Raw genomic sequence first — 115,343 nt, forward strand, 5'->3', positions numbered from 1 at the left:
ACCCTTTAGGCTCTCTTTGCCGAACACTTCGGGAAGCAGCCTCCAAAAAAAGTTCTTTGCTCTGCCGTAGAAGAACTTGGCATCGTTACACGCAACATCCGGGTTGAAAGTCCCTATGATGAGTGTCTTTCTGCCTTGAAGCGGATACTCTTTTAATAATTTATGTTTTACTCTCATTTAAAAAACTTTAGCATAAAAAAGGTTTAAAATAGTGCTCTATCAATCCTGTTCTCTCCTCTTTTATCTTAGGCAGCTTTAGCAAAATCTCTTTATAGTTACTTGCAAAGATATACCTCTCTACTAAGTTAAGTTGCTCTATCTTTGTATAGATGGGCATCACAAAAGGAGCTCTTTGCTTTATCTCATGCGCTATGGCTTGGCTGTAGAGCAGATGCAGATACTCTATATCTTTTGCATCATTTATCTTAAGCTTAAGTGTTATAATAAACTCTATCTCTTTAAGTTCAAATGTCGCTTTTATCGTCTTTGCATGTTTTTGTAAAATAATCGTAATATCTCTTATTTTGTCAACACTGCTATTTGCATGTTGGAGATAATAAAACAGTTCTGGACGCTCTTTTTCCCATCCATACAAAGTACTTTTTGAAATATTAAATTTTTCTGAAATTTCTTTTACTGTTAGCATTACGATATCCGTATTTTTATTTCTAAAAAGATTATAGTTTTACGGATATGAGAAATATATCAGATAGTTTTTTGTTTAATTTTGCTAATATCGTAAAATTCTTTTCGAGGTATTAAAAAATCAATTATTTTATACGAATACAGTAAAGAATATATTTTATTTTTCATATACTGGAATTTTATGCTTTTCAATTCTTACGAATTTATCTTTTTATTTTTACCAATCCTCTTTTTTGGTTACTTTTTTCTTACATCTAAGCGTCTTATCATCGCTTCTAAAGTCTGGCTTGTGCTTGGGAGCTTGTTTTTTTACTCATGGTGGAATCCAATATATTTACCGCTTATACTTGGAAGTATGACTTTTAATTACCTTGTAGGAAAATCATTAGGTTATAAAGCAACAAAACCAATGTTAACTTTAGGTATTGTTGGGAATGTTGTCCTTCTTGGATATTTCAAATATGCAGATTTTTTTATTGAAAATTACAACTGGGTACTTGGAGCTGATGCAAATTTACTTCATTTAGCACTTCCTCTTGCAATAAGTTACTTTACTTTTCAGCAAATTGCATTTTTAGTAGATAGCTATCGAGGAGAAACAAAAGAATATAATTTTTTAAACTATTCTATGTTTATTACATTTTTTCCGCAACTACTTATGGGTCCAATTATGCACCATAAGGAGATTATTCCGCAGTTCCAGGAGCGTTGGAAACTAGTTATAAGATGGGAAAATGTATCTTTAGGTTTATTTATCTTTGCAATCGGCTTAGCCAAAAAAACTTTACTAGGTGATCCTTTGACAGATTATGCTCAAAATGCTTTTGATCATGCTCAAGACTTGTCAATGATAGAAGCTTGGTATGCAGCTGTATCTTATGTACTTTCTTATTATTTTGATTTATCAGGTTATGCAGATATGGCAATAGGCATTGGAAAAATGTTTAATATCAATATTCCTCTTAACTTTAATAGTCCTTATAAAGCAAGAAACTTTGCAGAATATTGGCAACGATGGCATATGACACTTTCAAGATTTTTAAGTGATTATGTTTATAAGAGTTTAGGTGGGAATAAACGGGTCGCTTGGGTGATGTATCTGAATATTATGATTACCTTTTTTGTAAGTGGTTTTTGGCATGGTGCTGGATGGACTTTTGTTGTTTGGGGATTGCTCAATGGTATTTTTGTTGTAATGGCACATATGATGCGAAAAGCAAAATTTGAAATGAACTTTTATATTGCTTGGGGATTGATGTTTTTAGGAGTCATTATTACAAGAGTTTTATTCGTATCAGATAACTTTAGTGATGCTTGGTATGTAACATATACAATGTTTGATATTTCAAATTTAAGATTTACTCATATGCCATATGCAGATAAATGGTTTCAAACACCCTATATTATAGTAGGTCTTATTTTGGCACTTTTTTTCAAAAACAGCATTGAAATTTCTAAAGACTTCAAACCAAATAGCATATATCTAAGCTATACGGTTATTTTACTTACAGCATCTCTATTTACTTTTTCAAAAGCCAAAGAGTTTTTGTATTTTCAATTTTAAAGGTAAATTATGAAAAAAACACATAAAAAATATATTTTTTTCTCCATCTTTCTTAGTTCATTATTTTTTGGCTTAAGTATTGGTTGTATCTATATTATTGATCCAGCTGGTATAAATAATAGATTTGATTTTGGACTAATTAAAGACCCAGCCCTTGCTTATAGAACTCAAAAGTTTGTAGAAATAAATGAATTTAAGCCAAATACTATTATGCTAGGTGGAAGTCGTGTTCATTTTTTAGATACAAAAGATGTGCAAAAATATACACAAAACAAAGTTTATAATATTGGATTTTCTCAAGCTACTTTAGAAGAGCAATACTGTTTTTTACAATATTCAATTGAAAATTTTGATATTCAAAATGTAATTATAGGACTTAATCTTTATCCTTTCAGTCAAAAATTAAAACCAAACCCAAATAATGATTTTGACAAAGAGATTTTAAAAAATGGCTTCACATTGCAAAAACAACTCAAACACTATCTTGAAGTTCCACTTGTGAAATATTTCAAAGAGTACCACACAAATAAATATCAAGAAGTACTCTATAAAGATGGTGCTAGAACAGTTTATAATCAGATAAGATACATTGATAATAAGTCATGGCAAGAAAGAGAAAAAAATTCAAATAAACTTTATAATGAATTTTATAACGAATATCTTATTTTTGGAGATAGCAGCTTTGATTATTTTAAAAAAATAATACAACTTTGTAAAGATAACAATATTGAATACAAAGTATTTACAACAGCAATACATCAGTCACAATTTAAGCTACTACAAAAGCATAATAAAATGGATATCTATTTTAGATGGAAAAAAGAACTTGTAAATATCACTGATTATTGGGATTTTATGTATCTAAATTCAGTAACTATAAATCATGAAAATTATATAGACCCATCTCATATGCGACAAGAAAAAGGATATCTTTATTTCACACGAATCTTCAACGACCAAACAGTTGATATCCCAAAAGATTTCGGCGTATTAGTTACAAAAGAAAACATCGACTCACACCTCCAAAGCCTCCGCAACCAAATAAAAGCTTATGATGCATCAAAACTAGAGTAGATTTTTAAAAACAAAATTTTCAAAGCTTACTACCTCTACATCTCCTATATTTTCATCTATATCGTAAGTGATAAGCAGGTTTTTATATCTGCCCTCTTTGTTAAAATACCCAAAACTTTGAAGTTCTCTTTGTTTGGTTTTTTCATCTTGGATGTCATAAGAGACTTGAAAGTAACCCTCATACTCCACAAAAAAATCTATCTCTGCCGTATCTCTTAAATAGGTAATATTTCCATGTTTTTGGGCTAAAATCGTAAAAATCATATTTTCAAATCTTGTGCCGCTATTGGCGCTTCTTGTTACCCCTAGGTTTAAAAATCCGTTGTCATTTAAATAGAGTTTTTTGGCAGATTTTATCTGCTGAGTAATTTTTGTATGATAGTTTGAGATAGTATAGACTAAAAAATTATCTTCAAAATACTCAATATACTCTTTGATGCTTTTTGCATCTATATTTATTTTTTTAGCCAATGTTGCATAATTTAAAAGTGTTGTTGCATTTGAGACAACATAATAAAAAAGATCTTTTATGGCACCGGAGTTTTTTATCTTGTACCTTGGAACTATATCTTTTAAGATAATATCCTCTGCGATATTTTTCAAAATCTCTTTTTTTATCAGCTCATCATCCGTTGCAATAACATTATAGTAGCCACCCCATTTAAGGTACTCATCTTTTGCTCTTGCTATATCTATTTTATGGGCTATTTGTTCTATTTTTGTACTGCAGGGAATCTTTTTGAATCTTAAAAACTCTAAAAAACTAAAACTATGTACTTGAAGCTTTAGCACTCTGCCCGTAAGAGTTGTGGCATAGTTTGAGGTAAGAAGCGATGAGTTTGAGCCTGTGATGATAAATTTTATATTGCTATTTTCATATTTGGCTTTTACAAACACTTCCCAATTCTCAAAGATCTGTATCTCGTCGATAAAAAAATAGATTTTTTCCTTTTTGTTCGGGTCGGCAAGCTTGAGATACTCATCGTAAATTTTGCTTAGGTAAGCCGCATCGTTTTTGTAGGGAATAAATTCAGGTTTTTCAAGATTAATAAAAAAGATGTTTTTAGCTTTAACCGTTTTTAAAAGCTCTTTTATCATAAGCTTTGCAATGGTACTTTTGCCAACCCTTCTTGCTCCAATCAGCGCTATAATCTGCTTAGTCTCAAGAAAAGAGATAGCTTTTGGCAAAATATCTCTTGGGATAAAGTCATCATAGACACTTTTGTCTCTCCAGTGAGGGTTGTCTTCTAAAAGAATTGATTCCATATTTTATAGCCTTAAAATGGATTGTATTCCTGATTATATCATTTATTGGTTAGATTTTTGCTACATAATCAATAAATATAAAGTAGATTCATCACTCAGCTATCTTTTTCTATACCCTCTGCTGCTTACTCCTCGTCCTGCGTAATTCTTCTTAAAACATGCCTGACATATGCCGTATGTGGAATTTAGAGGCAGCGGGGCGCCGCACATTCTGCATTTTGTAGCGAGTTGATTTTGTTGAAGCGAGTTTTCTATAAACTTGTTTAAGACTCCTCTTGTCGCTCGTGCTTTGTTTACATCTACAAAGTAGTCGCCAAATCTATAGCTAAGCCAAAGATAGAGCGATATCTCTTTTACCATATCTTCTGCGCGCAAAAGTTCATCGGCAGTCTGTGCACAACTTCCTTGAAGCGGCGGCGGAGTATATGAAATCGGCATCTTCTTCTCAAGTGCACCGAGATAGCTCTCGTAAGCCGCGACGATATATGGAGATTTAAGAGTAAGCGGTGCACAAGCAAGATGGTATTTAGCAGCGATATCCAGATCGTACTGATCTACTAAAACAGAGACCTCCAGCATATCATCCAGATTTGTGGCGATAAAAGGACCGTCAAACTCCATATTTTTTGCAAAAAACTTTAGTATCTCATGAAGCGACTTCTCTTCCAAAATGCTCCCCACAAGCTTTATATGGTCAAGATTTGCCATCACTTTAAAAGGGATGGTTATCGGTTTTGCCTCTTTATGAAAATTCTTCTTTATCACATTTAAAACATCGCCGCTAAGCGCTCCTACATAACCGTTCTCATGAAGACCGAATCTTCCCGCACGACCAGATATCTGATGGATCTCGCTTGGTAGCAGGCTTCTGTCGTTCACCCCGTCGAACTTCTCGGCTTTTGAGAAGAGTATGGTTTTTATAGGCATATTCAGACCCATGGCAATGGCATCGGTAGCAACCAGTATCTGCGTCTCGCCTGCACGGAATCTTCTTGCCTCTTCGCGCCTTACCTCTGGGGAGAGATTGCCATAAACTACGCTGACACTGAAATATTTTGAGAATATCTGTTTTAGTTTTAGCACATCTCTTCGACTAAAAGCTATAATAGCCGTACCATTTTGAACATCTTTTTCATGAGTCGACACATCTAAAAGAGTAAGCGGATTTTTTCTCTCAAACTCTATGATTTCAAGCTCTTCACCCAGATACTTTGCAAGTGCGACAACTGCCTCTTTTACATTTGGTGAACCTGTCATAATGATCTCTTTTGCGGGTGCGCCTATGATTGCATTTGCCCAAGCCCATCCGCGGTCACGGTCATCTATCATCTGCACCTCATCGATCACGCAGACATCTACATCCACATCAAAATTCACCATCTCGATGGTCGAGCTGATATGAGTCGCATCTTCGCTTACTATCTGCTCCTCGCCGGTTATCAAAGAGGCTTCGATCCCGCTCTCCCTTAACTCCTCATACCCCTCAAGTGCCAGGAGTCTAAGCGGGGCGAGGTAGTAGCCAGTGTCGGCATTTTTTAGCTTTTTCATCGCCTGATAGGTCTTTCCGCTGTTTGTCGGGCCTATGTGAAGAGTTAGCTTTCTTCTCATGTCGCGTGCCGTCGGGAAAAGGTTTTTAAAATCTCTTATGGTTCTTGCAAGTAGTTCATATCTCTGCTTTTTAAGTATTTCATCATGTATATTATGAACAAATCTTCGCACACATTTTCTTGTAATTTTTGGTGAAATAACAAGAGATGCCGGCAGAAGTTCTAAAAGCACTTCATAGACTTTGGTATAAAGAGCTTCTTTGCTGAGATGAAGCAGAGTTGCATATGTGCCGCACTCCTGTGCAAGTGTTTGCAAATCGCTTAAAAATTGCTCTTCATGCTCTCTTTTTGACTCATTTACAGCCCCGCTAAAATCAAGTTCGTTTGCCTCCCAAATATTTTCTAGCAGTGAATTTAGTTCAACATGAAGTTCCAAAGTGTACTCTTGAGAAATCTCGGCATAAGGAAGTTTTATACTCTCTCTCATCCTTACCAAAAGCTCTTCGTCATGAAGCTCTATCTCCACATCTCCGAGTTCACCGGCGATAATGCTAGATAAAATTCCCTCTTTTAAAAGCGGATAGGAGACTTTTGTTTTTGGCGGCGTTGCGCGAAGTGCACCTGCGATCTCTTTTTGTGTTAAGTATGGATGGGGATCTGCCAGATTTTTTATAAAAATTTCTATCTCTTGCTGCTTTTTAGCAATTACGCGCTCTTTTTCTTCTAAAATCTCTTCTACCAGCTGCGCTTCATCACAATCTTGGAGGTACTCATACTCGTAGACTTTTGTGTTAAGCGTAAGTATCTTATGAAAGCTCTGCCCATACAAAACATAGTGAAACGAAGCATTAAACTCCAAAGAGTCGTCAATATCAAAAACCCCGTCGACTTTTCTCTCTATCCTCTCTTTTTTGAGGTTGTACCTGATGTGGCGGAGTTTTGACTCCATCTTCTCTATGGTTATTTTTTTGCTTCTCACATCTGCAAATGCTTCATGCAAAAGTGCTGCTTCTTCATGTGTTACATCAAGTTCGCCTATAAGCGTTTCTATCTTATCTTCTCTGTCTATATTTGGCTCTTTTGGTGTTGTAGATTTATATACTCTGCCATCACTTGCAAAAAAACGGAGTATATCTGAGCGAAAACCGCTATCTGCTTCACTCCACAATATCCTTGCCATTTTTGTCAGCATATCTTTACTCTGGTCAATATCATATATACCCAGTGTAGCAAACATCTCGCTTAGCGTATGAGCGCTTACTCTCTCCACCCCGACATCAAACGGGTCGTCATCAAAATATTTTCTAATTTTTTGGTTTATTTTTGAATTTTTCTTATTTTTCTTTGCCATATATTATTGTAACCAAAAGGGTTTAAAAATGAGCTCTAATTTTATATTATGCACTACTTGCCATAGTGCATAATTGTTTCTATTTTTATGATTTTTCAAAATCACACTCTTTGGTAAATTTCAAATAGAGCAGCGGCAATACAATAAGCGTTAGAAGGGTTGAGCTTATCAGGCCATTTATTACTACTATTGCCAGCGGTTTTTGTATTTCTGAACCGGGGCCGGTCGCAAAAAGCAGCGGTACCAGACCAAATGCCGCGATTGTTGCGGTCATAAGAACAGGACGGAAACGCTTTATAGTTCCTTGGCGTACGGCATCTATGACGCTATGTCCCTTATTTACAAGGTTGTTAAATGTATTTACAAGAACCACCCCGTTGAGCACCGCGATGCCAAGAAGTGCAATAAACCCTACAGATGCAGGAACAGAGAGATATTCGCCGCTTAGGTAGAGCCCTGCAAATCCGCCGATAAGTGCGAGTGGCACATTGATAAGGACAAGCAGCGCCTGCGTTATTGAGTTAAACGAGACGAACAGCAAAAGAAAGATCAAAAAAAGCGCTATGGGCACGATTATCATCAGTTTTGCAGCCGCTCTTTGTTGGTTTTCAAACTCGCCGCCATAGGTTACATAGTACCCCTCAGGCAGTTTTACGCTCTGCTCTATTTGCGCCTTTACATCCTCAACAAAACCTACAAGGTCACGATTTTCGACATTGCTCTGAACAACGGTTTTACGGTAGCCGTTCTCATGCTCTATCTGTACAGAACCCGTTGTTTTTGTAAATGTCACAAGACTCTTTAACGGCACGCTTCTGCCATCGTCCAGAGTGTAGTAGAGCGACTCTAAAGCACTCAGAGAGTTTTGCATAGATGAGTCACCCTTTACCATAAGGTCAATTCGCCTCATCTCCTCTTGAATGATGCCGACCTGAGTTCCATTGATCATCGTTTTCATAAATAGGGCAACTTCCTGCTCGCTTAGTCCGTAGTAACCCAGTGCTTCTTTATTGAAACTAAGTTCAAGATACTCTACCCCTTCGTTGCTCTTTTTATAAACATCTTTGCTTCCCTCCGTACTCTGCAAAATAGTTTTAATCTCTTGTGCAATCCTCTCAAGCTCATTATGACTCTCTCCAAAAATGTCAATTGCCAAATCACCGCGAACTCCCGTTAGCATCTCAGAGATACGCATCTCGATGGGTTGTGTAAAAACATACTCGACTCCCCGCATCTCATCAAGAGATTTTCTTATCTCATTTTTCACCCACTCTCTTGATGGCTCGCGCCACTCCTCTTGCGGCTTGAGAATAAAAAAAGTATCTGTGTCGTTTAGGCTCATGGGGTCAAGTCCGATCTCATCCGTACCTGTTCTAGCGATAATGGAGGCAATTTCGGGAATATCCGCCATTAATTTCTTTTGAATCTTTTTGTTAAGCTCTACGCTCTCCTCAAGGCTGATGGATGGCAGAGACTCTATCATTACTACAAGCGTTCCCTCATCCATCGTCGGCATAAAAGTCTTGCCTGTTTTTGAAGCGAGGTAAAGGGAGAAGCCAAAAAGCAAAAAGACTGTGACAAAGACGGCGGCAGCATGTTTGATAGCAAAATCAAGAGTCGGTTTAAAAAACTTTAGCAAAATTTGAATCAGCCAAGACTCTTTATCTGGACGAATCTTTAGTATAAACGAACTTAGCACCGGTATAAGAGTAAGAGCAAGGAGTAAGGAGCTAAAGAGTGCAAATACGATACTAAGTGCCACGGGCTTAAAGAGTTTTCCTTCCAATCCTTCAAGCGTTAAAAGTGGCATAAACACAATGATGATGATAAGCACGCCCGTTACGATAGATGGCGCCATCTCAACAGCGGCATGATAGATAATATGCGTTTTTTTCTCATTTTTGCGCTTCTCATTCCCAAGCTCTGCCGTAATATGCTCGACCATAACAACTGCTGAATCAACAAGTATACCTATGGCGATGGCAAGACCGCCCAGACTCATAAGATTGGCACTAAGCCCAAAATAATCCATCGCAATAAAGCTCATAAGTAGCGCGAATGGCAAAATAAGTGCGACACTAAAAGCTGAAGCGAAGTTTCCGAGCAGAAGCAGAAGAACAACGACAATAAGAACAGTTGCTTCCAAGAGTGAATTTTTTACGGTATCGGTTGCGAGATCGACAAGGCTTGAGCGGTCATAAAAGATATCTATTTTCGTATCAGCAGGAAGCATTGACTCCATCTTTGAGAGTCTCTCTTTTACCTCTTTGACAACTTTTTGCGTATTTGCACCCTTCATCCCCAAGACAATCCCCTGCACCGCTTCACCGTTTGCGTTTTTTGTTGAAAAACCTGCGCGCGTGAGGTGACCGATATGCACATCTGCTATATCTTTTATATAGATGGGCTTGTTTGCGATTGTCGTAACGCTTAAATTCTCAATATCATAAATATCATTGATCCTCCCGACACTACGCACAAGAACACTGTTTACACCTTGGGTTACACGCCCTGCACCGTCATTTAAGTTGTTCTTCTCCAAAGTTTCAAGAAGCTGTTCAAGTGTGATCTGATAGGTTCGCATCATATCAAGCTTCGGGGTTACTTCATAGGTCTTTACCTTGCCTCCAAGAGAGTTGACCTCGGCTACACCGTTAACAGAGCGTATTTGCGGTGCGATAACCCAGTCAAGCAAAGAGCGTTTTTCTATAAGATCAAGCGTGGGAGACTCGATCGTAAACATTAAAATATCACTCAGCGGCGTGCTGATGGGGGCAAGCCCTCCTTCAAGATTTGCAGGCAACTCATCCATTATGGCATTCAAACGCTCGCTTACCTGCTGACGCGCCCAGTATATGTCCGTTCCCTCTTCAAAGTCGATAGCAATATCACAAATACCATATTTTGAAGTTGAGCGAATAATTGTTTGATGTGGGATTCCAAGCATCCCCATCTCAACCGGAATAACAATGCGTGACTCCACCTCATCGGGCGTCATACCGCTTGATTTCATAATTATCTTAACCTGCGTAGGCGAAATATCTGGAAAAGCATCTACCGCAAGATTGTTGTACGACTTGATACCAAAACCCAGGATTATAAGAGCCAACAGAGATGTAAAAAGCCTCTGCGAGAGCGCAAAAGAGATAAGATGGCGCATTATTCATCCTCTTGGAGTCTATTTTGCAGTATGCTTGTTGCACTCACAGCAATGGGCTCTTTAAGAGCCTCTTGATACTCCAGATAACAGACTTCACGATTCTCAAAGAGCACATTTACTTTAAGCAAACTGTATGTCTGAGCTTTTTTTACAAACACCATATTCTCTTCATTCTCTCTAATAAGGGCTTTTTTATCAATCATAAAAGCGCGTTTTGCAACACTTAGTTCGACCTTTGTTCTGAGCCCGGCTAGAAGATTTGCATCTTTTGGAAGAACAAAACGAACATATCTTGTCTGATTAAGAGGGTGAAGAGTTGGGGATATAAGCTCTATCTTCGATTTTATCTCCTCTTTAGCAACCTTTAAAGTAACCTCTTGCAAAGGCTGCAGAGTTTTTACAACATCTTGGGGAATATCTGCCTCCATCCAGTTCTCTCCATCTCTTTTTATAACAAAAAGAGCGCTTGATGGAGAGATGTTTTTGCCCACTTGAATATCTGTTTGTAAAATCACTCCGTTAGTCGGTGAGCGAAGTTCTATATTTGGCAAGATAACAAACTCATGAAAAAGTTTTTCCATCATCTCATCCGTTGCTCCGTAAGATCTAAGAAGCGCTTTTGCAGCCTGAAGCTTTATTGTGTCTCTTTTCATATTCTCATCCGCGATAAGACACTCTTTTTGGGCGATTATCTCCTCTTTGCAGAGTTGTGCTTTGCGATCTGCCTCATTTTTGCTGTATGAGAGTTCTATCCAGGTATCAATTGCCTCTTTTTGCGCCTCTATCCAGTACTGTGAGCTCAGAGTTGCAAGAAGTTCACCCTTGCCAACACGCTCAAACTCTGTTTTGTGCAGCTGCATCACTTGCGCTTCATACGGCACGGAAGTTGTGTGAAGAAGTTTTGGCGGGGTGGTGACCTGCATCATATAGACATCAAGTGGCACATGCGTAACCTCTTTGGCTTTGGCACTCTGAACCTGCCAGCTTTTCTCCTCTTGGGGTGTGAGCGTAACATCTGCACTAAGCCAAAATGCAAATATCATCTGCACCATAATCATTTTTTTCATAGTTCTTCCTTTGTTTGTAAAACGCTATAGAGTTTAAATAGTGTTTCATAATATTTTTTATAATGTTCAATAAGCTCTTTTTTTAGGTCTGTAAGCTCTCTTTGGTTTAAAAGATACTCCATAACCGAGCCCTCTCCGAGCTCATAAGCGCCCTTTACAAGAGGCATCAGCTCATTTTCATACTTCTGTGCCATCGCTTGGTATGCGGTTATATTTTCATAATTTTGCACCAGCTCTTTTTTAAGCGCCTCTGCATACGAGCTCTTCTGTAACCTTACTCCCTCTTTTTCATGCATAAGCGCACTTTTTTTATGCATTGCCGCCGCACGGTTTTCTTCGTTAAAGGAGTTTGTAAAATTGAGCGGCATAGATAGCGAGAAGACAAATCTATCTGTATCAAGCTCATTCTCATAAGCAGCTCCAAGAGTAAAAGAGTCAAAAGAGGCATTGTACCTCTCATAATCACTCTGGTATGTCAATATCTTTTTTTCAATCGATTGCTCTAAAAGCGTCTCATCTTCATAGTTAAACTGCAGCTCTTTTGTGATTGGGATGGTATCTTTGCAGGAGAGTTCATCTTCTCTCAAAGAGGGCAGAAGAGTTTTAGACTCCAGATTTTTGCGAGAGATAGCAACCGCATTCTCATAAAGTTTATACTCGGCTCTGATCCTATCAAGCTCTATTTGAAGCGCTAAAAGATCTTTTTTGGAGATCTCGCCATGTTCGTAGGCTCTCTTTTTTTTCTCATAAAACTTCTCAAAAGCCAAAAAAGAGTCCCTGTACTGCAGCGTGCTTTTTTGGTTTAAACAGTTGATGTGGTAGAGAAGCTTTATCTCTTGTCTTAAAAGAAATAGATCATTCTGTAGTTCCAAGATCTCTGATTCGTTTTGATATTTAACAGAGCGCGCCGCACCTTTTTTAGCGCCAGGATGCATGATATTTTGCTCCAAACCAACGCTGTACTCGTAACCGGCTTTCTCTGCATCTGGCTTTGCGTACGCACCTGCTGCTAAAAACTCAAGCGGCTCATTTAGTTCTGAGGCTCTGTTTTGTGAAGAGTGCGCCTCTTTGAGCGATTTGATCGATTTTGAGAGCGGATGTTCATCTTTTACTCTTAGCAATATCTCATCTAACGAGATTGGCGCTGCACTCAAAGAAAAAACAGCCATTAAAAGGGAGAGTATAATTTTCACTTAGGCTCCTTCTGCATCAGTGTGCCATCAAGCGCATTGATAACAAGGTTGTAGTCCTTTGTAGAAGCTCTATAGATCAAATATTTACCCGATGTTGTCAGTTTGATACCTTGAGTCTCCTGCTGTGTTGACTCTTTTATAATAGCTCTTGCCTCTTCTTTATCTATGTTAGAGAGTTGATTCATTCTGGCTTTTTGTTGATATTTAAGTTTAAAAAGCTGCTTGTCTGCTTTGTTAAAATATAGAGTATCTAAAACACTCATAGTCTGACCCGAAGCAAAGAGAACAAACGGTATCATCCATAATATAAAAATTTTCATAATTATCCTTTTTTTATGCATAGGAGCATGCTTATCTATTTTAAAATTTATAAATTGTATTTGGTAAAAAGGATTATGCTATAGGGGGTTTAAAGAAGTTGAAATAGTCCAAAGAAAGAAACATTTTATTGTATTTAAAAAGAGTATCTCTTTTTTGAATAATTGCAATATAAGCTGATTTTTCTGTAAAAAGATATGACGCATGATATTCTGCATGAATTTCACACAAAGTGTCTGCTGTTTCATTTGACGCATTCTGAATTTCACTGATACAGCTATTTACGGAGCAGTGATTATCTTCCAAAACAACAAAAGCATAATCATGCGTTGCTGAGAAACTTATCGCAAATAAAAGTAAAAACAGCCATATTTTTTTTGAATTCATAATATTATTGTACTAAAAAACAGTTAATGATATTTTCTCTAAAGAGTATTAACCACTACTGTTTCTTCATCCATTTTTTAAATTTTTGAAGACTGTCTATATACTCTGCAACATCATATATATCTTCTTCATCTAGCGCTATTTTTGGCATTGCATTTGCCGAGTAGCCAAACTCTCTAAAATTCATGGACGGATTTTGTATATATGAAATAATCTGCTCTTTTCTTCTATCATACGAAACCAGATTAAAGTCTCTACCCATCCCTCCTTCCATCTTTACACTATGACAATTTGCACAATGTGTTTTATACACATAAATTCCATTTTTTATATCAGCATATACAAAACTGGCACAAATCATTATAATTAGTAATATTATTTTCAAAATTCACTTCCGCATTTTATTTTTTAAATTGATAACACATATCAATTAGTAGATATAAAATTATATCACATTAATAATGACTTCTTATATTTTATTTTTTTATAGTTACTATTACAGCAGCTTTTAACAAAAAACATTCTAAGATTTAGCATATTGATTTTTAGGTAAATATATGAAAATAAAATCACTTTACATATCTGCGGAGCAGAAGAATGTCGGTACTCTTTTTGTATCTATGGGCATGATGGATATACTTAAAAGAAATCTACACAGAGTTGCTTTTTTTCGCCCTGTCATATTTTCAAAAAATATTCGTGATAATGATATTGACTTTATTTTAAAGCGCTATAACCTTGATATGGAGTATCAAGATGCTTATGGCTTTGATATAGACTATGTTGAAAATATGATTGCATCAAAACGCCTGGATGAGCTGATAAACCAGCTTATACAAAAGTTTAAAAAACTCGAAAACAGTTACGATTTTGTTCTTTGTGAAGGGATCAGACATTCATCTTTAACATCTACTATAGAGTATGATTTTAATATGCTTTTGGCACAAAATTTCGGTTCGTCCATTATCAATATATTGGGTGCAAAAGAGATATCCGTGCGAGATATATATGAAAACATATTGATAGAAAATGAAAATATAAGTGCGCACGACTGTACCCATTTTGCTACATTTGTAAGCAGGCTCAGCGACAAAAAATATCTTGAATTAAAAAAGAGATTAAAAAATCATGATTTTGCTATTTATCTTTTAAAAGAGGTGAAAGAGTTGGATATTCCGACTCTTGAAGATGTAAAAGAAGCGCTTGATGCCAAGCCGATACTATTTTCGCCAAATGACAACTCCAGAGTTGCAAGAAATTTTAAGATAGCCGCACAAAGTATTGAGAACTTTTTAAACCAGATGCAAGAAGATGATTTGGTTGTTCTGTGTGCAGATAGATCAGATATTGTTACAGCAATTATTGCAGCATTTTACTCAAAAGAGTACCCAAAAATAAGTGGAATTATCTTCTCTTCGGATACGCAAATTCATCCAAATATACAAAAGATTCTCTTAGGACTAAAAGAGTTTAATCTTCCCGTTTTATCCGTTGCAGCAGATACATATCAAATTGCAAAAAAATTAACTCAAGTCTACTCTAGATTAAGAGTAAACAGCGAGAGAAAAATAGCTTTGGCTCTTGGACTTTTTAATGCAAGCATAGATATAAAAGTCATTGAAGAGAAGATAGTAACACAAAAAACCGAAGTTATAACTCCTATAATGTTTGAGTATAAACTCTTTGAGATGGCTGCAAAAAAGAGAAAAAAGATTGTTTTGCCCGAGAGCGGTGATGAGAGAATTTTAAGAGCTGCTGAAATAGTTCTGCGCCGTAATATTGCAGATATCATACTCCTGGGAGATGAAAATGAGATACAAGAGAGTGCACAAAAATTTGGGCTTAATTTAAGCGAAGCAACCATAATAAATCCTTTTACATCTGAGCTTTTAGAAGAGTTTGCTGATGTTTTTTATAGTATAAGAAAAGAGAAAGGGTTAAGTCTTCAAGGTGCAAAAGATGCAATGGCCCATATAAACTACTTTGCAACAATGATGGTCCATTTAGGGCACGCCGACGGCATGGTTAGCGGTGCCATTCATACAACCGCAGACACTATAAGACCTGCTCTGCAAATTATAAAAACTTCACCGGGCGTAAGCATAGCTTCAAGCCTCTTTTTTATGTGTTTAAAAACAAAAGTTTTAGTTTATGGAGATTGTGCGCTAAATCAAAACCCAAATGCTAAAGAACTTGCTCAAATAGCTATTTCATGTGCAAAAACATCTCGCGCTTTTGGAATTGAACCAAAAGTAGCAATGCTCTCATATTCAACAGGCCAAAGCGGAGAGGGAGCTGATGTAGACAAAGTAAGAGAAGCTGCACAAATAGTAAAATCACTTCAACCAGATTTAAAAATTGACGGACCTATCCAGTATGATGCGGCCATAGACAAAAGTGTAGCATCCCTTAAACTTCCAAACTCAGAAGTGGCGGGGGAAGCAAGTGTCTTTGTCTTTCCTGATTTAAATACCGGCAATAATACATATAAAGCTCTTCAGCGCTCAGGCGGCGCAATTGCCATAGGACCTATTTTGCAAGGACTCAAAAAACCGGTTAATGATTTAAGCCGCGGATGCAGTGTAAAAGATATAGTAAATACTATCCTTATTACGGCGATTCAAGCGGAGCAAAAATGAAAATAGCGGTCATAAACTCGGGAAGCTCTTCCATAAAATTCAAACTCTTTCTTATGCCCCAAGGAAAAGTTTTAGCACACGCTTTAGTTGAAAAGATAGGTGAGACAAATTCAACTATAACATTTAAGTATGACACCAACAAACATGTTATACCTTCTGTTATAAAAACACATCATGAAGGACTAAAAGAGATAAATGCTCTTTTAAAAAAGCATGAGATTGTAGAACACTTTTGTGTACTTGACGCTATAGCGCACAGAGTTGTACATGGCGGAGAGTATTTTAAAGATGTTACGATTATAGACGAAGAGGTAATAGAGAAGATAAAAGAGTTGATACCGCTTGCACCGCTTCATAATGGAGCAAATCTGGAGGGGATTTTAGTAAGCAGAAAAAAAGCTCCCGATGTTATACAAATTGCTGTTTTTGATACGGCATTTCATGAAACTATGCCCAAAGAGGCCTATCTTTATGCTTTACCATATGAGATGTATAAACAACACAAAATCAGAAGATACGGTTTTCATGGAACTTCGCACTCCTATATAATGAAAGAGACAGCTAAAAATATGGGTACGGATGCAAAAAAATTAAATATGATAACACTTCATCTTGGAAACGGCTCAAGCGCATGTGCCGTCAAAAATGGTTTAAGTATAGATACATCTATGGGCTTCACTCCGCTGGAAGGGCTTGTTATGGGAAGCAGATGCGGAGACATCGACCCCGCCATCCCTCTTTATATGCAAAGAGAGCTTGGAATGAGCGTAGATGAAGTAGATGCACTTTTAAATAAACACTCAGGACTTCTAGGAATCTGCAGAGATAAAGACCTCAGAGAGATAGAAAAAAGAGAGGACGAGCTATCTAAAGTGGCAATCGAGATGATGGTGAGAAGAGTTAAAAAATACATAGGAGCTTATGCTGCTATACTCGGCAGAGTGGATGCACTTGTATTTACTGCGGGTATCGGAGAAAATTCATACACAATCAGAGAGAAAATTTTACAAAATTTAGAGATATTTGGAATTGAACTTGATAAAAAAGCAAACAGGCAAAACGCTGCGTTAATATCAAAAGAGTCTAGTAAAGTAAAAATTTTTGTTATAAAAACAGATGAAGAGTTTGAGATAGCAAAACAGAGCGAAGAATTTTTAAAAAATCAATAAATCATTTATAAAAACTGCCTAAGTTTCGAGTCTAAATATATGTTATACTTTTGTATAAAAAGAGGAGATGTGTTATGATGAAAAAAATTTTATTTACTCTGTTTGTGATTCTCTTTATTGCCGGATGTGCCGATAAAAAAAGAGTTTTAAATATCGAAAATAGAGGTTTGTGTTCGGCTCCTTCTGCAACACTCTATTTAAATACTCTCGAGATACAAAATAGTGCAAAAACATTTAATATATCTCCTGATGAAATCAGAAAAGCTCTTGCTGATTCACTAAAAGAGACAAACTGTTTTTATGTTTTTAACAAAAAAGCTGAGCCTCTAAAATCAGAAAACGAATACCTTGTAGAGACTAAAGTTTCTCTTTTTCAGGAACAAGAGATAATTGAGAAAAATATCTTTAAAAAAGAGGAGAAAGAGCGTCTCTCTATGACTATTGCGCTTTATGCACATAATGAGAGTAAAAAAATCAATGCAAACACAACAAGTGAACTCTTTATAGACAAAACAAAAATCTTAGGTTTTACAACACAAAAAGATAGCGCTGAAGATAGTGAAACAGTACTAAAAAATGCCGTTAAACAAGTCTCTATTTTATTGAAAGATGGATTTGAAAAACTTCAAAACAGTGAAAAATAATTTAAATATTTTGAAGGACAATACTAAATGACATATAGGTATATAGGCAAAAGCGGCTTAAGAGTAAGCCCTATCTGCATGGGGACAATGACATTTGGAACACAAACACCCAGCCAAAAAGAGGCTTTTGAGATCATGGATAAAGCCTACGAAGCCGGTGTGAACTTTTATGACACAGCAGAACTCTATCCCGTTCCTCCGACTGCAAAACTTGCTGGAATAACCGAAGAGATAGTAGGCAAATGGTTAAAAACCAAACCAAGAGAGAGCATTATTTTAGCAACAAAAGTTGCGGGAGCGGCTTCAGGATGGTATGTTCCACCTGTAAGACACGGGCTTACGGCAATTGACAGTTTTCACATCCAAAGAGCGGTTGAGGGGAGTTTAAAAAGATTAAAAACTGATTATATAGATCTTTATCAGATGCATTGGCCAGACACTATAGTACCGATTGAGGAGAGCTTAAAAGCATTTGACAAACTTGTGCAAGAGGGGAAAGTTCGTTATATAGGAACTTCCAATGATACCGCTTATGGGACTACAAAAGCGTTAATGACATCAGAAGCAAAGGGGTATGCAAGATTTGAATCGATTCAAAACAACTTTTCACTTTTAAACAGACGCTTTTTAGATGAGCTTGCAGCAGTAGCAAAAAAAGAACAAATTTCACTCCTCTCCTATTCACCGCTTGCTGGTGGAGTTCTTAGCGGTAAGTACAATCAAAATGCGGATATGCAAGGTCGTTTTAGCGAATATCTACAATCTCCAAATAAGCGTCAGCGTGTTATGGCACAAAGATTTATGAACGACAAAACACTCGCTTCAACACAAAAATATCTAAAAATAGCATATGATCACGAGATTCACCCTGTAACACTGGCTATCGCATGGTCAAAACAGTTTGACTTTGTTGCTTCTACAATAATAGGCGCTACAAACGCGGTGCAGTTAGATGCATCTTTGGCTGCAATGGATCTTGTTTTAAGCGATGAAATTCTTAAAGCATGCGATGCTGTGCATCAGGAGATACTCTATCCGATGGGATAGTGTAAAATATCAAATATGACTTCCAAAGACAGATTCTCAATTATTCCCATATCATCCCTCTTTTTTGCTATAGCTTTTTTAGCTGTAGGCTATGGAATGATTTTAACTTTTATCGGAGTTTATCTCAAAGAGAGCGACTCTAGCAATATAGCAATAGGCGTTATAAATGCCGCATTTTTTCTAGGAGCTATCGGTGCTTCTATCTTTAGCCAAAAGATTATTGCAACAGTCGGACATATAAGAAGTTTTGCCACTTTTGCTTCTGTTATGATTATAGGATTTTTAGGACATAGTCTTTATTTCAATGAAATATTTTGGGCTGTTCTTAGACTTCTCTCGGGTTTTGCCTATTATGGACTACTTATTATTTTAGAGAGTTGGCTTAATGAAAAAAGCACTGAATCGCATAGAGGAAAAATTCTTGCTGTTTATACTATCATATTTTATTTGGCAACAGCTATCGGTCAGTTAATCCTTAATATTGGAGAAAAAGAGAGTCATATCTTTTTTATCATGGGTTCCATTTTGGTTCTTTTTTCTATTGTTTTTATCTCTATGACAAAGATAAAAGAGCCTATTTTGCAACCCTTTGAAAGATACAGTCTACCAAAAATATTTAACATTGCCCCTCTTGCGCTTGCCAGCAGTTTTATAGGAGGGTTTTTTGTCGGAGGTTTTTTTACTATGATACCGGTATATATAGTTGAAAATTTTAACTCAATTGAGATAGTCTCTATCTTTATGACCGTTGCACTTATAGGCGGATTGATCTCTCAGTGGCCAATTGGAATGCTATCTGATAGGCTTGGAAGAAGAAAGGTTATTGCATATAGCAGTTTTTTTATCGCTTTTGTCTCTGTTTGCTTTATTTTAGCCCCCTATCATGAGTCTCTTTTTTATCTCTTTGGGGCACTTCTGGGTTTTGGCATATTTTGTCTCTACCCCTTAGCTGTAGCAAGAGCAAATGATATTGTTGATGAAAACAAAAATATACTTGAAATAAGCAGAACACTCCTTTTTGCTTATGGTTTGGGCTCTTTTGCATCCCCTCTTATAATTGGTTTGGGATCATATTTTTTTGATCATTTTATCTTTTTATCTTTTTTAATTCTAAGCTTGTTTTTAGGATTTTACTCACTCTCAAGTGAAAGAGTAGCTGATGAGGATATGAGTGTTTTTGTAAATATGCCAAGTGTCGCGGGAGCAGAGTTTCCACACCTTGACCCTAGACAGGATAACCTTTAAACTTTTTTGATATCATATAAAAAATCTGCATAAAAAGGTTCCTTTTATGAAAAAAAGAACAAAAATAGTAGCAACTGTAGGTCCTTCTTGTGATAGTACAGAAAAACTTGAAGAACTTATAAGAGCCGGTGTAAATGTTTTTAGACTCAATTTTTCCCATGGAGATTATGCATACCATAAAATGGTACTTAAACACATCAGAGAAGCCATAAAAAAAACAGGCTTAATTGTTGGAGTCCTACAGGATATTAGTGGCCCAAAGATTCGTGTAGGGGAACTTAAGCAAAGTTTTGAACTACGAAGCGGAGATATTTTAGAATTTACCCAAGAAGATATTGTAGGCTGCAGAGTAGAAGATGCCCACTATAGATTAACCCTAAACAAAAAAGAGATTTTACAGAAGCTGCATATTGGTCAATTTATTTATCTGTATGATGGCATTATTCGTGCCAAAGTCACTGAGATCAAAAACGGCTCTGTTTTTACAACCATAGAAAATGACGGTATTTTAAGCAGTAAAAAGGGAGTTAATTTTCCAAACAGCTATATTAATATCGATGTTTTAACGCCAAAAGACAGAAAAGATATAGCATGGGGCGTTAAAAACGGTGTTGATTTTATGGCTATCTCTTTCGTACAAAATGCCCAAGATATGCTTAATGCAAGAAAAATTGTGGATGAACACGGTGGAAAACAGATGCTTATTGCAAAAATTGAAAAATTTGATGCAATTGAGAATATAGATGATATCTTAAGAGTAAGTGACGGTCTTATGGTTGCACGCGGAGATTTGGGCATTGAAGTACCATTTTATGAAGTTCCAAATATACAAAAAATGCTTATTAAAAAAGCGAATGAAGTTTCAAAACCTGTTATCACTGCAACCCAGATGCTGCTCTCTATGACAAAGAGTCAAAGAGCCTCAAGAGCTGAGATAAGCGACATTGCAAATGCCGTCTTAGATGGGACTGATGCTGTTATGCTCTCTGAAGAGAGTGCAATTGGTGACTACCCGGTTTTGGCAGTTAAAACAATGTATGAAACTATAAAAGAGGCGGAAAAAGAGTATCCTTATCATAAATTTTATGAACACAAACATAAGGAAATTACAACTGCAATAGATGAATCAGCCGTCAGACTCTCAAAAGATTTGAATGCAGCAGCTCTTATCTCTCTTACAAACTCCGGTAATTCTGCAAGAGAATTAGCAAAATATCGTCCAAGCAAACCTATTTATGCTATTACCCATAATGATAAAGTGCATAGACAACTTACTCTTTCATGGGGCGTTGTTCCCGCTTTTAGCATTAAAAAAAGCTCTATCAGCCAAACTCTTAAAGATGTTATAAACAAAGGGTTAAAAAAGAGTATTTTAGATGAGAAAAAAACATATATTCTTACAGCAGGAAGTCCTATGGGAGTAAGCGGCTCTACAAATGTAATTCGGGTACTTACTTCAGATGGTATGGGATTTTTTAAAAATCTAAATACATAATAAATATATATTTATGCTACTATAAATATATAATTTTTACAAAAAGGTTATTTTATGAAATATATACGATTTTTTAATGAACTAAATATTGATGATATTTCAATCGTTGGCGGCAAAAATGCTTCACTTGGGGAGATGTACCAAAATCTTACTCCAAAAGGGGTAAATATTCCAAACGGCTTCGCGACAACAAGCGATGCCTACTGGCTGCTTCTAGAAGAAAACGGAATAAAAAACAAGATAGCCTCTATTTTGAGTGATTTAAACATAAATGACACAAACAATCTTCAAGAGCGCGGACTAAAGGTGCGTACTCTTATCTTAAACTCTCATCTTCCAAAGGTGCTCGCAGATGAACTTATTGAAGCATATAAAACTCTCTCTGGTGAATATAAAAAAAATGCTGTTGATGTGGCTGTGCGATCATCGGGAACAGCGGAAGATCTGCCTGACGCCTCTTTTGCAGGGCAACAAGAGACTTTTTTAAATGTAAGCACAAAAGAGGAACTTCTTGAGTGCGTTTTAAAATGTTTTGCTTCACTCTTTACCGACAGAGCCATCAGCTACCGCACAAGCCGAGGATTTGACCACTTCAAAGTAGCTCTATCAGTCGGTGTGCAGAAGATGGTGCGAAGCGATATCTCATCAAGCGGAATTATGTTTAGCATTGATACGGAGAGCGGATCTGAAAATCTTATACTTATAAACTCCATCTGGGGTCTGGGCGAAAATGTGGTGAGCGGACGCGTCAATGCGGATGAGTTTTTTATCTTTAAACCTACGCTCAAAGAGGGTAAAAAAGCCATAATCAAACGCTCTTTGGGAAGCAAAAAAGAGAAGATGCTTTACGATGAAAAATCACGCACTATAGATATTGCCACTACAAAAGAGGAGCAAAACAGTTTCTCTATAACTGATAATGAGGTTATTGAATTGGCAAAAATAGCCGTTATTATAGAAAATCTTTACAACCGGCCTATGGATATTGAGTGGGCAAAAGATGGGGATGATGGCAAACTCTACATCGTTCAGGCAAGACCTGAAACTGTAAAAAACAGAGAAAACAAAAGTATGACAAGCCGGCGCTACTCGCTTGATGGTATCAAAGATGCAAAAATTTTAACATCAGGACGAGCAATCGGCGATAAAATAGGCAGCGGAAAAGTAAGTATTATAAACAAAACATCTGAATTTCAACGCTTTAATGATGGTGATATTTTAGTTGCAGACTCTACAAATCCCGACTGGGAACCCATCATGAAAAAAGCCTCTGCCGTAATCACTAACCGCGGAAGCCGCACATGTCATGCGGCTATCGTAGCAAGAGAGATAGGCGTTCCTGCTGTTGTCGGATGTACGAATGCTACTGAAGTGCTGCGTGATAGGCAAAAAGTTACTGTTAGCTGTGCGCAGGGCGACGAGGGGTATGTTTATGAGGGTGAGATTCCCTTCTCTGTTAAAACATTGGATATAAAAAATCTCAAACCTACTAAAACCAAACTCTATGTAAATGTAGGAAATCCTGCCGAAGCTTTTCACTTTGCAAAACTTCCAAATGACGGTGTCGGGCTTGCAAGGATGGAGTTTATTATGAGTAACTCCATCAAAGCTCATCCAATGGCTCTTGTTGCTATGCACAAGAACCAAAAAGTTAAAGATGAAGAGGAGATTCACTCACTTATGACTCCTTATACCGATACAAAAGAGTTCTTTTTGCAAAAATTGAGTGAAGGCATTGGGATGATTGCAGCAGCTTTTTACCCAAAACCTGTAATTATAAGAACAAGCGACTTTAAAAGCAACGAATACCGCAATATGTTAGGCGGCTTAGAGTATGAGGCCGTTGAAGAAAACCCGATGATAGGCTTTAGAGGTGCCAGCCGATATTATGACGAAAGTTACCGCGAAGCCTTTGAGTGGGAGTGCGAAGCGCTAAAGAGAGTGCGTGATGAGATGGGGCTTAAGAATATTAAAATAATGATTCCATTTGTGCGCACACCTGAAGAGGGTAAAAAAGTTATAGAAATTATAAATAAAAAAGAGTTGCATCAAGGCGAAAACGGGCTTGAAATATACGCGATGTGCGAAATCCCAGCAAATGTTATTTTAGCCGATAAATTTTTAGAAGTTTTTGACGGCTACTCCATAGGTTCAAACGACTTGACACAGCTTACGCTTGGCGTTGACAGAGAGAGTGCAAAAATTTCTCATATCTTTGATGAGAGAAATGAGGCAGTAAAAAGAATGCTTCAGATGGCAATAAAAGCATGCAAGGAGAGAGGCAAATATATAGGCATCTGCGGGCAGGCGCCATCAGATTACCCTGAAATTACACAGTTTTTGGTACAAGAGGGCATAGACTCCATCTCTCTTAATCCAGATTCGCTTTTTAAAATGCGTCAGGTTGTAACTGATTTAGAAAACAGATAATTTATGATAAAATTTCACCAATGAAACTGCATCTAATTCTATCTCTGCTCTTTTTTATTGCCGCGAGTTTTGCTTCTATACATGAAGTAGAGCATATAAAGCATCATGATGACTCTTCATGCTTTATATGTACAGTAAGTCAAAATCTGGTGTCTGCAGATGCTGTTGAATTTGCTGCGGAGATAGAAGTTTTTCATTTTGAAAAAATTATACAAAACACTCTTCTCTCCTATTTATATATAAAAACAGCAACATATCAAAACCGCGCACCTCCTAAAATATCCTAAAACAAAAAAAATTATCAGCACAAAAAATTAAAAATATATATTTTAGGATAAAAATATGCATAAAACTTTACACAACTCGCTGCTACTTGCTTTATTCTCAGCAATATCTCTATATGCAGACAGCAGTGATACACAATCTATCTCTTTAGACGCGCTTACCGTGTCCGCTTCACCTGTTCATGAACATGAAGCTTTTGAAGTGCCTGCTCAAGTAGACACCATAAACTCTACTGAAATAACACAAAAGTCTACCGCTTCGCTTGGGAAAATTTTAGAAGACATTCCGGGAGTAAACAACATTGCAACAGGCTCTCAATCTGGCAAACCGGTGATTCGTGGCATGAGCGGAGAGAGAGTAAAAATAGTCTCAAACGGCAGCGCCACAGATTTTCAAACATATGGAATCCGCCACTTGGCAAATATTGATCCATTTTTTGCACAAAATATAGAGGTTGTTCGGGGTGCGCAAGGAGTTCTTTACGGCTCTGATGCTCTAGGAGGAGTCGTAAATGTAATATCGCCTAAGCTACTCTCTACATCAGATGACTCCGTAGTCTACAAAGGCGAATTGGCAGGTGAATACAACACAAACAATAATGAGTGGATGAGCGGCATAAAAGCACAAATAGCAAAAGGAAAGTTTGGTCTTAATGTAGGAGTTTCAAAAAGAGAAGCTGACAATTACAAAACAGCTTCAAGTCCTGTCTATAAAAGCGGAGATCCTGCCGGCACACTTCCACTATTCTCGGGTGAACTCCCCTACACAAACTTTGAAAACACATCGGCATTTATAGCGTTAGGGTACATAGATGAGTGGGGTGAAGTATCGCTTCAACACACCTATTGGCAAAGTTACCAAAACTTTTTGGGGCATCTAAAAGATTTAACTCCCGTATCTTCCGCAGGGCAGGATCTCTCAAACAATGAAACACAGCTAAAGGGCGAGATCTTTGCAGGCGAGTGGATTATAAAACCGATGATATCTCATACCATCAACACCAGAGAAGCAGCTACAAATACACCGTATGAAATTATGGATAGCGTAAAAGGAACAGATGCGTATGTTGATTTGGATGTAGATAGAACAGATGCAAAACTAGCTTTCATACATCCGACATTTGCCATTTTTGATGGCGAAATAGGCATAGAGTGGTATGATAAAGATCAGACTCTAAATAGCGGAAAACTCTCACCAAGCGCAAAAGAGAAAGGTCTAGGGCTCTATATTTTTGAAGAGGCGGATATTGGAGAGTGGATTTTTCAAGGCGGCCTAAGATACAGCAAAATCAAGATAGATGCGCCAACAGATGGAAATAATGCACCTTTTGTTGCCAGCGGTATCTTTGATGCGTCAAACAACAGCAAAAAATTTTCTGCCATTGCGGGATCTATAGGAGCCACATACAAGCTTAACACAAACTTCAATATCGCGGTAAATATAAGCAGAGGTTTTCGGGCGCCTAGCATTTTTGAGCTCTATGCAGGCGGAGTTCATGGCGGCGTACAGGCATATCAACTTGGGAACCCAAATCTTAAAGAGGAGATAAGCTTAGGCGGTGATATAGCACTGCGATATAAAGATGAAAAGACAAAAGCAAGTATAACACTCTATCATACCTATATAGACAACTATATCTTTTTACAAAATACAGGAAACAGTGTAACAGTTGGAAGCATGGTGCTTCCTGAGATGAAGAATGAGCAGACTGATGCAACAATGCAGGGCATTGAATTTGCATTTGATACGATGTTAAGCAAAAAAACACGCGCAACTGGAACTTTTGAGATTATAAAAGGCCGTGACACTAAAAATAATAGAAGTCTGCCTCTTATTCCTGCTAACAATCTAAAACTGGCAATTTATCAAAATCTTGGAAACCTAGCAGCAATGCAAGACTCAACTCTCTTTGTAGATTATAAATATGTTGATGATCAGCAAGTAGGCGGTACATATGAACCATTTGCGCAGTACAACAACACTCCATTTGGAACAGCCGATACACAAAGCTACTCACTATGGGGAGTTGGATACACATCTGATATTGATATTTTTGAGCACAAACCACAGTTAAGCATAAAAATATCCAACCTTTTTGATAAAGAGTATAGAGATTTTTTAGATACCTACAAAGGTTACGCTCTTGGCATGGGAAGAAATATTTCATTTTCCCTTAGAGTGCCTTTTGAGAGTTGAAAAATTAACAGCTTTTAGACGCTGTTAATTTGACTCTGAAAAATTTCTCTAACTCCATAACCACTGTGAGTGTTAAAGCTATAAAAAGGAGTGTCGCCCACATTTGCAAACTAACCGGCTCAACGCTAAGTATAGGCTGCATAAAAGGTGTATACATAGCTATCATATGAATACCCTGTGCAGAGATAACAGATATCCATAAAAGCATATTTCTGGCATGATTGATTTTAAAGATGGAGCTGTTTTCACTGCGTGAATTAAAAGTATGTACATTCTCAAAGAGCACCATCATAAGCAGTGTAATATTTCTTGCCGCTTCCTCTTGATATCCAAACTCAAGCAGCGTATAAAAAAGAGCAAATGCCGAGATACCCATGTATAAACCGCCTACAACTACTCTGCTAATCATGGTTTTGTTAAATATAGGCTCTTTGGGGTCGCGCGGCTTGCGTTTTAGCACTCCGGGTTCCGCTTTTTCCACAGCCAGTGCTACATCTTGTATGCCGTTTGCAACAAGGTTAAGCCAGAGTATCTGCACAGGCAGAAGCGGAATAGGTATAAAAAATATGATTGAGAGAAGCACAAGCACTATCTCGGCAAATCCTGTAGCTATAAGAAGATGGATGACTTTGCGGATATTGTCATACGCTACGCGCCCCTCTTCTACACCGTTTACGATGGAGCCGAAGTGGTCATCCGTTAGTATCAGGTCGCTTGATTCGCGCGCAACATCTGTACCGCTTTTACCCATAGCTATACCGATGTTTGCAAACTTGAGTGCAGGCGCGTCATTGACACCGTCTCCCGTAACTGCCACAAAGTGACCGAGTTCTTGAAATGTTTTTACTATAAGCTGTTTTTGCTGAGGAGAAACTCTCGCAAAAACACGCTTATGAGCAATCTCTTCTTTTGGCGCTCCACGCTCCATCCAATGAGCGATTGCCACTCCGTCTATTATCTCATCTTTGCTTATGGCGATGCCGAGTTCTCTTGCTATATAAAATGCGGTGTTTGGATGATCACCCGTTACCATAACTACTTCAATTCCCGCCTCTTCTGCAGTGCGAAGAGCCTCTTTGACCCCTTCTCTAAGAGGATCTGTTATAGCTGCAAATCCAAGATAGGTGTATCCATCCTCCGCAATAGCGCTATTATCGTTAATCCTGCATGCCAAAGCTATATTTCTAAATCCGTTAGCAGCCCACTCATCAACCTGTTTTAGTACAAAACCCTTCTCATCCTCGCCAAGTGTGCTTTTTGCAAGTATAACCTCCGGTGAGCCTTTGATAAAATCGACTTTTTTGCCCTCAATCTCATAACTTGCTGCTGAATATTTATTGACCGGTTCATAAGGAGTTAGTGCGATTGCTTTTGCTTTTTCATACTTTTTAACAAGAGTCTCATTAATAGAAAGTGCGTACCTAGCTAAAGCTATATCTACCTGATCGCCTAAAAAAACAAACTCATCACCCTCTTTTCGACGAGTCGACTCATTACATAAAAGAGCACTCAGAACTACATATTCATCTACTGCCTCACTGCTGTTATATGTTTTATCGGGACTGATAAAGTGCTCAACGCTTAGGCGGTTTTGCGTCATCGTTCCGGTCTTGTCGCTTGCTATAAATGTACATGAACCAAGCCCCTCAATAGCAGATAGCTTGCGTACAATGACATTTCTCTTACTCATAACACTGCTTGCGACGCTCAGTGCAACTGTAATAGCAACGGGGAGCCCCTCCGGAATAGCAGATACCGCAAGAGCTACTGTGAGGAAAAAGATATCTTTTAGCGGCATATCCTGATAAACGCCGAGCATAATGATAAGCAGCGCGACACCGCTTATGATTTTGGAAATGTTGAAAGAGAACTTCTCCATGCGCAGCATTAGCGGTGGTTTTGCAATCTTTACCTCTGCTAAAAGAGAGGCTATTTTACCGACTTCCGTCATCTCGGCTATTGCCACCACAACTCCGATTGCCCGCCCTTTTGTAACTAAAGAGCCGCCATAGAGCATGTTTTTTCTCTCGCCTATTGGTTCATTTTCATCTTTGGATATATATTGCGGATTTTTACTTACTTCGATAGATTCGCCGGTAAGAAGCGATTCGTTTACTTGCAGATCATTTGCTTCTATAAGGCGTATATCAGCAGGAACTTTTACACCTGATTCGAAAAATACTATATCGCCGAGAGTGACATCTTCGCTTAGTATCTCAACTTTTTTGCCATCTCTTAAGACATTTGCATAAGTCTTGATTACTTTTTTCAGAGCGTCAGCTCTCTCGCCGGCATTATACTCTTGATAAGTTCCGACTACGGCGTTCACGAGAAGTGCCGCCATAATAAAACCGGCATCACTAAACTCCTTGATGACCAGCGATATAACAGTAGCTATAAGTAAAACATAGATAACAGGACTCTTAAACTGCTCAATAAATATATTAAGCAGGGTGCGTTTTTTACCCTCTGCTAAAACATTTTTTCCATAATGCTTTGTACGGGAGAGAGCCTCTTCTTTGTTGAGGCCATCAACACTACATTCTAAATCTTCAAGAGTCTCTTCTATGCTTTTTGTGTGAAACATAAAATACTATTTATAAAAAAGGTAAACACACCTCTTTACTTTTTTTTCTTAGAACTTTTTTCTGCTTTTTCTTTCTTTTTAAAATCTTTTATATTTTTTTTAATCTCTTGTTTGAGCTCTTTTTTGAGCATAGCATTAAGCTCTTTTTTTACAATTTTTTTAACTTTTTTCTTATCAACCATCTTAAATCCTTTAATTTCAATAACTCATATGATAATGCGTATTAGCTTAATTTAAACTATATCCTCTAAATAGAATCAATAGTAGCTATCATTCTTTTGTAATGGTCCCCATGCCAATATATGCGTTTGCATGTAGGGCATATTTCAAACTCTGAAAAATACTTTTTTACTTTTGGCGGAAGCTGCGCTTCAATGTCACTTTTTTGGACTTTTTGCAACTCTGTATTACATACAATGCAGCGGGGTACAAGAGAGTAATCTTTTATTCCAAACTCTCTTTGAAGTTCTTGAAGCTGTTTTAAATTATCTATTGCATCAAGATAAAAAGTCGGCGCTTTCGTTCGTTCATGCAATCCTTTATCACGCGTTAAAATAATCCTATCCTCACTATTTGCAAGTTCAATAAGATCATTATCGTCAATCGTATTAAAATAGAGCGTATCAAAACCCATTATTCTAAGATATTTTGTAAGTTTTCCAAGATGACAATCAGCGATAAACTTAGGCGGATTTTCTATTTTCATACAAATATTATACCCTATCTCAATCCGGCAGACTATGCTATACTTATTCTTATGAATACTCTATTTTTGGCTGTAAAAGCAAAACTTGATGATTACGATACTTTAAAATCAGAATTTTCTGGCATTATAAAAGGTAAATGGGCTAGAGATGAAGATTTGCATGTAACAATTTGTTATTTTGGGACTATATATACTATTGAAGAACTATTAAACATGCTGCCCCGTTCTATCGAAAAAACACAACCTTCAGCTCTGACATCTTTAGACTTTTTTTCTCATAACAAAATACTTTATGCTAAACCTGAAGGCTATGCACTTGATATGCTTCACGAATCTCTTTGCGCTCCTTTTTCACTTAAATCGACTGCGTCGTTTATTCCCCATGTAACACTGATGAGAATGAAAAAAATAGATGACACTAAAGCTTTTAAAGAGGTTTTAAATAGATATAAAAATAGGAAAATAGGAAAAATTGAAACGACTTTAGAACTTATGCAAAACTGCCTATCCCCCGAAGGTTCCAAGTATAAGAGCATTAAAAAATTTGAGTAATATAATTTTTTAATATATATAAAAATTTGATAATTTTATCAAAAATATGATAAAATTTTGTCGATGAAATTAAATATACTTATATCTCTACTTTTTGCTGTTGTCACAAGCTTTGCCGCTGTTCATGAAGTGGAACACATTCAGCATAACGACAGCGCGTCATGTCTTATATGTACGGTAAGCCAAAATTTAATTTCTGACGATTCAGTTCAATTGTTAACAGATATCGAACTTTTTCACTTTGAAAAAATCACACAAAACAATCTGCTTTCTTATATATTTACCAAAATAAACTCAAACCAAAACCGCGCTCCTCCATCTACTATCATAACTTAAAAAAATAAAATAAAAAATCTTACAAAAATAAAAAATTATAAATAATTAGGATAGAAAATTATGAAAAAAATAGTATTATCAAGCGTACTCTGCGCAACATTGGTTTATGGGGCAGATGTGCTTCCTGTTGAAAAAAGAACATTTGATCAGTCAAAATTCATTCCAGATATCTCTTTGGTCTTAGACGCTTCATATGTTGATAGAAGTGTAAAAGATGACGAGGCGGCCCATTTAGAGCTTCCAGGTATTGCCCACGGCCTTTTGGGAGAGCACTCTCACGGAGATTCGGAACATGCCACTTACAATGCAAAAAACGGATTTAACCTCAATTATGCAGAGCTTGTGCTCTCAAGCAGCGCTGATCCATTTTTTACGGTGGATGGCGTATTTCACTTTTCAGAAAATGGTGTTGAGATAGAGGAGCTATACTTTACATCTAACGCTTTAGGACACGGCACAAAAGTAAAAGGCGGAAAATTTAACTCAAACTTTGGCTATCTAAATGAGCAACACCACCATGCATGGGATTTTGCAGATATGCCTTTAGTATATGAGGCATTTTTAGGAATGCACGGTATAAATGAAACAGGTGCGCAAATTCAGTGGACTGCTCCGACTCCTTTTTACCTTATGGCAGGATTTGAAGTGCTTCAAGGAGAAAACGAACAGATGTTCGGCAATGAATCAGTTGATATAGAAGAATTCACAACTATAGAAGAAGATAAAATAGAGGGAACTTCTGCACCTTCACTTTACATTGGATATATAAAAGCTTCTCATGATATAGACAACACAACCTTGCTCGGTGGAATTTCTTATGCTCAAGGTGATTCAATGATAGATCACAGCAGCGATCATGAAGCTCCACATGTGTTTAGCGGCGACTCAAAACTTTACGGTGCCGATTTGGTTGTTTTGCATGCTATTGACTCTTACAAATCTATCAAGTGGCAGACAGAGTATCTTCAAAGAGAGCTAGACGGTACACAGTACAATCTATACGGCACATTTACCTCCCCTCATATCAATAAAAAACAGAGCGGTCTCTACTCACAGCTTATCTACACACACAATAAAAACTGGAGAATGGGTGTTAGATACGATGCAATATTAAAAAATGATGTTACAGCGGACAATATAGATAAACCACAGCCAGACGGGCTCGACAAATACACAGCGATGGTAGAGTACCATACAAGCGAGTTTGCAAGATTTAGACTGCAGTACAGCCGCGACAACTCTATGTTTAATGAAGATGGTCAAAGAGAAAAAATCGACACTCTCATTCTTCAAGCAAATATCTCTATCGGCGCACACGCGGCACATAGTTTTTAAGCATGAAAAAACTACTAACACTGCTAACGCTTCTGCCGCTAACACTCTTAGCTCATCTAAATATAGCGGTAAGCTACCCTTATATAGGGGCGCTTACTAAAACAATAGGCGGGGAGCATATTACGACTACTGTTTTGGCAAAGGGAAACTGGGATCCGCACTTTATTATTCCCCGTCCTTCGCTTATTACAAAAGTGAGAAATGCCGATGCACTTATCATGAACGGAGCTCAGCTTGAGATCGGCTGGCTGCCTCCACTTATAAACCGTGCGGGGAATCCAAAAACTTCACCCTCCTCTGCAACATTTTTAAATCTTTCCCATCATATAGAGCTTATAAACAAGCCAAGCGAAGTAGATAGAAAAGACGGCGACATTCATCCCGATGGAAATCCGCATTTTCATCTTGATCCATCCAATATTCTGCTTCTTGCAAATACTATAAAAAAGTTTTTAATCTCTATAGATAAAGAACACTATGAGGTTTACGAAAAAAACTATGCTGATTTTTCTAAGATGTGGAACCAAAAGATGAGTGAGTGGAGCCAAAAAATGAGCGATAAAAAAGGCTTAAAGGTTATCCAATTTCATGACAATTTAGCTTACTTTAACAAAGCCTACGGACTTATAAATATAGGCACTATCGAGCCTCTTCCCGGTATTCCTCCCTCATCAAGACATACCATAGAAACGATTGAGCTTATAAAAAAAGAGAATCCTTGCTGCATACTCCATGATGTTTATCACTCAACAAAAACAGCAGATTTTATAAGCCAAAAAACAGGCATAAATATAGTTTTAATGCCGCATGATATAGAAGCGCTGGACAACATAAACAGCTTAAGTGCGCTTTTTGATCATCTAACAAGTGCAATAAAATGACAGATATTCTTCTTGTACCAATTGCTCTTGTTATTATTCTGGTGATGCTTCACTCCTATTTCGGGATGGAGATATTAAAGCGCGGTATCATCTTTACCGACCTTGCAATTGCGCAGTTTGCAGCTCTTGGCTCATCTATAAGTCTTGGCTATTTTCATGAAGAATATTTCTACCTCCTAACGCTTAGTTTTGCTCTTTTGAGTGCATTTCTTATAGCATTTGCTTCTACGCGCAAACTCCATTTAGAGGCGTTTATCGGAATACTTTATGTTTTAGGTGCAAGCGGCATCATGATGGTTCTCTCCCACTCTGCAGAGGGAATGGAGCATTTCAAGTCTCTGCTTGCCAGCGATATACTCTTTACTCCTCCCATTGAAGTTGCAAAAAGCGGAGTTATATACGCATTTATCGCTCTTGGACTCTACTTTATCTACCCGAAACTCAGCGGCTTTTTAAAAGAGCTTCTATTCTTTTCGCTTCTTGCCATTACCGTCACCTCATCTGTTTCACTTGCAGGAGTTTTTGTCGTTTTTGTGCTTCTTATTGCACCGCCGTTTGTAGCACTCTCACTAAACTTTAAAAAACCTTTACTCGGAAGTTTCTTTTTTGGATGGTTTTTTAGTATAAGCGCGATTATACTATCATATTTTTATGACTTGCCGACCGGCTATGGCATCGTTTTTTTAGGCGCATTTTTAACCGCGGTTGCAGTTTTAGTAACATCAAAAAAAGCATATGAAAGTTAATATGAAATTTCCAAACGAATGGACGCAAAAAGAGTTTTTAGAAAATAAAAAAAAGCTTGAAGCAGAGGGGGTAAAAGTATTGCTGATAGATACTATTCTCTCACCGATTGAAAATGCGGATACTCTCATCTATAACCCTTTTGAGCTAAAAGAGGAGCCGCAAGGAAGCGTTTTTGTATTTTATTGCGACACCGGAAAGGCAACCCTTAACAGACTTGAAGAGTACAAAAAAAAGTTTCCAAAACATCACTGCATTTCGCTTCATGGAGGAAGAGGATATTGGCGCAAGAACATGACGGTTTCTGATGAGCAGACATAAAAAACAGCTAGAGAGCTTTATAAAAAACCTGCGAAGCGAGAACTTTTACAATGCTCATGAAGATTTAGAGGTTCTGTGGTTTGAGAGAAGGTTCGAAGACTCTGATGAAGTAAAGCTTCTCAAAGGATTTATCAACGCTTCCGTCTGCTTTGAGCTTCACAAAAAAAATAGAATAGAAGCCTCTAAAAAAGTTTGGAATAACTACTTGAAGTACAGAGATTTGATTGAACATATAAACTCCCCTTATGTAGAAAAATACCGCCTAATCATAGATGAAATAGAGAAAATCAAGAAGAGTTTTATAAAGTAGCAGGTAAAATTCGCGTTATGAAATTTTACCTACTAATTACACTTATAACAACACAATATCTCTTTGCATTGGTATCAATTGCTCCCGTAGAGATTGGAGAAAAACCGGGCTTTTCAAACAGCATTGAAACTTCTTTGGAAACAACAAGAGGCAATACAGATACAGACAGCTACAAAGCATCTCTTCGAACAACATATGATAACAATACAAGCTATATTGTTTGGGCTGAAGTATCGGGAGCCTATGGCAAAGCGAGTGGAGAAGAAAATACAAATAAACTCTTCTCACATATAAGATATATTCATGCTCTTACAGATGAAACTCTTAGAGCTGAACTATTTGCGCAACTTCAAAATGATAAATTTAGACAAATTAACAGTAGAGCACTAGGCGGAGCTGGGCTAAGATTTAAACTTTTTGACCTTCTTAAAAACGGCAAAGGTTATTTTGGCGCCGGCATATTCTATGAAAATATAAGGTACGAGAATCCTATTATTGACCCAACAGAAGATAATGTAAGAGTAAACTCCTATTTTTCTTATGCAATTGAGTTCAATAAAACTTCATCAGCCGCATATACTCTTTACTATCAACCTAAAGTTGATGATTTTAGTGACAATGTACAATCACACGAACTAGAGCTAAAGTTAAATATATATCAAAATCTATTTTTAAAATTCAGCCTCTCTTATAACACAGACAGCGAGCCTCCTCTGGGCGTAAAAAAATATGATTTCACCCAAAACACATCTTTTATTTTTAATTTTTAATTCGCTATAATTTAATAAAGACAGGGGGTTAAAAATGGATATATCAAAATACACTGACTTAGCGATAATGTATGCTAGTGAGTATGGACTAAAGATTATTGTTGCTATAGCTATATTTTTTATAGGTAAGTTTATAGTTAAAAAAATTATGACAATTATGAAAAATATAATGACAAAAGCGAATGTTGATCGTACATTGGCTGAATTTTTAGCAAATGTTATCTACTTTACACTCTTAATTGTAGTGATTTTGGCTTCATTAAATACGCTTGGCATAAACACAACATCATTTTTGGCTGTATTTGGTGCTGCATCTTTGGCTATCGGTCTGGCACTTAAAGATTCACTATCAAATATCGGTGCAGCAGTACTTATAATTATATTTCGTCCATTTAATGTTGGAGACTATATAGATGCTGCCGGGGCTTCTGGTACGATAGAGGAGATAAATCTTTTCTCAACCATAATGGTGACTCCGGATAATAAAACAATAATGATTCCAAACGCTTCAATTATCGGTTCAAACATAATAAATTACTCAAACAAGCCTACGCGCAGAGTAAGTCTTGTTTTTGGAATTGACTATAATGATGATCTAAAACTTGCAAAAGAGACTCTAATGCAAATCATAAAAGAGGATAAAAGAGTCTTGCAAGAACCCGCTCCTTTTGTGGCAGTAGGTGAATTGGCAGACAATAGTGTAAATTTTGTATTTCGTGTCTGGGTAAAAACAGAAGAGTATTGGGATGTTCACTTTGATATGTTAGAAAAGGTAAAACTGGCATTTGATGATAAAGGCATCTCGATTCCTTTCCCACAAATGAGCATACACTTACAAGAACAAAAAACAGAAGGACAAAAATGAAAAAACTGGTATTAAGCCTATCTATTGTTGCTGCTTGTACTTTAGCAGCAAGTGAAACAGAGATAAAAAACGAAATAGAAAATGCAAAAGCAAAAGTTGCAAAAATTAATGAAGAGATTAAAACTCTTGAATCGCAACTTCCAAAACCAAGCTATACTCTAAATGCACATGCGGAGCTTGGTTACATTGTCAATTCAGGAAATACAGATACAGAAGCTTTTAACCTTGATGCCAAAGTTAAAAACAGTTTTGACAAACACTCACTAGAGTTATCTCTGCTCTATCAATATGGTGAAGAGAACAGTATCGAGAGCAAAAACAAATTTTTAAGCGAACTTCTCTATGACTATATGATAAATGATAGATTTTCCTTTAACTATCTAGCCGGCTATAAAGATGATAAATTTTCCGGTTTTAACTATCAATTTTATACCGGTCCGGGTGCTAAATATAAAGTTATGAAAACTCAGACACAGGAGTTGGCATTTGATGGAAATATTTTATATGCATATGATGATATTGAAGATACATACAAAGATACGCTTGGCAATACTGTTTCATATCCATTTCCTGCGGGAAGCATCAATCAAAATGATGGATATAGCGACTCTTATGCTGCATACAGAGTACAAGCAGTTTATAGTGCAAAAATAAGAGAAAATCTAAAATTTAATCAAACACTTAGCTATAGATCAGAATTTTCTGATGCAGACAATTTTTTCGTCTACTCAAAAAGTTCTCTCGCAGTTAAAATATCTGATATTTTTTCCGCAGGTGTAAACTACTATGTTGACTATATAAATGAACCGGCAGCCGGTAAAACTTCTACAGATAGAGTGTTTTCTTTTAATTTGATTGCAGATTATTAATCTTTTTTGAATTAATTCCCCACAAATATAAAGAGTATGTTGCAATAAGTGCGATGAGAGTCGCACTTAAGAAGAGATAGCTTGGATATAGCTCATATACATACCCGGCTATAAGAGCTCCGGCAAATGCCCCGAAACCGTAAGTTATACCTGAAAAAAGCTGTTGTGCCAAAGATTTATGCTTATAAAGATAAAAGAGATAGCTAATCGCTGCGGAGTGAAATAGCGCAAAACTGAGTGCATGCAGAGCTTGAGATATAAAAAGCATGGTCACATTATCGGGAAATATAAAAAGTATAAACCATCTTAAAGCGGTTGCAAATGTAGTAAATTGAAGTATAAAAAGAAGGTTTCTGCGAAGAAGCGCACCTTGAAAATAGAGCATAAAAATCTCGACAACAACTCCAAAGCTCCATAGATACACTGCAATATCCAGCGTTATTCCATGGTCGGTAACATAGATGGTAAAAAAGTTGTAAAATGAGCCGAAACTCACCTGCATAAGCGTAAGCCCCGCCCACAATCTCCAATCTTTTAAAAGATTTATATCATTGGTTACCTCTTCGCTCCTCTGTAAAAGAGCATCCGCCCTCTTTGCAATTACATAAGCAAAAATCGATGTAATAAATGTTAAAACAAGCAGATAAATAAGCGCGACACTAGGAGAACTTAAAAACTTTACCAGAACCAAAGCAACCAAGACAAACCCCACAGAACCAAAAAGTCTTATTTTGCCATAATCCTCTTTACCTAAATGCTTAAGCGATATAACCTCAACATAAGGAAGAACGATGCTAAGCCCAACTCCAAGAGTAATGTTTGAAAAAAGAAGTTTATAAAAACTATCCAGTGAAAAGTAAAATGAAACAGCACTAAGACACATAATAAGAAGCGAAACATTGAAGCTCTTTACATTTATTTTAAGACCTTTTATAAATGCAAACGGGACAACAAAACGCACAAGCGGAGCCGCCGCAAATATGATGCCGATATCGCTTGCACCATAACCTGCTATAGACAAAACCTTCGGCAAAAATATTACATAAACACCGATGATAGAAAAATAAAAAAAGTAAAAAACTGCTAAAAGTAATGACATACGCGATTATAACCTAATTATAGATTTAACTGACAAGCAAGTAAATTAAAAATAGTAAAAATTTATTATTTACTTATTATTTACTTATAATTAATATAATTTTAAATCTCAATTATGTTTAACCCCTTTCGTACTTGAGATATATATAACTTATAAATTATTTTAATTATCCACTCCTTCTCCCCTTTTGAGTTGGATAATTATGTTACACTTTCATATTATGGCAAAAATCTTATTAACAACTTTAAATTCTCGATTTGCACACACTTCTATTGCGCTTAGATATCTCTATGCTAATCTCAAAGAGCTGCAAGATGATGCAAAAATCTTGGAATTTAGCATTAACGATGCAACACAGACTATTGTAGAAAAACTTCTTATTCACACTCCTGATATTATAGGCATAGGCGTTTATATTTGGAATGTCTCTCAAGTGAACGAACTTATACATATCATTAAAAAGATATCTCCCTCTATAAAGATTGTTCTAGGGGGACCGGAAGTGTCTCATGAACCGTTTCGAGTAAATTTAGATGATGCCGATTTTATTATTCAGGGTGAAGGTGACGAAGCATTTTATAAACTATGTAAAAATATACTAAATGGCAAAACTTCTCAAAGAGTTATAAAAATGAGTATGCCTTCACTCAAAGATATTTCTCTTCCATACAGATTTTATACGGATGATGATATAAAAAACAGATATATCTATGTAGAAGCTTCAAGAGGCTGCCCTTTTGAGTGCGAATTTTGTCTCTCATCTATAGATGAAAAAGTAAGAGCATTTGACTTGGAAAAACTTTTAGAAGAGTTTGAACTGCTTTGGCAAAGAGGCGCTCGAAACTTTAAATTTATAGACAGGACTTTTAACCTCAACATTAAAACGGCAAATGTCCTGCTTAATTTCTTTTTACAAAAAAAACCTCCCTATTTTGCACATTTTGAAGTTGTACCTGATCATTTTCCGCAATTGCTCAAAGAAAAAATTTCAAAATTTCCTCTCGGTGCGCTTCAGCTTGAGATAGGAATACAGACTCTAAACCCTCAGATTGCAAAAAACATTTCAAGATCTCTAAAATTGGACAAAATAAAAGAAAATATACGATTTTTAGAAGAAAATACCAATGCACATCTGCACCTTGACCTCATAGTAGGTCTTCCGGGCGAAGATTTAGAGAGTTTTGGAGCAAATCTTGATGAATTGATTTCTCTTAGCAATTCAGAGATACAAATTGGAATACTGAAAAAACTCTCAGGCACTTCCATCAATCGTCATGATATAGAACATGGCATGATCTATAGCAATATACCTCCTTATGATGTATTGCAAACTTCTACACTCTCTTTTATGGATATTCAAATAATGAAAAGATTTTCAAGATTTTGGGATCTTTTTTACAACAGCGGCAATTTTAAAAAAAGCATAAAACTTCTTTGGCACAATGAAAGTGTATATAAAAACTTTTATGCTTTTAGTTTATGGATATATGCGCAAACCGATTCCACATGGCATATTTCACTGCAAAGACTGGGTGAACTCCTATTTAAATACCTTTGTGAAGTTAAAAAAACAGATGCAAAACTTGTTGCAAAAAATATGCTTGAAGATATAATGAAGATAAAAGGCAGAGCGATTCCAAACTATCTAAAACCATATGCTAAAAACTTCACCTCAAAGAGTAAAGATGGAACCTCTGGTTTTAACAAAAGACAGCATTAATATCGCATATTTTTTGGATATAATCATTTCATGTTTATCTTAAGAGTGCTTATATTATCAATATTTTTTATAAATATAGCTTCTGCAGATACGCCTTATGTAGATAAAAAAATATTAAAAAAAATTGACAAAAAATACAAAATATACGCGAAAAAAAGATTTTTAGCTCTTCAAGAAACTCTTGATTCTGTAAAAAACAGGAGTGAAATGGAAAAACTTGAAGCGGTAAATAATTTTTTTAACGATGTAAGATATGCGAGCGATATGAAGATATATGGTAAAAAAGATTATTGGGCCACTCCATGGGAATTTTTGGCCAAAGACAGAGGAGATTGCGAAGATTTCGTGATAAGCAAATATTTTGCTCTTAAATATCTTGGGATTGACTATAAAAAACTTTTTTTTACATATGTTCGCTCCACAAGATTTAAGGAGCCGCATATGGTTTTAACATACTTTAAAACAACAAAAAGCGAACCGCTTATTTTAGATAATTATAATCGTAAAATATTTCCTGCATCGCAAAGAGAAGATTTAACTCCAATCTACAACTTTAATGGAGATCTGCTTGATGAAGCAGACAAAAACAATAAAAAATCTCATAAAAAATGGGATGAATTAAAACTAAATATGCAAAGGGAAAAAATATGACACTCTACAAACAGACAGCTTTAATTTTATCACTCTTTTTACTTATTATTTTATCAACAGTTTTGATACTCAATTTTCATAGTGCAAACAAGAGCGTTCAGGATAGACTCTATGAAGACGCTAAAAATACCGCAACATCACTAAGTCTTTCGCTTGGAAGCGCTAACGGCGACCTTTCAATGATCTCAACTATGATTAATGCAAATTTTGACAGTGGAAATTATCATAATATTACTCTTGTTGATACTGAAAAAAACACTCTTTATGAAAGAGTTGCCGAAAGCGATATACGAATTATTCCGGAGTGGTTTAGAAAACTGATAAATTTAAAAGCACCCGTTGCATATGCAAATGTCTCTGCGGGATGGAGCCAAGTCGGAATACTAAGCGTACAGAGCGATGCAACATATGCCTATAAGCAACTTTACGAAATTTTTATAGATTTGCTTTTATCTTTTGCACTTATTGCAACAATAAGTCTTGCGATTCTTAACTTTTTACTGCATGCAGTTTTAAAACCTTTAAAACTGGTACAAAAACAGGCAGCAGCAATTACAAGAAATAAGTTTATAATCCAAGATAAACTTCCATGCACAAAAGAGTTGGCAGATGTTGTTTTAGGAATGAACAGCATGGTTTTAAAAGTAAAAACTATGTTTGAAAAAGGAAATGAGGAGTTAAAAGCACATAAAGAGATAGAGTATACTGATGAAATCACACAACTAAAAAACCGTAAATATCTTATGGATAAACTTCCAGCTTATCTCAAAGTTGATGCCTCTTATGAAGGCGGTGTCAATATAATTATTGCATTTAGCGGAGTTATTGAAGCAAATGAAAAAATAGGTCATAAAAATGTAGATAAACTTTTTGTAAATATTGCAAATAACTTTAAAACCTATACAAAAAATATTAATGACTCTATTGTCTCTCGATTAAACGGTACAGAATTTTCACTTCTTCTGCCTAACTACTCAATTGACAATGCACTGAAACTAGCAAAATCCTTACAAAAAGATTCTCAGGATATGATTCTATCCTCAGGACTTGATTTAAATGAAACATCTATTACAATAGGGCTCTATGCATATAATCATAAAGACACCATATCCGAACTCTTGTCACACTCCGATAATGCTCTTGCTCAGGCAAAATTCAATCATGAAAATATACATATAGAAGAAACCGCTAATGCCCTTGAAATCATGGGCAAAGATGCTTGGAGAGATACTATAAACGAAGCGATAGAAAAAGATAAATTCAGTTTTGTTTCATGGAGTGTTATAGATACAAAGGTGAATACACTAGCGCATCATATTCTTAGTATACATCTTGATTTGGATAGAAACAGATCTTACAGTTATGCTCAATTTATGGCACCAACAATTCACTCAGGCTTATGCAGCCATATTTATAAAAAAGTTTTTACTATGCTTTTTAAAAATTCTCATATACTTCCCTCTGCATCAACCTACTCTCTAAGACTGCCGCAAGAGTATCTTCAAGATCAAGAAACTTACAGTGATATAAGCAAAATTATGCACGCAAATGCTGCAATACTTCCTTTTAAACTTATTATAGAACTTCCAGACGAACTTGTTCGCCAAGATTCAAAAAATATTAGAAAATATATAGAGTTATTTAGAAAATATAATATAGAAATAGGCATATTTGAGTTTATCGGTGAGGGTGAGGATTACCAATATTTACAAGATTTAAGGTCTGTATATATAAAATGTGAAAGCAATTATTTCTTAAATCAAAGTGATCAATCTTTATCATCTTTGAGACTAATTACAGACAGTATCGGTATTTCACTTATAGCTGTAGGTGTTAGTGATATACAGACACTAGAGAAGCTAAAAGAAAAAGGTATATATATTGTTCAAGGAAAAATTACGGAACATATTTTAATTTGAAAGATTTTTGTATCATTTTATTTCAAAAAGTTGATTGATGGTGGACAGCGAGGGATTCGAACCCTCGATAGGTTGCCCTATACACGCGTTCCAGGCGTGCGCCTTCGACCACTCGGCCAGCTGTCCTTTGCAGAAGTGCAATTTTACATACTAAAGCCTTAATTCCTTCTATTATATTTTGAATTATTGCTTATTTATAATGAAAAATCACTATAGTCATATTTTTGTAAATCTATATAATACTTTTTGCCAACCATAACAACTCTTGAATCATCTTTTGCATGCTCTTTAAATTTCTCTTTTATTTTAGATATCTTTTTCTTCGAAAAATTTCCATTTTTCAAATATTTATTCAGAGAGATTAATCTGCTGTTTTCTTCAAGATTTTCTTCTTCTTTTAGGCTCTCTTCTATTTCGGCTTCAAAAGAGTCATCTTGGATATGCAGCTTGTTTTGAGGATTATTTAACATAAGATTTGAAGAAATTGCATTGATTATATTTTTTAACTGCTCATCTTTGTCTTTATATATCTGCTCTATTTTTTCTCTCTCTTTAATTAGCATCTGCTCTTTTTGATCTCTTAGTGTTCTTGTTTCGTTTTCAAGACTTTCTACTTTTTGTTGAAGTTTTGCATTTTGCTCTTCTAAAAGCTTGTAGTATCTTTCATCTGCGTAAGTTGGTACTTTTTTGTTATCTTTTTTTCTTGGAGATATTTGGAGAGTTTCACTACTACTCATAATAACTAACTTTACTCCATCTTCTATTACGCTTTGCAAAGAACCTCTCCTTATGCGATTATGGATCGCCTCTTTTGATATGCCAAGCTTGTTTGCAGCATCAGATATAGTTAGTTTTGTCATACAAATATTCCCTTATCTCATGTTTTCAAAAATAAGCGGAGCTTCCCACTCCATTGAACGAATAGTTGAAATAACTTTTTGCAAATCATCGAGATTTTTTCCTTTGACTCTTATAGAATCACCCTCTATTTGCGCCGTAACTTTTAATTTTAAATTTTTTATCTCAGCTACTATTTTTTTTGCCTCTTTTGATTCAATATAATCAACAATTTTAAAAGTCATTTTTCTATTATTGCCGCTTGAATCTTCAATTTTTAGCTCTTCAAGCACTTTTGAACTAAGATTTTGTTTTAAAAGCTTCGCTATAACAATATCTTTAAGTGTGTCAAGTTTGTTATCACTTGATGCTATAAGAATTAAAAGTTTCTCTTTCTCTTTAAAATTAATTTCATAAGAAGTACCTTTAAAATCATAACGATTCGCTATCTCTCTATCAACAAGATTTATAGCATTTTTAAAATTCTGCATATCAATCTTTGCAGTTATATCAAATGAGTGCTCTTTTGCCATCACTAACGCTCCTATAACAAATAGTTTTTATTATATAACAAAAAATGTCTTAAACAACTTAAAAACTGGGGCTCCCATCAAATCCGAATCCCCCACCAAAATTGCCAAAATTTGGATCCATATAACCTAACATTGCACTTTTTGCTCTTAGTTTTTCTATATCTGCCTTGCTTGAAATTCCCTGTGGACAGACAAGCGTACACTCATTGCATAGAGTACAATCCCAAACTCCATTTGTTTGAATGAAATCAATTTTTTCTTGTGCATCTGTTTCTCTTTTATCACTAACATATCTCCAAACTCTTGTTAGCGTAAAGGGTCCTAAAAATTCACTATTTACTGCATATACCGGACAAGCACTATAGCACGAACCGCACAGTATACAATTGCTCTGAAGTTCGTTTAATTTTTGCTCTTCATATGAAAGCGAAACATTTTCCGTACATGTACTTTGCCACGCCTTTGCTTTTGTATTAAAACTGTAAGCTTTATCCATATTTACAACTAAATCACGGACAACTTCACTATTTTTCAAAGGTTCGATCAAATCCCCCTCTTGGACATGATATGCACATGCCAAAACCTCTTTGCCGTTTACTCTCACAGCACAGCTTCCGCAAACGCTGCTTCGACATCCGCTGTTATATGCAAGGGTGGGATCGATTTTTGTTTTTATCTCATTAAGCACTTCCAAAAGTGTTCTGTTTTGCATCTGCACTTCATACTCTACTACAGTATCTCTTTTAATATTAATTTTCATCTTTTACAACTCCATCCCTGTCTATTATAGTATGCGATGTAAATTTTTCATCTCTATTTGGAGCATCAACTCTAAAATGAGCTCCTCTGCTTTCAGCTCTATAAAGTGCGGAAATTAAGATAGTTTCACTGAGTTCGAGCATATTTTTAAACTCTAAAAACTCTAAAAGATTTGTGTTATATACCTTTGTTTTATCATTTACGCCCATTTGCGATATACTGTTTTTCATCTCTTTTACTTTTTCTAAAGCACTCTGCAAAGCAGATTTCTCTCTCTTTATTCCCACATTTTTATAAAACAGCTCTCCAAGCTTCGCATACTCTTCATAAAAACTTATCTTATTTGGAAGTTTTTTTATCTCTGCTATTTGATTTTCAAAAAAAGTTTTTTGCTCTGCAGCATCTATTTTATTATCAAAATTTTGAGCATAATCTGCAGCATTTTTTCCAGCCTGTTTACCAAATACCACCAACTCTAAAAGAGAGTTGCCGCCAAGTCTGTTTGCTCCATGAACTTGATGATTTGCACACTCTCCTACTGCAAAAAGTCCATTTATGAATGTAGATGAATTTGCATCAACTTCTATACCGCCCATAGTATAATGCGCCGCAGGCTTAATAGGCAGCAGATCAGTCGCAGGATCGGCATTTTCATACAATTTTGCCAATTTTGACTCTTGAGGCAGCTCTTTTTCTATAAACTCTGCTCCCAAATGGCGAATATCAAGATAAATATCTTCGCCTTTGTCCATCTCATCATCAATAGCTTTTGAGACCTCATCACGAGGAGCCAACTCATTAACAAACCGCTCTCCTTTAGAGTTCAAAAGATATCCGCCCGCACCTCTTGCGCTTTCAGATATAAGTATAGATGACTCTTTAAGAGCTGTTGGGTGAAATTGCACAAACTCCATATCACTTACTCGCGCTCCGGCTCTTAGAGCAGCAGCCACTCCATCACCAGTTGATGCAACAGAGTTTGTAGAATATTTATGAAAAACCCTGCTGTATCCGCCGGTAGCAACTATTATGCTCGGAGCCTCATATATCTCTACTTCACCGCTTCTTTTGTTTAAAACACTCACGCCACAAACATAACTTCTGTTATTTTTGTCCGCAGCTGTTATAAACTCAAGCAAATGTCGTTCATTTAAAATCTCAATTCCCTCAGCCAGACATCTGTCATAAAGTGTATGAAGAATTTTAAGTCCTGTATAATCTTGCGCATAGCAAGCTCGTGCAGCATAAGTGCCCCCCAATTTTCTCTGGGCAATTTTTGACTTGCTGTCTCTGCTAAAAGGCACACCGATACCATCAAGCCACTTGATCGCATTTGGCGCTTCTTGACACATATATCTTACAGCTTGCTCATTTGCCAAGCCTTTTGCGGATTTAAGTGTATTTTGGACATGTGTCTCTATGCTGTCATCCTCTTGTTCGGATAAAACTGCATTGATACCGCCTTGAGCCATGCAGGTTTGACTTCTTGTCGGATACTCTTTTGTTATAACTATAACATCGGCTCCGCTCTCTTTAGCACTAAGTGCAGCAACAAGCCCTGCACCGCCGCCTCCTACTACAATCACACTATTTTTACTCATTATCTTCTCTGCTTTATCTTTTTTTTGATTATACCATAAGGGCTAATGCAAAATATCTTGCAATCCTCAAGATTCCGGCAATTATAACAAACCAAACAAACTTAAGTCTAAGCACTCCCGCAACTAATGTTATGGGATCTCCAATAATTGGCAGCCATGAAAAAATCAATGCATAATAACCGTAATTATGTCCAAAAAGATATGCTTTTGTTCCGGTTTTTGATGCAAGAAGCTTTGTTTTTGTCTTCTCATAGAGCCAAAAACCTAAAAAATAATTTACGATAATAGCAAGAATATTGCCGCTTGAAGCAAATAGAAGTGCGTTTATTTTTGGCATACCCTCAGTTAAAGCCGCAACAAATGCTACTTCTGAACTAAATGGAAAAATTGTTGCTGCTAAAAAAGCAGATAAAAAAAGGGCAAGTTCTGCGATAGTGCCTACTTTAGAAATGTTTTTATATTTTCAATAACACCGGCTATCAGCAACTCTCTTGCTTCAATACTTGTCCATGCAATATGGGGTGTTATATAGAGATTTTCTTGATTTTTCACATTAAGCAAGGGATGATTTTGCTTCATTGGCTCCTTGCTTAAAACATCCAATCCAAAAGAGATGTTTTTTTTATCAATTATCTCTGCAACCGCATCCTCATCGATGATTCCGCCGCGTCCTAGATTTAAAACGACAACTCCATCTTTGCATATTAACAACTGTTCATATCCCAGTAAATTGAGTGTTTTTTCATTTAAAGGCGCATGAATGGAAATAATATCAGATGTTTGTAAAAGCTCTTCCAACTCCACTCGGTTAAACTCATTTGAGCTGTTTTGAGCGCTTGTTGAAAAGTAAGATACCTCTGCGCCAAAAGCTCTTGCCACTCTTGCGACTCCGCGGCCAATTTCACCAAGTCCAATAATTCCCCACTTTTTATTTTTTATCTCAAAGAAAGGTTTTGATACATCGGTAAAGATAGGACTTTTTGCATATTCGCCGGATTTTACGCACTCATCATAATATTTTGAGTGGCCTATAAGATAAAAGAGCATAGAAAATGTATGCTGAATAACCGAATCCGTTGAGTAGCCTGAAACATTTTTAACCTCGATGCCTCTTTCTTTTGCAGCTTTTAAATCTACATTGTTCATCCCGGTTGCGGCAACACAAATAAGTTTGATTGTAGGCGTATTTTGCATATGTTCATCAGTTATAACAACTTTGTTTGTTACTATAATATCCGCGTTTGTTATACGCTCCTGCGTCTGCTCTGCAGAAGTGGTCTTAAAAATCTCCACATCGCCAAGTTCAAAAAAAGCGCTTAAATCAGTATCCCCAAAAGTCAGAGTGTCAAGTAAAACTATTTTCATTTTTCTAAAACTACGCGTCTTTGATCTTTGTAATCAGATCTCTTGCTTTTTTAAGTGCATCTTCTGCCTTATCAAACACAAGCGCTACCGCAAGGCGTCTTCCTTTATGAGCTTCTGGCTTTGAAAAGACTCTGACAAAACTATCTTCGCTAAAGAGAGATTCGTCAACATCCACCGCAGGAGCATAGCTATGAATACCGGATTTAAATGCTGCTGAAGCGCCCTCGCCGTAAAATGTAAAGCCCAAAGGAAGTCCCAAAACAGCTCTTAAGTGAAGAGCGAACTCACTCTGAGACTGTGTAATAAGTGTTACCATCCCAGTATCATGCGGACGCGGGGAAACTTCAGAAAAATAGACCTCATCACCTTTGATAAAAAGTTCAACGCCAAAAAGACCGCGACCGCCAAGACCATCTGTGATTTTTTTAGCAATCTCTTGTGAGCGCTCTTTTGCAAGCGGACTCATCTGCATAGGCTGCCATGAGAAAACATAATCACCGTCCTTTTGTTCATGACCGATAGGCTCACAAAAAACTGTCTCTTTGCCGTTTCTGGCCGTGAGCATTGTTATCTCATAATCAAAATCAACAAATGCTTCGACAATCAATTCGCTTGAATCACCGCGCGCCTCTTTTGCGATCTCCCATGAAGCGTCAATATCATCTGCGCTTTTTGCGATACTTTGACCATGTCCGGAGCTGCTCATAACAGGTTTGATAACACATGGAAAACCCATGCGCTCTGCGGCTTCTTTTAAACCCTCTTTTGTTGTAACAAACTTGTAAGGACCTGTTTTTAAGCCTAAAACTTCAGCTGCAAATGTACGAATATTTTTTCTATTCATTGTTTTACTTACAGCACTTGCATTTGGAATAACATTGTACCCCTTATCCTCCGCTGCAAAAAGAGCATCTATGCTAATGGCCTCTATCTCAGGAAGTATATAATCCGGCTTCTCACGATGGATAATCTCTAAAACAGCATCTTTGTCTTGCATATTTACAACATATGCACGATGTGCGACATGGTGTGCCGGCGCATTTTGATATCTATCAACTGCAATAACTTCAAGACCAAGTCTTTGTGCTTCGATGGCAACTTCTTTACCAAGTTCGCCCGAACCTAAAAGCATGATTTTTTTTGAGTTTGATTTTAGCGGAGCACTAAATTGCATGAAAATTCCTTATCTGATAATAAAATTTCTCACTCAAGTAAAGTGAAAAAATTTGGAGTAGTGAAAAAATCTAATATATGATTATATCAAAATTGGTTAAAAGTTTATCTAAATAAACTCTCTAAAAATATATTAAAATTTCTACATTATGGTGTAAGGTTTTATCTCTTCTCTAGAATCAAAAGGGAGAGCTTGAAGCTCTTCATTATCAAATGCCAAAGTATAAACTTTGTCCTCTTTTGTTTTACAATATGTAAGAATTATCTTTGCCGCAAGCTCTTTATCTGCTCTACTTGCGCTTTTACTTAAAAGAGAGTGCGGTCCAGGCAAACCAAGAGTTTTGATATGATAATATTTGTCATTAACTATATTTTGCAGATGTTCATTCTCATCTTTGTTTCTTCCGACAACAAGTTTAGCTCCATCAGGAAGTCTTAGATGACGCCCAAATTTCATAACAGGTATATCTTTTACTTCAAATATATCATATTTTATAAAATCAAACATCTTTTTTGCAAAATTCTCATCAGTAAGAAGACATCCTCCGCCTGGACTCTCAAAATCTTCAAGACCTATCTCTTTTACAAGTTCAAGCTGTCTGTCACGGCTTCTTCCCGTAATGCCTTCAAGTTTTTCTCTATTTACCCAACCCTCTATTTCTGCAATTGTCGGATCAAGCGCTTTCGCAGATAGAGGACGAAGAAGCAAGCCGTCACAGCTACTCTCATTTAAAACTGTTTTTAAAGCATCTTTGTTTTGGCTCATTGGTCGCTGTCCCAAAACCTCACCGCTGATTAAGAAGGAAGCACCTTCTGCTTCCATAACTCTTTTTGCAACAGTGAACATCTTTGCATGACAATCTATGCAGGGATTGAAATTTTTTCCATATCCATGCTTAGGATCAAAAAGAACATCTTGCAAAAACTCACTCTCAATATCTATAATTTTGAGTTCTGCGCCTACCTGTTCACACATTCTTTGCATATGTTCAAGTCTGTCTTTGGTACTTCCAAAACCTGTATTAATATTTAGGGCCAAAACATCTATGCCTTGGTCTATTATAAGTTTCATTGCTAAAGTTGAATCTAATCCACCGCTAAATAGTGCGATTGCTTTCATCTTCTTCCTTGTAAAATTGATAATTTAAAATATATAATTATATACTATTTCTGTTTTTTCTTCCAGATGGCTTTTGAGCCGGCTTGTTATTAGATCTGCTTCTTGCGCTTGAGTTTCTTGTGTTACCTTTATTGATAGGTTGTGCTTTTATGGAAGGGTCTGGTTTAAAATCTTTTAACCACACTTTTTGAATATCATTTTTGATAAGTTTTTCTATACTTGCAAGATACTCATGCTCATCTATACAAACAAGAGATATAGCCTCTCCTTCATTTCCTGCGCGTCCTGTTCGCCCAATTCTGTGAACATAATCTTCAGAAACATTTGGAAGCTCATAGTTTATTACATGAGGAAGCTGATCTATATCTATTCCTCTAGCTGCAATATCCGTTGCAACCAAAACCCTCACTTCACCCTTTTTAAAATCAGCAAGCGCTTTTGTTCTGGCATTTTGACTCTTGTTTCCATGAATGGCAACGGCGCTTATACCATCCTTTTCAAGCTGCCCCGATAAACGGTTTGCTCCATGTTTTGTTCTTGTAAAAACAAGAACCTGCTTCCATTTGCCCTCTTTTATAAGGTGTGTTAAAAGTTCGCGCTTACGAACCTGATCAACAGGATAAACACTCTGTTTTATAGCTTGACCTGTTATATTTCTGCGTGCTACTTCTATAAGAGCAGGTGTTTTCAGCAGTTTGTCTGAGAGTTTTTTAATTTCATCAGAGTATGTAGCCGAAAAAAGCAGTGTCTGTTTTTGTTTTGGAAGAATTGCCAATATTTTTTTAATATCATTGATAAAACCCATATCAAGCATTCTGTCTGCTTCATCCAAAATAAGAAACTCAACATCTCTTAAATCTATATTTTTTTGAGAGATATGATCTAAAAGCCTGCCCGGCGTAGCCACAACAATATCAACACCTTTTTTAAGCTTTATTAATTGAGGATTGATTTTCACTCCTCCAAAAATCACTGCAGATTTAAAAGGGAGGTATTTTCCATACACTTCAACACTCTCGCCGACTTGCGCAGCCAACTCTCTTGTTGGAGTTAAAATAAGTGCTCTTATTTTCTGTTTTGTTTTTATTGGTTTTGTTTTATTTAAGAGCTCAAGAAGCGGAAGGGTAAAACCTGCTGTTTTGCCTGTTCCGGTCTGAGCTCCGGCTAAAATATCTCTGCCGTTTAAAATAACGGGTATTGCCTCTTTTTGAATAGGTGTCGGCTCGCTATAGCCTTGTTCTTTAATAGCTTTTAATATAGGAGCTGATAAACCTAGTGTGTTAAATGACATCTTTATCCTGATTGTAATATTTATACATAATAGCATAATTTATGCTAATATAAGATATAATTTAAAATATATTTAAAACCCTCAGTTAGGACCGCATATGCCAAGCAGCCAAATTACTATTAAACACAACAAACATCGCGTTCATCCATGTCCTAACAATAAAAAGCTTTTATTGCTTCAATCTCTTGTAGAACAAAACAGTAATCTCGACATTATTGTAGCTACAGCGCAGGAGAACATTTTTATAAAAGAGGCAATAAAAGCTGATAATGTTAAAGTTTTTAACGATAGCGAACTAGCAGAATTGCCAGAGCTAAAATGTGAGCTTCTTATTAGTTACGATCTGCCGTCTGATCCGGTTATATACATCTCTAGATTGGTTAAAACAACGCAAAACGCGCTTATTTTACTAGACATCAGTGAACAAAAAGAGCTATATCCAATAGAGACACTTCTAAAAAGAGTTATCAAACAGGAGATAATTACAGGCTTTGAATATGAACCTGTACAAAAAGAAAAAAAAGAGCAAAAATCTTTTGACAAACCTAAATACGATAAAATTAAAAAAGAGGCTAAAAAGTCTGAGTATAAACCTTTTGAAAAATCTAAATATGAGAAACCAAAGAAAAATAGTGAAAAATCTCAAAACAAAGATTATGAGAAACCAAAATATGATAAATCTAAAAAAGATGACAAAAAAACAAATAAATATTTAGGCAAAGATGAAAACGGCAAAGCGATATTTTCAGGCAAAAGCGGAGAAAGAAACCATAGTTATGACGGAACTCCAAAAAATAAATATAATGAGCCAAAAAAAGTTGGAAGAAAAATATCTATAAAAGCCCGCAAATCTAAAGAAATGCCTGAATAAATACTATTCTTAAAACTCAAATCTTATAAGAAATTCGGCACCACCGCCTTGTATATTTTGAGCTTTTATAGTTCCACCGCAGCGTTGCTCTACTATGGTTTTTGACATATATAATCCAAGTCCGGTTCCATTTTTCTCATCTTTCGTCGTAAAATATGGTTCAAATATTTTATCAAGAAGTTCTTTTTTTATACCATGCCCGTTGTCTTTTATGCTGACATATATACCGCTTTCATCCTCACGACTCATTATTGTTATGGTTGGATTTTTTACATCAGAATAAAGCAGTGAATCATAAGCATTTTTTAATATATTCAAAAAAACCTGCATCATTTCATTTTTATATATACTTATGGGAGTTGTATCTTTCAGACTCTTTACCACTTCTATATTACAATTTTTTATGGTGGCGTATATAATAGAGAGTGCAGACTCAACGGACTCTTTTATAGTAATATGCTCTTTTAATTTATTTGGCGTGAAAAAGCTTCTAAAGTCATCTATGGTTTGTGAGAGATGAGCTACCTGTTTTTTTATCATCTTTAAATTATCTTGCATCTCCTCCTCACTATTTTCTCCAAGAAGCATACTCATAAGCATACTGTCGGCGCTAAGCGAGATAACAGATAAAGGCTGTCTCCACTGATGTGCTATCATACCTATCATCTCACCCATCGCAGCTTGTCTTACATGTTTTAAAAGTATGCTTTCTTGTTCTTGCCTATTTTTTATCTCATCTCTTAAACGCTCTTCTAGCTGCGCATTTGTATTTTTTAACTTCATCTGAGAACTTATAGTCATCTCTAATTTGGAAACAAGCTCCATATTTCCGCTAAGTAGTTGTTCTTCCAACTCTTTTCTTTTTGTTATATCGGTATGAAAACCCGTAACTCTTAAAGGTTTTCCTTGAGTGTCAAAAATTGCCTTGCCTCTATCTAGTATCCATTTATAGCTGCCCTCTTTTGTGCGGAGTCTATGTTCTGATATATAGTAGTCGCTTTTTTGTTCTAAGTGCATTTTCAGCATCTGCATAACTTCGGGCATATCTTCGGGGTGGACCCTGTTTGACCACTCCTCTAGAGTGTTTGATATCTCATGAACTTCATATCCTAGCATCTGCTTCCACTTTGGCGAATAGTAAACCTTATTTGTCAGAGGATCCCAGTCCCAAAGACCATCTTCAATAGCATCCACAGCTATACCGCTTAGCATATTTGAGATATCTATGTTTGAGCGGTAGTGTCTAAGTCCCGTTGTTACCAAAACAAGCAATTCGTCATGTCTAAAGGGTTTATGAAGGTAGTAGACGTTTTTCTCAAGCCTGCCTAGTACCTCATCAACAGAGAAGTCTGCATATGCAGTTACTATTATGATGTTCATATTCTCATCAATCTCTCTAGCTTTTTTTGCAACTTCTAGTCCATGCATCTTCGGCAGACGCATATCTATTATAGAGACTGCGACTCTCTCGTCTTTATCATAGGAACTCTTTAACTCGCTTAGGTACTCGCCGGGGGTTTCAAAAACATAAAGCTCAAACTCCTCCTTATTCTCTTTTTTTGGTTCTAGAGAATCAAAAAAATTTTTAGCTTTATCATTTTTTGGTTTTAAAATATTTTTATACAACTCCAATATACCCGCTTCATCATCAAGGGCAAATATCTTATATTTTTTCATCTATTAGTATCTCCATATTGACTGTTACACCATCTTCATGATCGTTGTTTTTCATAGTTATACTTCCCCCAATGCTGTTTAAAAAATTATTTAACGCATGCAGTCCAAAGCCATTGCCGCCTTTTTTTGTAGTATATCCGAAACTAAATATCTTTTCTATATTTTCCTCATCAACTCCTGCACCGTTATCTTTTATCTGTATAACTGCCTTTTTGTCCTCTTTTTTTAGAGTTATATTTATCTTGCCCTCGCCTCTTTGCTTAAATAATAAGATAGACTCTATAGCATTTTTTAACACATTTGCCACTCCACTTTGAAGTCTGTACTTCATACTTCGCAAAACTATATCCCCATCGCCTGCAAATTCTACAGATATTCCATTTCTAAGGCACTCTAAGCGGTAATCTTCTATAATATTTTCAAGCATCTCATTTAGCGAAAAACTATATATATAGCTCTCTTTTATCTCTCTATTCGCAAATCTGTCCTGCTGATGCCTTATCATCTCTGTTGCATGATTTTTAACTCTCTGGATTCCATTTGATATGTCTACTATTTGAGCGGTTGTCTCTTCGCTTAGAATATCATTGAATTCTTCTAAAAACAATATAAGAGCATTTTTTTCCTCACTTTTTGCCTGTGAGTTTTGCATCATCTCTATTGCTCGCTTAAAGCCTAGTTCACTTTTTTGGAGTGAGGTGACAACACTTTGAAGCATCAAAAGTTTTGCATCTAGAACAGCTAAAGAGTTTCCTACATTATGCAAATAACCTCCGGTACTCTCTATAAGTCCCTCTTTATAGGCTGCACATGCTTCCTTCTCCTTTAGCTTTTCACGCATCTGAGATTCTATGTAGGCATTTGTCCTATTTTCCAACTCGCTGCTTAACATGTTAAAGTTCTCAGCAAGTTTGGCAATTTCTGCAATATTGCTCGTATCTTTTAAAAGTGTATTTGGTCTTATGCCTAGATTGTCCGTAAGCTCTGAAAGCTCATTTATAGGTTTTGATATATGCTTTGCAACTATTTTTGACTTTCTCATCAAAAATATAAAAAACATAATATAAAAAAACACCATAAGTGCAATAACCACATAACCTATATTCTGTGCCTGCGCCTTAAACTCTTTTATCGGTTTATATATAACAGACTCATCAACAACTACTATCATCCGCCAATTCGTCTAAGGTATGCTCTCTTGAGAGAAAATATAATTTGCACCCTTTATGCTAAATGTCTTTATAGGCGTTTTGTTCTCAAAAAAACTCTTTATACCATTTGAGTTTTTAAGCAGATTAAACTCCTTTGGCTTCTCTATAGTTGTTTGGATGCTGCCTGTATATGTATGCTCTTTTAGCTCTTTAAGCGAAAGAAGATTCTCTATATTCTTTGGCATCGCTATAATCGTTCCCTCTTCATCAACCAAAAAAGCGCTTCCGTTCCACGGTATTTTAAGTGTGAGGACATTTTTGATAAGCGAATCTATGGTAACATCAAGTCCGCTGACCCCCTCTAATAAGTCACCGCTGTATATAGGAACTATATGTGATATCATCCACCCCTGGCCCGCAGGGTCAAGATATGCACTAGTCCAGACACTTTTTCTACTGGGATTATGTCTGTCATCTGCGAGATAGTAGAAGTTATATGTAGTGGCATCAAGATCTGAGCCATACTGAGACGGAGCATCGCTCATAAACGGATAAAGTCTGTTTAGTTTGTCATAAGTGTTTATATAGGCCTGAGTGATTACGGGGTTTGTATCAACTATCGACTTCATCAAAGGATCTATAGATTCGCTGCATTTTACCTTTTGCATCTTAGATGGCGTTGCTTCAAAATGTTTGGGAGCGTATATAGATGAACCGCCATTGTCTTTTAGTTTATAAAGAGCGCCATTTTGATGCCGTGCAAATTCCGCTTCCCCATTTGGCAGCCTACACTCTTTGGAGGCAAAGAACATCTCATGATCCTGTCTCATTATCGCCATATCTCTGCTGACTTCCGTAAAAATCATATCGATAACCCCCGCCTCTCTATAGGCTATCTCACTAAGCGCGCTTCTTGCTTCATCAAGAAGTATCTCCTGGGATTTTTGAGATATAAAGTATGTTACTCCAAAGTAGAGCACAAGCAGTACTGCTTCTATGGCAAACACAGGCACCAAAGCGCTTGATAGATAACTCTTATATATAAGCGATTTAAGTGAAACGATATTTTTCATATATTATTTCCTAAATGTTCTTTACCAATTTGTATCCCAAAGAGTATATATTTTTTAGCTCTACGCCATCAAGTTTTTTTCTAAGTCTGTAAAATATCTTTCTCAAATTTACTTCATCTAAGTCCACTTTTTCTTGCCATAGGTATTCAAGTATTTGAGATTTTGATACAGCAATGTTCATATTTGTTATTAGACACTCAAATATAAGCCGCTCTTGATGCGTAAGAGACACCTTTTTGTTATCTATGTAGAGTTCTCTTTCTTTTCGTATATATACTATATCTTTGGCTATAACTACTATATTGCCAAGACTTTTTTCTTCATATACTCTTTTGCATGTAATTATTAGTTCTTCAAAAAGTTCATCCAAAGAGATAGGCTTAGAGACAAATCTCTCAACTCCTATATTTACAAAATCCAGTAAAAACGATACCTCTTGATGCGCTGAAAATATAATAATAGACTGATTTTTATCTATAGCTTTTATCTCTTTGGCAAGTTCTACGCCGTTTAACATCGGCATAACTATATCGCTAAATACTATGTCAAAACTCTCTTTGTTTGCCTTTTTCTGCTTATATATCTCTAATGCTTCTGCACCATTAACAGCAACTTCGACACTGCTAAAGAGAGTTGTAAATATCTTAGACAGACTTCTTAGCAGGTCTAAATAATCTTCTACTATGAGCACATTCATATTTTGAGTGTATTTTTTAAGTTCTATAATGCGAAGCCTATATTTGCTTATATCAAAATCAAAATCTTGCAAAATCAAATCCTTTGTGACAGCAAATAAGTAATAATTATATCATGTATAATATTATCTCATTATTTTTTACGATTTCATCTACACTTGAACTACTATCAACAGCACCTTTTGTTACATTAAGATTATAATTAAGAGGATTTGCAGGACTGTAGGTGTATTTTCTGCCGAAACTATCCAGCCGCTTTAGCAAATCTTTTGAGATTTCTCTCTCACACAGCATTAAATATCTCAGATATATCTTTTTGAGGATATCCGATGAAGTATCCCTGCATACCGTCAACTCCCATATTTTGCAGCTTATCATATAGCTCTTTTGAGCTTATATGCTCTGCTATTACTTCAACTTCAAGTTTATGGGCAAAATCTATTATAGTTTGTACAAACAGAGATATTTTTTTGTTTAAAAGTACTTTTGATATTAAAGAGCCGTCTAACTTTATATAGTCCGGCTCCAAGCTAAACAAATAGGCAAAATTAGAATATCCGCTGCCAAAGTCATCTATAGCTATTTTGACGCCCATTGACTTGAACTCATCTATAAATGCTTTTACGGATTCTAGATTTTCCAGTTTTTCTGTCTCTACTATCTCAAAGATAAGTCTCTCGGCAAGATTATGCTCTATGATTTTGTTTTTAAGTTTTTCAAGTATCGCAGAATTGTTGATATCTGCGTATGAGAAGTTTATTGAGAGAGAGTACTCTTTGTTTATCATCTCATTAAGTGCGTCAAATATTACCATGCGAGATATCTCGTTGTAAAAGCTGTGTCTTTTTGCTATCTCTAAAAATTGAGCAGGCTGGAGATATTCATCTGGATTTATCGGGTTTTTGATCCTCATAAGGACCTCATATTTCAAAGAACTCTCTTTTGTCATGATAGGCTGATAGAAAGGTGTGACTAGATGATCTTTTATGCTTTGATGCAAAAGATTTTTTATGTGCATGATATTTTTCATATTTTTGCTGTTATCCGGCACATCTTTGTAAAAAGCGTACTTTAGACCATTTTTCTTTGCATATGCAAGTGTTTGATGAAGTGACTCCAGCACTTTTTGGCTGTTATTTGAGATTATTGATACAGTAACATTAATAAAGATATCATGTATCCCCATTGCGCTAAATCTTCTTTCTTCAAGGGAAGAGTATATCTCTTTGACATCACCTATCATCTTTTTGCACTCGCCTGTAGGTTCATTTTTCACAAGTACAAATTCATCGCTTTGCAGTTTAAATGCCATATAACCTAGTTTTTGGGATTTTTCTTTTATAAATTCGGCTACCTGATAGAGTATTTTGTTTCCATGAGAGAATGAGTAGTAATCGTTTATAAGCTTGAAATCATTTATATTTATCAAAACAGCAGATATTACCTTCTGCTCTTTTACATACTCTATAAGATACTTGTAATTGTACAAACCTGTAAGAATATCTATATGCCGGTTTTCATTTTCTGAAGCAGTAGAATCTATAAACTGCTGTTTCATCTCCTCAAAATGGTACACCTCTATCTTTTTGGAGTATATATTTTTCATGATAGTATATATTTTTTCAAGCATTATATCTATGTCTACGGGTTTTATCAAAAAACCTGCAATCCCCATATTTATAAGCTCCAAAAGTTTATCATTCTCTTTATAAGCTGAGACTATGATTATCTGCTGATCCGGATCTGTTTGCAGTATCTCTTTTGAGAGCTCAAGTCCATCCTTTTTTTGCATCTTAAGGTCGGTTATTATAATGTCATACTTATCTGTTTCATACATCAAAAGAGCTTCACTTCCGTCACATGCGATGCTTACTTTGTGAAACAACTTTGAGAGTATCTTTGCTATATGCTCTCGTATATCCTCCTCATCCTCCACTATAAGTACGCTCATAGTGTTTCCAAGCAATCTTATTTCTTTTAAAAATTCTACATTCATCCGTTTTATCTAGCCTCTTTTATCATTTGAGTAAGTATTCTAAAGAGCTCTCTATGGAGCGATCTTTTGCTTCTTTAAAAGCGCTTATAATATTTTTAGAGTTCATAACCGCTCCTTTTCTATGTAATTTGGCACGACTCTTACATTGTCATGTATGCTCTTGTGCATAGCGTCCACCTTTTTATACGAAGCGGCCTTACCAAAGAGCTCTTTTACTTCATCTAAATACCATTTGCCAAATCTACAGCTTGTATGATTTTGAAATACAAATGAATGGTTATCTTTAAATGCCGCATCATAGCCCTTTAGCTTAAAAACAACATGATCTAGCTTGGCAAGGTTTATAAACATATCAGTTGAGACCTTTTTGTTGCTCCTTTGAGTATTTTGAGCACTTTGTATAAGAGAATTTAATCCCTGTGTAAAGTTTACAAGTCTATTCATAAAGCTCTCTACTAATTATTCATCTCATAAGAGAACTCCTACATAGCTGAACTGTTTTGTTTAAGCATGTTTATATTTATCTCTAACTCGCTTATATTTTTAATAAGTTCTATAACATTTGTTAGCTCATTTACACTCTGATTCAGAGCATTTGAGTTCTCTATACTGCCTGCCATTTTAATTTGATAAACATACTGTTTAACACTCTTGCTCTCTTATAACCTTAAACATTTGAGAAATATAAAAATTGTTAAAAATATAAGCGAACCTATAAATTCAGCATCATTCATACGCTTCTCTTTGTTAAATTTAAATTTTTTAAAAGTATATATTCTAAAAATGCAAATGTTTTTGCATGACAGCTTCCATTTTTAGAAAAATTTTAAAATTACAAAATTGTACATGTAAAATGTCGCAAAAGTGTCGCAAAAATGAAAAGTTTTTGATTATTTTTTATGGATTGCAGATAGTTTAAAATTTAATAGCAGAAAATTTTCTAGTTTTTAAATGTTACAAGTTCCCCTTTTTTTAATTGTGAAATTTTTCCTCTAAGTTTACGGATATAAAAAGCTTTTTCTTCAAAAGAGATATCTGTTTTCAGATTTATCTTTTTATATTCCCGTTCATAATGTTTTGTTAAAAATGCTATAAGTTCTGATTTTAGTACCTCTTCATTTTTAAATGGAAGTATCTTTTCATCTATCAATATTGCCATAAGAGCAGGCTCATCTACTTTTCCCTGAAGTGCCAAAGCAAACTCAGATGAGTGAAACTGTAAAAGTGAAGGATTTAAAACATCAAGTATCTGATCTATAAATTTCGGATACTCTAAAACTGTTTTTATAAGACTAAGCTCCCACATATCTCTATGACGACTGTTATCACTAACAGATCTGTTAGTGTTTGTTTGATTTGTCAATTTAACAAATGAAGGGTTGATTCCTAATCGTTGTGCTAAGTATGTTTTGTATTTGTCTTGAAGTATAGGAGAGAGGGTTTTAAGATATCCTACCGCTTCTTGCATACAAGCTTCTTTGGCTTTTGGATCAAAAAGATTATATAGTGATAAAATCTCATCTAAAACAAACTCAATAAATGGTTGAGGAGTTCTAAACATATCTGATAGCTCTTCAACTGCACCATTTTTTACCATATCTGCAGGATCTAAGCCTTCTTTAAAAATAACAACGCCGCCGTTAAATCCGCTGGCACTTAAAAGTTTTGATGCTTTGAGTGCAGCTGCTCGTCCTGCTTTATCTCCGTCATATGCCATAATAACTTCCGGCTCTCCCTTTCTCAAAAACGGCAGATGCTCAGGAGTCAGCGCTGTTCCCAAAGTAGCAACTGCATTTGTAAAACCGGCTTGATGAAGCATAATAACATCAAGATATCCTTCTGTTATAATTATCTGTTTTGTTTTGTAAACTGTTTGTTTTGCATGGTGATAAGCATAAAGAAGACGGGATTTATTAAAAATCGGTGTTTCTGGAGAATTTATATACTTTGCCTGATGCCCGGTTATGGTTCTGCCGCCAAAACCGACAATAGTTCCGTTTGCAGAATGAATCGGAAATGTTATGCGCTCTATAAATCTTGCAAAATTTCTTCCGCCGTCATAACCTACAACACCCATCTCTACAGCTTCGCTCATATTGAAAAGTTGAGATTTTATATAGTTTATCGTTGAGTTGGAGTCCGGTGCATATCCAATACCAAATTTTTCAATGCTGCTCTCATAAATGCCTCGCTCTTTTATATAAGAGCGTGCTTGAGGATTTTTAGTAAACAAATATTGATACCACTCATTAATTTTGTCCATAAGCTGTGAGCGAGGTTTATTATTTTTGCTGTCACTGTAAGTAAGAGAAAAATTATATGAAGAAGCAAGTTTTTCTAATGCTTCGGGATAAGAGAGTTTTTCATACTCCATAATAAATTTTATACTGTCACCGCCGGCACCACAATTGCCAACTCCGAAATGGTTCGATAGAAAAGTATGTGTTTTATCTTTAACTGTTATATCATATACTAAATCTTCTTTTCCAATATTTTTTATCTCTTTAACTTTTATAAACAGATATTCTACTCCATCAATATACTCAAAAAAACTCTCTGTTGACTCTCTTTTTTTAAAATATATCTTATAGGATTGTTTATGATTAACACCTTTTTTATCAACGAATGATTTTGAGACCCTACAAGATGGTATCTTACCAAGAGATATTGCTAAGTCAATTATTTCATCTGCAAGAGTTTGGCTTATAGTGTCATAAGTATTTCTAGCATAACATCCATCTCCATCCATTAATCCCATAAACAAAGACTCTTTAAGTTCATCAGATAAAGAATTAAACCAAAATGGATAGTGCTTATTTTTGGCACCTTTACCAAATAACTCTAGAAAAATATATTCTAAATTTGTACTAGATATGGTAACTTCGAGGGAGTTTTTTCTATTTTTTGTATAGAAAAGTTTTGCTTCTTTGTTGAATAATTTTTTTACTATTCTTATTATCTCTTTAGCATACTTTTCTTCAGTAGATGAAATAGAAAATTTTATACCACCTCTATATGTACTACCTTCAGCTACATATAAACCTGCAAGCCACATAAAGTCTCTATCTAGTGTTATTTTTTCTATCCTTTGAACATTTGGTCCAAAATTATTCTTCTCCCAAAAAGATGAAACATCTAAATACTCTTTTGTAACTGTTTGACGATTCTTTGGATATAAAAAGTAATCACCTACTCTTACATCATTAGCAAACTCTCTTTTAATCGTGAAACTATAATTTCTTTTCGTTTTTTTTATTCGTCCATAAAACTTTAGAGGTCTACTTTTCTCTACTCTTAAGTATGGCAGTTCGCTAACTGCATCCTCTTTTTTAATAACCAACATATCATGGTTTTGCGTAAAACAAGATTCTTTTGCACTAAGAGATGTTTTAAAAGCTAGAATATCAAACTCACTTGTATGATACACTCGCTCAATCACTTCTGTTAAAACTCCATTTGCAGCAAAAACTTTATCACCTACCATTACATCCTTTATCTCTTTGTATCCAAGTGTGGTCATTATTTTTTGGTATGGAGGAAGGCAACCAAAACAGTGATATATCTGTTTAGCGGGACTTACTACAAATGAAGCCGTTTTTTCATCATGAAAAGGGCATGGAGCTTTATAGTTGGCACCGGCTTTTCTAAGCTCTATATACGAACCTACAACATCAACAATATCAAGGCGTGCCTTTAGGGCTTCTATAGAATCTTTATCAATCATAAGCGAATTATACTGGATTGTTAGTTAAATTTTAAGAGGTTGAAAAATGTATTACTAAATATCTGTATCAGAGGAATTTTATATTTTTTAATATAAAAATATTTAAATCATATCAATATTTAAAATAAATTTACAAATTTACAAAATAATTTTTAATATAAAATATATTTATGATATAATTCGATTCTAAATTTTTACAGAAAGTGGGTGATGTGATATGCCTGGTATCGTACTACGCAGTGATGATAATTTTGATGCAGCTTACCGTCGTTTCAAAAAGCAGACTGACCGTAACTTAATCGTTACAGAAGCTCGTGCTCGCCGTTTCCATGAAACAGAAACTGAAAAGCGTAAAAAATTCAAAATTGCTTCTCGTAAGAAAATGCTTAAGCGTCTTTATATGATGAGACGCTACGAATCACGCCTCTAAGCTTAAGTTTGCACGGTTTAAAAGCCGTGTTTACGGGCTTTGTTACACTTCTTAAGTTTTCTTTTTTCACTTCATTTCTAACCTATTTATAACCACTAATCAAATTTTCTACTTTTTAACCTTACTTTATCCGATAAAAAAGTACTACCTCATCAGCACCGTATAAAATCATTTTACCCTACAATCTATCACTTAAAATGAGTTCGTGCCTTATAGAGCAGATATAAGCCTTTGGTTAATTATATTTGATTAGTTAATATACTTTAGGTTAATTGGTTAATGCCTTGAAGTACCATTACATAAGCATAAGTTATAACATTTATAACACTTAACTCACTTTTAAAAAAATGATAATTAGAGAGTTTTTGAGCCTTTCAGTATCCGTGATATAAAAAAGCTCTTACAGTACCTATGAGTTTTTTTGTGTGATGTTCGCATCTTGGTAGCTCTGATTAGTGTTATTAACTGCTCTCTTTTTATGCTTGAAATTAGTTTCACTTTCAGCAAAGTTTAAGAAGTGTATTTAAGCCCGTACCGTGTGGAGTTTGCACGGGCTGTTTTGGAAAATTTACTATATGTTACTTATAGAGGATATTTTTGCATCTATTCCACTAAATTTAAATATAGTTTTTTCCATCTTGGATAGAAACTTTTTGTCTACATCCTTGAGCTTCATTCCCTTTGTGAAATAAGCACCCTTGAAGCAAAACTCCACCCGTTCTAATGGTCTGGGTAAGTTCGCCTCTTTTTGTTTATCGTACATCTTTATATCAAGCGTTTGATTAGTTTTTCCCTCGCTCTTTGTCTTCATATAAGTTGTGTTCAATACTGGCTTAACAATATCTCTACACAAACATAATTTTTTTATAATCCGATTAGGAACTTTCACAAAATCAAAACAAACATCTATCCGCTTGATTTCACACTCCATAAACTCTAAGAAGTGAGACTGTAAGAAGTTGTTTAAATCCATTGCTTTATCATCATAGCCTCTAAGCCCTGCAATATCTAAAGTTTGCTTTGTAGGGCTTCTATTGTAGCGTTTGAGTGCAATAGTCAATCCCGTTGAGGTATGGAGTATTTTCGCCTCCATTATGCTTTGTGTGAGAGACTTTTTAAAAGTATCACTCCATAACTTTGGTTCAAATATTCCTATGCCTTTGACTGTTACTATGATATAATCTTCACTTGTAAACATCTTCTCAAAATCCTTACTTCTCAAGCTTATAGAGTCAATTTTTCCGATTATCTTCATAAGCTTTTGAGAGTTCTACATCTTTACTCTCAACAACTTTTAAAAGCCTCTCTCTTACGGCTTCAGCATCTTTTATGCTCTCATCACTTTTGATTATTGCATATATATCACGCTCGTTTTTTGGTCTGTAAGTTAAAAGCGTGTTTGCTTGTAATCCGCTTCTTATAATTCCTATATGATTACTTGGACGGCTTATATGTAAATTTGATGCTAAAGTGATTGTATCAGCTCCATTGATTACAGTTATACCGCTCGGATATTTCAAACTACTATCTTTAAACTTTAAGAGTTCATCTAATATCTTGAGAGTGTCGATATTTGAATCTTTTAAGCTCCACTTTTTAGCCTTTGATTTATTGTAAATAATCTTTGAGGGCTTACCGTTTATGATTACAAATTCGTTATCATTTTTCATAATCGCACCCCGTCAAACTGAATAGTAATAGTGCCTTTGGCTTGATACTCTTTTAAAACTATGTTATGAATAAGCTCTAAATCTACCATATCAAGGCTATTGAGCATTTCAAGCACCTTGAGAGATATTTCATATGCGTGAGCGTCTTCTATGCTCTCATCTTGCATAAGTGCATCACATAACCACACCTTTAAACTCTCTGGGCTTTCGTCTGTGCTGTAACCGCTGTTATAAAAATCTTCCACCGTGAGAGATACTATTCTCTTGATTCGTTTTTCAAGTTTCATAGCACCACCTCAAGCCGTTTGAATATTAGATTCAGTCAAGTATCTAACAATCTCTTGGAGTGGATATACCACCGTGCCGTTTTTAGACTTACTATCAAGCTTTTTATAGCTCGGTCCGATTCCCTGCTCTCTCATTCTGTAAAGTGTCGCTAACGACTTCTTTAAACACTTTGAGGCGTCATTCTGGCTTAACACCGCTCCATACTGTGGTAACATCAAGCTAAAAATATCTTTTTGCTCATCTGTAAGTAATTTATTACTCATAATCTTTTTTCCTTTGTGGATTAAATTATGAGATTGCAACCTCTAAACAAATAAGATATAAACTAAAAAGCTTATCCTTGCAAGTTCTTATTTGTATGATGTAAGTTTATTAAATTAAAATATGCGGTTCAAAGTGAGAAATAATTTTTTTTTGCAATAGAGGGTATGCAAAATTATTTTTTTATTTTTTTATTTTGCAATACTAAGTTTAGTCTAATGGACTAAAGGATTTGGAAAGTCAGAAGTTGAAATTTCTTTTAGTTTATTCTTAAATGTACGATTATCCATTATTGATTTACCCTTATACTTTGCAGTACATAAAGCCCTCGCTATTTCAATATCCTTAAAATCACTAAGTAAAAAATATACAATAAAAAAATTTCTCTCTGTTTTAGTCATTTCGTGTGTGTGCTCTACTATTCTTATTAGTGAATGTCTTAAAGCAGGTGAGTAGTATTTTCCTTGTTCATTTGTTTCTAGTTTTATTGGTTCTTTATTTTTAAAAGATAATGAAATTTTATCCATACCTGTTTTTTCTCTTATTGAATTTACCCATACAACTTCCAAATCATATAAAAAGTCTAATTTGGTATAGTCATATTCTTTATCTTTATAAATTATTTTAGTTAGTTCTCTAGCCTCTTTAATTGTCTCATTTAATATACTGGATAGTTTTCCTTTAATTTCATACGGCTTGATTTTTATTACTTCCGCATTATCTTCTCTCTCTTTATCACTTATCGCTTTTGTTACATTTTGGTTAATAACTTTGAGCGCTTCATTTCTATTATTTTCAATAAGCACTTTATACTCTTCAAATAATGTTGCATATTCACAATAATCACTATTTGGATATTTATTTTCAATATATCTATGAAATGCTTTTTTACTCAATAATCTTGAAATATTTAACTGCAACACATTCTCTACAATACTTTCAAAAGGCTCATCAGTAGCAGTTATTAGTGTAATTATTTCTTCATCTTTAGTATCTAAACATACAATGATTTCAGATGTTTCAAAATAGACTTTACCGTCTAATATTTTAATATTTATTCCTATTTGGCTGCAAAGAATGTAACTCATTTCCATAAAATCATAATCGTACTTATTTTTCATCTATAAAGCCCCTGCACCGCATTTTTTCCATTCTCTGGGCTTAGTTTTGCGTATCTTATAGTCTGTTCTATCTTGGCGTGGTTCATAAGCTCTTTGATTGTAAAAATAGGCACTCCATTGATTGCAAGATGTGAAGCAAAGGTATGTCTAAAAGTATGAATTACTGCTCTATTTTTTGCGTCTTTTGTATCAAGTCCTTTATTGAATAATCTATCTAATAACGGCTTGATTCTATGCTGTATTTGTCTTTGTGTGAGTTTCGTATCGTGTGCATCTTTGAAGCTAACTACAAAATCATTTATGCTTAATCCCTTAAGATATTCGCTAATAGACTCTAAAAACTCGTTTTGTAAATAACCCGTGTAAGTGCTTTTTGTTTTGAGGTTCTTGAGCGTAACCGTTCCACTATCTAAATTAATATCTTTTTTTTGTATATGCAAGATTGTCTCAAAACGACCGCCCGTCTGTAATGATAAATCTACAAAGAGGCTCACTAAAAAATCATCTTTTATAGCTTCTTTGAGTTGTTTGATTTCCGATAAAGATAAATATCGCTCTCGATTGTTATCGACTTTGTATCTCTCTATTTTTATGCAAGGATTTACTATCTCTAAATCATACTTTTTAATGTGATGATTGTATATCGTGCTTATAAGCTCTTTAATGCTGTTTAAGGTCTGGTTTGCCTTACCAGTTGCTTCAACATCTTTTAAAAGTTTCTCTATGGTCTCTTTGCTTATTTTGTGTATATCTTTGTTACCGATTACTTCTTTTATATGAGTGTTGTAACGACTCATTCTGTTTGGAGTGCTTTTTTTATCCTTGAAATATGTTTGAGCTAAATCATCAAAGGTAACTATCTCTTTTTTCTTTTTGGTAGCGATTACGGTTATATCTTCGCCGTGCTTCATTTTAGATAACTGCTCGGCTCTAAGATTAAAAGCATTTATCTCTCTTATGCCCTCTGAATATTTACCAACTTGCACCCATTTTAATTTATTATTATCAGTCTTATCTCTATAATTAAAATAAAATGATTTATCGCCGTCTTCTAAAGTGTTGTAATAGACGCCCGTTTTTTTAGTCTTTATCATTGCAAAAAATCCCTTTATATTTCTAACTCATTTATAACTAAAGAGGTTAGAAATAGACTTTACTTGATTTTACTTGATAATTATTATACTATGTTAAACTCCCTTTGTAAAGGGCTTTGATTGAAGTTTTTATCTACTTTAAGAAACTTGAAAAAAGGCTATGTAGAGACGCTACGAATCACGCCTCTAATATAAGCCTTCGGGCTTATATTTTTTTACTCTTCAACTTTAACTACAATTTCCCGTACATCTCATTATAAAATGACAACGCATGTCTATCGCTCATTGAAGCTATATAATCAGCAATTACTCTATGTTTGTTTTTACTATCTAACTGTGAACGGTAAAACGAAGGCATCATCTTAGGCTCTTCTTTAAGACCATTATAAAGACCTTTAATAGCCTGTTTTCCGGCATACATTTTAATCATAATATCTTTATGTTGATAAAGTTTTGTAAAAAGCAGTTTTTTAAGCTTTTTTATCTCAGATTCAAGTTTTAAATCAAAACCTACAGGGAGCTTAGTTTTGCTTTCAATAGTTGCACAGAGTATTTTAGAGTTATCAACTTTCTCTTTTGAGTACTCAATAAGCGAATAAACCAGATGATTGATAAGATGTGAAACAAAACGATACCTAAATATCTCCTCCTCTTGCTCTAACACACCCTCTTCATTTACTTTATTTAAAATCTCTTGTATCAGCTGGCTCTCTTTGAGATCATCAAATGTAATTAAACCTGAATTTATACCGTCATCTATATCATGAGTCACATAAGCTATCTCATCGGCACGATCAACAACCATCGCTTCTATGCTTGGATGAGTATCTAAATTAAACTGTTCATGAATTATAGGTGGTAAAAAACTTTTTTTATAGGGATAGGAGTGTTTTAAGATTCCCTCCAATGTGGCAAATGTAAGATTTAAACCGTTAAAACCGTTATATCTCTTCTCTAATGAAGATACGACTCTAAAGCTTTGAAAATTATGTTCAAAACCATTTGCATAGCCATCGTTTTTAAGAGACTCATCAAGCGTATCTCCGCCAATATGCCCAAAAGGGGTATGCCCCAAATCATGTGAAAGCGCTATTGCTTCTGCCAATGATTCATTAAGTCCCAAATGGGAGGTAATAGAGCGGGCAATTTGGGAAACCTCTATAGAGTGTGTAAGACGCGTACGAAAAAAATCGCCCTCTTGATTTAAAAAAACCTGTGTTTTATACTCTAATTTTCTAAAGCTGCCGGAGTGAATTATTCTGTCTCTGTCCCTTGCATACGGATTTCTAAAATCATCAATTATTTGATAAAATCTATTTTCGGGTTTCATTTATACTTTTTTCAAAAACTCTGTTTTTAAGTAAATCTTCGTTCCATTCACACGACCCTCTACATGATCAGGTACATCCTGAGGAATTGTAATGTTTTTAACAGTTGTTCCTCTTTTTGCAGTAAAACCTGCACCTTTAACTTCTAAATCCTTGATAATAACAACGCTGTCGCCTGCGTTTAGCACAACACCGTTAGAATCTTTTACAACCGCACTGTTTGATTGACTTTTTAAACCGGCGTCAGCCCAGGCTTTTATATCATCTTCCATATACATCATATCAATCAAATCTTGTCTGCCAAGAGCGTTTAACACTCTATATGACATAACTGCAACAGCAGGAACTTCGCTCCACATACTGTCATTAAGACAATTAAAATGTGTCTCATCCATATTTTCAGGATTTTCTATCTGATCTCTGCAGGTTGAACATACATATATGGATTGTTCTGCACTTCCATCAGAAGGTGCAACTTCTAAAACACTAAGACCTTCACTGCTTCCGCATAACTCACAAACACCGCCGCTTCTAGCCTCTAACTCTTTTTCTACACTCATCTACTCTCCTGAATCTTTTTTAAATTTTAAAACATCTTCATCACTGGATGATTCTGTTTTTGTGTTATCAAACGCTTTTTGCGCCTCTTCTTCATTATAATTTCTACACTTTTCTATTATCTGAGGATCTGCATTGGGCCCAATACTTTCACACATTGCATAATTAAACTCAAAGTAGGAGCAGCCGCTAAATACAAAAGCAGCTATTAAACTAAGTTTCAACATAAAATTAACCTTTTTTAATTATTAGATCTAAATATTTTGATGGTGTTTTTCTCATCATCTCCTGAGCCAGCCATCTTATCTGAAAATAGGCAGCACCACTGTCTCTAAGTGTAAAATAGTTTTTTAAGCTTCTAAGATTAAATGTTACAATCATATCAACTTTTACATTATCACTTATAATATGTTTAAAAGCATCTCCAACATTACGCTTCTTTTTTCCACTCTCAAGCGCTTTAAAAAGTGCATCCGGATTGCCTTTAAACTCTTCTAAAAAAGGCAATGAACTTTTTGCTACAGCAATACTATTGAAATCTTCAAGCATTTTTGATTGATATTTTAATTTCTCATACATAGCATCAATTTCGATTTTGTTATACTCCTCATCACATGTAACAAACATATCAAAACCTAAAACTTTTTTTATAAAAAATTCTCTGTCCTCAGTTGTTTGTGAAGCAACAAAAGCATTTATTACAGAACTCATAGTATAGCGTGTACTTCTAACAGAAATCGCTTGTATACGATGTCTTGCATGTTCTTGAAGTACACCTCTAGAAGTTCCTCTTATCAAAAAACTTAAATTTGCATGCTCTAAAATAGAGTGATGAAAGTATGTCCAAGCCAAATCATTTAATAGACTTGATTCCTCAATCTTATTTATTTTTTGGCATGCAGAACTATCAGGCATATGATTTTCAATATATCTTATAACTTCATTTTCACTATTTTCAAATGAATCATAACAAGTTCTTGCCGCTGCTTCAGCTACGCCTATGCCAGTATCTTGCATTAAAACTACTTCAGGTTTTGAATACTTTATGCCATACATATTTTCCATCATCAATCCTACTTTAGATAAATACTATTTTACAATAAAAAACTTAAAGTGTTTTAGTGCTTTTTACTTCTGAATTCCATTTAAAATGGGGACAAAATCACACTCTTCAAGCTCCTCTTTTTGCAAAGTTGTTCCTGTTTTTTTAAAACGAGTAATAATCTGTTTTGAGCCTACTTGCATTGGTGCTACTAAAATTCCGCCATCACAAAGTTGTTCAAAAATTTTCACAGGTATCTCATTTGCAGTTGCAGAAAAAAGAATTCTGTCATATGGAGCATACTGAATCCAGCCGTTTTGTCCATCATCAAGCCGTGTATGAATATTGCTTACACCTAACTTTCTAAAGCGTAATTTTGCCTCTAATATTAACGGCTCAATTCTCTCTATGGTAAATACACCGCGAAAAAGGTGCGATAAAACTGCCGCCTGATATCCACTACCGCAGCCTATCTCCAAAACTCTGTCTGCACCTTTTGGTTTAAGATACTCAGTCATTTTAGCAACCGTCAAAGGCGAACTTATCCATTGAGCAGAACCCATTGGCAGAGCATCTAATTTATAGGCATTGTGTTTAAAACCCGAGGGTACAAACTCCTCTCTGTTTGTTTTAGCAATTGCATTTTTCACATTATCACTAAGTGAAAATATTTTATGACAATCCTCAGCCAATTTTGCAGTTTTTGTTGCAGTAATTCTATCCAATTCCAACATCCATATATCTTCTCATTGAAGTGATCTCTTTTTTATCATATTTAATCTCTAAACAACTTTTATTTTTATTTCTCTTATCTTCACCATGAGGAGTTATAATCCCGCTCATTTTTGTGCACTCATTGTTTTGAGAATCGCTTGCTATAACATAACACTGATTTATAATTGCCAATGCCTGGGTTAAAACTTTAAAATGTTCACTTCTAAGTACACCCCACCAAGATGGAACTGCAATAATATCACACCCTTCAAGTTTTTTCCAAAACTCTTTAAAACGAAGTTCAAAACAGATTAAGATACCTATCTTTATACCGTCAATCTCAACTATTTTAATATTATCACTACTTCCTTCATGCATATATTTATGTTCATCTCCAAAACGAAAAAGTTTTGCTTTTGCTCTTTCATGGACAATTTCGCCGTTAAAAAAGATTTTGGTAATATTAAATATTTTGCCTTCTCTTTTTTCAAGCATTGTTAGAATTATTATTTTATCTTTTGAAGCACTTTTGATCTTCTCATCTGCCTCAAGACTAAACTCTAACGCTTTATCATAATTTTCATAATCAAAACCGGTTAAACAGACTTCAGGAGCAACAATAATAGATTTTTCGGATGTCTTATTTATCAAATCCAAAAGTGTTTGCAGATTAGTACTATAGTTGTCAGTGGTTTCAAAAAGAAGCGAGCAGAGCTTGTATCTACTCTTCTTAGAAGTCGTCATCAAAGCTTAAGCTTCCTTTTGAGTAGTTTGCCACAGTTCCCTCAAAAAAGTTAGTTTTTTGGTCATTAAATTTTGAAAAATCATCTACCCATTTTATAGGATTTGCTACATTATAAAGTTTAGCAAATCCAACTGATGCAAGTCTGTCATCTGCAAGATATTTAATATACTGCTCTATAATATCATCTGTTAAACCTAAAATTTGTCCACCGGTTATATATTTTCCCCATGCGACTTCAAGTGCTACTGCTTGTTTAAACATCTCAATCACTTCATTTTTAAGCTCTTGGGTAAAAAGTTCAGGTCTCTCTTTTTTAAGTGAGTTTATAAGATTTTGAAACAGAACTAAATGCGTAACTTCATCTCTTTGAATAAATCGAATCATTTGTGCAGAACCTAACATCTTTCCGCTTCTTGCAAGTGTATAAATATATGTAAAACCGCTGTAAAAATAAATACCCTCTAATATTTGATTTGCAAAACATGCTTTTACAAAATTTTGGTCTGATGGATTTTTTGCAAGTTCTTCATAAACTTTGGCAATAGAATCATTTTTATTTTTTAACATCATATCTTTTCTCCAAAGATCATAAATCTCTTTGCTGTTTGCAGAGATACTATCAACCATAACAGCATAGCTTTGAGAATGAAGTGCTTCCTCAAAAGCTTGACGAACCAAAATAAGATTTATTTCCGGAGCTGTTACAAATGGATTAATATTGTCCATTATATTGTTTGTTTGAAGTGAATCCATAAAAATAAGCTGCGCAAGTGCTTTATCATAAGCATCTTTTTCCATTTGAGTGATTTGCTTATAATCACTTACATCCCGGGTCATATCAACCTCTTTTGGAAACCATGTATTGTTTAACATCATCTCCCAAAGATTATAAGCCCATTGATACTTGATATCATTTAATTCAAATATGCCAGTCGGATTGCCGCCAAATATCATTCTCTCATTTAAACTTTCATTTGAATCAGGATTATATATCTTTTTTCTGTTCATCATTTACTCCGAAAATATTAGTATGATATTATATCTTTATGAAAATTTTGTTTTTATAAAAAAGTCAAAATTTTGTCATATCTTTAAATATGCTTTATAAATTATTTTAATAAAAATATTCTATATTCAAATATATATATCTTACTTATAATTATTTTAAAAATATTATCTAAGAGGAGCAGGGTATGAAATTTTTTACGCTTTTCATACTTTTAATTACAACTATGAATGCATTTGATTTAAAACCTTGGAGTGATAAAATAGAAAAACTCAGCGAAGAGGAAAAATATATACTGCTGCATAAAGGCACTGAGAGACCATTTTCGGGTAAATATACAAATGAAAAATCAAAAGGTCTATACACATGCAAACTTTGTGATGCTCCCCTTTACGATTCAAGTTCAAAGTTTGATTCAGGTTCTGGATGGCCAAGCTTTGATGATGCCATTGAAGGTGCCATAAAAAGAGTTCCTGATAAAGACGGCAAAAGAGTAGAGATAGTATGTGCTAATTGTGGTGCCCATTTGGGCCATGTTTTTGAAGGTGAAGGTTTTACTTCTAAAAACACAAGACACTGTGTAAATTCACTATCGCTAAATCTTACAAAAAAAACAGATATTAAAGATGAAAATCTTTCCTATGCCTATTTTGCCGGCGGATGCTTTTGGGGTGTGGAATATCATCTGGAAAAACTAGAGGGAGTTAAAGAAGTTACTTCAGGTTTTATGGGAGGACACATAAAAAATCCAAGTTATTATGAGGTTGTGCGCTCAAATACCGGGCATCTTGAAACTGTTGAAGTTGTTTATGATAAAAATAAAATATCCTATGAAAAAATAGCTAAAACATTTTTTGAAATTCATGATCCGACACAAACAAATGGTCAAGGCCCAGATATAGGAGAACAATATCTTTCTGCTGTTTTTGTAAAAGATGAAAAAGAGAGAGAAATAATTCAAAATTTAATAAAAAAACTTAAAGCAAACGGATACAAAGTTGCTACAAAGATATTGGATAAATCAGAATTTTATGCAGCAGATGAGAGTCATCAAAATTATTATGAGAAAAAAAGAGCTAAACCATACTGTCATGAATATAAAAAGAGATTTTAAATTAAATAACTAATATTTTAATCTGCTACCTCTTTTTTTATCTTCTCTTCATCATATTTTTTCACACCGCGGGATTTACTAAAATCTTTTGCTGATTTATCAATAGACTCAATAATTTCATTTTTAACTTTTGACGGTGTATTCCCGCTTTTATGTGCGTAAATAATATAAACACCAACTGCTAAAACAAGTAACATCAACTTAAAACTGTTACTTCTGTAAAAAACAAAAGCGAGTAAAACAACTACAATTAAAGATATTATATATAACGATCCATCCATAATTTGCCCTTTTTAATATTTAAATGGATATTTGTTGGAATTAGTATAGCAAAATTAAGATTATATATAAAAATTTCACACATGTTATCATGTGTGAAAATAGTAAATTACTTACGAGAGTGTCTTTTTCTTTCGTTTTCAGTTAAGAATTTTTTACGAATACGAATACTTTGAGGAGTTACTTCTAAAAGTTCATCATCTTCAATCCACTCTAAAGCACGCTCTAATGACATGTCACGAGGGGGAACAAGTTTAATAGCTTCATCTGCGCCGCTTGAACGGACATTTGATTGAGCTTTTCCTTTGATAGGATTTACCACTAAATCATTTGAGCGAGAGTGTTCACCGATAATCATTCCCTCATAAACTTTAGTTTGAGGTCCTATAAAAAGAACTCCACGATCTTGAATGTTAAATAGTGAATATGCTAATGTTTCACCGTTTTCCATACTTATTAATGCACCGTAGCTTCTTGATTCAACACTGCCGCTGTATGGACGGAACTCCAAGAAAGAGTGATTCATAACACCCTCTCCTTTTGTATCTGTTAAAAATTGACCACGGAATCCAATAAGTGCGCGAGCCGGAATTTCGAACTCAATTCTTTGAAATCCCTGTCCCATAGGAACCATAGATTTCATTTCAGCTTTTCTTTTTCCAAGACGCTCAATAACTGAGCCGCTAAACTCTTCAGGAACATCAATAACAAGATGTTCAAAAGGTTCGCACTTAACACCCTCAATCTCTTTAACAATAACTTCTGGACGAGATACACCAAACTCAAAATTTTCACGGCGCATATTTTCAGCAAGTACTGTTATTTGAAGCTCTCCACGACCTGAAACTTTAAATTTACCTTCACCGACAACCTCAAGTTTCATAGCAACATTTGTAGTCATTTCAGCTTCTAAACGATCTTTTAGTTTATTTGAAGTTACATGTTTACCCTCTTGTCCTGCAAGCGGAGAATCATTTACAGAAAATACAACTGTTAAAGTCGGCTCTTCAATATGCATTGGATCAAGCGGTATCGGATTTACAGGATCACATACAGTATCTCCTACATCAACGGTCTCTAAACCGGCAAATGCAACAATATCACCTGCTTCAGCTTCTTGAATTTCCATACGATTTAAACCGTGAAAACCTATAAGTTTAGTAATACGGCCCTTTACAAGTTCGCCATCAGCTTTTGCAAGCATAACATTGTCACCTTTTCTTATAACACCGTTAAATATACGAGAGATACCTATTTTACCGACATAGTTATCGTAGTCAAGTGTAAAAACCTGTGCTTGTGTATGATTTTCTCTATCACCTTCAGGCTCAGGAACATGTTCTAAAATAGTTTCAAAAATACACTGAAAATCACCGTCTTCTTCACTCATATCAAGTTTAGCTATACCATCACGAGCTGCTGCATAAATAATTGGGAAATCTTGCTGATCATCAGTTGCACCCATATCAGCAAAAAGATCAAACATCTCATCAACAACACGATCAGGATCTGCTGAAGGTTTGTCAATTTTATTTATAACAACAATTGGTTTTTTACCAAGTGCAAGCATTTTTTTAACAACAAACTTTGTTTGAGGCATAACACCCTCATACGCATCAACAAGTACCAAAACACCATCTACCATTTTTAAAACGCGTTCAACTTCACCGCCAAAGTCAGCGTGACCCGGAGTATCTATAATATTAATTTTATGATCTTTATAGCGGATTGCAGTATTTTTTGAAAGAATCGTAATACCACGCTCTTTTTCCAAATCATTACTATCCATAGCACGCTCATCATGATGTTCATGAGCACCATATGTTCCTGATTGTTCTAAAAGTCCATCTACCAGTGTTGTTTTTCCATGGTCAACATGGGCAATTACTGCAATATTTCTAATTTTTTGCACAAGGCTTCCTTCTTTGGTTTTTTAAAAATAACCAAGATAAAAATTTTCGCGATTATACCTAAAATAATGTTATATCTATGTAAAAGTAGTGTTATAATATATTTAAAACTAAAGTGATACTCAATTTTAGGATTATTATGATTCATTATCCGGAAAAATTAAATACTATTTTCAATAAATTAAATAATTACAATATTAAACCTATAATAGTAGGTGGTTATATTAGAGATTTTTTATTAAATATAGAATCAAAAGATATAGATATTGAAATATATGGAATTTCATCTTTTAATGAATTAGAAAATATATTAAAAGAATTCGGAAATATTAATATTGTCGGTAAAAGTTTTGGAGTTTGCAAATTATATTACCAAGATTATGATTTAGACTTCTCTTTTCCAAGAAAAGACAATAAAATTAAACCAGGACATCGTGGATTTGATATAAAAATAGAATCAAATATTGATTTTAAAACGGCAACATCAAGAAGAGATTTTACAATTAACTCAATTGGTTTTGATGTTATAGAAAAAAAAATATTAGATCCTTTTAATGGAATAAATGATTTAAAAAACAAAATATTAAAAGCTGTAGATTTAAATAGCTTTAGTGAAGATCCTTTAAGAGTTTTAAGAGCAGTTCAATTTTTTACAAGATTTAATCTTCAAATAGATAAAAATTTATACAATAGATGTAAAAAAATGGTTTCTGAAAAAATGCTTGATGAACTGCCAAAAGAGAGAATATTTGAAGAGATAAAAAAACTTCTTTTATTTTCAAAAAAACCATCTATTGGTTTTAAACTTTTAAAAGAGTTAGGGAGTGATATTTATACAAATAATTTATCTGTTATTGATGAAATAGCAAAACAGATGACAACAAACAAACAAACAAACTTGATTTTAATGTTATCAGGACTCTGTTATAACTTCACACAAACAGAGGCAGAAAATTTTATATTTAAATTAACTAATGAAAAAAAAATATTAAATAGAGTTACTACATTAATCAATAAACATAAGAAGATAGACACCATTTACGAAGATGGTATAAATAATTATATGCTTTATAAACTCGCTACTGAAGTAAATATAAATGAACTTCTTATTTTAAGCAGCTCAATATATTTTTCTTATAACAATTCAAAAATATACAAAGCAGGCGAAGAAATTTATAAAAGAGCTAAGAAGTTAAATATATTAAATAACAAACTTCCTCCTATCCTAATGGGAAAAGATATTTTAGAACTTGGTCTTAAACCATCACCTCTTTTTTCAGAAATTTTACATCTTGCTTATGAAGCACAAATGAATGGTAAATTTAATAACTATATAGATGCTAAAAAGTGGTTAAAAAACTATTTAAAGTTTTCTAAAAAAAATTAAAGCTTTGAGCTGTCAATCTCAATAAGAGTGTGAACATTCCCTCTTGGATTATAATCAGCCACTATCTTCATATATTTTGGTTTAAGTTTTCTTTCTAAAACTTCATATATCTCATTTGCACTATTTTCATGGGAGATATGTCTATCTCTAAATGAATTTATATAGAGTTTTATTGCTTTTAATTCAACAACCCACTCATCAGGCGTATACTCAAGATATATAGTTGCAAAATCTGGATAACCACTTCTAGGACATAGACATGAAAATTCAGGAAGTGTCATTTTAATAAGATAATTTCTCTTATGTTCATTTGGCCAAATCTCTAAATCTTTTTCTACATCAAACTCTTGAATAATTTTTTCACCGTATTTCATATAAGCTCCTTATTTTAATTCTCTTGTAAGAGTGCTAAATATCTGCCTTGCAGATAATCAATCTCAAGCTCTTCTGCTAAAGCATAAAGCGCCTTGTTTTCTATCATTTTAATCCAGGTTTTTACCCCTTTTTCATGGGCCATAATATGAAAACCTTTTAAAATATTTTTATAATTTTTTTCATCAATTTTTTTACTATAAAAAGAGTCAAATCTAACTATATCAATATTTAGATCTCTTAAATATAAAAAACTTGTATGTAAAGAGCCAAATCTATCAATAACTATAATAATTCCTAAATCTTTTAACTCTTGCAAAATAGTATTAAATTTATCTATAAACGGATAATATTCACTCTCACTAAAAATAAGTAATATTCTATCATTTAGACACTTATTTTTATGAAAAATTTCTTTTATTTTTGTCAAAAAATGATTATTTCTTATTGAAGTAGCAGAGACAGTGAGTGCAAATTTTTCATTTTTTGATTTTTTACATATATCTACTATTTTTTCTAAAGCAATCAAATCATATTCTCTCATCAATCGCAACTTATCTAAAATTTTTAGATAATTTTTTTGATGAATTAGCTTTTTATTTTCTGTTCTTAATTTAATAAAACACTCTTTAAATATAATAAAATCTTTTTCAAAAACTTCTTGTGTAAAAATTACTAAATCTTTTCTCTCTATAGCACTGATTATATCAGATTCTAACTCATTTGGATTTATATCATCATCTCTGTTTGTAACTGTTTTATAATCTATATTTCTACTCTGTAGTTCAAGAAGATTTTCAATTAAATAATCAATATTTTTTGAAAAAGTTATATCATTAATAGCACCAGATATCTGAATTTCTATATCATTTACTTTAAATTCTTCACTTTTTAAACATATTAATTCTAAAATTGTTTTATATCTATTTTTATCTCCATGAAGACCTATAATGAAGTTACCACTATTTATGTGTCCTATAGGAAAATTTACTATATTTTTGGATTTTAAATATTCACCTATCCATTTTACTGTTTCAAAAAGTACTTTATCACCGTTATTTAATCCATATCGTTTATTAATTTCATAAAGATTATCAAGACTTAAAAGTAAAAGCGTATACTCTTTAGAATTTTTTATCTCTTCTTTTAAATATATATTTAAATACTCTCTTGTAAAAGCTTTTGATACATTGTCAGTTATTTTCGTATCAAAACCTTTATAAATAAGGTAGAAAATAAAATAAATACTAAATACTAAAACTAAAATTGATTCAATATAAAAAGAGTTATTTAAAGTTTCACTGCTTGTAATAAATGTATGAAAAATAAGAGCAAAAACGAGAGCAAAAACAGGAAGCACCATTCTAAGTGCAAGTTTAAAACGATACTCTCTCTCTTTTATTTCAGGAAGAAGCATATAAAATTTATCGCATTTAGATGTTAGACATCTAAATGTTTAACATCTTTAGCATGTGTTTGAATATAATTACGGCGAGGTTCAACTTCATCACCCATAAAAAGTGTAAATGCATCACCTGCAAGTTCAGCATCTTCTATATTTACTTGTAATAAAACTCTATTTTCAGGAGTCATTGTAGTTTCCCAAAGTTGTTCCGGATTCATTTCACCAAGACCTTTATAACGCTGAATATATGCACCTTTTTTAGCATTTTCTATAATGTTATTTAATACATTAAGAACATCATCTTCAAAATCTATATTCCACTCTTGTATTTTTTCATATATATAACTTGCTTCAGCAAAATGAGGAGTACCAAATAACTCATCATTTATAAGCAATTCTTCCATTCCACCTTTTGTTTGAACATAAATATGAATTGAATCCTCAGTAATATTTTTAGTAAGAATATTATTTCCTATTTCATTTAAAAAATGTTCAATTTTTTTATACATTTCTTTAATATCTAATCCAATTAAATCTGGATTTTCAATAAAATGACGAATTAAACCTATTAAAGCATATCTTCTTTCTAAAGCTTCTAAAGAACTTCTATAATGATCTACCATTCTAAAATATGATACTAAGTCATTATGCCCAAAACCCTCTATTTCTAAAGATTCTATGCCATTATCAATAAGAAAATCATTCATAGCACGATCATCTTTAAAATAGATCTCTTTTTTACCTTTTTTATAGCGATAAAGTGGCGGTTGTGCTAAATAAAGATAACCTTTTTCAATAATATCTCTAAAGTAACGAAAGAAAAATGTAAGCAACAAAGTTTGAATATGTGAACCATCAACATCTGCATCTGTCATTATAATAATTTTATGATAACGAAGTTTATCTTCATTATATTCATCACCGACACCACAACCCATTGCAGTAATCATATTTTTTATTTCATCAGATTTAAGAATTTTATCCAGTCTTGATTTTTCAACATTTAAAATTTTACCCTTAAGCGGTAAAATTGCTTGAAATACTCTATCTCTACCCATTTTTGCAGAACCACCCGCAGAATCACCCTCCACTAAGTAAAGTTCACAGATAGAAGCATCTTTACTTTGACAATCTGCAAGTTTTCCTGGAAGCGTTCCAACACTCATAGAATCTTTTCTTCGTGTTAATTCTCTTGCTTTTTTAGCAGCTTCTCGACCGCGTGCTGCCATTAAAGATTTTGCAACAATAGCTTTAGCTTCAATCGGATTTTCTTCAAAAAATTTACTCAATAACTCATAAGTTTGTTTTTGAACTAACGGCCTTACATAAGTATTTCCAAGTTTACCTTTTGTTTGTCCCTCAAATTGAGGCTCGGGAACACGAGCTGAAACAATAGCAATAAGTCCCTCACCGGTATCTTCACCGCTAATTTTTATATCTTTCTCTTTTGCAGCACCATTTTGTGTATTATAGTTTGATATAGCACGCGTAAGAGCAGCACGAAATCCGGCTTCATGTGTTCCACCGTTTGGAGTACGAATATTATTTACAAAAGAGTAAATTTTTTCTTCATAAGAGTCATTATACATAAGAGCTATATCAAACTCTATATCTTCTATTTTTGAGCTAAATTCAAAAACTTTTGCAACTTCTTGTTTTTTATTTAAATCAGTTACATATTGAGCAATACCGCCTTCAAAATGATAAGTTTCTGAAATATTTTTTCTATCATCTTTAAAATTAATTGTAATAAATGGATTAAGATATGCAAGTTCTTTAAATCTTCTAGCTAAATATTCATATTCAAATGTTACTGTTTCCGTAAATATGCCAGGATCCGGAGCAAACTCTATAGTAGTACCTGTTTTACGAGTTTTACCAATAATTTTTAAAGGTTCTTGAGGAATACCTTTTTTAAAATCTTGTTCATGAATTTCTCCATTTCTGTAAATGGTCATCTTTAATTCAGAAGATAAAGCATTTACTACAGATACACCTACACCATGAAGACCACCTGAAACTTTATAAGTATCTTTATCAAATTTACCACCGGCATGAAGAACTGTTAAAACAACAGTTGCAGCACTCATTCCCTCGGTAGGATGCATATCTGTTGGAATACCACGACCATTATCAGAAACTATACATGTCCCATTTTTTGTAAGAGTTACATTAATAGTATCACAGTGACCAGCCATCGCCTCATCAATAGAGTTGTCAATAACTTCATAAACTAAATGATGCAAACCTCTGTGACCGGTATCACCAATATACATACCCGGTCGCTTACGAACTGCTTCTAATCCCTTTAGGACTTTAATATTACTAGCGCCGTAATTTTCTAAAGAAACTGTATTTTGTTCCATTTAATTCTCCACTATAACTTTTGACATAATTGAAAACATTCTATCTAATTTATTCTAAAAGTAAGTTTTATAGGCAGTATATAAAAGATTTTATATTATTTTTTATGATTAATAATTTATTTATATAACTATTGGCATTACAACTGTTTTAAAATTATTTTCATTTAAAATAAAAGGTAAATTACTCTCATTTAGTCCAATATCAAATTCTGAACTATTTATACTATTTAAAAAATCTAAAAGATATCTACTGTTTATAGCAATTGTGAAAGAAGATGAAAAACCTGTTTTATAATCAATTTCAGTTTTTGCTTCTATATTGTCATCACTTAGTGATTCAAAAATAATAGAATTATTTAAAAAAGTAATTTTAACATCAGATGAAATAGTTGTAATTTGTTTAATTGCTTCTATCATAACAGCTTTTGGAAGAGTTAAATTGTGTGCTGTTTCTTTTGGAATAATTCTAGAATATTCGGGAAATTTTCCATTTATAAGTTTTGTAAAAAAAGTATATTGGTCAGAATTAATAATTAAATTTGTATCATCATAATATAGCTCAATATTATCAAAGAAGAGTTTTTGTATTTCTATGATTGCTTTTTTTGGAATAATTATAGATAATTGATTATTATTTTGATTTTCTATAGTAACTACTGCTAATCTTCTTGTATCAGTAGAAGCAAAATTAATATTGTTTTCTTTTATATCGATTAATGCTCCATTTAATTCAAATTTAGGATTATTAGTATCAATTGCTGGAGTTATTTTTTTTAAAGATTCTATAAGAGAGTGTGAATCAATTGAAATTCGTGGTTTTTCTTCATAAAGAGGAAATGTTGGAAATTCATTGTATGCAAAAGTAGGTAGTTTAAAATTAGAGTGTGATTGAGAGATATAGAGTATATCATTTTTAACTTCTAAATTAATATCTCCATCTTTTAAAATTCTAATGATATCTAGTAGTTTTTTACCATTAGCAGTAACACTTCCATTTTCTATTATATTTATATTTGGAGTAGATACAAGCAAACCTATTTCATAATCTGTTGCTTTAACAGTTAATTTTGAGTTAGAAGCGTCTAATAACACATGTGATGTTATTTGTGAAGTATCTTTTTTTTCCAAAAATGGTTGTGTATGAATCAAAATATTTTCAATGATAGATTTTTGTACTGTTATCTTCATTTAAATTCCTATTTATTATATAAAATTATAGTATTAGTAGTAGGAGGGAGTGATAATGTGAATATCACTCTTTAACTCCCATTTTAAGAGATGTATAGATGTGATGAACCTATACGATCTCTTTCACATATATTCACTTAAGTAATTATATCTTTTTTTAAGAAGAAGATGTAATTTTATTTGTTAATTCTTCTATTTTTATTTTAAAATCTTCATCATTTTGAATTAGTTCATTTATTTTTTTTAGAGTATGACTAATAGCTGTATGGTCTTTCATTCCAAAGTATTGAGCAAGTTGTGGCATTGTATTTTGTGTGAGTTCACGACAGAGGTATATAGCAATTCTTCTAGCATAAACTAAGTTTTTACTTCTACCTTTTGAACGGATTTCACTTGGTTTAATATTTAAATCTTTTGCTACATTTTGTGTAATTATATCAAGAGTGAGATTAGCACGATTTTCTTGCAGTTGATCTTTTAAAACATTTTTTGTAAATTGAAGATCAATATCTACATGCATAAGTTGTGAATAGGCATGTAATTTTGATAAAATGCCCTCAATTTCACGAACATTACTCTCAATTACAGTTGCTATATAATTAATAATATCTTTTGTAAGAACAACTTTATTTATTTTACACTTATTTTCAATAATAGCTATTTTAGTTTCTAGTTCAGGCGGTTGAATATCTGCAACAAGACCATGTTCAAAACGACTTTGAAGCCTTTTTTCTAATCCGGCTATTTTTTTAGGATGTTTATCAGCTGTTAAAATAATCTGCTTGCCTACACCTTTTAGTGCTTCAAAAGTATGAAAAAATTCCTCTTGAATACCCTCTTTATTGCTTAAAAATTGAATATCATCAATTAAAAGAACATCGCATTTACGATATTTTTCTTGAAATCTCTCCATTGTTTTATTTCTTACATGTCGTATAAAATCATTTAAAAACTGCTCAACCGTAGTATATATAACAATTTTTCCCTGATTTTTAAAAACATTACCTGCTGCTTGCATTAAGTGAGTTTTACCTAAACCTACACCACCGTGAATAAAAAGAGGGTTATATAATATACCTGGTTTTTCACTTACACTTTTTACTGCAGCATATGCAAATTGATTAGAGCCTCCAACCATAAAATTATCAAATGTATGAGATGGATTAAGTAAAGAGTGTTGCTGTTTTTGTTCTTTTTTTATTTCTGTTTCTGCTTTTTTATTTTCAATTTGATTTTTGAGCAAAATTTTCACATTTACTTTAGAAGAATTATATACCTCAAAAAGATGTTTAATTTTTGTGCTATATTTGCTTTTTATCCAGTTTAAAACTAAAGAGTTAGGGGCATAAAACAGAGCAATATCATTTGTTGATTTTTTTGTATCATAAATAAGATTTTTAATATATCTGTTGTATTCTATTTCAGGTATCTCTTCTTTAAGCAAAAGTAAAATTTTTTGGCCTATATTCACATAAAATCCTATTTAATTATTTGTATGTGAATAATAACGATTATTTCCATAAATATAGTTAAAATTATGTGAATAGTAAATTTGTGAATAGGTGAATAAATTAAAATAGTTGCACTATAATATAAATTATAATAAAAAATAGGACAGAGATGACAATTTTAGGAATAGATCCTGGAACAAGAAAAATGGGTTATGCTCTTATCTCTTTAGAAAAAGACAAAATAGGATTAATAGAAGCAGGACTTATAAAGATAAAAGCTGAAGAGTTGCAGTTTCAGATACCTCAGATGGTAGAAGCTTTTGAAAATATATTTAAAAATCACAAAATAGATGAAGTGGCATTAGAAGATATATTTTATGCACATAATCCAAAAACAACAATCAAATTAGCACAGTTTCGCGGATCAATTATGCTTATGCTTCTTCAGCAGTTTGGACAGTTTAATGAATACACTGCACTTCAAGTAAAAAAAGCATTAACAGGAAACGGAAAAGCAACAAAAGAGCAGGTAGCATTTATGGCAAAGAGGCTTTTAAATATAAAAAAAGAGATAAAACCGTTAGATATAACAGATGCTATTGCCGTTGCTATAACGCATTCACAAAGAGTAAGGCTTAAGCTGAAGTAATTTTATATTGTTATAAATCAAAAAATTATTTTTTTTAAACAGTATAATTTTGTTATAAAATCGTTAAGGAAAATAATGAATTCATTTGCAAATCTGCCTGAAGGGCATCCGGTAAGAGTCTATTTAGAAGAAAATATTTTAATGAGAGGACTTATTTCAAGTATAAATAGTATAGATATAGTAGAAAATTTTGAAGAGTTTGAAAAGAAATTTAAAAAACTTTGCCTTGTTGAGAAGCACTTTGCAAGAAAAGAGAACCAACTTTTTCCATATCTTGAAAAGTATGGCTGGACGAGTCCCTCACAAAACATGTGGGCTTTTCATGATGATATAAGAGCAGAGATAAAAATTGCAAGAGCTCTACTTGAAGAGAAAAATATGCCAGCTTTAATTCAGCAGTTACAGGTAGTTTTTGGAAATTTAGAGCATATTATGCAGGTTGAAGAGGGAAGGCTTCTTCCAAATGCGTTAAGTATGCTTGATGAGGATGATTGGAAAGAGATGCGCTCAGGCGATGAGGAGATAGGCTGGATGTTCGATACGCCGCCTGCCGCTTACCCTGCGCATGTAGAGGGTGAATATATACATCCATCTCAAGATAAACAGAAGAGAAAACTGCCATTCTCGCTTGAGAATAGAATCAATCTAGAAGAGGGCTATATGCTGCCTGAGCAGATTAACTGGCTTTTGAAGTTTATGCCTGTTGATATCACTTATGTCGATGAAAATGACATTGTTATCTTCTATAACCGCGGAGATGAGAGAGTATTTCCAAGAAGTGCAGGAATTATCGGCCGCGAAGTAAAGTTTTGTCATCCTCCGAAGTCTGTAGATCAGGTTTTAATGATTTTGCGGGAGTTTAAAGCAGGTCGCAGAGACGAAGCCGAGTTTTGGATAACATTTAAAGGCAAATTTATTCATATTCGTTATTTTGCCATAAGAGATGATGAGGGTAATTATAAAGGTGTTATAGAAGTTTCTCAAGATGTAACACATATAAGACAGCTGGAGGGTCAGCAGAGATTATTGGATTGGGAATAATTTTAGATAAAATTGTAAATTATAAAATAAAGGAATAAAAATGTCAAAATTTGAAAATGTAAGTATAAAAAAAGAGGCAAATATTTACCATGATGGAAAAGTTACAAGCAGAACTGTTGAATTTGCAGACGGAAGTGTAAAATCACTTGGAATTATGTTGCCAGGTGAGTATACTTTTGGAACAAAAGAGGCAGAAATTATGGAGATGATGAGTGGAGAACTTGATATAAAACTTCCGAGTGAAGATTGGAAGACGCTCAACACTCCAGAAAGTTTTAATGTTCCTGCTAATTCATCATTTGATTTAAGAGTAAAAACAGTAACAGATTATTGCTGTTCATATATTAAATAGTTTAAAACTCGGGAATATTTTTGTTATTCCGAGTTTATTTTAAAATCGTTTTGTTATATAAATTGAGTAACCATTTTGTTTAGTGTTGCTTCGTCTAAAGCGCCTGAAACTCTGTGAACTTCTTTTGCATCTTTAAAGACTATGATTGTAGGGATGCTTCTTATGCCAAATCTTGCACCTAGATTTTGTTCATTCTCGGTGTTTACTTTTACATAAAGTGCTTTGAGCGGAAAATTTGCTGCACTTTTTTCAAAATTTGGCGCCATCATTTTACATGGACCGCACCATGGCGCCCAAAAATCTACAACAACCAAAATATCGCTATTTACTACTACTTCATCAAAGTCAGCGTTTGTTAGCTCGATAGGTTTTGTATCAAGAAGTGAACTTTTACATTTTCCGCAATTGGCTTTTTTATAAGATTCCCTCTGTGGAACATTGTTTACGCTTTTACAAACAGGGCAAACTACTCTCATGCTAACTCCTTAGTTGTTATAAAACAGTGGCAAAAATACCGCCTCTTCTATAGATAAAAAATCTTTTTTTACTTTTTGTTGCGGTAGCTTTTTTAAATTCATTCAAATTTTTTATCTCTTCATTTTCTATCTGAATAATGATATCATCTTTTCTAATTCCAGAATCAAATGATTCGCTGTTTTGATCCACCTCTTGAACAAGTACACCTTCAATTGAGAGACCCAGTTGTTGTTTATATATAGGAGTTATTTCAGAGAGTTTCATACCTTTATATTCAAACTCACCTGCAATAACTTTATTATCTAAGCTAGCAAGAGTTACATTCACAATATCTATCTTTTTATCTCTTAAAAATTTTATATTTACTACTCTATTTGGAGCGTAAGAGCCTATAGTATTTTTAAGTTCACTTGCACTCTCAATTTTTTTGCCATTTACGGAGATGATTAAGTCGCCTCTTTTTAGTCCGGCTTTTTGGGCAGGCGAGTTCTCTTCTACGCCTGTAATAAGCGCACCGTAATTATCATCATAAAAACTGCTCATATCTTTGCTAACATCGGAAATAGTAACCCCAAGATAGGCGCGAGTAAATTTACCGCTGTCTATCAAACTTGTCGCTATCGAGGTTACCATGTTTGAGGGGATTGCAAACCCGATGCCGACATTTCCGCCTGATTTTGAGATAATAGCCGAGTTTATTCCTATGAGATGTCCGGCGGAGTTAATTAGTGCGCCGCCCGAATTTCCCGGATTTATAGAAGCGTCAGTTTGGATAAAATCTTCATACTCTACGATTCCTACACCGCTTCTGCCTGTTGCCGAGACTATTCCCTGTGTGATTGTCTCACCTACTCCAAAGGGATTTCCAAGAGCAAAGACGATGTCTCCGACTTTTACTTTGTCCGAGTCGTAAAATGTTACTGCATTTAGATTTTTTGCCTCAATCTTAATAACAGCCAAATCACTCTTTTCATCTTTGCCGATGAGTTTAGCTTCATACTCTTTTTTATCTCCTGCCAAATTGACGATAATTTCATCTGCATCGTCTATAACATGGTTATTTGTAATTATATAACCATCTTTTGAGATGATAACACCCGAGCCTAGTGATTTTTGTATTCTTTCTTGAGGAATATCTCCGTATCCTTTAAAAAACTCTCTAAAAAACGGGTCGTTAAAGAAAGGGTTTGCACTATAAAGATTTCCTTTTATCTCTTTTTTTATAGAGATATTTACGATGCTTGTTCTAACATTTTCTAGAATGTTGTTATAGGAGAGTATCTGGTTTTGTGCGCTTGGGAAGTTTCTCTCAAGATTTTTAGGTGCGTATTTAAACTCTACACTATCTTTTGCATAAACAAGAGAGAGAGCCAGAGTAAACAGAATAAAGAGCTTTTTCATTTTTTCATTCCTTTTAGTTTTTTTGTAGTTAACAAAATTTTATAACTAAATGGTTTATGAAATGCTAATGAACTAAAACTCGCCTTGCGAATATTTGAGTGAGTCGGCTTTTATATAACATAAAGAGTCTGTTATATTGTGAAGATTGTTATAGCTGCCGATACCAAAAGCAAACAAGTTGTTTTCACAAAGCAGAGTTATACCTTCGCTTATGTCTACATGTAAGAGCTTTGAATTTTCAAGCAGCAGCGCATCGCTAATACCGTTAAATTCTAAAGTAAGTGTTATCCAGTCAAATCCTCTAGCGTTGTCTTGTGCTGCTAGAGTAATTTTAACGGCAGTAGCAGAGACAATTTCTATGAATCTTAACTCTGCATCTATAAAGTTGTCAAATCGCTTTAAAAATGCATCTATATCTTTTTTTAGCAAAGGCTTCATTAAATACTCTTTATTGACAACCGACACACTCCATGCTTCTGTCTTCAACATCGCTTGCCATCTCAGGAGATTGTGAACGAAGATAGTAGGTAGATTTAAGTCCTAACTTCCAAGCCAACATGTAGATTTCGTTTAGGTATTTGCCGCTTGCTTTGTCAAGCGTTATAAATATGTTAAGACTTTGACCTTGATCTAACCATTTTTGACGGATTGCCGCTGCTTTGATAAGAACCGTTTGGTTCAAATCATACGCAGGAGTATAGTACGCCCAAGTATCGGGAGAGAGTTCGGGAACAACAACGGGAATAAGCCCCGATAGATTCTCTTCATACCATTTTCGTTTAAATACAGGTTCAATCGCCTGTGTCGTTCCTGTTAAAATAGATATAGAACTCGTAGGCGCTATCGCCATAAGATAACCGTTTCTCATACCTTGTTTTTTGACTTTAACGCGGAGTTCATCCCATTCGTAAGCTGAAGCAAAAAGTCCGCCGCGGTCAACAAGCTTTTTAACTTCTGCATTTGCATGATCCATCGGCATAATGCCTTGGCTCCATTTAGAACCTTTATATTCCGGATAAGAGCCTTTTTCAAGTGCAATATCGCTAGAGGAAGAGATAGCATTAAAACTAACGGCTTCCATAATCTCGTCTATTTTGTCAAAGTGCTCTTGGCTTCCCCATGTTATAGCTTTTTGTGCCAACATCTGTGCTTCGCCCATAACACCAAGACCGATTGCGCGCGTCTTCATGTTAGTGCGTTTTACTTTTTCTAACGGATAGAAGTTAAGGTCTATTACATTATCTAATGCGCGAATTGCGACGGGAACGATTCTGTCAATATCTTCTTTTGTATTTACACGCGAGAGATTGAGAGAAGCGAGATTACATACCGCAGTGTCGCCGTTTATCTTCTCTTTTTCTACCATATATATTTCGCGTCCGCCAATAGCGTCCAGTGCTGTTACTTTTTTGGCAGGCTTCTCTAAGCCGCTGTCAACTTTGATGATTTCTTCCTCTTCATAACTAACGCTCTCGCCATTTTCAAAAATAAATTTTATCTTGTAGTGGTTAGGGTTTGTGTTTTGAAAAATCTCCGTACAAAGGTTAGAACTTCTGATAACGCCGGAATGGCTGTTAGGATTTGCTTTGTTAGCATTATCTTTAAAACATAAAAACGGGCTGCCGCTCTCAAAATAGGATGTTAGTATTTTTTTCCAAAGATTTTTTGCTTTTACCTTCTCTTTCATGATGTTCTCATCTTTTTCAAACTCTTCATATTTTTTCTCAAACTCTTCGCCATGAAGCGTGGTGAGTTCTTTGCAATCGTAAGGATCAAAGAGTGTCCAGATATCGTCTTCTTGAACTCTGCGCATAAAGAGATCGTTTATCCAAAGTGCGGGGAAAAGATCATGCGCACGGCGACGCTCTTCGCCCGAGTTTTTCTTCAAATCCAAAAAGTCGTTTATATCTATATGCCATGGCTCCATATAAACAGCGATAGCACCTTTTCTGGTTCCCAGCTGATCAACGGCAACAGCTATATCATTTGTGATTTTTAGAAACGGTATGGTTCCGCCGGCTGCATTTTTATGCCCGTCGATATAAGAACCCATTGAACGGACATTTGTCCAATCCCAGCCGATTCCTCCGCCGAATTTTGAAAGAAGCGCCATCTCTTTGTAAGAGTCAAAGATTCCTTCTATATTGTCGGGAGTCGAACCGATGTAGCATGAGCTAAGCTGATGCCTTGGTGTTCTTGCATTGCTTAGAGTAGGTGTTGCAAGCATGACTTCAAATTTAGAAATCATGTCGTAAAATTTTATAGCCCACTCTTCTTTATTCTCTTCTCTTTGCGCCAAAAACATAGCAATAGCCATAAACATGTGCTGCGGTAACTCTATAGGGTCTGAATTTCTATCTTTTATGAGATATCTGTCATAAAGTGTTTTAACACCAAGATAGTTAAACTGCATGTCGCGTTCGGGTTTTATATGTTTTTCTAACTCATCAAGATTGTACATCTCTTTTAAACCAAGAAGAATTTTCCCCTCTTTTTCGCCTCTTTGGAAATACTCCTTTAAAGATGAGTAACCAGTAAATCCGTTTACTTGATGGTAGAGGTTAAACAAAAAGAGTCTTGAGGCAACAAAGGTCCAGTTGGGAGCATCTATGTCTATCTTGTCGACCGCTGTTTTAATAAGTGTCTGCTGTATCTCTTTTGATGTTATACCGTCACGGAATTGAATCTGTGCGTCGACTTCAAGTTCGCTTTGGGAGACATTATCTAGCTCTTTTACCGCAGCGGATGTATACTTTTGTATTTTTGTAATATCCAACGGTTCGGTTCTGCCGTTTCTTTTTATAATTGTTATCATATAATTTCCTGCTCTTGCATTAAGCACAAATAAGTGCTTAATGACTTTTGATTTTAGTAATGAATATTAGCACAATTATGTCATTTATTTGTTGAAAACTCTCTTGAATATTTTATCTACATTTTTAGTATAGTAATCAAAATTAAAGCATTCGCGAATTGCCTCTTCACTCAAACTTGCTCTCAGTTCTTCATCAGCCAAGAGATGGTTAAGATAGAGAGATTCCCCCTTTTCATTTGTAGTAGGTTTGCCTTGCTGTATCTCTTCCCAGACTTTCATCGCATTTCTTTGAACTATGCGATAAGCATCCTCACGGCTAACACCCTTTAGAGGAAGTTCTAAAAGAACTCTTTGAGAAAAAACAAGTCCGCCTGTAAGATTGAGATTTCTCATCATGTTCTCAGGATATACTGTTAGGTTAGCGATTACATTGTTCATGCGGTGCAGCATAAAGTCGCTTGTTATAAATGAGTCGGGAAGCCAGAATCTCTCGGTTGATGAGTGGCTGATATCTCTCTCGTGCCAGAGTGCCACATTCTCCATAGCAGGTGTAGCATAGGCTCTGATCATTCTAGCAAGACCTGTTATGTTTTCTGTTAGTATCGGGTTGCGTTTGTGCGGCATTGCAGATGAGCCTTTTTGACCCTTCGCAAAATACTCTTCACACTCGTAAACTTCAGTTCTCTGCCAGTGACGAACTTGTACGGCAAACTTTTCTATAGAACTCGCCATAAGAGCTAACGCAGTAGCAAGTCTTGCGTATCTGTCTCTCTGAATTACTTGGTTAGATGCAGGTGCTGGTTTTAGTCCCAGTTCTTCACATGTATACTCTTCAAGCTCTAAAGGTGCATGTGCAAAGTTACCCATTGCCCCGCTAACCTGCCCTACACTTATAACATCAAGTGTTTGTTCCAAATTTTCTAAATGTCTTGCCATTTCGTCATACCAAACAGCTAACACAAGACCGAATGTTATAGGCTCTCCATGTATGCCGTGGCTGCGTCCAACCATAAGAGTCATTTTATGTTCCATTGCTCTTTTTTTGATGGACTCCATAATCATCTTTACATCTTCTATAATTAATTCCAGAGAGCTTTTCATCTGAAGTGCTACGGCTGTGTCAACCGTATCTGAACTTGTCATGCCGTAGTGAAACCATCTGCTCTCTTCGCCTAGAGTTTCTGATACGCTAGTCGTAAACGCTATAAGGTCATGACGGGTTACTGCTTCTATTTCATCGATTCTTTTTATATCAAATCCTGCATTCTCAATAATCTTCTTAGCATCATCTTCAGGAATAAGTCCTAATCTGCTCCAAGCTTTTACAACCGCTTTTTCTACATCCAGCCAAGCTTGATATTTTGCCTGCATTGTCCATTTGGAACTCATCTCTTCTCTTGCGTATCTCTCTACCATGGTATGTTACCTTTGTATAAATTATGTTGAATTTTATGTTAAAATTAAGTCTTTTATTCTACAGAAAATAGTGTAAATAGTTGATTAAATAGGAATTAAAATTTGCCATTTGTTTTAAAAAAATTGTTTGTAAAGGAAAAGCAGAGAGCTTTTATATTTCTTATAAAAGAGCTTGGTTATGCACAAAAAGAGGCTCAGCGTTTTATCGCCAAAGGTCGCCTGTTAATTAATGGAGAAGTTATGAATATATCTTCAAAAGAGATTGAGGGTGAAGTTGAATTTATACATTTTGAGCCTGCTACTAGAAATTTAAAACCGCATATAGAGTATGAAGAGTTTGTTGTTTTTGACAAACCAAGCGGAGTTCTTATCCATCCTCAAAACAGAAATACACAATATTCTCTTATTGATGAACTAAAATATCAATATGGAATGAACGCGAATATTATTCATAGAATAGATCAAGAAACAAGCGGTTTGGTTTTGTGTTCAAAGAATAAGAAAAGTGAACGAGACCTTAAAATAATGTTTCAAGAAAGAAATATGAATAAAAAGTATTTGGCCATGGTACATGGGAAGTTAAATAGTAATATTTCAATTGAAGCACCTCTTCTTAGAAAAGAGGATGAAAGCAGTATAGTTAGAATGGTTGTAAAAGTTCATAAAGATGGAAAAAAATCAAAAACAGATATAAAAGTTTTAAAATATTTTCCTGAGCTAAAAATGACACTGGTAGAGTGTTCTCCTCTTACAGGAAGACAACATCAAATAAGAGTTCATTTGTTTCACATGAAACATCCAATAGTCGGTGATCCTATATATGGTCAAAGTGAAGAAAACATAATCAAATTTTTAGATAAAGAGTTAAGCAGAGAAGAGAGAATAAAAAATAGTGGCGCTTCAAGATTGCTTTTGCATGCTAGTGAATTAAATTTTAAATTATATGATAAAAATTATAATATTAAAAGCAGCGTTGATTTTCTTAAAGAAGTACAAAAAAGTTTATTGATTTAATATAAAAACATAAATTTTATATTTTGTTTCATGTGAAACATTTTGATTATAAAATATATATTTGTTATTAAAATCTTATACGACATATATATTTTATGTGAATAAAAAAAATAGGTTTTAATAAAAATTTAATTTTTATTATTATGAAAAATAAAATATTGCTTAAAAGCCTATTTTATGGGGTTTTAAGCAATATTAAAGCATTGATTTTTTCAGTTTATTTTTATATAAATTTTTATTTAAAAATTATTTATTTTTGAATAAATAATTCTATCTATGAAGTACTATTCACATTTTAACACAATGTGTGAATAGTACACATTTTTTTGAAAAAAGTGCTCTTTTTTTATACTAAATTTTTTTTTAAGAAAATAACTGAAATTTTTGTGAATTATTTATATATAAGAAAAGTAAGGTATTATTATATTTGTAAACGACCTCCCTGGTGTGTTGGTCGTTTTCTATATGAATTTATATTATATTGCTAATATATTTAAACTGCATTGTATCTTTTAATTATTTTTTTAACACGATTTTTTAATTTACGAAGAGCTTCGACGCTTGTTTCACCGTCAGCAGTAAGACTTTCAAACCCATCATCAAACTGTACTTTTGCAATCCAGCCTATTTTTTTATGAAATTTCACACCAACAAAGCGAACACCACCAAAATGATCTTCACAAAGTTGATAAATTCTTTTAATTCTGTCGCTATTTGTCTTTTTATAAGCCATAATAATCTCCATTTTTTAAAATATGAACTATTATAATAACATTTTTTATATTTGATGATTATTATAGGTTGTGTTTAAGAAATCAAGGTTTTGTAGCAGCTTTTAAAAAACCTATTATAGCTACTGCAAAAACAATTACTAAAAATATAATTTGAAATATTTCTATATAGCTCATTTTAAATCGCCATCTATTTTTTCACTCAGGTGGTCTCTCTCTTCAGCCTTGCTAAATTTATCTTGTTCTTTTAGCTGTCCGCACGCAGCACTTATATCCATGCCTTTAGAGTCACGAATAGTACATAAAAGTCCATGATTTACCAAATACTCTTGAAAAGCTATGATATCACTCTTAGCAGGTCTCTCATATTCGGTTCCCGGATAAGGATTGAAGTAGATAAGATTTACTTTTGCTTTTATGCCTGAGAGTAGCTTTACAAGTTTTTTTGCGGAAGCTATATCATCGTTTTTGTTTTTAATAACCAGATACTCAAACATAACTCTTTTTCTGGTGTCGATTGGGAAGCGTTTAACTGCCTCAATAATAGAAGATATATTGTGAGCTTTATTCATAGGAATAAGTTCAGTTCTAAGTTTATCATCAACTGCATGAAGTGATATGGCTACATGAACACCTAAATCCATCTCTCCGAGTTTATCTATTTTGTTGCTAATTCCGCTTGTAGAGACTGTTTGTCTTTTACCGGATATGCATAATCCATCCTCTTCTTTAAAAATCTCAATAGCTTTTGCCAGATTTTCTAAATTATCCAGAGGTTCACCCATTCCCATATAGACTATATTTATCATTCTGTTGTGTTTATGCTTATTATCCCGCTTTAAAGCAACAACCTGCCCCACAATCTCTCCTGCAGTGAGATCTCTTGTAAAACCGCCTTTTGCAGTTAAACAAAAAGCACAACCGACTTTGCAGCCGACTTGTGTGGATACGCAGATGGTATATTTCGCTTCTTGTATGACTTCTCCAGTTTCGTCTGTAACCATTTCTTTCATCTTTAGCCATACTGCTTCTACGGTCTTGCCGTCTTGGAGTTCAAAAAGGTACTTGATTGTGCCGTCACTTGAGATCTCTTTTTTTACAATTTTAAGAGGATTTACAACATATTTTTCCGAAAGCTCATCCTTGAGTGCTTTTGGTATATTTTTCATATCGTCAAAATTTTGCGCATAGTTATGATAGAGCCAGCCGTAAATCTGTTTTGCTCTAAATGAGGGTTTTACAATCTCTTGCAGCTCTTTTAGTGTAAAATCAAGTAGTGATAATTTCATTTTGAAGTAAGTTCCTTAACTCTTTTTTTTGTATGCAAAGCAAGAATTTCTTTTGCTTTTTTATGATTTTTTAAAAAATCTTCATGAGCATTTTTGTTAGTATAGTTTGTTACACAAAAGACTCCACCGGCAGGAATATCAAACTCCTGCGCTACTTTTAAAACAGCAAAAAATTCCATATTTTCTATCCCAATACCGAGGTTTAGAAACTTTTTTGTTAGCTCTTTGTTTGTTGAGATATAGTTGGATGAGTTTACTATAACATCTATTTTTGTTTGGTTTATGTTAGTAGATATTACATTGTCTAAAGGAGAATATGCATCATTTGTTAAAAAGCCAAGCTCTATATTTGAAGCTGTTTTAGATTCAATGATATCAAATATTTTATGCTCGCCGTAACTTCCTGCACTCCCTACAAAGAGTAAAAATTCAGGTCTGTCAAAAAGGCATAGTCTTGTGAGATTTATGGCAGATTCAATCAGCCCTACTCCTATTGGAGTTGCAAAATCAAAAGTTTCATTGTTTCCTGCACAAATAATCATATGTTTATCTCTACAGTCTTACCGGTATATTATTGTCATGAAGATAGTGTTTTAGATCCATTATGTCAATCTCTCTATAGTGAAAAATGCTCGCAGCCAGTGCAGCATCTGCACCGTGCAAAAACGCCTCTTTTATATGTTCCATTGTTCCAGCTCCGCCGCTTGCTATAACTGGGACATTAACTGCATGGCTTATTTGCTCGGTTATGTTTAGTTCAAAACCTGCTTTTGTTCCGTCTGCATCCATTGAGGTTAAAAGTATCTCACCGCTTCCTCGATCAACTGCTTCTTTTGCCCATTCAACTGCATCAATCCCCGTATCTACACGACCTCCGTTTAAATAAACATTATATTTTTCACCTGTTTTTTTAACATCTATTGCAGTTACAATGCACTGAGAACCGAATCTTTTTGCGCCTTCGTTTATAAGTTGGGGTCTTTTGATTGCTGCTGAATTTACGCTTACTTTATCGCATCCCACATTTAAAAGTTTATATATATCTTCAAGTTTGCGAATGCCGCCACCTACAGTAAGAGGAATAAAAATTTCACGCGCAACTTGAGCTACTATATCTACGATAGTATCGCGGTTGTCACTTGATGCAGTAATATCTAAAAATGTGATTTCATCTGCACCCTCTTCGTTATATCTCTTTGCAACTTCAACAGGATCACCTGCATCTTTAAGTCCGACGAAATTAACACCTTTGACAACGCGTCCATCTTTAACATCAAGACATGGAATAATTCTTTTTGCAAAATAGTTCAAAACAGTACCTTGTGGGTTTTTAAAACCCTAATATAATATAGTGAAATTATACTCTTTATGGCTTATAGTTAGTTTTGATGTTTTTCAATGTTTCACATGAAACATAAAATTTATGGATAGATTTTGAAGATATTGGCAAAATATTGTAGTAAATATCTACATTTTTAAAATAAAGACTCTTTTTTTTATTGATATTAATCAATCATAAGCAAAATTACTATATGATGCCAGTTAATGGAAAATATTATAGCTAAGAAGAAATTTGGACAGAATTTCTTAAAAGACGAGACTGTTTTACAAAAAATCGTCGAAGCGATGCCCAACAACGATAATAAAATCGTAGAGATTGGACCTGGCTTAGGTGATTTAACTAAATTTTTAGTAGATGTCAAAAGTGTAGATGCTTTTGAGGTCGATACCGATTTGTGTAAACTGTTACAAAAAAAGTTTGAAAAAGAGATCGCGACCAAACAGCTCCACATTCATTGTGGGGATGTACTGACTGCTTGGAAGAGTGAGCTTATAGATGAGCCGTATGATTTGGTGGCAAATTTGCCATATTATATAGCGACTAATATAATTTTAAAAGCCCTCGCAGATCCAAAATGCAAAAATATACTTGTAATGGTACAGCTTGAAGTAGCAGAAAAATTTTGTGCAAAAGAAGGTGATAAGGTGTTTGGCGCCTTGAGTATTATAACTCAAAGTGTTGGAGATACACATATTGTTGTGAAAGTTCCGCCATCCGCATTTAACCCTCCGCCAAAAATTGATTCTGCAGTTTTTTTAATACAAAAAAGAAGTGATAGGTGCAATAAAGATTTTGAGGATATGCTAAGAGTTGCGTTTACGCAACCTCGTAAAACTTTAATGAAAAATTTATCGCAAATGTATGAAAAAATTATGCTTCAAGAAGCTTTTGAGAAGCTTGAATTATCACAAACAATTCGACCTCACCAAGTTTCTACTCTAGACTATCACCAACTCTATAAATTAACAAGGAGTTTGGATGGAACAAGAGAAACAGGAAAATATTAAAAATATTTCTCAAGAAAATCGTAAACACAATAAAAAACCCGTCAGTTCAAAGTCGCCAAATAGTCAAAGTGGCAGTAAAAATAAAAATACATCAAGAGGGCGTCGTCGTCAGAGTACTCCCGTAAACGAAGATTTGAAAAAATTTGTTGAAATAAATCAAGAAGCCCATAAGCAAAGGCTTAATCCACATTATAAATTAGACCTAAATTCAAAAGATAAAATTCGTATCACTCCTCTTGGAGGACTTGGCGAAATTGGTGGAAACATTACAGTATTTGAAACTCAAAATGAAGCAATACTAGTTGATGTTGGAATGAGTTTTCCGGATGAAGATATGCATGGTGTTGATATTTTAGTACCTGATTTTTCATATATTCGCGAAATAAGAAATAAAATAAAAGCAGTAATAATTACACATGCACACGAAGATCATATCGGTGCAATGCCATATTTATACAAAGAGATGCAATTTCCTATATATGCTTCGCCTCTTCCGCTGGCTATGATAGGCAACAAGTTTGATGAGCATCATATTAAAGATTTTAAACAGTACTTTAACCCTATTGAAAAAAGAAAAATATATAAAATAGGTGAAGATTTTGAAATAGAGTGGATGCATATGACGCACTCAATTATAGATTCATCATCATTGGCAATAACAACAGCCTCAGGAACAATTATTCATACAGGCGATTTTAAAATTGATCATACACCAATAGATGGATATACCGCAGATTTGCATAGACTTGCATATTATGGAGAGAGAGGTGTTCTTTGTCTTTTAAGTGATTCTACTAACTCTTACAATACAAATCCGACATTATCTGAACTAAATGTTGCACCGGCATTAGATAGAGTGTTTTCTAAAGCTGAGGGAAGAGTTATTTTATCAACTTTTAGTTCAAATATTCACCGTGTTTATCAAGCGATACAGTATGGTGTAAAATATGGGCGTAAAGTTTGTGTGATTGGCCGTTCAATGGAGAGAAATATTGAAGTGGCTATGCAGTATGACTATATTAAATTGCCTAAAAATATTTTTGTTGAACCAGAGCAGATCTCACATATGAATGATAAAGAAATTCTTATAGTGACTACAGGTTCTCAGGGTGAACCAAGCTCAGCACTCTTTAGAATGTCAATTGGGGAGCATAGACATGTAAAAATTAAACCGACTGATTTAATTGTTCTTTCATCTCGTGCTATTCCAGGAAATGAAGGGTCTATCTCTGGAATGTTAAATCATTTGCAGCGTGCTGGTGCTAAAATCAACAATGATAAAGATATCCATGTTTCAGGGCATGCTTCAATAGAGGAGCAAAAGTTGATGCTTCGTTTGGTAAATCCCAAGTTCTTTTTGCCGGTTCATGGTGAATATAACCATGTTATGAGACATAAAGAGACTGCTGTCATGTGTGGTGTTCCTGAACGCAATATCTACATCATGAATGATGGGGATACCGTTGAAATTGCTCCTAAATATATGAGAAAAGTAAAAACCGTAAGAACTGGTAAAACATATATTGACAATCAAAATAACCATAAAATAGAGGATGATATTGTTATAGATCGTCAAAAACTTGCATCGGACGGTATCGTTATGATTGTTGCTCAAATTGATGGGCAGCACTCAACAATGCTCTCTAAGCCGGTTGTAACTTCATTTGGAATTGTCGCAGACAAGCAGGATAAGTTTTTTGCTAAAGAGATAGAAGATATTTTAGAACACTTTCTTGCAAACATTAAAGAGGGTCTCGTTGAAAACACTAGAGCGCTTGAAAATGACCTTCGTCAAGTTGTAAGAAAACATATCTATAGAAAAATGAAAAAATATCCATTTATCGTTCCTCATATTATAGTAATGTAATATAAATTTTTGAGATGCAGAACAATTTTCTGTATCTCACTTTTTTTATTTAACGCATTATTAAACTTTGTTTATAATGAGTAATCAAATTTTTTATTGTTTTAGCAAGTTGCTGGACACTTTTTGGATATTATTGCTTAAATTTAATGAAATAGTTTAGATTTTTAATACAGTGGGGTAGTTTTGAATTTAAATAATATTTTTAAAGATATTGTAGATATGCATCCTTCAAGAATAGTTGTTTATAATAATAACGGGGATTTTTTTTACGCAAATATAAGTTATATAGAAGCTCAAAATATTGATATATCTGATAAAAAAAATCTAAATTTTGATAAGATTAAACCATGTAACATAACACTTGAGTATCTTAAAGAAAAATTATCTGTATCCAAAAAATTTAGCATTGAAATGGAGAGAAATTCAGCTTGGTTTGAATCTATATTTTTTTATGCAAATGCAAAATATATTGTTCACATATCTTTCAATATTACAACTTTAAAAGAAGCAGATAGAAAAATTTACTATCATGCAAATTATGATTCTTTAACTGCTCTTCCAAATAGATCTTTTTTTAAAAAAAAACTTAATCACACTCTTGATGAATCTCTACAAAATGGCTCTAAAACGGCACTCTTTTTTATAGATGTAGATAATTTTAAAAAAGTCAATGATACTTATGGTCACAATATTGGTGACAAAATGCTTGTAACCATAGCAAAAAGACTTGTAAATAGTATTAGAAAAGATGATATAGTTGCTAGAATTGGCGGTGATGAGTTTGTCATAATAGCAAAAAATATAAAAAATATAAAAAATGCAAAGCAGCTGGCGTTTAAATTACAAGAGAAAATTAAACAACCTTTAGAAATTGATACAAATATTTTTAATGTATCGCTCTCAATTGGCATAGCAATATATCCCCAGCATGCGGCAACAAGCGATGATCTTTTAAAAAATGCTGATATTGCAATGTATGAGGTGAAAAAAGAGAAGCGGGATGGTTTTAAAATTTATAGAAAGTTGATGTCAAATAGAGCGGCAACAAGGCTTTTAATGCAAGCAGATATAAAAAGAGCATTAAAAGAAAAAGAGTTTGTTATGCATTATCAGCCTGTTGTGGACTTTCATAATAACTCTGTAGTTGGTGCCGAAGCTTTGGTAAGGTGGTATAACACCAAAAAGGGTATATTAGAACCGAAAGATTTTTTAGAGCTTGTCTTATCAGGAGATATGGAAAAAGAGTTTGGCTGTATGGTTTTCTCAAAAGTTTTAGAAGATTTAAAAATACTTAATAAAAATATTTTGGATAAAAAGTTAACCATATCTATAAATATATCAAAAGAACAATTTTTTAATCCGAGTTTTTGTTCAGATTTAGAAGATACATCAAAAAAATATAATATAGATAGATCTCAAATAGAGTTGAAAATAGTAGAGAGTCAGGTTATGCAAAATATTTCTGTTGCAAAAGATATTATAAAAAAGCTTCATCTGATGGGGTTCAAAATAGTTTTAGATGATTTTGGAGTAGAGTATTCAAGTCTAAACCATCTAAAACTATTCGAAGTAGATAAATTAAAAATAGATAAATCATTTATAAAAAATATGATTAAAGATAAAAATGACTTAAATATTACAAAATCTATAATAAATACAGCAAAACTTTTCAATCTTAAAGTGCAGGCAGAGGGAATAGAAACAAAAGAACAATATCTAAAATTAAGAGATATCGGATGTGATTATTCGCAAGGTTTTTACCACTCAAACCCTCTGCCTATCGATGATTTTATAAATTATTTTAATAAAACTTGATATAGTATAAGAAGAAGCGAAAATATTTAACAAAAGAGTAATAATTTGATATGGTTAAGTGATAATTGTTTTTGGAATATTGAAACAGAGTCTTTGATAATAGATAATAAAAGTGTGAAATTATCTATATCACAGAAAAGATTATTGAAATTTTTAATAAATAATATAAATAAAGCAGTTAGAAATTTTGATATATTTAATGAGATACATGACTCTGCAGATAGAGAGTTTAATGAAAAAAGTGTACGAAATTTTATTACAGGACTTAGAAAATCAGCTCCATGTATAACACTTGAAAATATATATGGCGGTTATTATATTCTTAAAAATAAGCAAGTTGCTCAAGATTTAAAATTTAAAGAACATCTATTTGATATAGTGGAGCAATCAAAAAATGCCATTGTTATCACAAATCCAAATGAGTTTGACAATCCAATAGTTTATGTAAATAAGGCATTTTCTGAACTTTTTGGGTATGCTTATGAAGAGGTAGTGGGTAAAAACTGCAGGTTTTTAAATAATGGGGATACAAAGCAGAAAGCGCTTAGGCTGGTAAGAAAAGCTATTAAAGAGGCAGAGCCTATAGAAGTAAATCTTCGTGATTATACAAAAAGGGGCGAACTTATTTACGATGATGTTACTATTAGCCCTATTTTTGACAGGCAAAAAAATAAACTTATATATTTTTTAGGTATACACAAAGATGTCACATATATGCAGCAGTTCTTAGAAAAGCTAGATGGGATTGTTTAAAAAAGCAAATTACATAAACTTCTCAGCTATTTCTTGATATTCTATCATCTATAAAAAACTTTAAAGGCATAATGGTGTCGGATAAAAAAGATATTGAATTTGAAAATGCAGTAAAAACAATGATGTTTTATGTTGGAGAAGATCCAGATAGAGAAGGACTTTTAAAGACTCCTCAGAGAGTTAGAAAAGCGTATGAATTTATCTTTGGCGGCTATAAAGAAAATCCGAAAGAGATATTAAAATCGGCTCTCTTTACAAGCTCTAATGATGAAATGGTTCTTATAAAAGATATAGAATTTTACTCTACATGTGAGCATCATCTTCTGCCTATAATAGGTCGTGTGCATGTAGCATATATACCAGACGGGAAAGTGGTAGGACTCTCTAAAATTCCTCGTGTTGTTAATGTTTTTGCGCGTCGTATGCAGATTCAAGAGCAGTTAACAGAACAGATCGCAGATGCCATCATGGATACGATTCAGCCAAAAGGTGTAGCTGTAGTAATTCAAGCAAGACATATGTGTATGGAGATGAGAGGGGTTGAGAAAATAAACTCTACAACGACATCTTCAGCTCTTCGTGGTCTGTTTAAAAAAGATGAAAAAACTAGAAGTGAATTTTTCTCTTTAATAAACTCTCCTACTGGGTCTCATTACTAGATTAAAGAGAAAATCTCTTTAATCTAGTAAAACTTTAAAAATCTAACATCTCAATTTCTGAGTAAGCTTTCATAAGATGCTTGCCCATTTGACCCTCATAGGCATCCCACGAGTGATAGGCTTTTAACTCTTCATGAACTTCAGATTTAATTTCATAACTTGGTATATCATTTTCATATGCTTTTTTAGCACCTGCAACAATAATATTTAGATAGTTTAAGAAAGGGTCTATAGTTTTGCTTATTTCACCGCTTGAAGGTCCGTGCCCCGGAACATAGAGTGTATATTTCTTAAACCCGTCTTCTTGATTTTTGATCTTCTCGAGCAGTTTAATGTTTTCAACTATGCTAGAAGACTCATCAAATGCTCCAAAACGGTTTGTTATAAGATTATCCCCGATAAAGAGAGTATTTGAGTTAACATGTTCTATCAAAATATCAGTATCGGTATGCCCTTTTGCATAGTGACGCATAATAAAAGTTTGCCCATCTACAACAACTGTTTGTCTGTTTTCTACACCTTGGCTTGGAAATGTAAATGGTTTTGTTCCTTCTAAATTCCCTGTTAATCTGTCTAAAATGCCATACCATGTATCAGCTGCATTATCTTTTACCTGCTCTATCATATAGGTTAAGGCATAAATAGGGACATTAGGATATTTTTCCTTAATGCTTTTATTTGCAAACCAATGGTCTCCATGTTTATGAGTATTGAAAATTGCAATAATAGGTTTTTTGCTTACTTTTTCGATTTCTGCGAGTACTTTTTTACCAACATTATAGTTTCCGCCCGGATCTATTACGATTAACCCGTTTTGGCTCTCTATTAGTGCAGGATTATTCATAAAACCTTCATTTTTTTTGCTAGGTTCTTCTTCTGGTCCATGCATTATATAAACATTGTCATTCGCTTTTTCAAATTTGAATTCACCAAGATCTCCCAATGTGAACGCATTTAGTGACAATGAAAATATTAAAACGATTAATGCTAAAAAAGCAGTTTTTCTCATTTTTTCCCCTCTTTTTATAAAGTAAATAATTATTAGCGAGTATTATACTTAAGAAGGATAAATTTTACAAATAAATATAAGAAAAAATAAAATATGAAAGATTTTTAGACCCGGGATAAACCCAGAATCTAATTTAGAATATGTTGAAAGTTTAAATAATTAAAGACTTATTAACAAGCAGGAACATTTCCGCTGTCGCTTCCAAATTTATGGAAAAAGTCAAAGTAGTGCTCAAGATATTTATCTTTTATATCACCATCATCAACCGACGGACAAAGTTTTTTGATCTCATCTGCAAGTTTACCACTTTTGTGTAGATCTTCCCACTCAGTTTGAGTATGTTTACCAGCCATTGCTGCACCACTCATGCCACATGCCTCTTTTAACTTTTTAGCGTAAAGTTTTTGACCTTTATCAGCATCTGCACTTGCAGTTACTGCACCAACACTTAGAATTAACGCTGTGCTTAATGCGATTTTTACTATTTTGTTCATTTAATCTCCTTTTGAATAATAACATTTTAACTTATAAATAATAAAAATAATATTTATTACATAGGTTACATTTGTTATTTATATAATTTATAACAATTTTTCTTATTTAATTATGAAAGTATCTCCAAAAGCTTTGATATTTTATCTTGGCTTTTGGAAAGTTCTAGATATTAATGATGTATATCTTCTTTACTATGATCCAAATCAAATGCTTTATCCGCTATATAATAAAGAATAAAACAAAAGCCTATAGCACCTATAGAGATTGCCATTTCAGTTGAAGATGGAAAGTACTCAACCCAAGAAGGTTCTAGTTGATACTCTCTTTTTTTGAGTGTCATCATCGGTGCTAACTGTGTATCATGAACCAAATCATATCTCATAAAGAAAATTCCTACCATTCCGGTTATTGATGCAAAAACTAAGCTGACAGTCGCTCTTCCTTTGGATGTAAAAGCAATTAAAAAAGGAATAACCATACCAAGTAAAACTTCGCCATAAATAAATGGAGCACTTCCCAGTATATGCATAGCAACATCAGCGCGTTCAGGCATACCGCCATAAATCGCTGTTAAAAATCTCCAAGTTTCAAAAAAGATTAAAATAGCTAAAAGAAGCGCTAAAAGTTTACCTATTTTATAAAGAAATTCTTGAACTTCAGGAGGAAATTTAAGTTTATATCTAAAACCGTAGATTAAAAATAGTAGATATATACCTGTAATCATCGCTGATAATATAAAATAGATCGGGTAAAAAACACCGTTTGATATAGGTCTTGCTACTAAAAATCCAAATACAGAACCAAGGTTTGAGTGAGCGGCAATACCGACAACAAGACCACCTATACCAAACCATCCAGACCATTTATGATCATTTCTAGCTAAAAATATAAACTCTAAAATGATAAATGTAAGATATAGTCCATAAAGTGTACCCATCCACCAAATAGCAGATGTTAAGCCAGGACTCATTACATTATAAATCATCATGGTTACAGGATGTCCAATCTCAAAAGCAATAACAACAAATCCTGATAAGATGGTTAAAATCGCACCCATAATAGCTCTTTTACCAATTATGGCAAAACCTGGTATCTTAAATACATGTCCAAAAGAGGAGATGATACATAGACCGGTGGAGCTAACAACAAAAAATACATACATAGCAATCATAAGACCCCATGGATGTTCTCTCGTTACATTGTATGCATGATGACCGTGACTTAAATATACGCCTATACCATAAGACATCCACAGAAAAAGAGCAATAGATAAAACAGCCATAAAGATATTAAAAGGCGTTTTCTCAAAACTTAATAATGATTTCATTGAAAAATCATCTCTAATAGGAACAATAGTATTTATTTTTTCTCTTAAACTCATCCCATCCTCCTTATATTAGATAAAATAATTTTGGTTTGGTACCAAGATGAGTTTTTAGTGAATAATGCTCTCTTGTTCTTAGTACTTCGCTGATTTCGCTATTTGGATCATCAAGATCACCAAATATTCTTACTTTAGTTGGGCATGTTGCCTGACATGCTGTTGTAGTTTCACCTCTGGCAAGTCTTGTGTCGCTGCAAAAATTACATTTGTCAACAGTCATTGTTCTTTGATCAACATATCTAGCATCGTAAGGACATGCATTCATACAGTAACTGCATAATATACATTTATCAACATCAACTCTTACAACGCCATTATCATCATAGTATGTTGCATTTGTAGGGCAAACTTCTTCACAAGGTGCATTGTCACATTGTTGACATTGACTTGGGTGAAAAGTATTTGATGTTAAGTCTAAAAGAGGGTACTGACCCTCAATTTCACCCGTTCCAACCCAAATACGGTGACTGTCTGCACCCATTAAGATGCCGTTTTCCTCTTTACATGCTGTTTCACATGCCTTGCAATTGATACAACTTTTATAATCAAGTGCCATTCCATATCTAGCCATAATTACACCTTTCTTATTTCAACATTAGTTTCATGCATAGCCGCAGCACCATAAACAGGCTCTATATGATCTTCAATAATAGTGTTATCATTCCCGCCATTTTTATATGCCCATGTGAGTTCTTCACTCTCTGCCCCAAATCCATGAATAAAAAATACTTGATCCGGTGCTATTTTTTCTGTAGGGTATGCTTTTAGCTGAACTTTACCGATACTTGAACTAACTTCTATCATATCTGCAAATTTTATGCCTTTTTCCTGCGCGATTCTTTTGTTTATCCATATGAAATTTTCAGGCATAAGGTCTAGAAGCATAGCATTGTTTACAGTTCCGCTTTGAGTAAATTGTGCATGACGGCCGGAAAGAAGTCTAAATTTGCCAGCAGGGACACTGTAGTTATACTCATCTCTCCATACCGGCATCGGATCCACACCCATATCAGCAAAAGACTCTATATTACATTCAATTTTTCCAGATGGAGTTTTTGGTTTACCGCCGCCAACACTGTAAAACTTTTTGTTTTCTGGATAGTACTGATACTCATTTACAGATAATTGTTTATAGTACTCATCTTGATTTGGATAGAAGACACCATATTTATGAAGTTTTTCAGCAGCGCCTGGGTACATTTCAACGGCGTGGTGATTAAGTTCTTCTTGTGTATGCTTAAATGGCAGAGTCAGATCAAATTCTGCATAAACTTCCTCTTCACCGTCATCTTCAATCATATCTTGTACTTCTTCATCATATTTTTTACTTATCTCAAAGAGTGGCTTAGATATTTTTGTAGTTAAACCTTTTAAGATTTCCATAACAGGCTTGCTCTCAAACATAGGCTCAATTACTTTATTTCTTACAGCAATTGAAGGCTCAATTCCACCAAATGTTTTCACAGGATCTGTTCTCTCCAAATAAGTACACTCAGGTAAAACAACATCTGCAAACATTACAGTATCACTCGGCATAGTATCAATTGTTACAACAAGTTCCATTTTTTTAAGCATTTGAGCAGTTTTTGCAGTGTTTGGCATATTCATCATTGGATTGTGTTTATAACAGAACATACCTCTTACTTTATATGGCATTTTGTCTTCTAAATATCTGTTTCTCCAGCCAATCCAAGAACCGCCGCCGCTTACAACAGCACAATCATCATATCCAGGTTCGCCTTTTTGGTCTGTTCTTTTAACTATTGCTCTTGCTCTTGCTCTTTCATATAGAGGTGCAAGTCCTGCATGTCCTTTAATATCAAGTTTGTCCCCAAAAATCAATCCGCCTTTGGTGTCAATTGCACCATGCAGTGCTTGGAAAATTGCCATTGCACGACGCAGCTGAAAATCATTTTTAGCAAAAGTACTTCTTCTACCCGGGTAATAGACGGCTTTTGGAGCATGAGCAGCAAATTCTCTGGCAATTGTGTAGATATCTTTTGCTTTTATGCCTGTAATCGGCTCAGCCCACTCAGGTGTGTAGTTATTTGATATAACACTGTTTTTATACTCTTCAAAACCATTAAAGTATTTTTCAACATAAGCTTTGTTATGCAACTCTTCTGTCAATGTAACATATGTCAGTGCTAAAACAAAGGCCAAGTCAGTACCAGGTTTTATAGCCAGCCATTTATCAGATTTTGCAGCTGTATTTGTAAACCTAGGATCTATACAAATCATCTTTGCGCCTCTGCCCTTTGTTCTTTTAAAGGCATCCATGGTATCAGGTGTTACTATCGCTTCAGCTCTATTTGCTCCGGCAATAATAATATACTCTGCATTGTCAAGATCTGCTTGAGGGTACATACCAAGTGTTACGCCATATCCAGATGCAACAGTTTGAAGACATATTGATGAGTGATTTAGCCAGTTTGCAGAGCCAAATGCTTCAAAAAACTGTTTAAAAGTATGTTCAGCCATACCTTCACCTGCACAAAAAAGCATGGAAGATCTATTGTCCTCTTCCTCATCAAGAATCTGCTTAAGTCCAGGAAATTTGTCTGTACCATTTAAAATTGCGTTATATGCTTCATCCCAAGTAACTCTTCTAAACTTTCCTTCACCTTTTTCACCAATTCTTATCATTGGATATTTTAGTCTGTCCGGATCGTATAATGCTTGAATACCTGCATTTCCTCTGGCACATAGCATATTTTTTGATTTTGGGAACATTGGATTTGGATTTAGTTTGGTAACTACTCCATTTTCTACTCTAGCCATTGCCGCACATTTGTTTACACACATTTCGCACAATGTTGCTACTTCATGCGAAGACCCATTTCCTGTTTTTGTATTGTGAAATGAGATTGCACCAGGTTTAGCACTTTGACCATCACCGCTTGATAAAAGATTTGTACTAAGTGCTGTCGCTCCAACAACACTCATAGTAATAGTACCCTGAAGAAATTTTCTCCTTGAAGTTTCTACTTCCATAAGCTTTACCCCTTCTTAATATAGTCTAATATATCTCTTAATTTAGTGAGTTGAAACTTAGCCGTCACTTAAATAAGAATTATAAATCTAAGCATTTTAATAGACTTTATCTTATATACAACTTTAATTTAGATTATAATAGTGTTAAAAATAAATTATAATAATAAAAAAATCAATAATGATATAAGATATTTATATCTTCTGTATTACCTTTTTCTATATTTTTATGACAAGAAAAGCAGTTGGATTTATCTTTTATTTTTTTATCAGAATATGCACTGCGTGGTATGTTTTTATGAGTTTCTATCCAATAAAGAGTTTTAGTTATTGCTATAGGGCGTCCATCTTTTACAGAAGCTACAATTTTTACTGCGGCTTCTCTTGTAGAGTGTTCCGCCGCATTTTTTAAAAGATAGTTTTTTATAACTATAGCTTCTTGTTTTGATATATTTTGATCAGTTATTTTTTCTCCAAAATGATTATCAAGTCCATCCATAATTCTAATCCATGATTTTTCAGTTAGTAAAAAAGGGGGATAGATTTTATGACAATCACCGCATTTTTCATAAAAAATATCATTTTCGCTTTTATAATCAATATTGGTAAATTTACTTTTTACAAAAGGGTTGTGTGTTCCATCAAGTATGACATAAAAAACCCACACTGATAAAATTAAAAAGATATATGAGACAATATTTTTGGGAGTACACAGTTCAGCATCTTCACCTTTTGCTTTTTTATATCCTGTGATCATTGCAAAAACCATATTTGTTTTATGGTAAAACTGCTCTATTAGTACACCTATGATATGTATAAAAGCCCATGCGAGAAGTGTATAGCTGGCATAAATATGTATGTTTAAGAGTGTATCGCTATACATGTAGTAGTCATCGTTTAAAACTGAAAGATATCCTTTGGCTTCTTGTATGCCATAAAGCAGAAGACCAGAAATAGCTATGACTGAGCCGACACTTAAAACAATAAGCGTATACCAGCTTGAAGCGGGATTGTGTCCAGCAGGAATTTCTCTGTATCTATTTTTAATTTTTTCTACAAAATAAAATTTTAATTCTGATAAAGAGAGTTTAAATGTATTGAATGTTGCATAACGAGGACCGATAAATCCCCAAATAATTCTATATAGAAGCATTAAACCAAAAATGATGCCTACAGCAACATGATAATTGAGTCTATGTTCAAAAAATGAGAGAATAAAAGAAAATGTAAAGGATAAAGCGATTAGCCAGTGTACAAATCTTGTACACAGTGGCCAAACATAAACTTGGTTTTTTTTATTGTTTTTCATAATAAAATCACCAAGTAACCCCTTTCCTTAAATTTAGTTAAATAAGGATGTATTATGGCAAGTATTATAACATATTATTTTTTAAATGTGCTGTAAATATATTGTGCCATAGTTTTAATATCGTAATCATAGCCCTGGTCTATTAATTTTTGCATATTATGCTCCATAATTTCATGATCAGTACCTGTTGTAAAAGTTATTCCACCCTTTTTGATATCAAATAAACTATACTCAAGTTCAGCAACTGTTTTATCATCAAATCTTGGTGTTTTCTTTTCAGTTTTCCCTTCACCATGAGCTCCATGACATTTTGTACATGATGCCTTATAGACCTCTTCTGCACTCATCTTATATGTTTTTGTTTCTGCCTGCTTCTTATCTCCGCTACATGCAGTTAAAGCTATTGCAACTAAAGTGGCGATTGAAATCGTTGTTAATCTTTTTATCATATTTTTCTCCTAAATTATGTTTTAATATTAAGCTCTACCTGGAAGCATACCATAAATAGTCATTGGTTTTAGTGCATAAACTTTCAATAACCACCATATCCATCTCTCTTGAGTAGGGTCAAGCGGGAATGAAGGAGTAGGCTTTTTACTCCAGTCAAATTCTGCTAACATTACAGTACCAATGCTTGTAATAAGAGGACAAACTGTATATCCGCCATATCTAGATGGAAGTGAACTTTTTCCTTCCATAGACGCTACCATATTGTCAACTAAAACTTTGTACTGTTTACGAACTGAACCACCTGTTTTACCCATTGGAACTGCTGCAACATCTCCTAAAGACCATACATTTTTATAAGTAACATGCTGTAGAGTCTCTTTTACAACAGGTACCCATCCCTTATCCGAACCTACCGGAGAATTTTTAACAACATCTGGAGCTTTCATCGGAGGTGTTATATGAATAAAATCATATTTTGCTTCAACGCGCTCATTTTTTATTACTACTCCATACTCTTCTAAATCTTCATCCCACTCGCCTTTTTCTTTCCAGTGATGATTAAATACAGCTACTTTTGCATCAGTATCTATCTCAGTTAAATTGTGAGCAAAGTTTTTTTTGAAACCTCTTTCGTCAAATTGCTTAAAGATTGATTCATTATACTCTTTGATACCAAAAAGTGCACTACCGTTTGTGTAGAAAGTAAGTTCTACTTTATCACGAACACCAGCTTCTTCAAGTCTTGAATTCGTTAAATACATAATCTTCATAGGCGCTCCACCACACTTGATTGGTGTGTTTGGATGCGTAAATAGTGCTTGTAATTTTCCAGGGCCTTTATGCGCTTTTGCTTTTGCAATTAACTCCTGTATACCTTTGTAAGTATCTGCCGCACCGTCACGGAAGTAGATTGAGTGAGTTCCGTTTTTACCAACTTTTTGTCTTACAACAGAGTTGTCAGTTCCCATAGAAGTGATCTCGCCTTCTAAACCTTTAATTGCTCCATAATTTAGCTTAAGACCCGTAGCAATAATTAACTGATCATAAGATACATCTTGGTTTCCGTCTACTGTAACTTTGTTGTTATCCGGATCAAAAGCAGTTACACTCCCTTTTATAAGTTTTACACCGCTTGGAAGAAAATCATCTCTTTTATAAGCAATATCATCTTTGTCCCAAATACCGGCACCAATTAGAGTTTGACCAGGCTGATAAGAAACTGATAACGGATCAGGTTCAATAACAGTGATATCTGCATTTGATAAAGTGTTATTAAGGCGTGCAGCCGTACTCATACCAGCTAAGCCTCCCCCAACTATAACTATTTTCCCTTTAGCATCCGAAGCACTCGCTGTGGTTGCTCCTACAGAAGCACCCGCCAATACAGAAGCTGCTAATGGAGACATAGTTAAATATTTTAAAGCTTCACGACGAGACATAATCTCCGGATGCTTATCTACTTCTTTTAAAATCTCTTCTAGGATTTTATTCTTTTTCATGCATTTCCCCTTTTTTGTGATAAAGTAATCAATTTTACAGCCTTAAGCCTTAAGATAGATTTAAAATTTACTCTTTTTACAACTTTATTGTTATTATTTTGTGATAATGTATCACTTTTTTAGATGGAATATTTTATAGATAATTACATATATTATTTATAATAAGTTGAGCTGATATTGTAGTTGAAGTTTTAAAAAAATGTAGAAAATGTGAGAAATGAGAAAGAGCCATATTAGCGGCTCTTCCTTTTTAGTATCTATAACTTACGAAAAATCTTAGGTCTTGTGCAGTGATATCAACAGGCTCTGGAACAGTCCATCCGCTGCAGTTTGCGTTTGGAGTATAGTCATGTTGTACATATGTATATCTTACCTGGGACGGCAGATACTTGATGCCAAAGAGATCAAAATTCCAGTATGCCTCATACGCACTACCGCGGACAGCTATTTTTGAACCTATTGCCGTATCTTCTGCCCATGTCATAGGAGTCCAGTTTTTAGAGCCGTAGTTGTACTCAAAACCAAATCTTCCGGAATCGGTTATCATATCAGGAATATAGACGCCAGCCCAAAACGAGTGTCCATTTGAACTTCCGCCATCAGCCGAACTTAAAAGCGTATGACCATCTTTTGCATCATAGCGCGAGGAAGCAATAGAAGCAAAAGCTACCGTATCATCTAAAAAGTCGCTGATCTCATCACCGATGCCGTTTACTTTAAGTGAAAGTGCAAAGAGATCTGCAGTTCCGGCTGCTCCTTTTGGGATGCCTGTTGATGTATTTCTTCCCTTTGTATCAAAGATATGCGCCCATTGGTACATAAGCTGGTACTGTCCATTGTTGTATGCATCACCAGGCATTACAAAAAAGTCTACATTTTCATCTTCGGCAATTGTATCTTTATCCGCATAAGGGATGACATTATCATTGCCTGTTCCGTAAACATTCTCCATTTCGCCGGTATGCGCTCTTCCGTAAACCAGTTTAACATATGCCCCTGAAACATAACGGGTAAAATCAAGTTTTACCATTGCTCCGTTTACTTCCATATTTGTTATATGCGCAAGAGGTGAACCCTCATCTGACTCATTTTCTCTCATGCTTGCCAGGAAACCTGTGCTTGAGGGTCTTCTTCCGATGCTGAGCGCTATTGGCTGATCCCCGATTTTATCTGAGTAGACAAAATAGCCCTCTTTAAGACGCATAACAGTATCGGCAGGCTTTGAACTTGCAGACCAATCCTTCAATGGATCATCATTTACATATAAATGTGCTCCCCATGTAGAGTAGATAGCAAGTTTTCCTCTAAAAGAGAGCCCTTTCATAGGAGAAGCTGCCATATTTAAGTAAAGTCTGCTTGAGAGAAGAGAGTGATTTCTTGCTGTTTCCCCTGTTTCATTGTTTTTATACTCTAAAACATCGATTGCATTTCTAAAATCAATTCCAAACTTTATATTGTCGTTGTTTGTGCTGATCTTAACATCTGTTAAAGTTCTAGTAGTAGAATCTTGTTGTTTTTTAAGTTCTTTAATCTCTTTTTTAAGAAAATCTATCTCACTTTGCATATCTGTGTCTGCAAAAGCCATAGTGCTTAAAAAAGCGATGCTTGAGAGTGTTACAATTTTTTTCATATTTTTCCCTTTTTTTGTTGTAAGGGCGAATTTTATCACAAAAAGTTTTAATTATTATAAATCAATTGTTTTATTATAAGTTATAGTAATATTTATATCTTTTTATTTTTTTGAATAATTAAAATTTTTAGAAAAGAAAATTATAAGGTTTTAGCAAGATAAGGGAAATATAAAGTTTGAAATAGGAGTTTTGTAAAAGAAGAGTTATTAAAGAGCCAAAACGGCTCTTTAATTTTAGTATCTATATCTGAAGTATACGCGTAGATCTTGCGCAGTTTCAACAGGATCCATTCCATACGACTGAGCATCAGCCATACTTATTGGTGTTCCCCCGTCTCCAAAGAAACCGTTTGAACCTGTGTAATCATAGTCTAAATATGTATATCTTATCTGCATAGAAAATACATTTCCTACAAGAGGCTGCGTCCAGTAAGCTTCATATGCATTTCCTCGAACTGCCATTTTAGAGCCTATCATTGTATCTTCGCCGTAAGTAAACGGTCTCCAGTATTTTGAACCGTGGTTATACTCTACACCGAATTTACCACCTGTTAAGTTTGGCATCTGTGCACCAATCCAGATAGATGTACCTGTCTCATCATCCTGACTGCCCATCATTGGTTGATTATCATTTGGTCTTGATACGGATGCGGCAAATGATGCAAAAAGAATCGTGTCATCTAAGAAATCATTGATTTCATCACCTACGCCATCCATTTTAAAAGAGATTGCTGCTCCGTCCATATCACCAAAACTTTTCATTACTGCAGTAGTTGGACTTGTGATTGATAGTCCCGGTACATCAAATCCTCTATAGAATTTTGTTATTACGCCATATTGTCCATCATCATAGGGCTGAAAGATAAGTCCTACCATATCTGTATTGTCTAAATTACTATCATCTTCAACATAATTTGGCAGACTTGAACCACCTGTAGGAGATCCAACATATTTTGTTGCTTCACTAGCCCAGCCGGTTGCATTTGTTAAGCCACGACCAATACAAAGTTTAAAGTACATACCCGGTATATAATCTTCTAGCTGCATACTTGCCGATGCACCGTCAAATTCCATATTGATAATATGTCCTAGAGGAGATTGTGGTTTATCGTCATCTCTTAAGTTGATAAGATATCCGTTTGTCGCAGGGCGGCGTCCGGCACTTACTGTCCAGCCTATTCTTCCTGTTCTAAGTTTCCAAAGCCAGTATGCTTCTCTTAGTTTTATTGTATCATCTGTCAGATTTTCATTTAAAACCCAGTCAAAAGTATCAAATCCAAAACCTGTCCCTCTTTGGCCGTAGCTTGCGCCATAAGCTTTGTTAACGGAGAGCTGCCCTCTAAAGATCATATCCTTTGTCGGAGCATACCCCATGCCTAACCATAGACGATTTGAGAAAAGAGCATCATTCTCATACTTGTTTCCGTTTACTGTTTCATACTGCAGATTATCATATGCAGTTCTAAAATCTACATCAAACTTAAGATTATCCTGCGCTGCTAATATATTAACATCTGAGATTCTGTCATCTTGTTTGTTATTGATTTGCTGAAGTCTCTCAATCTTCATATTCAGTTCATCTATCTGTTTTTGAACATCAGTCTCCGCAAAAGCTGCTGTGCTTAAAAAAGCTATAGCAGAAAGTGTTACGATTTTTTTCATTTCAATCCCCTTTTTTTTGATTGGCGATTATTGTAACATATTTTTTTTGATAATTTTATTACAAAATATTTTTAATTTATTAATTATTCTTATGAATAATAATTTAATATATTTTATGCAATAAAAGTTGCAGAGAAACTTTTGAGTTAAATTCGTTTTTTGAGATCGTATAGTTACATGTGATTTTTTTATCCTTAGGCATTTCAATAACATTTCTAAATGCTATAAGCTCCAGAGTTTTTTTTGCATGCAGGTGTTGTTTGAGCGTTATTTTTGAGTGGGATTTATCGCTTCCCATTAGTTT

The 115,343-nt window shown here is 34.4% G+C and carries 109 protein-coding genes and 1 tRNA gene (2 of these 110 only partly in view); 37 read left to right on the forward strand and 73 right to left on the reverse strand.

Annotated features, from left to right (window positions below; translation table 11 throughout):
- Positions 1–177: the 5' end (the start) of a hypothetical protein gene (locus CVO_RS09135; protein WP_159571819.1), read on the reverse strand. It extends 351 nt beyond the left edge of the window; 177 of the gene's 528 nt are visible here — the first part of the coding sequence; it begins with the start codon at positions 175–177; its stop codon lies beyond the left edge, outside the window.
- Positions 178–187: 10 nt separating this feature from the next.
- Entirely contained in the window at positions 188–646 is a 459-nt protein-coding gene (locus CVO_RS09140; RefSeq protein WP_159571822.1) for a helix-turn-helix domain-containing protein, read from the reverse strand.
- Between the two features lie 180 nt (positions 647–826).
- On the opposite strand from CVO_RS09140, the gene CVO_RS09145 reads away from it, so the two are divergent.
- Both CVO_RS09145 and CVO_RS09150 read left to right on the forward strand, forming a co-directional pair.
- Complete coding sequence (locus CVO_RS09145; protein ID WP_159571825.1) at positions 827–2,209, forward strand: MBOAT family O-acyltransferase; 1,383 nt, start codon at positions 827–829, stop codon at positions 2,207–2,209.
- 9 nt (positions 2,210–2,218) lie between these two features.
- A complete protein-coding gene (locus tag CVO_RS09150) occupies positions 2,219–3,283 on the forward strand; it encodes a hypothetical protein (protein WP_188093942.1) in 1,065 nt (354 codons plus the stop codon).
- On the opposite strand, the gene CVO_RS09155 is transcribed toward CVO_RS09150, so the two are convergent.
- From CVO_RS09155 to CVO_RS09190, 8 genes are all read right to left on the reverse strand, one after another.
- Positions 3,275–4,549, reverse strand: a complete 1,275-nt coding sequence (locus CVO_RS09155; protein WP_159571828.1) for an ATP-binding protein — start codon at positions 4,547–4,549, stop codon at positions 3,275–3,277. The genes CVO_RS09150 and CVO_RS09155 overlap by 9 nt on opposite strands.
- A 99-nt stretch (positions 4,550–4,648) precedes the next feature.
- Positions 4,649–7,447, reverse strand: coding sequence for a helicase-related protein (locus CVO_RS09160; RefSeq protein ID WP_159571831.1), 2,799 nt, complete (start codon positions 7,445–7,447; stop codon positions 4,649–4,651).
- Between the two features lie 85 nt (positions 7,448–7,532).
- Positions 7,533–10,607 carry an efflux RND transporter permease subunit gene (locus CVO_RS09165; RefSeq protein ID WP_206672415.1) on the reverse strand — a complete coding sequence of 1,025 codons (3,075 nt, stop codon included), beginning with the start codon at positions 10,605–10,607 and terminating at the stop codon, positions 7,533–7,535.
- Entirely contained in the window at positions 10,607–11,674 is a 1,068-nt protein-coding gene (locus CVO_RS09170) for an efflux RND transporter periplasmic adaptor subunit (RefSeq protein ID WP_159571834.1), read from the reverse strand. The genes CVO_RS09165 and CVO_RS09170 overlap by 1 nt, the downstream gene beginning before the upstream one ends.
- Positions 11,671–12,867 (reverse strand): TolC family protein, encoded by a 1,197-nt coding sequence (locus tag CVO_RS09175; protein WP_159571837.1) that lies wholly within the window; start codon positions 12,865–12,867, stop codon positions 11,671–11,673. Before CVO_RS09175 ends, CVO_RS09170 begins: the two co-directional genes overlap by 4 nt.
- Positions 12,864–13,187, reverse strand: coding sequence for a hypothetical protein (locus CVO_RS09180; protein WP_152298514.1), 324 nt, complete (start codon positions 13,185–13,187; stop codon positions 12,864–12,866). Before CVO_RS09180 ends, CVO_RS09175 begins: the two co-directional genes overlap by 4 nt.
- 73 nt (positions 13,188–13,260) lie before the next feature.
- Positions 13,261–13,572 (reverse strand): hypothetical protein, encoded by a 312-nt coding sequence (locus CVO_RS09185; RefSeq protein ID WP_152298513.1) that lies wholly within the window; start codon positions 13,570–13,572, stop codon positions 13,261–13,263.
- A gap of 55 nt (positions 13,573–13,627) precedes the next feature.
- The gene (locus CVO_RS09190; RefSeq protein WP_256365639.1) at positions 13,628–13,933 is read right to left on the reverse strand and encodes a c-type cytochrome; all 306 of its coding nucleotides are present in this window, start codon (positions 13,931–13,933) and stop codon (positions 13,628–13,630) included.
- A gap of 196 nt (positions 13,934–14,129) precedes the next feature.
- Here CVO_RS09190 and pta point away from each other — a divergent pair, with 196 nt between their 5' ends.
- The 9 genes from pta (at position 14,130) to CVO_RS09235 (ending at position 26,722) form a co-directional block, all read left to right on the forward strand.
- Positions 14,130–16,211 carry a phosphate acetyltransferase gene (gene pta / locus CVO_RS09195; RefSeq protein WP_159571843.1) on the forward strand — a complete coding sequence of 694 codons (2,082 nt, stop codon included), beginning with the start codon at positions 14,130–14,132 and terminating at the stop codon, positions 16,209–16,211.
- Positions 16,208–17,380 (forward strand): acetate/propionate family kinase, encoded by a 1,173-nt coding sequence (locus CVO_RS09200; protein ID WP_159571846.1) that lies wholly within the window; start codon positions 16,208–16,210, stop codon positions 17,378–17,380. Before pta ends, CVO_RS09200 begins: the two co-directional genes overlap by 4 nt.
- A 74-nt stretch (positions 17,381–17,454) precedes the next feature.
- A complete protein-coding gene (locus CVO_RS09205) occupies positions 17,455–18,024 on the forward strand; it encodes a hypothetical protein (RefSeq protein WP_159571849.1) in 570 nt (189 codons plus the stop codon).
- Between the two features lie 27 nt (positions 18,025–18,051).
- Positions 18,052–19,071, forward strand: coding sequence for an aldo/keto reductase (locus CVO_RS09210; RefSeq protein ID WP_159571852.1), 1,020 nt, complete (start codon positions 18,052–18,054; stop codon positions 19,069–19,071).
- A 15-nt stretch (positions 19,072–19,086) separates the two neighbouring features.
- Positions 19,087–20,316, forward strand: coding sequence for an MFS transporter (locus CVO_RS09215; protein WP_152298508.1), 1,230 nt, complete (start codon positions 19,087–19,089; stop codon positions 20,314–20,316).
- Between the two features lie 46 nt (positions 20,317–20,362).
- Positions 20,363–21,811 (forward strand): pyruvate kinase, encoded by a 1,449-nt coding sequence (pyk, locus tag CVO_RS09220; protein WP_159571855.1) that lies wholly within the window; start codon positions 20,363–20,365, stop codon positions 21,809–21,811.
- 54 nt (positions 21,812–21,865) lie between these two features.
- Entirely contained in the window at positions 21,866–24,241 is a 2,376-nt protein-coding gene (ppsA, locus tag CVO_RS09225) for a phosphoenolpyruvate synthase (RefSeq protein WP_159571858.1), read from the forward strand.
- Between the two features lie 20 nt (positions 24,242–24,261).
- On the forward strand, positions 24,262–24,528 hold the full coding sequence (locus CVO_RS09230) for a hypothetical protein (protein WP_152298505.1): 267 nt from the start codon (positions 24,262–24,264) through the stop codon (positions 24,526–24,528).
- A gap of 55 nt (positions 24,529–24,583) precedes the next feature.
- Positions 24,584–26,722 carry a TonB-dependent receptor gene (locus CVO_RS09235; RefSeq protein ID WP_159571861.1) on the forward strand — a complete coding sequence of 713 codons (2,139 nt, stop codon included), beginning with the start codon at positions 24,584–24,586 and terminating at the stop codon, positions 26,720–26,722.
- Positions 26,723–26,726: 4 nt separating this feature from the next.
- On the opposite strand, the gene CVO_RS09240 is transcribed toward CVO_RS09235, so the two are convergent.
- The 3 genes from CVO_RS09240 to CVO_RS09245 all read right to left on the reverse strand — a co-directional run bounded on the left by CVO_RS09240 (position 26,727) and on the right by CVO_RS09245 (position 30,015).
- Positions 26,727–29,309, reverse strand: a complete 2,583-nt coding sequence (locus CVO_RS09240) for a cation-translocating P-type ATPase (RefSeq protein ID WP_159571864.1) — start codon at positions 29,307–29,309, stop codon at positions 26,727–26,729.
- 35 nt (positions 29,310–29,344) lie between these two features.
- Positions 29,345–29,491 carry a hypothetical protein gene (locus CVO_RS09830; RefSeq protein WP_188093724.1) on the reverse strand — a complete coding sequence of 49 codons (147 nt, stop codon included), beginning with the start codon at positions 29,489–29,491 and terminating at the stop codon, positions 29,345–29,347.
- A gap of 65 nt (positions 29,492–29,556) precedes the next feature.
- Positions 29,557–30,015: a Mut7-C RNAse domain-containing protein gene (locus CVO_RS09245; RefSeq protein ID WP_152298502.1), complete on the reverse strand. Its 459-nt coding sequence runs from the start codon at positions 30,013–30,015 to the stop codon at positions 29,557–29,559.
- Between the two features lie 51 nt (positions 30,016–30,066).
- On the opposite strand from CVO_RS09245, the gene CVO_RS09250 reads away from it, so the two are divergent.
- The 10 genes from CVO_RS09250 to CVO_RS09295 all read left to right on the forward strand — a co-directional run bounded on the left by CVO_RS09250 (position 30,067) and on the right by CVO_RS09295 (position 36,998).
- On the forward strand, positions 30,067–30,567 hold the full coding sequence (locus CVO_RS09250) for a 2'-5' RNA ligase family protein (protein WP_159571867.1): 501 nt from the start codon (positions 30,067–30,069) through the stop codon (positions 30,565–30,567).
- Positions 30,568–30,630: 63 nt separating this feature from the next.
- Positions 30,631–30,903: a hypothetical protein gene (locus CVO_RS09255; RefSeq protein WP_152298500.1), complete on the forward strand. Its 273-nt coding sequence runs from the start codon at positions 30,631–30,633 to the stop codon at positions 30,901–30,903.
- Between the two features lie 60 nt (positions 30,904–30,963).
- On the forward strand, positions 30,964–32,238 hold the full coding sequence (locus CVO_RS09260) for a hypothetical protein (protein ID WP_159571870.1): 1,275 nt from the start codon (positions 30,964–30,966) through the stop codon (positions 32,236–32,238).
- A 2-nt stretch (positions 32,239–32,240) separates the two neighbouring features.
- The gene (locus CVO_RS09265; RefSeq protein ID WP_159571873.1) at positions 32,241–33,119 is read left to right on the forward strand and encodes a metal ABC transporter substrate-binding protein; all 879 of its coding nucleotides are present in this window, start codon (positions 32,241–32,243) and stop codon (positions 33,117–33,119) included.
- Positions 33,116–33,865, forward strand: a complete 750-nt coding sequence (locus CVO_RS09270) for a metal ABC transporter permease (protein ID WP_152298497.1) — start codon at positions 33,116–33,118, stop codon at positions 33,863–33,865. Before CVO_RS09265 ends, CVO_RS09270 begins: the two co-directional genes overlap by 4 nt.
- A gap of 1 nt (position 33,866) precedes the next feature.
- Positions 33,867–34,184: a hypothetical protein gene (locus CVO_RS09275; protein ID WP_152300240.1), complete on the forward strand. Its 318-nt coding sequence runs from the start codon at positions 33,867–33,869 to the stop codon at positions 34,182–34,184.
- Positions 34,171–34,494, forward strand: coding sequence for a DUF309 domain-containing protein (locus CVO_RS09280; RefSeq protein WP_159571876.1), 324 nt, complete (start codon positions 34,171–34,173; stop codon positions 34,492–34,494). The genes CVO_RS09275 and CVO_RS09280 overlap by 14 nt, the downstream gene beginning before the upstream one ends.
- Before the next feature lie 17 nt (positions 34,495–34,511).
- Complete coding sequence (locus tag CVO_RS09285) at positions 34,512–35,264, forward strand: DUF481 domain-containing protein (RefSeq protein ID WP_159571879.1); 753 nt, start codon at positions 34,512–34,514, stop codon at positions 35,262–35,264.
- Positions 35,265–35,298: 34 nt separating this feature from the next.
- Positions 35,299–36,129, forward strand: coding sequence for a mechanosensitive ion channel family protein (locus CVO_RS09290; RefSeq protein WP_159571882.1), 831 nt, complete (start codon positions 35,299–35,301; stop codon positions 36,127–36,129).
- Positions 36,126–36,998 (forward strand): DUF481 domain-containing protein, encoded by an 873-nt coding sequence (locus tag CVO_RS09295; protein WP_159571885.1) that lies wholly within the window; start codon positions 36,126–36,128, stop codon positions 36,996–36,998. Before CVO_RS09290 ends, CVO_RS09295 begins: the two co-directional genes overlap by 4 nt.
- Here CVO_RS09295 and CVO_RS09300 read toward each other — a convergent pair.
- Positions 36,976–38,097: an MFS transporter gene (locus tag CVO_RS09300; protein ID WP_152298492.1), complete on the reverse strand. Its 1,122-nt coding sequence runs from the start codon at positions 38,095–38,097 to the stop codon at positions 36,976–36,978. The genes CVO_RS09295 and CVO_RS09300 overlap by 23 nt on opposite strands.
- A gap of 220 nt (positions 38,098–38,317) precedes the next feature.
- On the opposite strand from CVO_RS09300, the gene CVO_RS09305 reads away from it, so the two are divergent.
- From CVO_RS09305 to CVO_RS09315, 3 genes are read left to right on the forward strand one after another with little or no spacing between them, the layout of a single operon-like run.
- Entirely contained in the window at positions 38,318–39,817 is a 1,500-nt protein-coding gene (locus CVO_RS09305) for a B12-binding domain-containing radical SAM protein (protein WP_159571888.1), read from the forward strand.
- 30 nt (positions 39,818–39,847) lie between these two features.
- Complete coding sequence (locus CVO_RS09310; RefSeq protein ID WP_152298491.1) at positions 39,848–40,468, forward strand: transglutaminase-like cysteine peptidase; 621 nt, start codon at positions 39,848–39,850, stop codon at positions 40,466–40,468.
- Positions 40,465–42,387, forward strand: a complete 1,923-nt coding sequence (locus tag CVO_RS09315) for a LapD/MoxY N-terminal periplasmic domain-containing protein (RefSeq protein WP_159571891.1) — start codon at positions 40,465–40,467, stop codon at positions 42,385–42,387. Before CVO_RS09310 ends, CVO_RS09315 begins: the two co-directional genes overlap by 4 nt.
- A 38-nt stretch (positions 42,388–42,425) precedes the next feature.
- On the opposite strand, the gene CVO_RS09320 is transcribed toward CVO_RS09315, so the two are convergent.
- The 10 genes from CVO_RS09320 to CVO_RS09365 all read right to left on the reverse strand — a co-directional run bounded on the left by CVO_RS09320 (position 42,426) and on the right by CVO_RS09365 (position 51,066).
- A tRNA-Ser gene (locus tag CVO_RS09320) sits at positions 42,426–42,513 on the reverse strand.
- A 68-nt stretch (positions 42,514–42,581) separates the two neighbouring features.
- Positions 42,582–43,247 carry a DNA-binding protein gene (locus tag CVO_RS09325; protein ID WP_159571893.1) on the reverse strand — a complete coding sequence of 222 codons (666 nt, stop codon included), beginning with the start codon at positions 43,245–43,247 and terminating at the stop codon, positions 42,582–42,584.
- A 12-nt stretch (positions 43,248–43,259) separates the two neighbouring features.
- Positions 43,260–43,757, reverse strand: coding sequence for a YajQ family cyclic di-GMP-binding protein (locus CVO_RS09330; RefSeq protein ID WP_152298488.1), 498 nt, complete (start codon positions 43,755–43,757; stop codon positions 43,260–43,262).
- Between the two features lie 58 nt (positions 43,758–43,815).
- Complete coding sequence (locus CVO_RS09335; RefSeq protein ID WP_159571895.1) at positions 43,816–44,517, reverse strand: succinate dehydrogenase/fumarate reductase iron-sulfur subunit; 702 nt, start codon at positions 44,515–44,517, stop codon at positions 43,816–43,818.
- Entirely contained in the window at positions 44,507–46,117 is a 1,611-nt protein-coding gene (locus CVO_RS09340; protein ID WP_159571898.1) for an FAD-dependent oxidoreductase, read from the reverse strand. The genes CVO_RS09335 and CVO_RS09340 overlap by 11 nt, the downstream gene beginning before the upstream one ends.
- Positions 46,118–46,145: 28 nt before the next feature.
- The gene (locus tag CVO_RS09345; RefSeq protein ID WP_241690970.1) at positions 46,146–46,454 is read right to left on the reverse strand and encodes a YqaA family protein; all 309 of its coding nucleotides are present in this window, start codon (positions 46,452–46,454) and stop codon (positions 46,146–46,148) included.
- A gap of 101 nt (positions 46,455–46,555) precedes the next feature.
- A complete protein-coding gene (locus tag CVO_RS09350) occupies positions 46,556–47,482 on the reverse strand; it encodes a D-2-hydroxyacid dehydrogenase (protein ID WP_159571901.1) in 927 nt (308 codons plus the stop codon).
- A 10-nt stretch (positions 47,483–47,492) separates the two neighbouring features.
- Complete coding sequence (gene purT / locus CVO_RS09355; RefSeq protein ID WP_159571904.1) at positions 47,493–48,656, reverse strand: formate-dependent phosphoribosylglycinamide formyltransferase; 1,164 nt, start codon at positions 48,654–48,656, stop codon at positions 47,493–47,495.
- A 141-nt stretch (positions 48,657–48,797) separates the two neighbouring features.
- Entirely contained in the window at positions 48,798–49,775 is a 978-nt protein-coding gene (locus tag CVO_RS09360) for an argininosuccinate synthase domain-containing protein (protein WP_152298483.1), read from the reverse strand.
- A 37-nt stretch (positions 49,776–49,812) separates the two neighbouring features.
- Complete coding sequence (locus tag CVO_RS09365) at positions 49,813–51,066, reverse strand: DEAD/DEAH box helicase (RefSeq protein WP_159571907.1); 1,254 nt, start codon at positions 51,064–51,066, stop codon at positions 49,813–49,815.
- A gap of 97 nt (positions 51,067–51,163) precedes the next feature.
- Between CVO_RS09365 and CVO_RS09370 the strand changes: the two genes are divergently transcribed.
- Positions 51,164–51,937, forward strand: a complete 774-nt coding sequence (locus tag CVO_RS09370; RefSeq protein ID WP_159571910.1) for a hypothetical protein — start codon at positions 51,164–51,166, stop codon at positions 51,935–51,937.
- 9 nt (positions 51,938–51,946) lie between these two features.
- Here CVO_RS09370 and CVO_RS09375 read toward each other — a convergent pair whose 3' ends face one another.
- From CVO_RS09375 to dnaG, 9 genes are all read right to left on the reverse strand, one after another.
- Positions 51,947–53,614, reverse strand: coding sequence for a PAS domain-containing protein (locus CVO_RS09375; RefSeq protein WP_159571913.1), 1,668 nt, complete (start codon positions 53,612–53,614; stop codon positions 51,947–51,949).
- Positions 53,601–54,785: a sensor histidine kinase gene (locus CVO_RS09380; protein ID WP_159571916.1), complete on the reverse strand. Its 1,185-nt coding sequence runs from the start codon at positions 54,783–54,785 to the stop codon at positions 53,601–53,603. Before CVO_RS09380 ends, CVO_RS09375 begins: the two co-directional genes overlap by 14 nt.
- A gap of 12 nt (positions 54,786–54,797) precedes the next feature.
- Positions 54,798–55,838, reverse strand: a complete 1,041-nt coding sequence (locus CVO_RS09385) for a PDC sensor domain-containing protein (protein ID WP_159571919.1) — start codon at positions 55,836–55,838, stop codon at positions 54,798–54,800.
- Between the two features lie 10 nt (positions 55,839–55,848).
- Positions 55,849–56,607 carry a response regulator transcription factor gene (locus CVO_RS09390; RefSeq protein ID WP_159571922.1) on the reverse strand — a complete coding sequence of 253 codons (759 nt, stop codon included), beginning with the start codon at positions 56,605–56,607 and terminating at the stop codon, positions 55,849–55,851.
- 34 nt (positions 56,608–56,641) lie between these two features.
- Positions 56,642–56,827 (reverse strand): hypothetical protein, encoded by a 186-nt coding sequence (locus tag CVO_RS09395; protein WP_159571925.1) that lies wholly within the window; start codon positions 56,825–56,827, stop codon positions 56,642–56,644.
- Positions 56,817–58,529: an EAL domain-containing response regulator gene (locus tag CVO_RS09400; protein ID WP_159571928.1), complete on the reverse strand. Its 1,713-nt coding sequence runs from the start codon at positions 58,527–58,529 to the stop codon at positions 56,817–56,819. The genes CVO_RS09395 and CVO_RS09400 overlap by 11 nt, the downstream gene beginning before the upstream one ends.
- Positions 58,530–58,631: 102 nt before the next feature.
- Positions 58,632–58,973 (reverse strand): CZB domain-containing protein, encoded by a 342-nt coding sequence (locus tag CVO_RS09405; protein ID WP_159571931.1) that lies wholly within the window; start codon positions 58,971–58,973, stop codon positions 58,632–58,634.
- A 38-nt stretch (positions 58,974–59,011) separates the two neighbouring features.
- On the reverse strand, positions 59,012–59,149 hold the full coding sequence (locus tag CVO_RS09410) for a hypothetical protein (RefSeq protein ID WP_159571934.1): 138 nt from the start codon (positions 59,147–59,149) through the stop codon (positions 59,012–59,014).
- 320 nt (positions 59,150–59,469) lie between these two features.
- Entirely contained in the window at positions 59,470–62,253 is a 2,784-nt protein-coding gene (dnaG, locus tag CVO_RS09925; protein WP_349636690.1) for a DNA primase, read from the reverse strand.
- Between the two features lie 217 nt (positions 62,254–62,470).
- Here dnaG and rpsU point away from each other — a divergent pair, with 217 nt between their 5' ends.
- Positions 62,471–62,683, forward strand: coding sequence for a 30S ribosomal protein S21 (gene rpsU, locus CVO_RS09425; protein WP_021286775.1), 213 nt, complete (start codon positions 62,471–62,473; stop codon positions 62,681–62,683).
- Between the two features lie 571 nt (positions 62,684–63,254).
- Here rpsU and CVO_RS09430 read toward each other — a convergent pair.
- From CVO_RS09430 to CVO_RS09490, 13 genes are all read right to left on the reverse strand, one after another.
- On the reverse strand, positions 63,255–63,938 hold the full coding sequence (locus tag CVO_RS09430; protein WP_159571937.1) for a hypothetical protein: 684 nt from the start codon (positions 63,936–63,938) through the stop codon (positions 63,255–63,257).
- On the reverse strand, positions 63,916–64,353 hold the full coding sequence (locus CVO_RS09435) for a hypothetical protein (RefSeq protein ID WP_159571940.1): 438 nt from the start codon (positions 64,351–64,353) through the stop codon (positions 63,916–63,918). Before CVO_RS09435 ends, CVO_RS09430 begins: the two co-directional genes overlap by 23 nt.
- Positions 64,350–64,640 carry a hypothetical protein gene (locus tag CVO_RS09440; protein ID WP_159571943.1) on the reverse strand — a complete coding sequence of 97 codons (291 nt, stop codon included), beginning with the start codon at positions 64,638–64,640 and terminating at the stop codon, positions 64,350–64,352. Before CVO_RS09440 ends, CVO_RS09435 begins: the two co-directional genes overlap by 4 nt.
- 9 nt (positions 64,641–64,649) lie before the next feature.
- Positions 64,650–64,904, reverse strand: coding sequence for a helix-turn-helix domain-containing protein (locus tag CVO_RS09445; RefSeq protein WP_159571946.1), 255 nt, complete (start codon positions 64,902–64,904; stop codon positions 64,650–64,652).
- 213 nt (positions 64,905–65,117) lie between these two features.
- A complete protein-coding gene (locus CVO_RS09450; protein WP_159571949.1) occupies positions 65,118–66,023 on the reverse strand; it encodes a hypothetical protein in 906 nt (301 codons plus the stop codon).
- Positions 66,020–67,117: a tyrosine-type recombinase/integrase gene (locus CVO_RS09455; protein ID WP_159571952.1), complete on the reverse strand. Its 1,098-nt coding sequence runs from the start codon at positions 67,115–67,117 to the stop codon at positions 66,020–66,022. The genes CVO_RS09450 and CVO_RS09455 overlap by 4 nt, the downstream gene beginning before the upstream one ends.
- A 232-nt stretch (positions 67,118–67,349) precedes the next feature.
- A complete protein-coding gene (locus CVO_RS09460; RefSeq protein WP_159571957.1) occupies positions 67,350–68,447 on the reverse strand; it encodes a deoxyguanosinetriphosphate triphosphohydrolase family protein in 1,098 nt (365 codons plus the stop codon).
- A complete protein-coding gene (locus CVO_RS09465) occupies positions 68,448–69,005 on the reverse strand; it encodes a PhnA domain-containing protein (protein ID WP_159571960.1) in 558 nt (185 codons plus the stop codon).
- Complete coding sequence (locus CVO_RS09470) at positions 69,006–69,230, reverse strand: hypothetical protein (RefSeq protein WP_152298473.1); 225 nt, start codon at positions 69,228–69,230, stop codon at positions 69,006–69,008.
- Positions 69,231–69,234: 4 nt separating this feature from the next.
- Positions 69,235–70,068, reverse strand: coding sequence for an FAD-dependent thymidylate synthase (locus CVO_RS09475; RefSeq protein ID WP_152298472.1), 834 nt, complete (start codon positions 70,066–70,068; stop codon positions 69,235–69,237).
- Positions 70,069–70,131: 63 nt separating this feature from the next.
- Entirely contained in the window at positions 70,132–70,779 is a 648-nt protein-coding gene (locus CVO_RS09480; RefSeq protein ID WP_188093722.1) for a protein-L-isoaspartate(D-aspartate) O-methyltransferase, read from the reverse strand.
- Positions 70,763–71,503 (reverse strand): carbon-nitrogen hydrolase family protein, encoded by a 741-nt coding sequence (locus CVO_RS09485; RefSeq protein WP_188093721.1) that lies wholly within the window; start codon positions 71,501–71,503, stop codon positions 70,763–70,765. The genes CVO_RS09480 and CVO_RS09485 overlap by 17 nt, the downstream gene beginning before the upstream one ends.
- Positions 71,490–72,512 (reverse strand): ribonucleotide-diphosphate reductase subunit beta, encoded by a 1,023-nt coding sequence (locus tag CVO_RS09490; RefSeq protein ID WP_152298471.1) that lies wholly within the window; start codon positions 72,510–72,512, stop codon positions 71,490–71,492. Before CVO_RS09490 ends, CVO_RS09485 begins: the two co-directional genes overlap by 14 nt.
- Positions 72,513–72,697: 185 nt before the next feature.
- Here CVO_RS09490 and CVO_RS09495 point away from each other — a divergent pair, with 185 nt between their 5' ends.
- Positions 72,698–73,624: a bifunctional methionine sulfoxide reductase B/A protein gene (locus tag CVO_RS09495; protein WP_152298470.1), complete on the forward strand. Its 927-nt coding sequence runs from the start codon at positions 72,698–72,700 to the stop codon at positions 73,622–73,624.
- A gap of 17 nt (positions 73,625–73,641) precedes the next feature.
- Here the strand turns inward: CVO_RS09495 and CVO_RS09500 are convergent, their stop codons facing one another.
- Positions 73,642–73,905 (reverse strand): hypothetical protein, encoded by a 264-nt coding sequence (locus CVO_RS09500; RefSeq protein WP_159571963.1) that lies wholly within the window; start codon positions 73,903–73,905, stop codon positions 73,642–73,644.
- 107 nt (positions 73,906–74,012) lie between these two features.
- Complete coding sequence (gene typA, locus CVO_RS09505) at positions 74,013–75,815, reverse strand: translational GTPase TypA (protein WP_152298468.1); 1,803 nt, start codon at positions 75,813–75,815, stop codon at positions 74,013–74,015.
- Between the two features lie 137 nt (positions 75,816–75,952).
- On the opposite strand from typA, the gene CVO_RS09510 reads away from it, so the two are divergent.
- Entirely contained in the window at positions 75,953–77,200 is a 1,248-nt protein-coding gene (locus CVO_RS09510) for a CCA tRNA nucleotidyltransferase (RefSeq protein WP_159571966.1), read from the forward strand.
- On the opposite strand, the gene queF is transcribed toward CVO_RS09510, so the two are convergent.
- From queF to dnaA, 5 genes are all read right to left on the reverse strand, one after another.
- A complete protein-coding gene (gene queF / locus CVO_RS09515; RefSeq protein ID WP_152298466.1) occupies positions 77,197–77,574 on the reverse strand; it encodes a preQ(1) synthase in 378 nt (125 codons plus the stop codon). The genes CVO_RS09510 and queF overlap by 4 nt on opposite strands.
- A gap of 14 nt (positions 77,575–77,588) precedes the next feature.
- Complete coding sequence (locus tag CVO_RS09520) at positions 77,589–78,989, reverse strand: EAL domain-containing protein (protein WP_241690971.1); 1,401 nt, start codon at positions 78,987–78,989, stop codon at positions 77,589–77,591.
- A 23-nt stretch (positions 78,990–79,012) separates the two neighbouring features.
- Positions 79,013–81,343 carry a DNA topoisomerase (ATP-hydrolyzing) subunit B gene (gene gyrB / locus CVO_RS09525; RefSeq protein WP_159571969.1) on the reverse strand — a complete coding sequence of 777 codons (2,331 nt, stop codon included), beginning with the start codon at positions 81,341–81,343 and terminating at the stop codon, positions 79,013–79,015.
- Positions 81,344–81,463: 120 nt separating this feature from the next.
- On the reverse strand, positions 81,464–82,531 hold the full coding sequence (gene dnaN / locus CVO_RS09530) for a DNA polymerase III subunit beta (RefSeq protein ID WP_159571972.1): 1,068 nt from the start codon (positions 82,529–82,531) through the stop codon (positions 81,464–81,466).
- 157 nt (positions 82,532–82,688) lie between these two features.
- Positions 82,689–84,002 carry a chromosomal replication initiator protein DnaA gene (dnaA, locus tag CVO_RS09535; protein ID WP_152298463.1) on the reverse strand — a complete coding sequence of 438 codons (1,314 nt, stop codon included), beginning with the start codon at positions 84,000–84,002 and terminating at the stop codon, positions 82,689–82,691.
- A 149-nt stretch (positions 84,003–84,151) separates the two neighbouring features.
- Between dnaA and ruvC the strand changes: the two genes are divergently transcribed.
- From ruvC to ppnP, 3 genes are all read left to right on the forward strand, one after another.
- Entirely contained in the window at positions 84,152–84,631 is a 480-nt protein-coding gene (gene ruvC / locus CVO_RS09540) for a crossover junction endodeoxyribonuclease RuvC (protein ID WP_159571975.1), read from the forward strand.
- A 75-nt stretch (positions 84,632–84,706) separates the two neighbouring features.
- Positions 84,707–85,672 (forward strand): DUF438 domain-containing protein, encoded by a 966-nt coding sequence (locus CVO_RS09545; RefSeq protein WP_159571978.1) that lies wholly within the window; start codon positions 84,707–84,709, stop codon positions 85,670–85,672.
- 40 nt (positions 85,673–85,712) lie between these two features.
- A complete protein-coding gene (ppnP, locus tag CVO_RS09550) occupies positions 85,713–86,024 on the forward strand; it encodes a pyrimidine/purine nucleoside phosphorylase (RefSeq protein WP_159571981.1) in 312 nt (103 codons plus the stop codon).
- 53 nt (positions 86,025–86,077) lie between these two features.
- On the opposite strand, the gene trxC is transcribed toward ppnP, so the two are convergent.
- From trxC to purB, 5 genes are all read right to left on the reverse strand, one after another.
- Positions 86,078–86,500: a thioredoxin TrxC gene (trxC, locus tag CVO_RS09555; RefSeq protein ID WP_152300230.1), complete on the reverse strand. Its 423-nt coding sequence runs from the start codon at positions 86,498–86,500 to the stop codon at positions 86,078–86,080.
- A 16-nt stretch (positions 86,501–86,516) separates the two neighbouring features.
- Positions 86,517–87,902 carry a Do family serine endopeptidase gene (locus CVO_RS09560; RefSeq protein WP_159571984.1) on the reverse strand — a complete coding sequence of 462 codons (1,386 nt, stop codon included), beginning with the start codon at positions 87,900–87,902 and terminating at the stop codon, positions 86,517–86,519.
- 72 nt (positions 87,903–87,974) lie between these two features.
- The gene (locus CVO_RS09565) at positions 87,975–88,391 is read right to left on the reverse strand and encodes a hypothetical protein (protein ID WP_241690972.1); all 417 of its coding nucleotides are present in this window, start codon (positions 88,389–88,391) and stop codon (positions 87,975–87,977) included.
- Positions 88,351–90,714: a ribonucleoside-diphosphate reductase subunit alpha gene (locus CVO_RS09570; RefSeq protein ID WP_241691027.1), complete on the reverse strand. Its 2,364-nt coding sequence runs from the start codon at positions 90,712–90,714 to the stop codon at positions 88,351–88,353. Before CVO_RS09570 ends, CVO_RS09565 begins: the two co-directional genes overlap by 41 nt.
- Before the next feature lie 87 nt (positions 90,715–90,801).
- On the reverse strand, positions 90,802–92,133 hold the full coding sequence (purB, locus tag CVO_RS09575) for an adenylosuccinate lyase (RefSeq protein WP_159571990.1): 1,332 nt from the start codon (positions 92,131–92,133) through the stop codon (positions 90,802–90,804).
- Between the two features lie 102 nt (positions 92,134–92,235).
- On the opposite strand from purB, the gene CVO_RS09580 reads away from it, so the two are divergent.
- Complete coding sequence (locus tag CVO_RS09580) at positions 92,236–93,147, forward strand: RluA family pseudouridine synthase (protein ID WP_159571993.1); 912 nt, start codon at positions 92,236–92,238, stop codon at positions 93,145–93,147.
- Positions 93,148–93,640: 493 nt separating this feature from the next.
- Here the strand turns inward: CVO_RS09580 and CVO_RS09585 are convergent, their stop codons facing one another.
- From CVO_RS09585 to hisF, 4 genes are all read right to left on the reverse strand, one after another.
- Positions 93,641–93,880, reverse strand: a complete 240-nt coding sequence (locus CVO_RS09585; protein WP_152300225.1) for a hypothetical protein — start codon at positions 93,878–93,880, stop codon at positions 93,641–93,643.
- 171 nt (positions 93,881–94,051) lie between these two features.
- Positions 94,052–95,167, reverse strand: coding sequence for a dual-specificity RNA methyltransferase RlmN (rlmN, locus tag CVO_RS09590; protein ID WP_159571996.1), 1,116 nt, complete (start codon positions 95,165–95,167; stop codon positions 94,052–94,054).
- On the reverse strand, positions 95,164–95,709 hold the full coding sequence (locus tag CVO_RS09595) for a phosphorylase family protein (RefSeq protein WP_152300223.1): 546 nt from the start codon (positions 95,707–95,709) through the stop codon (positions 95,164–95,166). The genes rlmN and CVO_RS09595 overlap by 4 nt, the downstream gene beginning before the upstream one ends.
- Before the next feature lie 10 nt (positions 95,710–95,719).
- Entirely contained in the window at positions 95,720–96,478 is a 759-nt protein-coding gene (gene hisF / locus CVO_RS09600) for an imidazole glycerol phosphate synthase subunit HisF (protein WP_152300222.1), read from the reverse strand.
- A gap of 234 nt (positions 96,479–96,712) precedes the next feature.
- Here hisF and rsmA point away from each other — a divergent pair, with 234 nt between their 5' ends.
- From rsmA to folE, 5 genes are all read left to right on the forward strand, one after another.
- A complete protein-coding gene (rsmA, locus tag CVO_RS09605; protein ID WP_152300221.1) occupies positions 96,713–97,516 on the forward strand; it encodes a 16S rRNA (adenine(1518)-N(6)/adenine(1519)-N(6))-dimethyltransferase RsmA in 804 nt (267 codons plus the stop codon).
- Positions 97,488–99,383, forward strand: coding sequence for a ribonuclease J (locus CVO_RS09610; protein WP_152300220.1), 1,896 nt, complete (start codon positions 97,488–97,490; stop codon positions 99,381–99,383). The genes rsmA and CVO_RS09610 overlap by 29 nt, the downstream gene beginning before the upstream one ends.
- A gap of 183 nt (positions 99,384–99,566) precedes the next feature.
- On the forward strand, positions 99,567–101,198 hold the full coding sequence (locus CVO_RS09615) for a putative bifunctional diguanylate cyclase/phosphodiesterase (RefSeq protein WP_152300219.1): 1,632 nt from the start codon (positions 99,567–99,569) through the stop codon (positions 101,196–101,198).
- Between the two features lie 144 nt (positions 101,199–101,342).
- Positions 101,343–101,951, forward strand: a complete 609-nt coding sequence (locus CVO_RS09620) for a PAS domain S-box protein (RefSeq protein WP_159571999.1) — start codon at positions 101,343–101,345, stop codon at positions 101,949–101,951.
- 71 nt (positions 101,952–102,022) lie between these two features.
- Entirely contained in the window at positions 102,023–102,610 is a 588-nt protein-coding gene (gene folE / locus CVO_RS09625) for a GTP cyclohydrolase I FolE (RefSeq protein WP_152300217.1), read from the forward strand.
- Between the two features lie 34 nt (positions 102,611–102,644).
- On the opposite strand, the gene CVO_RS09630 is transcribed toward folE, so the two are convergent.
- The 11 genes from CVO_RS09630 to recJ form a co-directional block, all read right to left on the reverse strand.
- Complete coding sequence (locus CVO_RS09630; RefSeq protein WP_159572002.1) at positions 102,645–103,619, reverse strand: MBL fold metallo-hydrolase; 975 nt, start codon at positions 103,617–103,619, stop codon at positions 102,645–102,647.
- A 170-nt stretch (positions 103,620–103,789) separates the two neighbouring features.
- Positions 103,790–104,113: a cytochrome C gene (locus CVO_RS09635; protein ID WP_159572004.1), complete on the reverse strand. Its 324-nt coding sequence runs from the start codon at positions 104,111–104,113 to the stop codon at positions 103,790–103,792.
- 170 nt (positions 104,114–104,283) lie between these two features.
- A complete protein-coding gene (gene nrfD / locus CVO_RS09640; protein ID WP_152300214.1) occupies positions 104,284–105,495 on the reverse strand; it encodes an NrfD/PsrC family molybdoenzyme membrane anchor subunit in 1,212 nt (403 codons plus the stop codon).
- A gap of 10 nt (positions 105,496–105,505) precedes the next feature.
- Positions 105,506–106,069, reverse strand: coding sequence for a 4Fe-4S dicluster domain-containing protein (locus tag CVO_RS09645; protein ID WP_152300213.1), 564 nt, complete (start codon positions 106,067–106,069; stop codon positions 105,506–105,508).
- 2 nt (positions 106,070–106,071) lie between these two features.
- Positions 106,072–108,492, reverse strand: coding sequence for a molybdopterin-dependent oxidoreductase (locus tag CVO_RS09650; RefSeq protein WP_152300212.1), 2,421 nt, complete (start codon positions 108,490–108,492; stop codon positions 106,072–106,074).
- Positions 108,493–108,664: 172 nt separating this feature from the next.
- Positions 108,665–109,798: a cytochrome b/b6 domain-containing protein gene (locus CVO_RS09655; RefSeq protein WP_152300211.1), complete on the reverse strand. Its 1,134-nt coding sequence runs from the start codon at positions 109,796–109,798 to the stop codon at positions 108,665–108,667.
- Positions 109,799–109,872: 74 nt separating this feature from the next.
- Positions 109,873–110,247 carry a c-type cytochrome gene (locus CVO_RS09660; RefSeq protein ID WP_152300210.1) on the reverse strand — a complete coding sequence of 125 codons (375 nt, stop codon included), beginning with the start codon at positions 110,245–110,247 and terminating at the stop codon, positions 109,873–109,875.
- A gap of 27 nt (positions 110,248–110,274) precedes the next feature.
- The gene (locus CVO_RS09665) at positions 110,275–111,747 is read right to left on the reverse strand and encodes an NAD(P)/FAD-dependent oxidoreductase (protein ID WP_152300209.1); all 1,473 of its coding nucleotides are present in this window, start codon (positions 111,745–111,747) and stop codon (positions 110,275–110,277) included.
- Positions 111,748–111,997: 250 nt separating this feature from the next.
- Complete coding sequence (locus CVO_RS09670; RefSeq protein ID WP_152300208.1) at positions 111,998–113,377, reverse strand: DUF3373 family protein; 1,380 nt, start codon at positions 113,375–113,377, stop codon at positions 111,998–112,000.
- A gap of 234 nt (positions 113,378–113,611) precedes the next feature.
- Positions 113,612–115,039 carry a DUF3373 family protein gene (locus CVO_RS09675; RefSeq protein ID WP_152300207.1) on the reverse strand — a complete coding sequence of 476 codons (1,428 nt, stop codon included), beginning with the start codon at positions 115,037–115,039 and terminating at the stop codon, positions 113,612–113,614.
- Between the two features lie 103 nt (positions 115,040–115,142).
- On the reverse strand, positions 115,143–115,343 hold the 3' end of the coding sequence (recJ, locus tag CVO_RS09680) for a single-stranded-DNA-specific exonuclease RecJ (RefSeq protein WP_159572006.1). It continues 1,404 nt past the right edge of the window; only the last 201 of its 1,605 coding nucleotides appear in the window; the start codon falls outside the window, past its right edge — the gene reads right to left on this strand; its stop codon occupies positions 115,143–115,145.

This window comes from Sulfurimonas sp. CVO, from assembly GCF_009883775.1.
Taxonomy (GTDB): domain Bacteria; phylum Campylobacterota; class Campylobacteria; order Campylobacterales; family Sulfurimonadaceae; genus Sulfurimonas; species Sulfurimonas xiamenensis.

What these genes read in the sequence shown, in the direction of transcription:
- CVO_RS09660 (WP_152300210.1), bottom strand. Translation starts at nt 110,247, where the DNA reads ATGATAAAAAGATTAACAACGATTTCAATCGCCACTTTAGTTGCAATA.
- CVO_RS09465 (WP_159571960.1), bottom strand. Translation starts at nt 69,005, where the DNA reads ATGAGTGTAGAAAAAGAGTTAGAGGCTAGAAGCGGCGGTGTTTGTGAG.
- CVO_RS09330 (WP_152298488.1), bottom strand. Translation starts at nt 43,757, where the DNA reads ATGGCAAAAGAGCACTCATTTGATATAACTGCAAAGATTGATATGCAG.
- CVO_RS09255 (WP_152298500.1), top strand. Translation starts at nt 30,631, where the DNA reads ATGAAATTAAATATACTTATATCTCTACTTTTTGCTGTTGTCACAAGC.
- CVO_RS09160 (WP_159571831.1), bottom strand. Translation starts at nt 7,447, where the DNA reads ATGGCAAAGAAAAATAAGAAAAATTCAAAAATAAACCAAAAAATTAGA.
- CVO_RS09325 (WP_159571893.1), bottom strand. Translation starts at nt 43,247, where the DNA reads ATGACAAAACTAACTATATCTGATGCTGCAAACAAGCTTGGCATATCA.
- CVO_RS09360 (WP_152298483.1), bottom strand. Translation starts at nt 49,775, where the DNA reads ATGAAAGCAATCGCACTATTTAGCGGTGGATTAGATTCAACTTTAGCA.
- CVO_RS09340 (WP_159571898.1), bottom strand. Translation starts at nt 46,117, where the DNA reads ATGAGTAAAAATAGTGTGATTGTAGTAGGAGGCGGCGGTGCAGGGCTT.
- CVO_RS09445 (WP_159571946.1), bottom strand. Translation starts at nt 64,904, where the DNA reads ATGAGTAATAAATTACTTACAGATGAGCAAAAAGATATTTTTAGCTTG.
- CVO_RS09290 (WP_159571882.1), top strand. Translation starts at nt 35,299, where the DNA reads ATGGATATATCAAAATACACTGACTTAGCGATAATGTATGCTAGTGAG.
- rpsU (WP_021286775.1), top strand. Translation starts at nt 62,471, where the DNA reads ATGCCTGGTATCGTACTACGCAGTGATGATAATTTTGATGCAGCTTAC.
- CVO_RS09485 (WP_188093721.1), bottom strand. Translation starts at nt 71,503, where the DNA reads ATGACGACTTCTAAGAAGAGTAGATACAAGCTCTGCTCGCTTCTTTTT.
- CVO_RS09200 (WP_159571846.1), top strand. Translation starts at nt 16,208, where the DNA reads ATGAAAATAGCGGTCATAAACTCGGGAAGCTCTTCCATAAAATTCAAA.
- CVO_RS09635 (WP_159572004.1), bottom strand. Translation starts at nt 104,113, where the DNA reads ATGAACAAAATAGTAAAAATCGCATTAAGCACAGCGTTAATTCTAAGT.
- pyk (WP_159571855.1), top strand. Translation starts at nt 20,363, where the DNA reads ATGAAAAAAAGAACAAAAATAGTAGCAACTGTAGGTCCTTCTTGTGAT.
- CVO_RS09140 (WP_159571822.1), bottom strand. Translation starts at nt 646, where the DNA reads ATGCTAACAGTAAAAGAAATTTCAGAAAAATTTAATATTTCAAAAAGT.
- CVO_RS09655 (WP_152300211.1), bottom strand. Translation starts at nt 109,798, where the DNA reads ATGAAAAACAATAAAAAAAACCAAGTTTATGTTTGGCCACTGTGTACA.
- CVO_RS09150 (WP_188093942.1), top strand. Translation starts at nt 2,219, where the DNA reads ATGAAAAAAACACATAAAAAATATATTTTTTTCTCCATCTTTCTTAGT.
- CVO_RS09435 (WP_159571940.1), bottom strand. Translation starts at nt 64,353, where the DNA reads ATGAAAAATGATAACGAATTTGTAATCATAAACGGTAAGCCCTCAAAG.
- CVO_RS09380 (WP_159571916.1), bottom strand. Translation starts at nt 54,785, where the DNA reads ATGATAGTAGTTGTTGATGAGTCTGTTATATATAAACCGATAAAAGAG.
- CVO_RS09665 (WP_152300209.1), bottom strand. Translation starts at nt 111,747, where the DNA reads ATGAAAAAGAATAAAATCCTAGAAGAGATTTTAAAAGAAGTAGATAAG.
- CVO_RS09180 (WP_152298514.1), bottom strand. Translation starts at nt 13,187, where the DNA reads ATGAAAATTTTTATATTATGGATGATACCGTTTGTTCTCTTTGCTTCG.
- CVO_RS09205 (WP_159571849.1), top strand. Translation starts at nt 17,455, where the DNA reads ATGATGAAAAAAATTTTATTTACTCTGTTTGTGATTCTCTTTATTGCC.
- CVO_RS09165 (WP_206672415.1), bottom strand. Translation starts at nt 10,607, where the DNA reads ATGCGCCATCTTATCTCTTTTGCGCTCTCGCAGAGGCTTTTTACATCT.
- trxC (WP_152300230.1), bottom strand. Translation starts at nt 86,500, where the DNA reads ATGAGAGTAGTTTGCCCTGTTTGTAAAAGCGTAAACAATGTTCCACAG.
- CVO_RS09145 (WP_159571825.1), top strand. Translation starts at nt 827, where the DNA reads ATGCTTTTCAATTCTTACGAATTTATCTTTTTATTTTTACCAATCCTC.
- ppsA (WP_159571858.1), top strand. Translation starts at nt 21,866, where the DNA reads ATGAAATATATACGATTTTTTAATGAACTAAATATTGATGATATTTCA.
- CVO_RS09375 (WP_159571913.1), bottom strand. Translation starts at nt 53,614, where the DNA reads ATGAAAAAATATAAGATATTTGCCCTTGATGATGAAGCGGGTATATTG.
- CVO_RS09260 (WP_159571870.1), top strand. Translation starts at nt 30,964, where the DNA reads ATGAAAAAAATAGTATTATCAAGCGTACTCTGCGCAACATTGGTTTAT.
- ruvC (WP_159571975.1), top strand. Translation starts at nt 84,152, where the DNA reads ATGACAATTTTAGGAATAGATCCTGGAACAAGAAAAATGGGTTATGCT.
- CVO_RS09490 (WP_152298471.1), bottom strand. Translation starts at nt 72,512, where the DNA reads ATGAACAGAAAAAAGATATATAATCCTGATTCAAATGAAAGTTTAAAT.
- gyrB (WP_159571969.1), bottom strand. Translation starts at nt 81,343, where the DNA reads ATGGAACAAAATACAGTTTCTTTAGAAAATTACGGCGCTAGTAATATT.
- queF (WP_152298466.1), bottom strand. Translation starts at nt 77,574, where the DNA reads ATGAAATACGGTGAAAAAATTATTCAAGAGTTTGATGTAGAAAAAGAT.
- CVO_RS09545 (WP_159571978.1), top strand. Translation starts at nt 84,707, where the DNA reads ATGAATTCATTTGCAAATCTGCCTGAAGGGCATCCGGTAAGAGTCTAT.
- CVO_RS09460 (WP_159571957.1), bottom strand. Translation starts at nt 68,447, where the DNA reads ATGAAACCCGAAAATAGATTTTATCAAATAATTGATGATTTTAGAAAT.
- CVO_RS09455 (WP_159571952.1), bottom strand. Translation starts at nt 67,117, where the DNA reads ATGATAAAGACTAAAAAAACGGGCGTCTATTACAACACTTTAGAAGAC.
- CVO_RS09450 (WP_159571949.1), bottom strand. Translation starts at nt 66,023, where the DNA reads ATGAAAAATAAGTACGATTATGATTTTATGGAAATGAGTTACATTCTT.
- CVO_RS09400 (WP_159571928.1), bottom strand. Translation starts at nt 58,529, where the DNA reads ATGAATGTAGAATTTTTAAAAGAAATAAGATTGCTTGGAAACACTATG.
- CVO_RS09280 (WP_159571876.1), top strand. Translation starts at nt 34,171, where the DNA reads ATGAGCAGACATAAAAAACAGCTAGAGAGCTTTATAAAAAACCTGCGA.
- CVO_RS09365 (WP_159571907.1), bottom strand. Translation starts at nt 51,066, where the DNA reads ATGTCATTTAACACACTAGGTTTATCAGCTCCTATATTAAAAGCTATT.
- CVO_RS09495 (WP_152298470.1), top strand. Translation starts at nt 72,698, where the DNA reads ATGAAATTTTTTACGCTTTTCATACTTTTAATTACAACTATGAATGCA.
- pta (WP_159571843.1), top strand. Translation starts at nt 14,130, where the DNA reads ATGAAAATAAAATCACTTTACATATCTGCGGAGCAGAAGAATGTCGGT.
- CVO_RS09265 (WP_159571873.1), top strand. Translation starts at nt 32,241, where the DNA reads ATGAAAAAACTACTAACACTGCTAACGCTTCTGCCGCTAACACTCTTA.
- CVO_RS09155 (WP_159571828.1), bottom strand. Translation starts at nt 4,549, where the DNA reads ATGGAATCAATTCTTTTAGAAGACAACCCTCACTGGAGAGACAAAAGT.
- CVO_RS09275 (WP_152300240.1), top strand. Translation starts at nt 33,867, where the DNA reads ATGAAATTTCCAAACGAATGGACGCAAAAAGAGTTTTTAGAAAATAAA.
- CVO_RS09295 (WP_159571885.1), top strand. Translation starts at nt 36,126, where the DNA reads ATGAAAAAACTGGTATTAAGCCTATCTATTGTTGCTGCTTGTACTTTA.
- CVO_RS09245 (WP_152298502.1), bottom strand. Translation starts at nt 30,015, where the DNA reads ATGAAAATAGAAAATCCGCCTAAGTTTATCGCTGATTGTCATCTTGGA.
- CVO_RS09300 (WP_152298492.1), bottom strand. Translation starts at nt 38,097, where the DNA reads ATGTCATTACTTTTAGCAGTTTTTTACTTTTTTTATTTTTCTATCATC.
- CVO_RS09190 (WP_256365639.1), bottom strand. Translation starts at nt 13,933, where the DNA reads ATGATTTGTGCCAGTTTTGTATATGCTGATATAAAAAATGGAATTTAT.
- CVO_RS09650 (WP_152300212.1), bottom strand. Translation starts at nt 108,492, where the DNA reads ATGGAAGTAGAAACTTCAAGGAGAAAATTTCTTCAGGGTACTATTACT.
- CVO_RS09240 (WP_159571864.1), bottom strand. Translation starts at nt 29,309, where the DNA reads ATGTTTCACACAAAAAGCATAGAAGAGACTCTTGAAGATTTAGAATGT.
- CVO_RS09630 (WP_159572002.1), bottom strand. Translation starts at nt 103,619, where the DNA reads ATGAGAAAAACTGCTTTTTTAGCATTAATCGTTTTAATATTTTCATTG.
- CVO_RS09670 (WP_152300208.1), bottom strand. Translation starts at nt 113,377, where the DNA reads ATGAAAAAAATTGTAACACTCTCAAGCATCGCTTTTTTAAGCACTATG.
- CVO_RS09210 (WP_159571852.1), top strand. Translation starts at nt 18,052, where the DNA reads ATGACATATAGGTATATAGGCAAAAGCGGCTTAAGAGTAAGCCCTATC.
- CVO_RS09185 (WP_152298513.1), bottom strand. Translation starts at nt 13,572, where the DNA reads ATGAATTCAAAAAAAATATGGCTGTTTTTACTTTTATTTGCGATAAGT.
- CVO_RS09230 (WP_152298505.1), top strand. Translation starts at nt 24,262, where the DNA reads ATGAAACTGCATCTAATTCTATCTCTGCTCTTTTTTATTGCCGCGAGT.
- CVO_RS09215 (WP_152298508.1), top strand. Translation starts at nt 19,087, where the DNA reads ATGACTTCCAAAGACAGATTCTCAATTATTCCCATATCATCCCTCTTT.
- CVO_RS09470 (WP_152298473.1), bottom strand. Translation starts at nt 69,230, where the DNA reads ATGTTGAAACTTAGTTTAATAGCTGCTTTTGTATTTAGCGGCTGCTCC.
- CVO_RS09675 (WP_152300207.1), bottom strand. Translation starts at nt 115,039, where the DNA reads ATGAAAAAAATCGTAACACTTTCTGCTATAGCTTTTTTAAGCACAGCA.
- CVO_RS09585 (WP_152300225.1), bottom strand. Translation starts at nt 93,880, where the DNA reads ATGGCTTATAAAAAGACAAATAGCGACAGAATTAAAAGAATTTATCAA.
- CVO_RS09440 (WP_159571943.1), bottom strand. Translation starts at nt 64,640, where the DNA reads ATGAAACTTGAAAAACGAATCAAGAGAATAGTATCTCTCACGGTGGAA.
- nrfD (WP_152300214.1), bottom strand. Translation starts at nt 105,495, where the DNA reads ATGAGTTTAAGAGAAAAAATAAATACTATTGTTCCTATTAGAGATGAT.
- CVO_RS09385 (WP_159571919.1), bottom strand. Translation starts at nt 55,838, where the DNA reads ATGAAAAATATCGTTTCACTTAAATCGCTTATATATAAGAGTTATCTA.
- purB (WP_159571990.1), bottom strand. Translation starts at nt 92,133, where the DNA reads ATGGTAGAGAGATACGCAAGAGAAGAGATGAGTTCCAAATGGACAATG.
- ppnP (WP_159571981.1), top strand. Translation starts at nt 85,713, where the DNA reads ATGTCAAAATTTGAAAATGTAAGTATAAAAAAAGAGGCAAATATTTAC.
- CVO_RS09830 (WP_188093724.1), bottom strand. Translation starts at nt 29,491, where the DNA reads ATGGTTGATAAGAAAAAAGTTAAAAAAATTGTAAAAAAAGAGCTTAAT.
- CVO_RS09335 (WP_159571895.1), bottom strand. Translation starts at nt 44,517, where the DNA reads ATGAAAATTAATATTAAAAGAGATACTGTAGTAGAGTATGAAGTGCAG.
- CVO_RS09345 (WP_241690970.1), bottom strand. Translation starts at nt 46,454, where the DNA reads ATGCCAAAAATAAACGCACTTCTATTTGCTTCAAGCGGCAATATTCTT.
- CVO_RS09430 (WP_159571937.1), bottom strand. Translation starts at nt 63,938, where the DNA reads ATGAAGATAATCGGAAAAATTGACTCTATAAGCTTGAGAAGTAAGGAT.
- CVO_RS09170 (WP_159571834.1), bottom strand. Translation starts at nt 11,674, where the DNA reads ATGAAAAAAATGATTATGGTGCAGATGATATTTGCATTTTGGCTTAGT.
- CVO_RS09560 (WP_159571984.1), bottom strand. Translation starts at nt 87,902, where the DNA reads ATGAAAAAGCTCTTTATTCTGTTTACTCTGGCTCTCTCTCTTGTTTAT.
- CVO_RS09610 (WP_152300220.1), top strand. Translation starts at nt 97,488, where the DNA reads ATGGAACAAGAGAAACAGGAAAATATTAAAAATATTTCTCAAGAAAAT.
- CVO_RS09565 (WP_241690972.1), bottom strand. Translation starts at nt 88,391, where the DNA reads ATGTTGAAGACAGAAGCATGGAGTGTGTCGGTTGTCAATAAAGAGTAT.
- CVO_RS09645 (WP_152300213.1), bottom strand. Translation starts at nt 106,069, where the DNA reads ATGGCTAGATATGGAATGGCACTTGATTATAAAAGTTGTATCAATTGC.
- CVO_RS09410 (WP_159571934.1), bottom strand. Translation starts at nt 59,149, where the DNA reads ATGGCAGGCAGTATAGAGAACTCAAATGCTCTGAATCAGAGTGTAAAT.
- folE (WP_152300217.1), top strand. Translation starts at nt 102,023, where the DNA reads ATGGTGTCGGATAAAAAAGATATTGAATTTGAAAATGCAGTAAAAACA.
- CVO_RS09480 (WP_188093722.1), bottom strand. Translation starts at nt 70,779, where the DNA reads ATGTTGGAATTGGATAGAATTACTGCAACAAAAACTGCAAAATTGGCT.
- CVO_RS09405 (WP_159571931.1), bottom strand. Translation starts at nt 58,973, where the DNA reads ATGAATAGACTTGTAAACTTTACACAGGGATTAAATTCTCTTATACAA.
- CVO_RS09350 (WP_159571901.1), bottom strand. Translation starts at nt 47,482, where the DNA reads ATGAAAATAGTTTTACTTGACACTCTGACTTTTGGGGATACTGATTTA.
- CVO_RS09285 (WP_159571879.1), top strand. Translation starts at nt 34,512, where the DNA reads ATGAAATTTTACCTACTAATTACACTTATAACAACACAATATCTCTTT.
- CVO_RS09310 (WP_152298491.1), top strand. Translation starts at nt 39,848, where the DNA reads ATGTTTATCTTAAGAGTGCTTATATTATCAATATTTTTTATAAATATA.
- purT (WP_159571904.1), bottom strand. Translation starts at nt 48,656, where the DNA reads ATGCAATTTAGTGCTCCGCTAAAATCAAACTCAAAAAAAATCATGCTT.
- CVO_RS09315 (WP_159571891.1), top strand. Translation starts at nt 40,465, where the DNA reads ATGACACTCTACAAACAGACAGCTTTAATTTTATCACTCTTTTTACTT.
- CVO_RS09235 (WP_159571861.1), top strand. Translation starts at nt 24,584, where the DNA reads ATGCATAAAACTTTACACAACTCGCTGCTACTTGCTTTATTCTCAGCA.
- CVO_RS09250 (WP_159571867.1), top strand. Translation starts at nt 30,067, where the DNA reads ATGAATACTCTATTTTTGGCTGTAAAAGCAAAACTTGATGATTACGAT.
- CVO_RS09475 (WP_152298472.1), bottom strand. Translation starts at nt 70,068, where the DNA reads ATGGAAAATATGTATGGCATAAAGTATTCAAAACCTGAAGTAGTTTTA.
- CVO_RS09510 (WP_159571966.1), top strand. Translation starts at nt 75,953, where the DNA reads ATGATTCATTATCCGGAAAAATTAAATACTATTTTCAATAAATTAAAT.
- CVO_RS09500 (WP_159571963.1), bottom strand. Translation starts at nt 73,905, where the DNA reads ATGGATGGATCGTTATATATAATATCTTTAATTGTAGTTGTTTTACTC.
- CVO_RS09305 (WP_159571888.1), top strand. Translation starts at nt 38,318, where the DNA reads ATGGCAAAAATCTTATTAACAACTTTAAATTCTCGATTTGCACACACT.
- CVO_RS09395 (WP_159571925.1), bottom strand. Translation starts at nt 56,827, where the DNA reads ATGCTGTGTGAGAGAGAAATCTCAAAAGATTTGCTAAAGCGGCTGGAT.
- rsmA (WP_152300221.1), top strand. Translation starts at nt 96,713, where the DNA reads ATGGAAAATATTATAGCTAAGAAGAAATTTGGACAGAATTTCTTAAAA.
- CVO_RS09370 (WP_159571910.1), top strand. Translation starts at nt 51,164, where the DNA reads ATGCCAAGCAGCCAAATTACTATTAAACACAACAAACATCGCGTTCAT.
- dnaG (WP_349636690.1), bottom strand. Translation starts at nt 62,253, where the DNA reads ATGATTGATAAAGATTCTATAGAAGCCCTAAAGGCACGCCTTGATATT.
- CVO_RS09595 (WP_152300223.1), bottom strand. Translation starts at nt 95,709, where the DNA reads ATGATTATTTGTGCAGGAAACAATGAAACTTTTGATTTTGCAACTCCA.
- dnaN (WP_159571972.1), bottom strand. Translation starts at nt 82,531, where the DNA reads ATGAAGATAACAGTACAAAAATCTATCATTGAAAATATTTTGATTCAT.
- rlmN (WP_159571996.1), bottom strand. Translation starts at nt 95,167, where the DNA reads ATGAAATTATCACTACTTGATTTTACACTAAAAGAGCTGCAAGAGATT.
- CVO_RS09520 (WP_241690971.1), bottom strand. Translation starts at nt 78,989, where the DNA reads ATGCTTCTTCCTGAAATAAAAGAGAGAGAGTATCGTTTTAAACTTGCA.
- CVO_RS09270 (WP_152298497.1), top strand. Translation starts at nt 33,116, where the DNA reads ATGACAGATATTCTTCTTGTACCAATTGCTCTTGTTATTATTCTGGTG.